The organism is Sporosarcina saromensis (assembly GCF_054901285.1).
In genome coordinates, this window is sequence record NZ_CM142738.1 from 2,137,768 (window position 1) to 2,253,110 (window position 115,343).

At 42.0% G+C, this 115,343-nt stretch carries 112 protein-coding genes, 3 pseudogenes and 1 other annotated feature (2 of these 116 only partly in view); of the genes and pseudogenes, 106 read left to right on the forward strand and 9 right to left on the reverse strand.

Annotation, left to right across the window (positions count from 1 at the left end; all coding sequences use genetic code 11):
- From cyoE to ACVHUV_RS10780, 7 genes are all read left to right on the forward strand, one after another.
- Positions 1-623, forward strand: the 3' portion of a protein-coding gene (gene cyoE, locus ACVHUV_RS10750) for a heme o synthase (protein WP_371389827.1). Its footprint begins 295 nt before the window's first position; only the last 623 of its 918 coding nucleotides appear in the window; its start codon lies off the left edge, out of view; it ends in the stop codon at positions 621-623.
- A 98-nt stretch (positions 624-721) separates the two neighbouring features.
- Complete coding sequence (gene coxB, locus ACVHUV_RS10755) at positions 722-1,789, forward strand: cytochrome c oxidase subunit II (protein WP_462086897.1); 1,068 nt, start codon at positions 722-724, stop codon at positions 1,787-1,789.
- Positions 1,790-1,821: 32 nt separating this feature from the next.
- A complete protein-coding gene (locus tag ACVHUV_RS10760; RefSeq protein WP_462084600.1) occupies positions 1,822-3,702 on the forward strand; it encodes a cytochrome c oxidase subunit I in 1,881 nt (626 codons plus the stop codon).
- Positions 3,702-4,328, forward strand: coding sequence for a cytochrome c oxidase subunit 3 (locus ACVHUV_RS10765; RefSeq protein WP_317941772.1), 627 nt, complete (start codon positions 3,702-3,704; stop codon positions 4,326-4,328). Before ACVHUV_RS10760 ends, ACVHUV_RS10765 begins: the two co-directional genes overlap by 1 nt.
- A 1-nt stretch (position 4,329) precedes the next feature.
- On the forward strand, positions 4,330-4,677 hold the full coding sequence (locus ACVHUV_RS10770) for a cytochrome C oxidase subunit IV family protein (protein WP_317941771.1): 348 nt from the start codon (positions 4,330-4,332) through the stop codon (positions 4,675-4,677).
- Between the two features lie 157 nt (positions 4,678-4,834).
- On the forward strand, positions 4,835-5,758 hold the full coding sequence (gene ctaG, locus ACVHUV_RS10775; protein WP_462086898.1) for a cytochrome c oxidase assembly factor CtaG: 924 nt from the start codon (positions 4,835-4,837) through the stop codon (positions 5,756-5,758).
- A gap of 32 nt (positions 5,759-5,790) precedes the next feature.
- The gene (locus tag ACVHUV_RS10780) at positions 5,791-6,252 is read left to right on the forward strand and encodes a DUF420 domain-containing protein (protein WP_462084601.1); all 462 of its coding nucleotides are present in this window, start codon (positions 5,791-5,793) and stop codon (positions 6,250-6,252) included.
- Positions 6,253-6,374: 122 nt separating this feature from the next.
- Here the strand turns inward: ACVHUV_RS10780 and ytvI are convergent, their stop codons facing one another.
- Entirely contained in the window at positions 6,375-7,433 is a 1,059-nt protein-coding gene (gene ytvI, locus ACVHUV_RS10785; protein ID WP_462084602.1) for a sporulation integral membrane protein YtvI, read from the reverse strand.
- A gap of 386 nt (positions 7,434-7,819) precedes the next feature.
- The gene (locus ACVHUV_RS10790; RefSeq protein ID WP_317941767.1) at positions 7,820-8,185 is read right to left on the reverse strand and encodes a YugN family protein; all 366 of its coding nucleotides are present in this window, start codon (positions 8,183-8,185) and stop codon (positions 7,820-7,822) included.
- Positions 8,186-8,404: 219 nt separating this feature from the next.
- Here ACVHUV_RS10790 and ACVHUV_RS10795 point away from each other — a divergent pair, with 219 nt between their 5' ends.
- Complete coding sequence (locus ACVHUV_RS10795) at positions 8,405-9,490, forward strand: CAP domain-containing protein (RefSeq protein ID WP_317941766.1); 1,086 nt, start codon at positions 8,405-8,407, stop codon at positions 9,488-9,490.
- Here ACVHUV_RS10795 and ACVHUV_RS10800 read toward each other — a convergent pair whose 3' ends face one another.
- The gene (locus tag ACVHUV_RS10800) at positions 9,491-10,222 is read right to left on the reverse strand and encodes an amino acid kinase family protein (RefSeq protein ID WP_317941765.1); all 732 of its coding nucleotides are present in this window, start codon (positions 10,220-10,222) and stop codon (positions 9,491-9,493) included. It lies immediately after the preceding gene.
- A 154-nt stretch (positions 10,223-10,376) separates the two neighbouring features.
- On the opposite strand from ACVHUV_RS10800, the pseudogene ACVHUV_RS10805 reads away from it, so the two are divergent.
- Positions 10,377-11,749: pseudogene (locus ACVHUV_RS10805) on the forward strand (UDP-N-acetylmuramoyl-L-alanyl-D-glutamate--2,6-diaminopimelate ligase).
- A gap of 69 nt (positions 11,750-11,818) precedes the next feature.
- Complete coding sequence (locus ACVHUV_RS10810; RefSeq protein ID WP_317941763.1) at positions 11,819-12,262, forward strand: YlbF/YmcA family competence regulator; 444 nt, start codon at positions 11,819-11,821, stop codon at positions 12,260-12,262.
- 61 nt (positions 12,263-12,323) lie between these two features.
- Here ACVHUV_RS10810 and ACVHUV_RS10815 read toward each other — a convergent pair whose 3' ends face one another.
- A complete protein-coding gene (locus ACVHUV_RS10815; RefSeq protein WP_462084603.1) occupies positions 12,324-13,235 on the reverse strand; it encodes a glycerophosphodiester phosphodiesterase family protein in 912 nt (303 codons plus the stop codon).
- 135 nt (positions 13,236-13,370) lie between these two features.
- On the opposite strand from ACVHUV_RS10815, the gene ACVHUV_RS10820 reads away from it, so the two are divergent.
- Positions 13,371-13,643, forward strand: coding sequence for a YlbG family protein (locus ACVHUV_RS10820; protein WP_317941761.1), 273 nt, complete (start codon positions 13,371-13,373; stop codon positions 13,641-13,643).
- An 82-nt stretch (positions 13,644-13,725) separates the two neighbouring features.
- Here the strand turns inward: ACVHUV_RS10820 and ACVHUV_RS10825 are convergent, their stop codons facing one another.
- The gene (locus tag ACVHUV_RS10825) at positions 13,726-14,118 is read right to left on the reverse strand and encodes a DUF7147 family protein (protein ID WP_462084604.1); all 393 of its coding nucleotides are present in this window, start codon (positions 14,116-14,118) and stop codon (positions 13,726-13,728) included.
- A 92-nt stretch (positions 14,119-14,210) separates the two neighbouring features.
- Here ACVHUV_RS10825 and ACVHUV_RS10830 point away from each other — a divergent pair, with 92 nt between their 5' ends.
- Genes ACVHUV_RS10830 through coaD form a run of 3 tightly spaced genes read left to right on the forward strand, consistent with a single transcriptional unit; the run spans position 14,211 to position 16,664 of the window.
- Positions 14,211-15,629, forward strand: coding sequence for a hypothetical protein (locus tag ACVHUV_RS10830; RefSeq protein ID WP_462084605.1), 1,419 nt, complete (start codon positions 14,211-14,213; stop codon positions 15,627-15,629).
- Positions 15,626-16,174 (forward strand): 16S rRNA (guanine(966)-N(2))-methyltransferase RsmD, encoded by a 549-nt coding sequence (gene rsmD / locus ACVHUV_RS10835; RefSeq protein ID WP_371389832.1) that lies wholly within the window; start codon positions 15,626-15,628, stop codon positions 16,172-16,174. Before ACVHUV_RS10830 ends, rsmD begins: the two co-directional genes overlap by 4 nt.
- A 10-nt stretch (positions 16,175-16,184) precedes the next feature.
- Positions 16,185-16,664: a pantetheine-phosphate adenylyltransferase gene (gene coaD, locus ACVHUV_RS10840; protein ID WP_317941757.1), complete on the forward strand. Its 480-nt coding sequence runs from the start codon at positions 16,185-16,187 to the stop codon at positions 16,662-16,664.
- Between the two features lie 102 nt (positions 16,665-16,766).
- Here coaD and ACVHUV_RS10845 read toward each other — a convergent pair whose 3' ends face one another.
- Positions 16,767-17,657, reverse strand: a complete 891-nt coding sequence (locus ACVHUV_RS10845) for a hypothetical protein (protein ID WP_462084606.1) — start codon at positions 17,655-17,657, stop codon at positions 16,767-16,769.
- Between the two features lie 535 nt (positions 17,658-18,192).
- On the opposite strand from ACVHUV_RS10845, the gene ACVHUV_RS10850 reads away from it, so the two are divergent.
- A complete protein-coding gene (locus ACVHUV_RS10850; RefSeq protein WP_317941755.1) occupies positions 18,193-19,239 on the forward strand; it encodes a SepM family pheromone-processing serine protease in 1,047 nt (348 codons plus the stop codon).
- Here the strand turns inward: ACVHUV_RS10850 and ACVHUV_RS10855 are convergent.
- A complete protein-coding gene (locus ACVHUV_RS10855) occupies positions 19,212-20,453 on the reverse strand; it encodes a nucleotidyltransferase (protein ID WP_462084607.1) in 1,242 nt (413 codons plus the stop codon). The genes ACVHUV_RS10850 and ACVHUV_RS10855 overlap by 28 nt on opposite strands.
- A 127-nt stretch (positions 20,454-20,580) precedes the next feature.
- Here ACVHUV_RS10855 and ACVHUV_RS10860 point away from each other — a divergent pair, with 127 nt between their 5' ends.
- The 45 genes and pseudogenes from ACVHUV_RS10860 (at position 20,581) to pyrE (ending at position 66,867) form a co-directional block, all read left to right on the forward strand.
- Entirely contained in the window at positions 20,581-21,114 is a 534-nt protein-coding gene (locus tag ACVHUV_RS10860) for a YceD family protein (protein ID WP_317941753.1), read from the forward strand.
- A 22-nt stretch (positions 21,115-21,136) separates the two neighbouring features.
- Positions 21,137-21,310, forward strand: a complete 174-nt coding sequence (gene rpmF / locus ACVHUV_RS10865; protein WP_317941752.1) for a 50S ribosomal protein L32 — start codon at positions 21,137-21,139, stop codon at positions 21,308-21,310.
- Between the two features lie 210 nt (positions 21,311-21,520).
- Entirely contained in the window at positions 21,521-22,279 is a 759-nt protein-coding gene (locus ACVHUV_RS10870) for an enoyl-CoA hydratase/isomerase family protein (protein ID WP_462084608.1), read from the forward strand.
- A gap of 148 nt (positions 22,280-22,427) precedes the next feature.
- A complete protein-coding gene (locus tag ACVHUV_RS10875; protein ID WP_462084609.1) occupies positions 22,428-23,792 on the forward strand; it encodes an acetyl-CoA carboxylase biotin carboxylase subunit in 1,365 nt (454 codons plus the stop codon).
- Positions 23,789-24,004, forward strand: coding sequence for a biotin/lipoyl-containing protein (locus ACVHUV_RS10880; RefSeq protein ID WP_317941749.1), 216 nt, complete (start codon positions 23,789-23,791; stop codon positions 24,002-24,004). The genes ACVHUV_RS10875 and ACVHUV_RS10880 overlap by 4 nt, the downstream gene beginning before the upstream one ends.
- 54 nt (positions 24,005-24,058) lie before the next feature.
- Positions 24,059-25,600 carry an acyl-CoA carboxylase subunit beta gene (locus ACVHUV_RS10885; RefSeq protein WP_462086899.1) on the forward strand — a complete coding sequence of 514 codons (1,542 nt, stop codon included), beginning with the start codon at positions 24,059-24,061 and terminating at the stop codon, positions 25,598-25,600.
- Between the two features lie 59 nt (positions 25,601-25,659).
- On the forward strand, positions 25,660-26,559 hold the full coding sequence (locus ACVHUV_RS10890; protein ID WP_462084610.1) for a ketopantoate reductase family protein: 900 nt from the start codon (positions 25,660-25,662) through the stop codon (positions 26,557-26,559).
- A complete protein-coding gene (locus ACVHUV_RS10895; RefSeq protein WP_462084611.1) occupies positions 26,556-26,948 on the forward strand; it encodes a DUF3397 domain-containing protein in 393 nt (130 codons plus the stop codon). Before ACVHUV_RS10890 ends, ACVHUV_RS10895 begins: the two co-directional genes overlap by 4 nt.
- 94 nt (positions 26,949-27,042) lie before the next feature.
- The gene (bshC, locus tag ACVHUV_RS10900) at positions 27,043-28,650 is read left to right on the forward strand and encodes a bacillithiol biosynthesis cysteine-adding enzyme BshC (protein WP_462084612.1); all 1,608 of its coding nucleotides are present in this window, start codon (positions 27,043-27,045) and stop codon (positions 28,648-28,650) included.
- A gap of 274 nt (positions 28,651-28,924) precedes the next feature.
- Positions 28,925-29,356, forward strand: coding sequence for a division/cell wall cluster transcriptional repressor MraZ (gene mraZ / locus ACVHUV_RS10905; RefSeq protein ID WP_317941950.1), 432 nt, complete (start codon positions 28,925-28,927; stop codon positions 29,354-29,356).
- A gap of 39 nt (positions 29,357-29,395) precedes the next feature.
- The gene (gene rsmH / locus ACVHUV_RS10910) at positions 29,396-30,328 is read left to right on the forward strand and encodes a 16S rRNA (cytosine(1402)-N(4))-methyltransferase RsmH (RefSeq protein WP_462084613.1); all 933 of its coding nucleotides are present in this window, start codon (positions 29,396-29,398) and stop codon (positions 30,326-30,328) included.
- A 15-nt stretch (positions 30,329-30,343) separates the two neighbouring features.
- On the forward strand, positions 30,344-30,724 hold the full coding sequence (gene ftsL, locus ACVHUV_RS10915; protein ID WP_462084614.1) for a cell division protein FtsL: 381 nt from the start codon (positions 30,344-30,346) through the stop codon (positions 30,722-30,724).
- Positions 30,725-30,759: 35 nt separating this feature from the next.
- Positions 30,760-32,943: a penicillin-binding protein gene (locus ACVHUV_RS10920; RefSeq protein WP_462084615.1), complete on the forward strand. Its 2,184-nt coding sequence runs from the start codon at positions 30,760-30,762 to the stop codon at positions 32,941-32,943.
- 126 nt (positions 32,944-33,069) lie between these two features.
- Positions 33,070-34,917 (forward strand): penicillin-binding transpeptidase domain-containing protein, encoded by a 1,848-nt coding sequence (locus tag ACVHUV_RS10925; RefSeq protein WP_514132986.1) that lies wholly within the window; start codon positions 33,070-33,072, stop codon positions 34,915-34,917.
- A gap of 35 nt (positions 34,918-34,952) precedes the next feature.
- The gene (gene mraY / locus ACVHUV_RS10930) at positions 34,953-35,927 is read left to right on the forward strand and encodes a phospho-N-acetylmuramoyl-pentapeptide-transferase (protein WP_462084617.1); all 975 of its coding nucleotides are present in this window, start codon (positions 34,953-34,955) and stop codon (positions 35,925-35,927) included.
- A pseudogene (gene murD, locus ACVHUV_RS10935) lies at positions 35,928-37,276 on the forward strand (UDP-N-acetylmuramoyl-L-alanine--D-glutamate ligase). It abuts the gene before it with no gap.
- A gap of 113 nt (positions 37,277-37,389) precedes the next feature.
- Complete coding sequence (gene ftsW, locus ACVHUV_RS10940) at positions 37,390-38,481, forward strand: putative lipid II flippase FtsW (protein ID WP_462084618.1); 1,092 nt, start codon at positions 37,390-37,392, stop codon at positions 38,479-38,481.
- A 14-nt stretch (positions 38,482-38,495) separates the two neighbouring features.
- A complete protein-coding gene (locus ACVHUV_RS10945) occupies positions 38,496-39,290 on the forward strand; it encodes a cell division protein FtsQ/DivIB (RefSeq protein WP_462084619.1) in 795 nt (264 codons plus the stop codon).
- Complete coding sequence (locus ACVHUV_RS10950) at positions 39,274-39,990, forward strand: DUF881 domain-containing protein (protein ID WP_462084620.1); 717 nt, start codon at positions 39,274-39,276, stop codon at positions 39,988-39,990. The genes ACVHUV_RS10945 and ACVHUV_RS10950 overlap by 17 nt, the downstream gene beginning before the upstream one ends.
- 31 nt (positions 39,991-40,021) lie before the next feature.
- On the forward strand, positions 40,022-40,741 hold the full coding sequence (locus ACVHUV_RS10955) for a DUF881 domain-containing protein (RefSeq protein WP_462084621.1): 720 nt from the start codon (positions 40,022-40,024) through the stop codon (positions 40,739-40,741).
- Positions 40,742-40,743: 2 nt separating this feature from the next.
- Entirely contained in the window at positions 40,744-41,115 is a 372-nt protein-coding gene (locus ACVHUV_RS10960) for a small basic family protein (protein WP_317941736.1), read from the forward strand.
- 93 nt (positions 41,116-41,208) lie between these two features.
- Complete coding sequence (ftsA, locus tag ACVHUV_RS10965) at positions 41,209-42,492, forward strand: cell division protein FtsA (RefSeq protein WP_462084622.1); 1,284 nt, start codon at positions 41,209-41,211, stop codon at positions 42,490-42,492.
- Positions 42,493-42,528: 36 nt separating this feature from the next.
- Complete coding sequence (gene ftsZ, locus ACVHUV_RS10970) at positions 42,529-43,686, forward strand: cell division protein FtsZ (RefSeq protein WP_462084623.1); 1,158 nt, start codon at positions 42,529-42,531, stop codon at positions 43,684-43,686.
- A gap of 437 nt (positions 43,687-44,123) precedes the next feature.
- The gene (locus ACVHUV_RS10975; protein ID WP_462084624.1) at positions 44,124-44,978 is read left to right on the forward strand and encodes a sigma-E processing peptidase SpoIIGA; all 855 of its coding nucleotides are present in this window, start codon (positions 44,124-44,126) and stop codon (positions 44,976-44,978) included.
- A complete protein-coding gene (sigE, locus tag ACVHUV_RS10980) occupies positions 44,968-45,678 on the forward strand; it encodes an RNA polymerase sporulation sigma factor SigE (RefSeq protein ID WP_371389846.1) in 711 nt (236 codons plus the stop codon). Before ACVHUV_RS10975 ends, sigE begins: the two co-directional genes overlap by 11 nt.
- A gap of 96 nt (positions 45,679-45,774) precedes the next feature.
- A complete protein-coding gene (sigG, locus tag ACVHUV_RS10985) occupies positions 45,775-46,554 on the forward strand; it encodes an RNA polymerase sporulation sigma factor SigG (protein ID WP_462086900.1) in 780 nt (259 codons plus the stop codon).
- An 88-nt stretch (positions 46,555-46,642) separates the two neighbouring features.
- Complete coding sequence (locus ACVHUV_RS10990; protein ID WP_317941731.1) at positions 46,643-46,885, forward strand: PRC-barrel domain-containing protein; 243 nt, start codon at positions 46,643-46,645, stop codon at positions 46,883-46,885.
- A gap of 72 nt (positions 46,886-46,957) precedes the next feature.
- Positions 46,958-47,653, forward strand: a complete 696-nt coding sequence (locus ACVHUV_RS10995) for a YggS family pyridoxal phosphate-dependent enzyme (RefSeq protein ID WP_317941730.1) — start codon at positions 46,958-46,960, stop codon at positions 47,651-47,653.
- On the forward strand, positions 47,650-48,108 hold the full coding sequence (locus ACVHUV_RS11000; protein ID WP_371389848.1) for a cell division protein SepF: 459 nt from the start codon (positions 47,650-47,652) through the stop codon (positions 48,106-48,108). Before ACVHUV_RS10995 ends, ACVHUV_RS11000 begins: the two co-directional genes overlap by 4 nt.
- A gap of 25 nt (positions 48,109-48,133) precedes the next feature.
- Positions 48,134-48,421, forward strand: a complete 288-nt coding sequence (locus ACVHUV_RS11005) for a YggT family protein (RefSeq protein ID WP_371389849.1) — start codon at positions 48,134-48,136, stop codon at positions 48,419-48,421.
- Between the two features lie 34 nt (positions 48,422-48,455).
- Entirely contained in the window at positions 48,456-49,232 is a 777-nt protein-coding gene (locus tag ACVHUV_RS11010) for a YlmH family RNA-binding protein (RefSeq protein ID WP_317941727.1), read from the forward strand.
- 88 nt (positions 49,233-49,320) lie between these two features.
- Positions 49,321-49,827 (forward strand): DivIVA domain-containing protein, encoded by a 507-nt coding sequence (locus tag ACVHUV_RS11015; RefSeq protein WP_317941726.1) that lies wholly within the window; start codon positions 49,321-49,323, stop codon positions 49,825-49,827.
- 124 nt (positions 49,828-49,951) lie between these two features.
- Positions 49,952-50,163, forward strand: a binding site (T-box leader).
- Positions 50,164-50,246: 83 nt separating this feature from the next.
- A complete protein-coding gene (gene ileS, locus ACVHUV_RS11020; RefSeq protein WP_462084625.1) occupies positions 50,247-53,009 on the forward strand; it encodes an isoleucine--tRNA ligase in 2,763 nt (920 codons plus the stop codon).
- Positions 53,010-53,171: 162 nt separating this feature from the next.
- On the forward strand, positions 53,172-53,645 hold the full coding sequence (gene lspA, locus ACVHUV_RS11025; RefSeq protein WP_317941724.1) for a signal peptidase II: 474 nt from the start codon (positions 53,172-53,174) through the stop codon (positions 53,643-53,645).
- The gene (locus ACVHUV_RS11030; RefSeq protein ID WP_462084626.1) at positions 53,645-54,559 is read left to right on the forward strand and encodes an RluA family pseudouridine synthase; all 915 of its coding nucleotides are present in this window, start codon (positions 53,645-53,647) and stop codon (positions 54,557-54,559) included. Before lspA ends, ACVHUV_RS11030 begins: the two co-directional genes overlap by 1 nt.
- A gap of 825 nt (positions 54,560-55,384) precedes the next feature.
- Complete coding sequence (pyrR, locus tag ACVHUV_RS11035; RefSeq protein WP_317941722.1) at positions 55,385-55,927, forward strand: bifunctional pyr operon transcriptional regulator/uracil phosphoribosyltransferase PyrR; 543 nt, start codon at positions 55,385-55,387, stop codon at positions 55,925-55,927.
- 24 nt (positions 55,928-55,951) lie between these two features.
- On the forward strand, positions 55,952-57,250 hold the full coding sequence (locus tag ACVHUV_RS11040; RefSeq protein ID WP_462084627.1) for a solute carrier family 23 protein: 1,299 nt from the start codon (positions 55,952-55,954) through the stop codon (positions 57,248-57,250).
- A 146-nt stretch (positions 57,251-57,396) separates the two neighbouring features.
- Positions 57,397-58,275, forward strand: coding sequence for an aspartate carbamoyltransferase catalytic subunit (locus ACVHUV_RS11045; protein WP_462084628.1), 879 nt, complete (start codon positions 57,397-57,399; stop codon positions 58,273-58,275).
- Between the two features lies 1 nt (position 58,276).
- Positions 58,277-59,554: a dihydroorotase gene (pyrC, locus tag ACVHUV_RS11050; RefSeq protein WP_462084629.1), complete on the forward strand. Its 1,278-nt coding sequence runs from the start codon at positions 58,277-58,279 to the stop codon at positions 59,552-59,554.
- Positions 59,554-60,654 carry a carbamoyl phosphate synthase small subunit gene (locus ACVHUV_RS11055; protein ID WP_462084630.1) on the forward strand — a complete coding sequence of 367 codons (1,101 nt, stop codon included), beginning with the start codon at positions 59,554-59,556 and terminating at the stop codon, positions 60,652-60,654. The genes pyrC and ACVHUV_RS11055 overlap by 1 nt, the downstream gene beginning before the upstream one ends.
- Entirely contained in the window at positions 60,647-63,844 is a 3,198-nt protein-coding gene (carB, locus tag ACVHUV_RS11060; RefSeq protein ID WP_462084631.1) for a carbamoyl-phosphate synthase large subunit, read from the forward strand. The genes ACVHUV_RS11055 and carB overlap by 8 nt, the downstream gene beginning before the upstream one ends.
- Positions 63,841-64,617 (forward strand): dihydroorotate dehydrogenase electron transfer subunit, encoded by a 777-nt coding sequence (locus tag ACVHUV_RS11065; RefSeq protein ID WP_371389860.1) that lies wholly within the window; start codon positions 63,841-63,843, stop codon positions 64,615-64,617. The genes carB and ACVHUV_RS11065 overlap by 4 nt, the downstream gene beginning before the upstream one ends.
- Entirely contained in the window at positions 64,614-65,528 is a 915-nt protein-coding gene (locus ACVHUV_RS11070) for a dihydroorotate dehydrogenase (protein WP_317941715.1), read from the forward strand. Before ACVHUV_RS11065 ends, ACVHUV_RS11070 begins: the two co-directional genes overlap by 4 nt.
- Positions 65,525-66,235 (forward strand): orotidine-5'-phosphate decarboxylase, encoded by a 711-nt coding sequence (gene pyrF, locus ACVHUV_RS11075; RefSeq protein WP_462084632.1) that lies wholly within the window; start codon positions 65,525-65,527, stop codon positions 66,233-66,235. Before ACVHUV_RS11070 ends, pyrF begins: the two co-directional genes overlap by 4 nt.
- A gap of 2 nt (positions 66,236-66,237) precedes the next feature.
- Positions 66,238-66,867, forward strand: coding sequence for an orotate phosphoribosyltransferase (pyrE, locus tag ACVHUV_RS11080; RefSeq protein ID WP_462084633.1), 630 nt, complete (start codon positions 66,238-66,240; stop codon positions 66,865-66,867).
- A gap of 63 nt (positions 66,868-66,930) precedes the next feature.
- On the opposite strand, the gene ACVHUV_RS11085 is transcribed toward pyrE, so the two are convergent.
- Positions 66,931-68,622 (reverse strand): Rqc2 family fibronectin-binding protein, encoded by a 1,692-nt coding sequence (locus ACVHUV_RS11085; RefSeq protein ID WP_462084634.1) that lies wholly within the window; start codon positions 68,620-68,622, stop codon positions 66,931-66,933.
- Between the two features lie 133 nt (positions 68,623-68,755).
- On the opposite strand from ACVHUV_RS11085, the gene gmk reads away from it, so the two are divergent.
- The 12 genes from gmk (at position 68,756) to ACVHUV_RS11145 (ending at position 81,148) form a co-directional block, all read left to right on the forward strand.
- On the forward strand, positions 68,756-69,373 hold the full coding sequence (gene gmk / locus ACVHUV_RS11090; protein ID WP_317941711.1) for a guanylate kinase: 618 nt from the start codon (positions 68,756-68,758) through the stop codon (positions 69,371-69,373).
- A 3-nt stretch (positions 69,374-69,376) separates the two neighbouring features.
- A complete protein-coding gene (gene rpoZ / locus ACVHUV_RS11095) occupies positions 69,377-69,601 on the forward strand; it encodes a DNA-directed RNA polymerase subunit omega (RefSeq protein WP_317941710.1) in 225 nt (74 codons plus the stop codon).
- Positions 69,602-69,747: 146 nt separating this feature from the next.
- A complete protein-coding gene (coaBC, locus tag ACVHUV_RS11100; RefSeq protein WP_371389865.1) occupies positions 69,748-70,965 on the forward strand; it encodes a bifunctional phosphopantothenoylcysteine decarboxylase/phosphopantothenate--cysteine ligase CoaBC in 1,218 nt (405 codons plus the stop codon).
- Entirely contained in the window at positions 70,955-73,366 is a 2,412-nt protein-coding gene (gene priA, locus ACVHUV_RS11105) for a primosomal protein N' (RefSeq protein ID WP_462084635.1), read from the forward strand. Before coaBC ends, priA begins: the two co-directional genes overlap by 11 nt.
- Positions 73,367-73,390: 24 nt before the next feature.
- The gene (gene def, locus ACVHUV_RS11110; RefSeq protein WP_317941708.1) at positions 73,391-73,891 is read left to right on the forward strand and encodes a peptide deformylase; all 501 of its coding nucleotides are present in this window, start codon (positions 73,391-73,393) and stop codon (positions 73,889-73,891) included.
- A complete protein-coding gene (fmt, locus tag ACVHUV_RS11115; RefSeq protein WP_462084636.1) occupies positions 73,884-74,834 on the forward strand; it encodes a methionyl-tRNA formyltransferase in 951 nt (316 codons plus the stop codon). The genes def and fmt overlap by 8 nt, the downstream gene beginning before the upstream one ends.
- Positions 74,834-76,177, forward strand: coding sequence for a 16S rRNA (cytosine(967)-C(5))-methyltransferase RsmB (gene rsmB / locus ACVHUV_RS11120; protein WP_317941945.1), 1,344 nt, complete (start codon positions 74,834-74,836; stop codon positions 76,175-76,177). The genes fmt and rsmB overlap by 1 nt, the downstream gene beginning before the upstream one ends.
- 29 nt (positions 76,178-76,206) lie before the next feature.
- On the forward strand, positions 76,207-76,968 hold the full coding sequence (locus ACVHUV_RS11125; protein ID WP_317941706.1) for a Stp1/IreP family PP2C-type Ser/Thr phosphatase: 762 nt from the start codon (positions 76,207-76,209) through the stop codon (positions 76,966-76,968).
- Positions 76,965-78,929 (forward strand): Stk1 family PASTA domain-containing Ser/Thr kinase, encoded by a 1,965-nt coding sequence (gene pknB, locus ACVHUV_RS11130; RefSeq protein WP_317941705.1) that lies wholly within the window; start codon positions 76,965-76,967, stop codon positions 78,927-78,929. Before ACVHUV_RS11125 ends, pknB begins: the two co-directional genes overlap by 4 nt.
- Positions 78,930-78,943: 14 nt before the next feature.
- Positions 78,944-79,828, forward strand: coding sequence for a ribosome small subunit-dependent GTPase A (rsgA, locus tag ACVHUV_RS11135; protein ID WP_317941704.1), 885 nt, complete (start codon positions 78,944-78,946; stop codon positions 79,826-79,828).
- A 1-nt stretch (position 79,829) separates the two neighbouring features.
- Positions 79,830-80,495 (forward strand): ribulose-phosphate 3-epimerase, encoded by a 666-nt coding sequence (gene rpe, locus ACVHUV_RS11140; RefSeq protein WP_317941703.1) that lies wholly within the window; start codon positions 79,830-79,832, stop codon positions 80,493-80,495.
- The gene (locus tag ACVHUV_RS11145) at positions 80,495-81,148 is read left to right on the forward strand and encodes a thiamine diphosphokinase (RefSeq protein ID WP_462084637.1); all 654 of its coding nucleotides are present in this window, start codon (positions 80,495-80,497) and stop codon (positions 81,146-81,148) included. Before rpe ends, ACVHUV_RS11145 begins: the two co-directional genes overlap by 1 nt.
- 340 nt (positions 81,149-81,488) lie before the next feature.
- On the opposite strand, the gene rpmB is transcribed toward ACVHUV_RS11145, so the two are convergent.
- Complete coding sequence (rpmB, locus tag ACVHUV_RS11150) at positions 81,489-81,677, reverse strand: 50S ribosomal protein L28 (RefSeq protein ID WP_317941701.1); 189 nt, start codon at positions 81,675-81,677, stop codon at positions 81,489-81,491.
- 541 nt (positions 81,678-82,218) lie between these two features.
- Here rpmB and ACVHUV_RS11155 point away from each other — a divergent pair.
- The 34 genes and pseudogenes from ACVHUV_RS11155 to codY all read left to right on the forward strand — a co-directional run.
- Positions 82,219-82,578, forward strand: coding sequence for an Asp23/Gls24 family envelope stress response protein (locus ACVHUV_RS11155; protein ID WP_317941698.1), 360 nt, complete (start codon positions 82,219-82,221; stop codon positions 82,576-82,578).
- A gap of 21 nt (positions 82,579-82,599) precedes the next feature.
- Entirely contained in the window at positions 82,600-84,255 is a 1,656-nt protein-coding gene (fakA, locus tag ACVHUV_RS11160) for a fatty acid kinase ATP-binding subunit FakA (protein WP_462084638.1), read from the forward strand.
- Positions 84,256-84,394: 139 nt separating this feature from the next.
- Positions 84,395-85,056: pseudogene (sdaAB, locus tag ACVHUV_RS11165) on the forward strand (L-serine ammonia-lyase, iron-sulfur-dependent subunit beta).
- Between the two features lie 14 nt (positions 85,057-85,070).
- A complete protein-coding gene (gene sdaAA, locus ACVHUV_RS11170; RefSeq protein ID WP_462084639.1) occupies positions 85,071-85,979 on the forward strand; it encodes an L-serine ammonia-lyase, iron-sulfur-dependent, subunit alpha in 909 nt (302 codons plus the stop codon).
- Positions 85,960-88,008: an ATP-dependent DNA helicase RecG gene (recG, locus tag ACVHUV_RS11175; protein ID WP_462084640.1), complete on the forward strand. Its 2,049-nt coding sequence runs from the start codon at positions 85,960-85,962 to the stop codon at positions 88,006-88,008. Before sdaAA ends, recG begins: the two co-directional genes overlap by 20 nt.
- Positions 88,009-88,466: 458 nt before the next feature.
- Entirely contained in the window at positions 88,467-89,051 is a 585-nt protein-coding gene (gene fapR / locus ACVHUV_RS11180) for a transcription factor FapR (RefSeq protein ID WP_462084641.1), read from the forward strand.
- Positions 89,048-90,040 carry a phosphate acyltransferase PlsX gene (gene plsX / locus ACVHUV_RS11185; RefSeq protein ID WP_462084642.1) on the forward strand — a complete coding sequence of 331 codons (993 nt, stop codon included), beginning with the start codon at positions 89,048-89,050 and terminating at the stop codon, positions 90,038-90,040. Before fapR ends, plsX begins: the two co-directional genes overlap by 4 nt.
- Positions 90,037-90,975, forward strand: coding sequence for an ACP S-malonyltransferase (fabD, locus tag ACVHUV_RS11190; protein ID WP_462084643.1), 939 nt, complete (start codon positions 90,037-90,039; stop codon positions 90,973-90,975). Before plsX ends, fabD begins: the two co-directional genes overlap by 4 nt.
- 2 nt (positions 90,976-90,977) lie before the next feature.
- Positions 90,978-91,724 carry a 3-oxoacyl-[acyl-carrier-protein] reductase gene (fabG, locus tag ACVHUV_RS11195; protein WP_371389876.1) on the forward strand — a complete coding sequence of 249 codons (747 nt, stop codon included), beginning with the start codon at positions 90,978-90,980 and terminating at the stop codon, positions 91,722-91,724.
- A 100-nt stretch (positions 91,725-91,824) separates the two neighbouring features.
- Complete coding sequence (locus ACVHUV_RS11200) at positions 91,825-92,061, forward strand: acyl carrier protein (RefSeq protein WP_060209057.1); 237 nt, start codon at positions 91,825-91,827, stop codon at positions 92,059-92,061.
- A gap of 188 nt (positions 92,062-92,249) precedes the next feature.
- Complete coding sequence (gene rnc / locus ACVHUV_RS11205; RefSeq protein WP_462084644.1) at positions 92,250-93,017, forward strand: ribonuclease III; 768 nt, start codon at positions 92,250-92,252, stop codon at positions 93,015-93,017.
- Between the two features lie 2 nt (positions 93,018-93,019).
- Positions 93,020-96,577, forward strand: a complete 3,558-nt coding sequence (gene smc, locus ACVHUV_RS11210) for a chromosome segregation protein SMC (RefSeq protein ID WP_462084645.1) — start codon at positions 93,020-93,022, stop codon at positions 96,575-96,577.
- Positions 96,578-96,618: 41 nt separating this feature from the next.
- Entirely contained in the window at positions 96,619-97,614 is a 996-nt protein-coding gene (gene ftsY / locus ACVHUV_RS11215; RefSeq protein WP_317941687.1) for a signal recognition particle-docking protein FtsY, read from the forward strand.
- Between the two features lie 97 nt (positions 97,615-97,711).
- Entirely contained in the window at positions 97,712-98,044 is a 333-nt protein-coding gene (locus ACVHUV_RS11220; RefSeq protein WP_462084646.1) for a putative DNA-binding protein, read from the forward strand.
- A 12-nt stretch (positions 98,045-98,056) separates the two neighbouring features.
- Entirely contained in the window at positions 98,057-99,412 is a 1,356-nt protein-coding gene (gene ffh / locus ACVHUV_RS11225) for a signal recognition particle protein (protein ID WP_317941685.1), read from the forward strand.
- Positions 99,413-99,524: 112 nt separating this feature from the next.
- Positions 99,525-99,797: a 30S ribosomal protein S16 gene (gene rpsP / locus ACVHUV_RS11230; protein ID WP_317941684.1), complete on the forward strand. Its 273-nt coding sequence runs from the start codon at positions 99,525-99,527 to the stop codon at positions 99,795-99,797.
- Between the two features lie 46 nt (positions 99,798-99,843).
- Positions 99,844-100,077 carry a KH domain-containing protein gene (locus tag ACVHUV_RS11235; RefSeq protein WP_317941683.1) on the forward strand — a complete coding sequence of 78 codons (234 nt, stop codon included), beginning with the start codon at positions 99,844-99,846 and terminating at the stop codon, positions 100,075-100,077.
- Between the two features lie 124 nt (positions 100,078-100,201).
- A complete protein-coding gene (gene rimM, locus ACVHUV_RS11240) occupies positions 100,202-100,717 on the forward strand; it encodes a ribosome maturation factor RimM (protein WP_462084647.1) in 516 nt (171 codons plus the stop codon).
- Entirely contained in the window at positions 100,714-101,457 is a 744-nt protein-coding gene (gene trmD / locus ACVHUV_RS11245) for a tRNA (guanosine(37)-N1)-methyltransferase TrmD (RefSeq protein WP_462084648.1), read from the forward strand. Before rimM ends, trmD begins: the two co-directional genes overlap by 4 nt.
- A 128-nt stretch (positions 101,458-101,585) precedes the next feature.
- Complete coding sequence (gene rplS, locus ACVHUV_RS11250; RefSeq protein WP_317941681.1) at positions 101,586-101,930, forward strand: 50S ribosomal protein L19; 345 nt, start codon at positions 101,586-101,588, stop codon at positions 101,928-101,930.
- Positions 101,931-102,028: 98 nt separating this feature from the next.
- Positions 102,029-102,586 (forward strand): signal peptidase I, encoded by a 558-nt coding sequence (gene lepB, locus ACVHUV_RS11255; protein WP_462084649.1) that lies wholly within the window; start codon positions 102,029-102,031, stop codon positions 102,584-102,586.
- Between the two features lie 18 nt (positions 102,587-102,604).
- Entirely contained in the window at positions 102,605-103,489 is an 885-nt protein-coding gene (gene ylqF / locus ACVHUV_RS11260; RefSeq protein WP_371389883.1) for a ribosome biogenesis GTPase YlqF, read from the forward strand.
- A 101-nt stretch (positions 103,490-103,590) separates the two neighbouring features.
- Positions 103,591-104,370, forward strand: a complete 780-nt coding sequence (gene rnhB, locus ACVHUV_RS11265; protein WP_462084650.1) for a ribonuclease HII — start codon at positions 103,591-103,593, stop codon at positions 104,368-104,370.
- A complete protein-coding gene (locus ACVHUV_RS11270) occupies positions 104,367-105,854 on the forward strand; it encodes a hypothetical protein (protein ID WP_462084651.1) in 1,488 nt (495 codons plus the stop codon). The genes rnhB and ACVHUV_RS11270 overlap by 4 nt, the downstream gene beginning before the upstream one ends.
- A gap of 5 nt (positions 105,855-105,859) precedes the next feature.
- Complete coding sequence (locus ACVHUV_RS11275) at positions 105,860-106,300, forward strand: hypothetical protein (protein ID WP_462084652.1); 441 nt, start codon at positions 105,860-105,862, stop codon at positions 106,298-106,300.
- Positions 106,297-106,626 carry an EscU/YscU/HrcU family type III secretion system export apparatus switch protein gene (locus tag ACVHUV_RS11280; RefSeq protein WP_317941676.1) on the forward strand — a complete coding sequence of 110 codons (330 nt, stop codon included), beginning with the start codon at positions 106,297-106,299 and terminating at the stop codon, positions 106,624-106,626. The genes ACVHUV_RS11275 and ACVHUV_RS11280 overlap by 4 nt, the downstream gene beginning before the upstream one ends.
- An 87-nt stretch (positions 106,627-106,713) precedes the next feature.
- Entirely contained in the window at positions 106,714-107,874 is a 1,161-nt protein-coding gene (gene sucC, locus ACVHUV_RS11285) for an ADP-forming succinate--CoA ligase subunit beta (RefSeq protein ID WP_462084653.1), read from the forward strand.
- Positions 107,875-107,892: 18 nt separating this feature from the next.
- Positions 107,893-108,795, forward strand: a complete 903-nt coding sequence (sucD, locus tag ACVHUV_RS11290; RefSeq protein ID WP_317941674.1) for a succinate--CoA ligase subunit alpha — start codon at positions 107,893-107,895, stop codon at positions 108,793-108,795.
- Positions 108,796-108,856: 61 nt separating this feature from the next.
- Complete coding sequence (gene dprA, locus ACVHUV_RS11295) at positions 108,857-109,738, forward strand: DNA-processing protein DprA (RefSeq protein ID WP_462084654.1); 882 nt, start codon at positions 108,857-108,859, stop codon at positions 109,736-109,738.
- Between the two features lie 170 nt (positions 109,739-109,908).
- Entirely contained in the window at positions 109,909-111,984 is a 2,076-nt protein-coding gene (topA, locus tag ACVHUV_RS11300; RefSeq protein ID WP_371389888.1) for a type I DNA topoisomerase, read from the forward strand.
- 387 nt (positions 111,985-112,371) lie between these two features.
- Positions 112,372-113,277: a tyrosine recombinase XerC gene (xerC, locus tag ACVHUV_RS11305; protein WP_462084655.1), complete on the forward strand. Its 906-nt coding sequence runs from the start codon at positions 112,372-112,374 to the stop codon at positions 113,275-113,277.
- Between the two features lie 12 nt (positions 113,278-113,289).
- On the forward strand, positions 113,290-113,832 hold the full coding sequence (gene hslV, locus ACVHUV_RS11310) for an ATP-dependent protease subunit HslV (protein WP_462084656.1): 543 nt from the start codon (positions 113,290-113,292) through the stop codon (positions 113,830-113,832).
- On the forward strand, positions 113,829-115,232 hold the full coding sequence (gene hslU / locus ACVHUV_RS11315; protein WP_462084657.1) for an ATP-dependent protease ATPase subunit HslU: 1,404 nt from the start codon (positions 113,829-113,831) through the stop codon (positions 115,230-115,232). The genes hslV and hslU overlap by 4 nt, the downstream gene beginning before the upstream one ends.
- 82 nt (positions 115,233-115,314) lie before the next feature.
- Positions 115,315-115,343, forward strand: the 5' portion of a protein-coding gene (gene codY, locus ACVHUV_RS11320; RefSeq protein ID WP_371389891.1) for a GTP-sensing pleiotropic transcriptional regulator CodY. Its footprint extends 748 nt past the window's final position; 29 of the gene's 777 nt are visible here — the first part of the coding sequence; its start codon is at positions 115,315-115,317; the stop codon falls past the right edge of the window.

The following is a 115,343-nucleotide window of genomic DNA, read 5'->3' on the forward strand; positions in this document are numbered from 1 at the left end:
CGGTAACTGGAAGATTTAAAGCACCGGCTGTCTTGTCTCTGGCGCTCACTTTCATTGTAATAGGCGAACTTTTACTCTTAGCAGCGTCACCAGCCGCTGCCATGTGGGGACTTGCCGGCGTGTTCAGCTATGTTGTACTCTATTCAATGTGGTCTAAACGCAAGCATGTAAGCAATACGATTGTTGGTAGCCTATCAGGCGCAATCCCTCCACTAATCGGATGGGCAGCTGTCGAACCATCACTCAGTATTAGTGCATGGGCGTTGTTCTTCATTATGTTTGCTTGGCAGCCACCACATTTCTATGCGCTCGCAATGCGAAGAACGAAAGAGTATGGTGCAGCGGGTATTCCAATGCTCCCAGTTGTCAAAGGATTTGCCAGGACAAAGAAGTCCATTTTAGGATGGGTGCTGTTGTTGTTCCCTTTACCATTCCTTCTATCTGGTTTAGGAATCGGTTTCCTACTACTTGGAACGGCATTGAATATTGGATGGCTTTATTTATCATTAAAAGGATTCAAGACGAAGGATGATCTGAAGTGGGCAACGACTATGTTCATCTATTCCTTGAACTATATGACAATTCTTTTTGTTGCAATGATTATTTTTTCAATATTCATCTAGTAAGTGGAATTCTTTCTTTTGACAGGAATTCATCATAGAGAGGTCAACAGTCCTCATTTGAAAAAACATTTTTTTAGAAAGAGAGGTATTAGTTAGTGATGATGAAAGGACTCAAAAAGTGGCGTCTCTTTTCTCTATTGGCAGTACTAACAGTTTTCCTTGCGGGATGTGGCCAAGAACAACTTTCAACGCTTCTTCCTGCCGGTCAAGTAGGAAGAGACCAGTTTAACTTGTTACTTCTAGCATCAGGAATTATGTTACTTGTTATTATTGTTGTTGTTGCGATTTATCTAATTGCGTTACTACGTTACAGACGTTCGAAATTAGGTGAAGATTTTATTCCTGAACAAGTTGAAGGCAGTCATAAACTTGAGTTGGTCTGGACAATCATTCCAATTCTGTTGATTTTGCTTCTTGCTGTTCCAACTGTCTACTACACATACAAATTAGGTGATGTGTCGGCGATGGGTGCTGTTGATGAAGATGGCAATGCAGAACATCTAGTTGTAGACGTTACAGCAAAGCTTTATTGGTGGGAATTTGAATACCCAGAGTTAGGAATTGTTACTGCTCAAGAATTAGTAGTGCCTACAGATGAAAAAGTGTATTTTAATCTGATTGCTTCTGACGTTAAGCACTCCTTCTGGATTCCAGCTGTTGGTGGAAAACTGGATACGAACGTTGAAAACGTGAACAAATTCTATCTCGTTTTCGAGAAGGAATCTAAAGATCTAAAAGATGGCGTGTTTTATGGGAAATGTGCGGAGCTTTGTGGGCCGTCACATGCCTTAATGGATTTCAAAGTGAAAACGATGCCACGAAAAGAGTTTGATAAGTGGGTAACTGCGATGCAAGCGACTGCTGAAAAACAAATTGTAGCAAACGAACAAGGTGAAGAAATCTTCAATCAAAGCTGTATCGGTTGCCACGCAGTATCCGGTGTAGGGGAGAGTAACGAAAAGCAAGGTCCAAACCTTGCGTCGTTCGGAGACCGTAACCGTGTTGCAGGTTTCATGGATCATTCAAAAGAAGGTATTATTGAATGGCTTACAGATACACAAGAACATAAGCCTGGTAATAAAATGCCATCATTCGGTGGACAGCTTTCTGACCAAGAAATGGATGCGTTAGCTGAATACTTGATGGGATTATCAGTTGAAAAATAATTTTGACGTGATTTGAAGAGGAGGTAAACAAAGTGAGTTCAGTTGCTCAAAAAAAGAGTTTTGGTGCAACGCTGTGGGATTGGCTGACAACAGTCGACCATAAGAAAATTGGGATCCTTTACTTCCTTGGCGGCGGATTCTTCTTCGTAGTCGGCGGTATTGAAGCAATGATGATCCGTTGGCAGCTTTACAAGCCAAACAACGATTTCGTGAGTGCAGGATTATACAATGATTTGATTACGATGCACGGAACGACCATGATTTTCTTAGCAGCGATGCCAATATTATTTGGATTTATGAACGCTATTGTACCATTACAAATCGGGGCACGTGATGTTGCGTTCCCTTTCATTAACTCATTAGGTTTCTGGATGTTCTTCTTTGGAGGATTGTTCCTGAATATTTCATGGATATACGGTGAAGTGCCTGATGCAGGTTGGACGTCTTACGCATCTTTATCACTTGCATCCGAAGGTCACGGAATTGACTTCTATGCAATCGGACTTCAAATAGCCGGTGGTGGTACGTTAATGGCGGGGATTAACTTCCTTGTTACAATTATTAACATGCGTGCACCAGGTATGACGTATATGCGTATGCCGTTATTTACATGGACGACTTTCGTTGCGTCTGCAATGATTTTGTTCGCTTTCCCTCCATTAACAATCGGTTTGTTCTTCTTGACGTTTGACCGTATGTTCGGCGGGAATTTCTTTGATCACCAAATGGGTGGAAACACAATTATCTGGGAGCATATTTTCTGGATCTTTGGACACCCTGAAGTATACATTTTAATATTGCCTGCTTTCGGGATTTTCTCTGAAATCTTCTCAATCTTCTCCCGTAAGCGTCTATTCGGTTACCCATCGATGGTCTTTGCAACCGTTCTAATCGGTTTCTTAGGATTCATGGTATGGGCTCACCACATGTTTACAGTTGGTCTAGGGCCAACAGCTAACGCAATCTTTGCTGTTGCAACGATGGCAATTGCTGTTCCTACAGGTGTTAAAATCTTTAACTGGCTCTTAACGATGTGGGGCGGAAGTATTACAGTTACAACGCCGATGCTTTATGCGCTCGGTTTCATCCCATCCTTCGTAATGGGTGGTGTAACGGGTGTCATGCAAGGGGCTGCTCCTTTGGACTATCAATTGCATGATTCTTACTTCATCGTTGCTCACTTCCACTACGTTATCGTTGGTGGGGTTGTGCTTGCGATTCTAGCTGCAACGCATTTATACTGGCCGAAAATGTTCGGTACGATGTTGAATGAAACACTTGGTAAAGTGACATTCTGGTTCTTCTTTATTGGATTCCATTTGACATTCCTTATCCAACACTGGCTTGGATTCTGGGGAATGCCACGTCGTGTTTGGACATATATGGATGATCAAGGCTGGGATCTTGCGAACTTGATCAGTACAATTGGTGCTTTCTTCATGGCAATTGGTGTAATTGTTCTCGTGATCAACGTAATTATTACATCTGTGAAAAATGTTAGAGTTGCGAATGATCCTTGGGGAGATGGACGTACACTTGAGTGGGCAATCGAATCTCCACCGTTGTATTACAACTTTACGGCAACTCCACTTGTACGTGGACTTGATTCTGTATGGATCGAGAAAATGGAAGGAAATGAAACAGGTTTAACACCTGCTGAGCCGATTAAGGACATTCATATGCCTCACGGTTCCATCATTCCATTGTTAATGTCACTTGGTCTATTCATTGCTGGATTCGGTGCAATGTTCCATTCTGAAACAAGCTGGGGTCTTCCAGTCTTAATTTTTGGTCTGTTATGGACATTTGTTTCAATGGCAGCTCGTTCGTTGCAAGATGACTTGGGCTACTACATTAAAAAAGAGGAAATCCTCCGTGATATTAAAGCATTGAACAAAGGGGGGCAAAAATAATGGATTTGAATAAAAAATTCACCCCTGAAACATGGCCAGAACATCCGGAGCGGGCGACGCTTGAAGCGAAAAATAAGTTTGTCGGCTTTTGGTTGTTCCTAGGTGGAGAGACGATTTTGTTTGCGACGTTGTTTGCGACGTACATTGCGTTGAAAAACTCAGGACCAAGCGGTTTTGGCTTCTCTACACAAGAACTTTATGAATTACCACTTGTATTTGTCATGACGATGTTGCTTTTAACATCCTCGTTAACGAGTGTGTTTGCAATGTATCATTTGAAGAATTACAATTTCAAGAAAATGCAATTGTGGCTAGCCATTACAGCATTTTTAGGACTTGGCTTCCTAATGCTTGAAGTTTACGAGTTCTCTCACTATGTAAAGATTGGATTTACATTTAGTAACAGTGCATTCAGTTCATCCTTCTATACACTTGTAGGAACGCACGGCTTCCACGTTGCTGTAGGTTTAGTTTGGATCACATTGTTGATCTTCCGAAATGCAAAGCGTGGTCTAAACCTTTACAACGCTACGAAGTACTATACATTCTCATTGTATTGGCACTTCATTGACGTTGTATGGGTGTTCATTTTCACAGTAGTCTATTTGATGGGAGTGATAGGTTAAGATGGCTGACATCCAAGTTTACAAACGTACACCAGCTGAGCAGTCACTAGCTAAACGACGTGCAAAGTTAGCAATGCGTAATCAGGTAATGATGTTCTCGCTAATGATTTTCTTGACTCTCGTTTCATTTTCCATGGTTGTCGCATTTGAGAAAGATGTACCTGGTTTCTCCCAGTACTTCATCATTCCGATGATTTTACTATTTGCAGCTGTGCAAGTAGGTCTACAATTGTATTATTTCATGCATATGAATGAAAAAGGACATGGCATTCCTCAAATGTTCATGTATACAGGAGCTTTATTTGGTTTCCTAATTCCTTTGACATTCGTCACGATTGTATGGTGGTAAGTTTATTTTCAAAAGCCTGTGGATAAAAATCCACAGGCTTTTGTTTTCTACATAAAATATTTCTCTTATCTACCGCTTTGTCAAAGTTCGTTCATTGTGTTCAAGCGTTGTACAACCTATAATAGAGAAAGACCTACTTGAAGGAGTGATGGCAATGATGCCTTTAAGCATATTTGGATTTCGGGCAATGTGGAGTCCTTATTTTTTCCTTTTCATCGTACTGCTTATCGTTTTATATTTTTTATTCACGAAAAAGTGGAGGCATCGTTTCGAAGGAACAGAGCCTGTGACAAAACGTGAAATCAAGTTCTTTTTAGGCGCTATGGTTTTGTTATACATCGTCAAGGGATCGCCCGCTGATTTACTTGGACATATTTTATTCTCAGTCCATATGGCTCAAATGGCGCTATTGTTATTAGTCATTGCACCGTTTTTGATTATTGGAATTCCGAACTTCATTTGGAAGAAAGTTTTCAGTGTAAAGTGGATTGATAAGACCGTTCGGTTGTTTACAAAACCAGTGATTAGTCTTCTCGTCTTTACAGTAATGTTTTCACTGAATCATTATCCAATGGTGCTGGATTTCATTAAACTTAATATTGTAGTGCATTCAGTCTTCACGATTGCGGTATTTTTATCCGCCTTGTTCTTATGGTGGCCGATTGTGAATACAATGGATAGTCATCCAAAACTGCATGGCTTAAAGAAAATTGGTTATGTGATTTTAAGTGCTATACTGATTACTCCTGCTTGTTCACTAATTATCTTTGTGGACGTACCGGTTTATGAAACATACAGCAGTGGGGAAGCGTGGCTACAAGCAATGGCGTTATGTGTACCTGCTGGAACGTTGACGTCTTTATCAGGCCTTTCAATTTCCGGTCCGGAACTCTTTACGAATATGCCAACGCTTTATGACCAACAATTAGGCGGAATCATCATGAAAGTGATTCAAGAATTGATCTATGTCGTTGTCATCGGTAAGATTTTTATTAAATGGTACCGTGAAGAGCAATTGAATGCTGATGAAATTACGAAGAAAGATCTATTAGAGAGACAGAATTTAGAAATGCACAGTTAATGCATATATAATAAGTGAAGGGGTATTTTGAAATGGGTGTTCCTTTTTTACCTACAGTCAGTACACTATTAATTGTGCTTTCTTCCGTGTTTGTTGCAATCGGTTGGAAGTTCATTAAAGAGAAAAAAGTTGAAGCGCATAAGAAAATGATGATGGCTGCGTCTGTTTCAGCTCTGTTATTTTTGATCATTTATATTTCACGGACGGTATTCATCGGAAATACAGCATTCGGTGGTCCAGACGAATTGAAAATCTACTATACCGTTTTTCTTATTTTTCATATCGTTCTTGCGACAACTGGAGCTGTATTAGGGGTAATTACAATTCGTTCAGGCTTGAAGAATCGATTAGATCGACATCGTAAAATCGGCCCGATTACTGCTGTCATCTGGCTATTTACAGCGATTACAGGAATTGCAGTCTATTTGTTGCTATATGTATTTTACAAAGGCGGCGAAACGACATCGGTCTTTAAAGCAATACTTGGATTTTAATAGTAATTGAACATAATAAACGCATGAGGGCAATTCGCCATCATGCGTTTTTACTTTATTCACCAAATCAGATGAATGAGTCATGTGCAGAGGAACAGTTTAAATATAGTTCCAGTGGTAGGTCATATCTTAAAGTTTAACTTGATAATCCCTGCTTCTCGGGCTGTATTGAATAAGATGACGATCATCGGGCCGATGAAAAAGCCGAGAACCCCGAAAAGTTTTAAGCCGATGAACATGCCTATCAATGTAGGTAAAGGTGATAACCCAATCTGATTCCCCATGACTTTCGGTTCAATCGTTCTACGAATGACAAGAAGAACAATTGCTAGTATCGTTAATTTTGTTCCCATTGCGATGTCACCACTCACAAATTGATAGAGTGCCCATGGAGCTAAAACGATTATGGAACCTAAGATTGGAATCACGTCAATGATCCAAATGACGATCGACATGATTAACGCATACTTTGGTGCAATGAATAGAAGTCCAACAAATGCAACTGCAAGAATGATGAAGCTAACAAGTAATTGGGCTTTCATGAAACCGAATATGACGGAGTTCAGTTTCACAGTCATGTATCGGACTTTTTTCGCTGTATCCATTGTTAAGTGTCTGAAGACCATTGCTTTGAGCTCAGGCAATTCAAGCATAAATAGGAATAGGGCGATCATGAATACGATTAGGCTTACTAAAAAATTTGGTATTTCTGATGCGAGTGAGACAATTTTCTCGGAATTGAAAAATGAGAGCAATGAATCTCTAAATGAGTTTAGAATATCATTAAAGCCGTTTTGCATAGACTTTACAACATCTTCAGGAAGTCCGGACGTATACAGGAATATTTTGTTTTGGAAGTCAATCCATACGCCTGAAAGCTTATTCAAGTATTCAGGTGCGTCTTTTGTAAACTGAATGATCCTTCCGATTAACGATGTCACGGTATAATAGATGATGATTGCCAACATTGCTACGATGAAGATGTAGACGGAGATGACAGACACTTTCCTTTTGCATTTGAATTTTAACTCTGTCAGTTTAACGAGGGGTTCAAATAGCAAAGCAGTAAGAAGGGCTAAAATAATCGGTATTGATACGGGAAGTATAAAAATAGCGATCAATACAAGAATTAGCAAAAATAGAACTACCATAAAATTTCTTTTTGTAAGCCAACGCGACAACGGTCATTCCTCCAAAATATTCATTGGTCTTATTATAACCAAAAGAGGCAGGAATGAATAGCCAAAATGCCGAAGAAGTAGAACTTCTCCGGCTCAGCCTGTTGACAAACGCTCGCATCCGTTGTTGCTCGTCTCGCTCGTCCGCTCATGAACTTTAGTTCTATTCGCGTCTTCGCTCGACTTCGCGCGGACCTGCACGATGCAGGTCATGCAGTCGTTGGGACAGGACGTCCCGAACTTAGACTGCCTTCCACCTGACAAGCGTTTTCAATCAGGCTGAAGAATCTATAAATTTCATAAAAAAGGTGTAGACAAAGTGAAAACCGACTTTGTCTACACTCTAAGCCGAAGAAGTAGAACTTCTCCGGCATTCTTTCAATAAACGATTATTTAACTAGAACATAAGGTTGAAGTTCTTCAAATACTGCTTTTAACGTAGCTTTGCAATCTTTTATTAAACCTTCAGGGAAAATTTCATCTTCACCATATTCTACCCCATGTGGATAGTAGTGTTTACCAATAACCGGTTTTTTCAAATTCATGATGGCGTCTCTTGTATCAACATCACCATCAGTTGTGTAGCCGAATACACGTAAGTAGTACGTACCTTCTTTAATGACGTACTTCTTATCATATGTCACTCTTTCATAATCCCATTGTCCAGCACGCACAAGATCATGCTTCAGCATAATTTCGTCAAGTAAAGATAGATCAGCAACAATTTCTTCAATGCCTGTATTTTCAATATACATTGTGTCGTATCCTCCTTTAAATATATTCCGTCGATATAGCCTATACTTATTTATCATAGACCAAATTGGTGCGAGTTGCAATGACAAGATTGTGTCATCTAGTAGCTTACAAGTTAGAAAAAGAACGTTATACAATCAGAATAATGGGTGACTTTATACCCTCTATTCGGTAAGATTGTCTTATACGATTAAACAAACTAGGAAAGAGGGCGAGGAGTTATGAAAGTGTTTTGGAAAATTGGTTTATCACTTATCGTCCTTCTTACCGTTTTTTATTTTTTGGACAGTCGAGTAAAGGAGAATGAACCTCTGGAATCTCCTGTCAACCACGGTACTGCCATACCTGTCATAGATAAAGAACTTGAAGGGCAAGTAGTAGGACCTGAACGACCGAAAACTGGCTTATCCACACTCGTAGGACAGTCGACAGCAATACTTTTACAACAATTTGGAGAACCTGATCGAATTGAACCTTCTACTTACGCATATGATTGGTGGATCTATAACACGACTGTTAATATGATGGTCGGTATAGAAAAAGAAAAGGTAAACCAAGTGTTCAGTGCGGATGTAAGTGCAAATTTATCTCCTTTTGAGGTAGGGCAAAATGTTCAGGATATATTCCGATTTTCAATTATAGAATCAGAAGTTAATGTACAAATTGAGAATAATTTGTACACATTCTCTTTAAGCAATCAGGACATTATGGATCGGATGCTTATAAAATATGAGGATTTATTCGCTCAAGTGTATGTAGATGCTGAACAACAGAAAATTGTCGGTATACGTTTTATTGACCCGACGACGTTAATCATCCATCAGCCTTACGATATGGAGTATATGGGGGAACTCGTCGCCAGCCAACCACCATCCTCTACAATACAAATTGAAGTGGATCGAGCAAATGAACGTCAAATTGTCGAACTGACGAATTATTTTAGAGATCAAAGCGGGGTTCCCGTTGTAGAGTATGATTACTGGCTTACTGTATTAGCGCAGGAACATAGTAAGGATATGGCTATAGAAAAATATTTTTCACATGAATCTCCTTCATCAGGGAACTTATCCGAGAGGCTGAAAAGCGCTGAAATTGAACATAAAAAAGCAGGGGAGAATATTGCAACCAATTATGTGGATGCAATTGAGGCTGTCCACGGTTGGTTAAATTCTCCCGCTCATCGGAGTGTATTATTGGATCCTGATGTAACGGACATTGGAACAGGTGCATATGGGAAATATTATACACAAGTGCTCATCAAGACTGAGAAAAAAGAGAAATCGGACTCCAATTTCATACGGAATTAATTACGGCTTTATCCAAGTGCCTGTTTCATTTGAAGTGATACCTCTTACATATAGAGGTATCGCTTTTTTCATTGCGTACAAAGCGGCTCGCTTTTGAATGACCGGCCGTTCTGTATTCAATAAGGGAAGTAATTGGCGAAAAGAAATGTGATCAAGCTTTGTTACGTTGTGACCCGTTTTGGGATCAGAGGACATAATGCCAGGAACATCTTTGAAGAATTCGACATGTGAAGCCCTTAACGCCGCTCCAAGTGCGATTGCTGTTAAGTCACTTCCACCTCGGCCGATTGTCATCACTTGCCCGAACTCATTCATTCCCTGAAACCCTGGTATGATGACGCATCCGGTCTGTTGTAAACTATCTGATATCATCGTTGGATCTATGTCACTTATCGTTCCATCACCAAACTCACCGGATGTCCAAATACCCGCTTGAATGCCATGAAGTACTTTGTTTGCAATACCTGCTTGTTCCAATTCCGCTGACAGAATAGCAGAGGCGATAAGTTCACCGCAAGATGCAGCAAGATCGCTTGCCGCTTTAGATACACGAAATGCGTCAGTAAGCCTTAACAAGCTATCTGTTGAATAAGGGTCCTTCCCTCTACCGATAGCTGAAACGACTACGACAACGTTCGTATACTCTTCTAATCCAGCTTTAATGTGACCGATACAAATCTTTCTAGACTGTTCATCTTTCATTGCGACGCCGCCAAATTTTTGAACTATCATGCAAACTCCCAACTTTCTTCGTGTCGTTCGTTTCAACTTCTTCATACGATAAAGTATGGTTCGCTTTCAATATATTCGTTAGTAGCCGATTTTGTTCGGGAAGGGGAGAGGGCTTTTGTTACTTTCAGAGCTTGTAAAAGATTGGCCCTGCACTGTGAAAGGGAGTATTGGTGTAGATGTTTTAGGTGTTACTGAACGATCGGGAGCAGTGAAACAAGGTGATCTTTTTGTTGCGAGAAAGGGAAAGGCTGACGACGGGATTTTTCACGTTGAAGAAGCGATCCGAAGAGGTGCAATTGCCATTGTCATGGATCGTAATTGCAAAGCAGAGCTGAGCAGATACCCTACTGTTCCGATTATTACTGTTCCAGATGGGAGGAAATTCTTATCACATGTAAGTGCAAAACTTTCAGGAAGTCCATCGGAATTATTGACAATCATTGCGGTTACTGGAACGAATGGCAAAACAACAGTGACCCATTTTGTCGGTCAGTTACTGCATGAAATGGGCGCGAAAGCTGCAGTTATTGGAACGACAGGTATCTATATGAATGGTGAAAAATGTGTGATGGATTTGCCGGATATGACAACATTACCAGCGGAATACCTCCATCCACTCTTAAAGAAATGCGTTGAAGGCGGCATTACTCACGTCATTATGGAAGCTTCTTCGCTAGGATTATCGACTTCTAGATTAGATCATTGTGATATTGATATTGGCGTTTTTCTGAATATTGGTGTAGATCATTACGAGGAGCACGGCAGTAAACAGGCTTATTTAGCAGCAAAGCAATTACTTGCAAATTTATCGAAGGAAATTATTGTTAATCAAGACGACGAGATATGTATCGAACTTGTTAAGAATGCAAGTAAACCTACCTACAGGTACAATGTCAATATGACAGCTGATGTAGCTGTTCCAAAAGAGCTTTATCCAACCGCCTTATTAGGAAGACATAACAAAAGTAATGCGATGGCTGCAGTTAGTGTGTTAATGCGATTAGGCTATGACCAAAAGGAAGTCTTGGCTCATTGTCATAAACTCATTTTGCCTGAAGGACGCTTGCAGCAGATAGAGCATGCTGGAATAAAAGTTTACATTGACTACGCACATACACCCGATGCACTTCAAACAGTCTTACAATCTTTAATAGAAGAGTTTACGGATTGTCCCATCATTACTGTTTTTGGATGCGGGGAAACCGAGATCGTGGAAAACGCCCGGAGATGGCGAAAGTGGCAGTATCCTTATCTACTAAAGTAATGATTACATCTGATAATCCGCGGTATGAAGACCCAAATGCTATCATTCGCGACGTCTATTCCGGAATAGAAAGTGAATCTAGTAACGTTTTTATTGAGCCAAATCGTAGGAAAGCAATTGAAACTGTCATTGCAGCAGCAAAAGAAGGGGATATCGTGTTAATCGCTGGAAAAGGGCATGAAAAGACTCAACTAATTGGTGGAGAATCTTTTCATTTCTCGGATTATGAAATCGCTAAGAATGCGATTCTCGGAAAAAAATAATTTTCTATGCGGATTTGTGCACGAGACGGTAGTAATTTGGTATGATGAAGTGGAATGGAGGGATGCTATATGATGATGACAGACGAATGGCTGTCAATCATTGAGCAATCTGAAGAACTCTCTGCCATGTTGCTCTCTTCAGAAGTGATCGAAACGTATAGAAGAGCGAATCATGCTGTTTACTCCAACAAAGAGTTGGCTCGAACGATTAATGATTTTACGAACATGAAGGAGCGTTATGAAGAAGTTCAACGTTTTGGAAGGTATCATCCTGACTACCAAGTAGTCATGAAACATATAAGAGTTCAAAAGAGAGAATTAGATATGAATGAAGACATCGCTGCATTACGGCTTGCAGAGAATGATGTGCAAGACTTGTTGAATGAAATAAGTGCCATCATTGGCCGTTCTGTATCTGAATCGGTGAAAATACCAGCAGGCGATGGATTTTTCACGAATTCCTCATGTGGAGGAGGGTGTGGTTCGGGAGGAAGTTGTTCCTGTTCTGCATAGACGTAAATTAAAGTAGACAAAAAACGTTTGCCATCTGAACAGAAGGTAAACGTTTTTTGTATTAGTAAGTCGTATGTTTTTGGATGATGTTTAATGCGATTTCAGGTTCGTTTGTCAATATACCTTTTGCGCCGGATTTCAATAGTTTTTCAATGGCGCTTGAGTTTACTACATCTTGATAAAAAACAGCTACATTCAGTTTAGAGAGAAAAGTAATGAAACCTTCAGAGTTCAAAGGAAATACACCCATCTTCTCAGAAATGTTGAATACATCAGCTCTTGGATTGTATAAGTGGCCTAATTTACTGGAATAGGCTGCATAAGCCTTCTTAACTTCATCATTCCCCGCACCTGTTGCCACTTTTTGTTGGGCATATAAATTAAAACGGTCTGTTTGTTCATCGTAAACGCTCATTACGATGATTCGATCTTCAGCACCTGTCTCTTCAATGAGTCGCCACAACTTAGACGGCATCAGACTGCCTTCATACGTGTCGGGAGAATCTTTCAGGTTGACCGCAATTAGTAACTGTGGAAACTCTTCAATGAGTTCTCGCAAAGTGACAATCGACTGTCCAGTATTCCGGTAGATGTATTGTCCGGTTTCGTCTGCAAACATATACCCTGCGTCTGCTTGTTTAAGCTCCTGACATGTATACTCTGACACTTTACCGGAAAAATCCGTCGTTTGTTCAACGATTTCGTCTCGGAAAATAACAATTTCCTCATCTTTCGTCAGTCGGATGTCAACAGCGAAACCATGGACACCGATTTCAGCCGCTTTTGAGAACGCAACCATTGTATAATCAGGTACAGAGCTCATATTTGCACACGTACACAAAACAACTGGATCCTTGTAAGCAAGAGCTTCTTTAGAAGGGCGTGGTTTTGGTTTAACGACTACTTTAGAAGCAGCCCATGCAGCGACTCCCGCGGCACCTACAGTAAGGGCTACTTTGGTTTTTCTTCCCATCATCGTTTCCTCCTATCCTTGTAACAACCTGTCCTTCCTACATTATAGGCGAAAAAATGGAACCTGTCAGCAATGTTCGGTTGCAGCTTATTTCAGACATATGGTATTGTATGGGGAAGGAAAGAGGGGAAAAACATGATTGATCGACAAGGGATAATTATCTATCTCCATCATTTAAAGCAAGCAAAGTCCCTACGAAAGTACGGCCACGTCCATTATATTTCTAGGAAAATGAAATACGTCGTCATCTACTGCGACCAAACAGATACAGAAGACACCATCCGTAAAATTGAACGATTGCCTTCTGTTAAAAAAGTACTTCCATCTTATAGACCTTTTGTAAAAACTGAATATGAAAATGCAAAACCGGATAAAGCTAAGGAATACGATTACAAAATAGGTCTGTGACGAGTAGGACCAACCTGAGAAATCTGCCTTCAGTTCCATATGACGAGTATTCTTTACTCCTTTATCTTGACCGGGAAGCACATCAGCCTAATGGAGGTAAAAGATGATTCAATCGAAGGATGCCCGTTATGTATTGGAAGAAAAGTTGTGTATCTGCAAACTCAGAAGAATGTTTCATGTCAATGAAAATCGGTGGATGACCGAGTTGTTCTCCTAACTCTTCAAATAGAATTGTTCTTTTAGACTTTTTCATTTCGGTTTGTTGAATGCCTTCCCTGCAAATGTAAATGGGCATGAATTTGCTGTCACTTGCAGGAGTGAATGCAGTGGCAAGGGAAATCATCTGTTTGTCTTGAATGGTTGATGAGAAGATGAAAGCACGGTGAAGACGGTCTTTATTCGTTTTCATTAGCTCGAATAACTCGTAGACATCACCAAAACCTTCACCTAATTCAATAAAACGCTGTTGGTACAATTATGACACTACCTTTCGTATTAAGGGATAAATTCATAATACCATTTGCTTTACCAATACGCATTCATCTTAGCATACAGTGAGGTGCGCAAGTGAAAAATAGTAGCAGGATTGTTGGTTTATTACTACTAGTGAACATTGCTCTCGTCTATATGCATTATAGCCTGATGGCTGATGCGAACGAGAGTACTGAATATCCACAAACTTATAACCAAGAAATTGAAGTAATTAATCGTGCGAACACGATAATCGTCAAGCAACATTTTACAAACTTACATCCAGGTAGACATGAGCTCGTGTTCCCAAAAAATGTGCAAAATATTGCTTGTTACAAGGAAAAAGATACATCTTGTTCTCGTTTGAATGATAATTCTACTGCTTTTATCGAAGGAGAGCAATCAGCGCAGTCCATATCCTATGAAATCCCTACGGATAGCAAGTATGGAGCAAGTTTATTCATCAAAAACCCATTTGTCACAATTAGGAATGAAACAACTAACAAATCATTACTCCACATAACGGACGAACAAGGTATTGGAGGTATGTGGTTAAGTGGTTTGAAGCTGATTGGCAAGAAACAAACCGAATTGATAAACTATGCCTTCTACAAAGGTAACGGACCAATTACAGAGCTTTATTGGCAAAAAGACCCCTTGCCAGTTACGCATCAAGCTAAAGAGTTAACCATTTATGGTCAAAAACTTGATAAGGAACAAGGGGAGCAACTAGCAAATTCGTTAGCTGAAGTAAAAACGGATCACTTGGATGTGATCATCGGAACGTCGAAGAAACACGTTCAAGGCGACCGAATTCTTGTAGTAGATGAACTCAATACAACTTCCATCCATCAATTATATGAAAAGGCAATTCGCACACAATATGCTTTACCACGAGAGGAACTCGTTACAGCACAGTTGACAACTTCCATTCTTCTTGATGAACCCGTGGGAGCAACTCGATCAAAAAGAGCTTATGAGATGCTGAAAAACGAGTTGACTAAAGTAGAATTTGATCAGTTACAATTGGTGTTGATGAATAAGCGTGGAGGTCAAATTGATGCTGCCGGTCTTGATGGGATGATTGGCGATCTGAAAGGAATGTCCACTTCTTTTGTGCAGAAAAATGTCAATGAGTCATTTCCTTTCGTCTTTGAAGAAACAAGAGAAATTGTGCTCAATGGTAAGGAACAGGAAGGGATTCCTGTTGTGTTGAAAGGGAAGCAGACGTTGTATGCGCTAAATGCATTACTTACCGCTATGGGTTATGAGGTATCTTCGAATGAACGCTCAATTTATGTGCAAGGTACTCAAGAGGATTATCGCTTCTCATTAAGAGACCCGTTTTATGTCCACAATGAGAAAAAGCATACGCTGAGAGAAGCACCTTATGTACGAATCGGGAATGCGTATTATTTTGACGAAGATGCACTTCGCCGGATTTTCCATTTATCGATACAGAAAAACGATGAGCAGATAGTAATGACATCGTTGAATGGAGGGGAATCTGAATGAGGGTAGTTGCTGGTTCAAGAAAAGGAACACCACTGAAATCGATTGCAAGCAATCAAACGAGACCGACTTCCGATAAGGTAAAGGAATCCATTTTTAATATGATTGGTCCTTATTTTGACGGGGGAGTTGCTGTTGAGCTATTCGGAGGCAGTGGTTCATTGTCCATCGAATCTTTGTCTAGAGGAATCGATTCAGCTTACATATTTGAGAAAAATCCAAGAGCATGCTCGGTCATTAAAGAGAACGTTGAAAAGTGCCGTTATACCGAACAGGTGAAAATGATTCGTGGGGATGCGCGAAATGCTGTAAAAACGTTGCAAGCCTCATCTGTTCAAGTGGATTTGTTGTTTATCGACCCGCCTTATGCAGAAACGAGTTTTTACGAGCTTGCAGAAACGTTTGTACAAGCTGGACTTCTGACGGAACAGGCAATCATCGTATGTGAGCATGATAAAAAACTTTCACTCCCAGAAAATTATGGTGACTATTGTAGAACGAAAAATCCCATTTACGGAAATAGCGCAATATCCATCTACATGAAATGAGGTACCATTTATGACAAAAATAGCAGTTGTTCCAGGTAGTTTTGATCCCATTACAAACGGACATTTAGATATTATTGAACGGGCCGCTAAAGTATTTCCTGAAGTGAGAGTTGCTGTGATGCACAACTCATCAAAAAATCCTCTTTTTACAGTAGAGGAGCGTATCGACTTGATTCGTCAAGTAACCGCTAAATTTCCAAATGTCCTTGTTGAATCCTCATCTGGTTTACTCATTGATTACGCACATAAAGCAGGAGCTTCAGTGATTGTAAGAGGATTACGCGCAATTTCCGATTTTGAGTATGAAATGCAAATTACTTCGATGAATCGGATGCTTGATGAAAGCATTGAAACATTTTTCGTCATGACCAAAAATCAATATTCATTCTTGAGCTCGAGTATTGTGAAAGAAGTGTCTAAATATGGCGGAAACATTTCTGCGCTCGTTCCAACAGTAGTGGAAGAGGCATTACATAAGAAATTCCAGTAATTGATACGGATTTTAAGGTATAATTGAACAACCGTGCACATGAGGGTACAGTGGTAGTAAAAAGAGTCCAATGGTTATGACGTTTCGAGTCATAACCATTTTTTACATTAAGAAATACAAGAGTAGTGGAACAGCGAAGACACACCATAATCTTGACCCGATATAAGGAATTAAGGGTATATTTACTGCTTTTGCAATGACAAAGACTTGCATATGAATGCTTAGACCATTGAAAGAAATGATTGCAGCAATTAAAAAGGGAAAACTGGCATAGGAGTAGAAATGATCAGTAGCGGATTGAACGCCTGACGTCATCTCGAAAATAGCAAGTAAAGCTGTTTTCGTAATGCCAAGATCCACTGGTATTGCAGTAGCTATTGCGGTTGTGAGAACAGTGCCTAATGATGAAAAGAAAATAACAGTTGTTGCTACAAGAATAATGACATTCGAACTTTCTTTAATAGATGCCAAAAATGGCGAAGTAGCAGTTTTAGGTAATTGTATAGATTGCATGGACAAGTTTTCGGGCTGATCCTTTTTTAAAAGTGTCATCGCCAATAAGAAGAATAGGAGATTAGCAATGTGAATGGCAGTTAGTAACTTCCATCCTGCTACCGGATTTCCAAGTAATTCTGTTCCGACAAATCCCACTATGAACATGGGGCCTGGTGCATGGCAAGCAGCAAGAAGATAACCACTTTCTCTTCTTGATAACTCTCCATTTTTCATCATTTCTGCTACCGTTACAGCACCAACTGGGAAACCACCGAAGGAACCTAATATATAGGCTTTCATGTATCTCTGCCAATTATTTGTTGCTTTTCGCTTCACAGGCATTTTTAAGAGCCATTGGGTTAAAATAATATAGGGAAGCAAATAAGGCAGCAATGCGTGGGTAAACAATCGTGCACCTGCTTCTGCTCCATCATGTGCAATACCAGGCTGTAATATAAATAATATGATTAATGCCCATATAATGCCGATGCTAATCATACTGTAAACAGATGCTTATTGGTGAGCGTTAAAGTCATCTATGCGCCTCCTTTGGTTTGTCTATGCTCAATCATTGTTGTTATTGCTTTATTATGATTTTTTTCGATGGTACACTGTTTAACAGTGATTGTGATGATAACAGGGGTGATAGCGTTTGTCTGGCCTAGACGCCACCCTACGCTTGGGCCCACAGGATGTGGGTCATGCAACCGTTGCCGCAGGACGCGGCGAACTTAGGTTGCGTTCCTTTATTGTCCAGCTACGGGTGGCAGCCGCTCGGGTCGCTTCGGAAGGAGAGGTAAAGGCAAAGAGCGCCTTTTCTCTCCTTCCTCCAGCGCCTGTCGCAGCTACCAGCCACCCTTCGCATTTCTTGTCTAGCTACGGGTGGCAGCTGCTCGGGTCGCTTCAGAAAGGGAGGTAAAGGCAAAGAGCGCCTTTACTCCCTTTCTTCCAGCGCCTGTCGCAGCTAGACGCCACCCTACGCTTTTCTATACTATGTTGTGTCTGTACAGGCTATTAATGGAGGTTTGGTCTTATGAAGATGAGGAAGTACGGTTTGTATGGGGTTGTTTTGCTTTTTATTGCTTTTTTATTTATTTATCCATTGGATGCATATGTATCGAAACCAGGTGGGGCATATGAATTGTCACCGATAGTGGAAGTGGAAAATGGTGATGAGGATGACGTTGGGGCATTCAGTCTTATGACAATTGCGATTGGAAAAGCAACTCCGTTCTCTTATGTAGCAGCTACCTTTTCTGACAAAATGAAGATTTTGCCGGTCCATAAAGTCCGAAGGGAAGGCGAAAATGACGAAGAGTATAATGTCAGACAGAAGAAACTTATGTCTGATTCGCATTTTAATGCAATTACGACTGCATTCAAAAAAGTAGGGATACCCGTAGAGATAAAATATGACGGCGTTTTCGTCATGTCTGTTCTTCCTGGCGGTGCTGCAGAAGGAAAGCTGAAATCGGGTGATAAGATACGAGAAGTCGATGGTGTTCATTTGCATGAGGTCGGTCAATTCGCAAATCTTATTTCTTCAAAAGAAAAAGGGGACCATCTTACAGTTTTAGTTGAAAGGGACGATGAACTGAACGAGGTGGAACTGACTGTAGGTGAGATACCTAATTCAGAGGGCAGGATCGGTCTAGGTGTCCAATTCCAAGAAGATCGGGAATTGAAGACAGAACCAGCAGTCACTATCCATACAGCAGACATCGGTGGCCCTTCTGCAGGTCTAATGTTTACGCTGGAGATCATGAACCAATTAATGGAGGAAGACTTGACGAAAGGATACAATATCGCTGGTACAGGAGAAATGCTTGCGGATGGTACGGTTGGACGAATCGGTGGAGCTGATTTCAAAGTTATTGCTGCGGATCGTGAAGACGTAGAAATCTTTTTTGCACCAGATGATGATCTCCCTCAAAATGTACGTGAATTAAATCCAGGAATTATGACAAACTATGAGGAAGCTGTAAAAACCGCAAAAAAAATAGGTACGAAGATGAAAATCGTACCTGTCAAAACGATTGATGATGCATTAGCTTATTTGGAATCGTTGGAACCGAAATGATGCGTTCTAATTGGTGGTGTTAAATAATCAAGCCCGATTTTAGGGACGTGTTGACAATTGCCAAGTGCCATTGCATAAAGATCTGCTGCGCGAATATCCATTGTTAAGGAATCATTGGACAACGTGGCAACTTTGCTGATCAGAGGCAATGTTAAATGCTTCTTCACCGAACGCAAATAGGTCTGTCCATCCCCTGTCATACCGAGTAGACGTAAGTAGGAGGGGGCTGGCATTGTTTCTCGTTGCTCAACAGTGAATCCAGTCAAAATGTGCGTTAACATACGCTGGATTCTTGTCCAAGTGTAACGTTTAGATTTCACTTGTGCCATGAAAGGTTGAAAGGCATCATGCTTCAGGGCAGCGCGGTAAATAGCATTTTCAATGCCTTCAGTAATGTCTGCAATGGATGCTAAGCGTATTGGTCCTTCACGTAATATCGTATACCGTAAGTACGGATAAAAGGTCTCCCAATTCCCGAAGTGCCCCCGTTCGGCTTGCCAATCAAACAAAATGTCTTTTGTGGCTTGAGGAACGAAGGGTTCCATTTCATCCATTGTACCGGTGGAGAAATACGATTTACGAATACCTGTTGCGCTCGCAACTTTATGTGCGTGTAAATCTGCTTCATGGTAATCTGCCCCACGTCTTTGAATGGTTGTCGGCTTCATCATAGAACCTATACATTGTGCTGCCTCCATGTAGTGAAAGCCTAATATATTATTCGGCTTTGTTAAATCTGCGAGTTGCGTTTGAGACGTGTTGTCTTGAATGCTTGTGTATGCTTCTTTTAATGCATTTGGGTAACTTCTACCATCTTGAATCGCTTTTTTGACAACTGTTTCAAACACGGTTTCTGTCTGGGTGATAAGTGATAGGCTATTGGTGAATGGAGTGATATCCCCCTCTTCACTTCCAAAACAAAAGGAAGAGCATCCAACAGCATCCAATAGCGTAATCGCTCCTCTTGCAAAAATGGGTGCATGAGCAGTGGCAAAACGATAGGGCAACTCAAAGACGATGTCTACGCCGGATTGCAAAGCCATCTTTGTTCGGGCCCATTTATCAACAAAAGCAGGTTCGCCTCTTTGAAGGAAATTACCACTCATCACGGCGATGACGACGTCTGCTTGAGTTGTCTCCCTAGCTTGTTGTGCATGATAGACATGTCCATTATGGAGCGGATTGTATTCAACTACAATGCCTGTCGCTTTCATTGTTCCCACCCTTTCGATATAATCTATTTGCATTATACGTCGATGCGTTTTAGGTGACAAGAAAATATCTTGACATCCCTTTTTATCCATTATATAATCAACAGTGTTGTCTTGAGGTGATATAGACGTGAAATGGTCCATTCATCAATTACAGAAATACAGGCAAGGTGCGATGCCGCTTGACGAAGCCATCAACCTTGACTCCGTGAAAAAACGGAATCCGGAAATCCGGGATATTCAGCCTGTCCACGTAACGGGTAGCTGTGTAATTGGTTCTAAGAAATTGACTTGCCATTTCCATCTTGAAGGTGAGATGACGTTGCCGTGTTCCCGTACTTGGGAAGACGTCAAACTCCCATTTTCAATTGAAACGGACGAGCAATTCAGTTGGGATGAAGCGACTTTGGCTGCGGATGATTCGATTCATCCTGTAATCGGGGAAGTTGTCGATCCAACCCCTGTTTTTGAAGAATTGATTCTTCTTGAAGTGCCTTTACAGATTTTTAGCGAAAAAGCTAATGAGATGAAAAGTGCAGAGGGGAAAGGTTGGTCCTATACAACTGATGAAGAATATGATGCACAGCAACGCGAAGGAAAAGAAAATAAAGTGGATCCTCGATTAGCAGGATTGGCTGGATTTTTTGATTCTGAAAAGAAATAGGCGATCATAAGGAGGTGCCCAAATGGCAGTACCAAAAAGAAGAACTTCTAAAACAGCAAAAAGACTTCGTCGTACACATTACAAATTACAAGTTCCAGGCATGACAACTTGCGATAATTGTGGCGAAATTAAATTGGCACACCGCATCTGCAAATCTTGCGGTCATTACAAAGGAAAAGAAGTCGTAGGCGAATAAGTTAGATTCCCTACATAAAATCACCGAGAGGCCATGGCTCCGGTGATTTTTTTTGCGTTAAACTTCTTACTGAAGTTCGCTATCATCACTTGTACGCTGCAAACTCTCCTCTTAATTCAATTTATATCCATTAATCAAACTAAATTTTATTCAAAAAAGATGTACACCTTCTTCCTACTTGGTAGAATAGTAGAAAAAGGAGGGATTGAATTGGTATCCATTCAAACCGTTGAAAACGGAATTGCGATGTTTCAAATTAATCGACCCGAAAAAATGAATGCTATTAATTTCGCTGTCATGAACGAGCTGGAAGCATTTTTAAATACGATCGAAGCAAATGAGCACATAAACTATGTGGTCATTACGGGAAGTGGTGATCGTGCATTTTGTGCAGGTGGTGATTTGGCTGCATTTCATCAAATCCAAACTGCAAAAGAAGCGTATCCGATGCTAAGCAGAATGGCTGGTTTGCTCTATCGTTTAGCTTCTTTGCCTGTACCTGTTATTGCTCTTGTCAATGGTACGGCAGTTGGTGGCGGGTGTGAGATTGCGTCAGCATGTGATTATCGTATCGTTTCCGCTAAAGCGAAAGCTGGTTTCATCCAAGGGACACTTGCTATTACGACCGGCTGGGGAGGCGCAACACAGCTATTTGAAAAATTACAGCGACCAGACAAAGTCATGCAGTTATTGTCTGAAGCAAAAATACATACTGCTGATGAACTTCTACAGATTGGTTGGGCATCTGCCGTATATGAAGGGGATTCTAAAAAGGGACTTGCAAAATTCCTGGAGCATATGATGACCATTCATCCAAATGTCCATAAGACGTACAAAAAGCTGGCCATTGCAAATTGGGAAAGAGCTGACGTGGAAAACCGAATGTTGCATGAAGCTCAAGAGTGTGCTCGACTATGGGAAAGTGATGCGCATCATGAAGCTGTAAATCGATTTATAAACAAATTATGATTAGTAGTAAATCGTGATTGCATTACGGTTAATGAACTTTTTCGGATCAGAATAGGATACGAATTCAGACTAATAGTTGAAAACGGTTACATTTATCGTATACACTAGAGTTGGGAGAAATTCATTTTAGCAGTTTGGGGGTTATCATATGAAGAAGATTCTAATAGCGAATCGTGGGGAAATCGCGAGTAGAATTATAGAGACATGTCGCAAACTGTCGATCCAGACAGTCGCGGTCCATTCGGAAGCGGATGCGCACATGCCTTTCGTCAAACTGGCTGATGAGTCCTTTTCGATTGGACCAGGTCCTGTTCAACAGTCCTACCTACAAGCGGATAACATAATTGAAATCGCATTAAAGACAAATGCTGATGCGATCCATCCGGGCTATGGTTTACTGTCAGAAAATGCGGACTTTGCAAGAAAGGTAGAGGAAGCTGGTCTTGTCTTCATCGGTCCGGATGCTGAAACCATTCGTTTAATGGGTGACAAAATTGCATCGCGTACGAAGATGAAACAGGCGGGTGTACCGGTTGTGCCAGGGACGGATGAAGGTGTTGCAACTCTTGAGGACGCAATAATTGCTGCACAACATATTGGCTATCCAATCATGTTAAAAGCAAGTGCTGGTGGCGGTGGGATTGGAATGGTGCGTTGCGAAAATGAGCAAGCGCTCAGTCAACACTTTCAGTCCATTAAAACTCGAGCGAAAGCCTATTTTGGTAATGAAGTTGTTTTCCTTGAAAAGTTTATTGAAAATGCTCGGCATATTGAAGTACAAGTGTTTGGGGATAACAAGGGAAATATCGTTCATCTTTTTGAACGGAACTGCTCCGTTCAAAGACGAAATCAAAAAGTCATTGAAGAATCCCCTTCTCCAAATTTGACGGATGAGGTAAGGGGACGATTGGCGGAAGCTGCCGTCCTTGCGGCGAAAGCAGTAGACTATCGAAACGCTGGGACAGTTGAGTTTATTGTAGCTGAAGACGATATTTTTTATTTCTTGGAAATGAATACACGTTTACAGGTGGAGCACCCAGTAACGGAACTCGTTACAGGTTACGATCTGGTCGAATGGCAAATTGAAGTGGCAAAAGGACATGATTTACCTTGCACAAACCAAAAAGACATTCAGATATCCGGTCATGCAATGGAATTTCGTTTATATGCGGAAGATCCAAAAACGTTCATGCCGTCCCCTGGAAAAATTGAAAAGTTGGACTGGGGACCTTCAAATGATCAAATCCGTATTGATAGTGGATATGTCGAAGGAGGAACGATTACTCCGTTTTATGATCCTTTGATTGCGAAAGTGATCGTTCATGCTGCCACGCGGGAAGAAGTAATTGAAAAGGCGATCGAATTCTTTGAGACGTTTACGCTAGAAGGTGTGAAGTCGAACAGTGCGTTATTTAAACAATTTTTACATGCTGAGGCATTTACGAAGGGTACCTATCATACAAACGTATTAAATGAATGGTTACGTAGTCAGAAGGAGGAGTCAAAATCATGAATGAAGTTAAAGCGGCTATGGCAGGAACAGTCTTTACGGTAAATGTATCTGTTGGGGAATCGGTGGAACAAGGGCAAGTGGTTGTCGTCCTTGAGTCAATGAAAATGGAAATACCTGTTGAATCAGAAGTTGCTGGGAAAGTAGCAGCGGTCAATGTACAAGTTGGAGATTTTGTAAACGAGGAAGATGTATTGGTAGTAATTGAATCGTAAGCGACAATCAGTAGAAGTTTGCTAAGCGTACGGGAGGGGAAATTTTTGACAAAGGTGAATGAACAGACGGGGTATAATGAAAAACTAGCAGAGAGAATTAAAGATGTTTTTGCAGGTGGTCAGCCGAAATACCACGAAAAATTGAAAGAGCAAAATAAACTTTTTGTCCGTGATCGATTACGACTTCTGTTTGACGAGGGCGAATACATGGAAGATGGGCGCTTTGCAAACTGTGAAGCTGGGGATTTACCTGCCGATGGTGTTGTCACGGCAATGGGGAAGGTGAATGGCCAAACGGTATGTGTCATGGCGAATGATTCAACTGTCAAGGCGGGTTCTTGGGGTTCCAGGACAGTAGAAAAGATCATTCGTATACAAGAAATTGCTGAAAAGAATCGCGTGCCCATGTTGTATTTGGTCGACTCTGCTGGCGCAAGGATCACTGATCAGTTGGAGATGTTTCCAAATCGTCGGGGAGCTGGACGTATTTTTCATAACCAAGTAAGGTTGTCTGGTTTCATCCCTCAAATATGCCTGTTGTTCGGTCCCTCTGCGGCAGGCGGTGCTTACATTCCGGCTTTTTGTGACATAGTCATCATGGTCGAGGGAAATGCATCCATGTATTTAGGATCACCTCGGATGGCTGAAAAAGTAATTGGAGAAAAAGTGTCGCTTGAAGAGATGGGTGGCGCGAGGATGCACTGTTCAGTTAGTGGTTGTGGAGATGTACTCGTTGGCAGTGAGGAAGAAGCAATTCAGGAAGCACGCCGTTATTTGGACTTTTTTCCTGCGAATTTTACAGAAAAGCCAAAAGTGAAAGAGGCAATTTCAACCAAAGCCTGCCGATTGATGGAAGAGATTATTCCTGAAAATCAAAACGCACCTTTTGATATGTATGAAGCGATTGATGCGTTAGTTGATGAAGGCAGTGTGTTTGATATTAAAAAATTGTTTGCGCCTGAACTAATTACAGTGCTAGCTAGAATTGAAGGGCAACCAGTAGGCATTATTGCAAATCAACCAAAAGTGAAAGGTGGCGTCTTATTCGTTGATTCAGCAGATAAGGCGACCAAGTTCATTGCACTTTGCGATGCATTTTCCATTCCATTACTTTTCCTCGCTGATGTACCGGGGTTCATGATTGGGACGAAAGTTGAACGTGATGGGATTATTCGTCATGGTGCAAAACTAATTATGGCGATGAGTTCAGCAACTGTACCAAAGATTTCTGTCGTTGTCCGAAAAGCTTATGGGGCTGGATTGTATGCGATGGCCGGTCCTGCTTTTGAACCTGATGTGTGTATTGCATTACCGACTGCCCAAATTGCTGTAATGGGGCCAGAAGCGGCTGTGAATGCTGTTTATTCCAATAAAATTGAAGCAATTGAAGATCCGAAAGAAAAAATTGCATTTGTGCAAGCGAAACATAAAGAATATAAAGAGGAAATCGATGTGTATAAGATGGCATCAGAGCTAATCATTGATGAAATTGTTGCGCCATCTGATTTAAGGACCGTTCTTGCGGAACGTTTCCGCTTTTATTCGACAAAAGATTTACCATTACCACCTAAAAAACATTCTGTATATCCTGTATAATGAGTGCAGGTTCAAAAGAGCGCCTTTCTAGGGTGCTCTTTTTAAAAGGGGGAATGAAGGTGGAGGTAGTCATTGTCGGTGCAGGATCTATTGGGCTACTAATTGGCTCGTATTTAGGTCGGTTTGATTGTAACATCACCTTTCTTGTACGACGTGAAGAACAGGCTGAATCGATTCGCGAGAAAGGCATTCAATACATAGGTGAGAATGGAATACGTGAGACAATTCGTGCAAATGCTTGTACGCAAATTGAAAATGTGCCAGAGGGAGCGCATTGGATTGTAGCGGTAAAATTTAACGGTGTAGCTTCGGTTCTTGAAAGGCTGAAAAGTGAAAAACTCGACCCGCCATTATTGTTCGTGCAAAATGGAATTGGGCATTTGGAGATGATTGCAAATACGGAGCTGTCAAATTTGTTTGTGGCAACGGTCGAACATGGGGCAGCTCGTCTGAATGATTACACTGTATCGCACAATGGTGTAGGATTGACAAAAGTCGCATGTTTTAGAGGTGTTCCAACAACATTTGACTTTTTAAAACAGCTACAGACACATACATTTCCGATAGAATTTTCGGAAGGTGCGCAAGACATCTTGTTGCGAAAAGTGCTCATCAACTGTGCTATTAATCCATTGACAGCCATACTTCAAGTGAACAACGGTTATTTAATAGAAAATGATTTTGCGCATGCATTACTGTCGCAATTATATGATGAATTGCTTTCGGCATTCCCTGAGATGCAAAAGGAATTGCCGAAATCCGCGATTGAAGACGTTTGTAAACGGACGGCTAGAAATGAGTCCTCCATGTTGAAGGATCGCAATAGTGGGAGTCCGATGGAAATTGAGACGATTGTTTCAGCGGTCATTGCACTAGCTGCACAACGAGACAAGCCGTTACCTTTTTTACAAACGATGGAGAAGATGTTACGTGTAATGGACGGAGGTGAGCCCTATTGATAAATGGTTTGCTTGCAATTTTAACGGGTGTCATTGTGCTTTTTCCATTTTTAGTCACAGTCGTGTTCCTTGTCGTGATGAGAAAAAGGGGAAGAGCGCCAGCTTCCGAAGTAGGCCGTGCTGCGGATTGGACAACTCCATTTTTATTCCTGTCCGTTTATTTTACATCTGAAGCAATCTTTCATGTGAATACTGCATTTATTATCATTGTCATTAGCATTATCATTGCCTTGCTTTTTGCTACAAATGAAAGATTGAAAGAGAAAGAGTTTCAGATGACGAGATTTTTCCATAAAACATGGAGAACGTATTTCCTTGTATTAGGGGTTGCGTACATCGTATTAATGATCATCGGCATTGTTTTAAAAATCGTACAATATGTAAAATGAGAAATTCGTTCTTTCTTATGTAAGCGTAAATATTCCAATCTGACGAATTTGGATGATATACTCGTGTCAAACAAGTTAAAAAGGGGCATTTGTCATGGAATTTGAAACGTTGGAGTTACACAATCAAAATAAAGTCCTTCAAGCTTACATGAATGAGGAAGAATTTATACATACCTTCTTTGATTATAAAAATGAGCATGCGTCTTTTCCAAAGAGAGTCGAGGAGTTAACAGGTCGTACGTTTGATCGGAAGGAACTTGCTTCGGTCATTCGTTCGTATATGGAATCGTTCGGGATTTCCGATCGTGCGGCGAAACATATTGATGAGCTCGCGAACGATGGAGTTGTTGTCATTGGTGGTCAACAAGCGGGTTTATTGACTGGCCCGCTCTATTCAATTCACAAGGCACTTACCGTCATCTTGCTTGCTGCCTCCAAAAGAAGAGAACTTGATTTGTCCGTTGTTCCGGTTTTTTGGGTCGCTGGAGAAGACCATGACCTGAACGAAATTAACCATGTGTTTGTTGAAAAGGGTGAAAAACCAACAAAACAGCAGTATCAGGAAAAGTTCGTTCTTAAACTGATGGCATCTGATACAACTTATACAGAACGAGAAATGATCGATTTTGTGGAAGAAATCTTCCGCCGATTTGGCGAAACGAATCATACGAAACCCTTACTGCATGACGTTATTGAAGCGGTGAAAATGGAGCGGACTTTTACAGGGTTTTTTGTTAGATTGATGAATGGACTGTTCAAGGAACAAGGTTTATTGTTCATCGATTCTGCGTTTAAACCTCTTCGTCAATTGGAAAGCAAGTCCTTTCAAGCATTTATTCGTGAAGCAAGCACTTTAACCGCATCCATTATCCAAAAGGAAAAGCAGTTTGAATCGCTAGGGTTTGATAGACCTATTCAATTGGAAGAAGATGCGGCTAATTTATTTTTCGTCCACGAAACAGGACGATTTTTGTTGTCGAAAGTGGATGGAATCTTTATCAATGAAAGCGCTGGGATCCGGTACACTGAAGAACAATTGCTGGAAATCGCAAGGGAACAGCCGTGGTTGCTTAGTAATAATGTTGCCACAAGGCCAATTATGCAAGATTTAGTGTTCCCTGTACTTGCATTTGTTGGTGGTCCTGGCGAAATTGCGTACTGGGCACAATTGAAAGAAGCATTTCATCATCTCAATCTAAAAATGCCGATACTTGTACCTCGAATTTCGATTACACTTGTCTTACAAACTACCCAACAACTACTGAAAGAATGTTCATTTTCAATTGAAAATGTATTAGCAGGCGTTGTACATGAAACACGCGAGCAGTTTATCACCACTCAAAAGGATGAAGCATTCGAACTAGCGTTACGCCAAATAGAACACCATTTGGACGAGAGTTATCAAGAGCTCACCCGGCATGCTAGCGCGGGAATGCAACAATTACTATCGAAAAACTTAAGGTACCATAAACAACAATTCGATTTTCTTCGAAAAAAGGCGGAAGAAGAAGTGTTCATTCAACATGAAGCGACACTTCGGAAATACAGAAAAATAGAAAATGAAATCCTTCCAAACGGTTCTTTACAGGAACGTCTCTATACACCTTACCTGTTCATGAATGAATTCGGTCCAGATTTAGTACAAAAACTACTTCAATTGCCGCTCGAGCCGGACGGTAAACATAAAATTGTCTATTTATAAAAATCAAACCTAGCTATTACCTGTACATTGTTCGATTAAATAGAGTTGCACTTGAACACCTTACATGTCCCCAAAGATATGTAAGGTGTTTTGTTATTTGCATTTTCAAAGAAAATTTACAGTTAATGACTTTATAGTCCTAGTTTTTGATGAAAAATGTGAACCTATCTCAATGAAACAAGTACTAATGACACATTTTACAAGTAACATGGAATATAAGTGGAGGAATGTGGAGGGATGTGGTACATTAAATTCATATAGTGGGGTGAAGAGTATGTTCATGGGCGAATACCAGCACACTGTTGATACGAAAGGCCGTTTAATTGTCCCATCAAAATTCAGGGAATATTTGACGGATGGTTTTGTGTTGACTCGTGGATTGGATAATTGCCTATTCGGTTACCCTATGGAGGAATGGAAGCGTCTTGAGGAAAAGTTAAAAGCTCTTCCGGTCACGAAAAAAGATGCTCGAGCCTTTGCACGATTCTTCTTCTCTGGTGCAACTGAAGTTGAAATAGACAAACAAGGCCGTGTTAATATTCCATCATCCTTACTTGATTATGCGAAAGTTGAAAAAGATTGTGTCGTCATCGGAGTATCAAGTCGAATTGAGATTTGGGCGAAAAGTGCTTGGGATGCTTACTATGATGAATCTGAGCAATCCTTCAATGAAATTGCAGAAAACATTATTGACTTTGATTTTTAACGATAAGCGATTAATTTTATGAGAAAGAGGGCGGTTTCCTTGTTCGATCATATTACGGTGTTACTTCATGAAGCCGTCGACGGGCTAGCTATAAAGGAAAATGGCATATATGTGGACTGTACACTCGGTGGCGCAGGTCACAGCTTAGAAATAGCAAAAAAACTGTCAGCTGAAGGTCGATTAATTTGCTTTGACCAGGACATGACGGCAATTAACGCAGCGAAAGACAAACTAAAAGATCATATCGAAAAAGTGACATTCATTCATTCGAATTTCCGAAACGTAAAGAGTGAACTGCATGCGATTGGCATTCATTCTGTTGACGGAATTTTATATGACCTTGGGGTTTCCTCTCCTCAATTGGATACTCCGGAAAGAGGGTTTAGCTACAACCATGATGCGCCACTAGACATGCGCATGAACACGGATGCGGCGCTATCGGCATTTGACGTGGTCAATGATTGGGCATATGAAGACCTTGTGCGTATTTTCTTCAGATATGGGGAAGAGAAATTTTCAAAAGGGATTGCTCGTAAAATTGAGGATGCGAGAAAGATTGCACCGATCCGCACAACAGGTGAGTTGGCAGAACTGATTAAAGAAGGAATTCCTGCGGCAGCAAGAAGAACTGGCGGACACCCTGCAAAACGAGTTTTCCAAGCGATACGTATTGCGGTCAATGACGAACTTGGAGCTGCTGAAGAATCGTTGAGTGATGCTTTGACCTTGCTCAACAAAGGTGGACGAGTTGCTGTTATTACTTTCCACTCGTTGGAAGACAGGCTTTGCAAGACGATTTTTAAAGAAGCATCTTCTATGCCTGATTTACCTCCGAACTTACCGGTAATACCTGCTGGGATGGAGCCGGAATACAAGTTAGTAACACGAAAACCGATTGTACCAAGCGATGAAGAAATAGCGGGGAATAAACGATCTCGTTCATCAAAATTACGAATCATTGAGAAAAAATAAGGAGGCAATTGTGAAATGGCATTGGAGCAGAGAACATTCCAAATGAATACGGTACATGAAATTCAAACGCCGCAACAACCGAAAAAAGATTTTACAAAACAAACCAATCAACGTTCAGGAAAACTTTTCTCAAAAGGAGAAAAGCTCTTATTCGTGCTATTAACGGCAATTGCCGTTGTTTTTGCTACAATGATTTTACATAAGCAAACGCAAATTAATGACATGAATAAAGAAGTGCAAGATGTAAATAAGGAAATTGTGGAAATTACAAAACAAAATACAGAATTGTCCATCCAAGTGAGCGAGAAATCTACGTACGAAGTGATTTGGAATAAAGCAAAGGAGCTCGGCTTGAATCTAAATGAGAAGAACGTAAAGGTCGTGCCTGGACGATGAAAAAAAAGTTTCGATTTCAATGGGGAGCCTTTCTGATGTTCATATTTTTCGGAGGGCTCTTTTTACTATTATTCGTTCGTATGCTCAGTATTCAAATTACTGGGGAGGCAGAGGGGAAACAACTTGCAATGATGGCACAAGCCCAATATGCAAGAGAAGCAGTTTTGCAAGCGGAGCGTGGGAAGATTGTCGACCGTAATGGGGAAGTTATTGCCTCAGATACATTGAGCTATCGCCTTATTGCAGTGTTATCGGAAAAAGCGACTGAAAAAGGAGCGAAAAAACCGAGGCACGTCGTCGATTATGAAAAAACGGCGGAGTTGTTAAGTCGATACATACCGATGGAAAAAGAAAAATTAGCAAGTATTATGTATAAAGCGAAAGAAAATAACGCTAAAGTCTATCAAACTGAGTTTGGAAAAGTGGGTCGTGACATTAATCATGAAACGATGTTAGCGATTAAAGAAGCAGCCGATAAAGAAGGCGTAACTGGCCTGCAATTCATTGAAGATAAAAAAAGATTTTATCCGAACGGTAATTTTGCTTCCTATCTGATTGGTTTTGCAATGAGAGAAGAAAACAAAGAGAAGAAAGTGTCCACCGTCGGAAAAATGGGTTTGGAAAAAACATTTAACGAACAGCTGACAGGTACAAATGGCAAAATGGATTTTCAAACCGACATTTGGGGGTATATACTACCGAAAACGGAAAAACAGATTGTCCCTGCCCAAGATGGCATGACGATTCAATTGACACTAGACAAGACGATTCAAAACTTTGTTGAAGATGCAATGAATCAAGTAGACGAAAAGTATTCACCCGCAAAGATGCTTGTCGTCGTTGCGAATCCAAAAACAGGTGAAATTTATGCAATGAGTCAGCGACCGTCATTTCATCCGGGTACCCGTGAAGGGTTAACTGAAAACTGGTTGAATGATGCAGTTGAGAATACGATTGAGCCAGGCTCTACTATGAAAATGTTTACCCTCGCTGCTGCAATTGAAGAAGGCAAGTGGGATCCATTTGCAGAATACCAATCAGGTCAGTATACGATCTATGATAAAACGATTCGGGATGTTAAAAGAGGAGGATGGGGGAGAATCTCCTTCTTGGAAGGCTTTCAACGCTCATCTAACGTCTCTATGGCGTATTTATTGGAAAGAATGGGCGATCGAACGTTCATTGAGTATTTGAAAGGCTTTGGTTTTGGTGAAAGAGTGGGGATAGATTTGCCGCATGAAGCGCCTGGGATTCTATTAGATATCAATCCGAGTGAACGTCTAACGACATCTTACGGTCAGGGATCGACCGTTACGCCTATACAAATGATTCAAGCAGCGACTGCAATTGCGAATGATGGTAAGATGATGAAACCATATGTCATTGATAGAATCATAGACCCTAATACGGAGGAAACGGTTGAGAATCACGAACCAGAAGAGCGGAAGTCGCCTATTTCAAAGGAAACTGCCAAACAAGTACGAGAGATATTGGCATCTACGGTGACGTCTGAAGTGGGAACAGGACGGAAATTTGCGTTAACCGGTTATTCTGTTGGTGGGAAAACTGGGACAGCCGAAATTCCAAATACGAATGGCCCCGGCTACATGAGTGGTGATGGGAATTACTTGTATTCATTCTTAGGAATGGCGCCAATTGATGACCCACAGCTCTTAACGTATGTACTTGTTCAACAACCGAAATTAGAAATTGGTCAATATGGTGCGGACCCTGTTGCACAGCTTTTTACTTCCATTATGGAAAGTAGCTTAAAGTATATGAATATTGTTCCGGAAAACACAGAAACTTCCTCGGCAATCTCTATTACAGATTACGTAGGTAAAGAGGCGTCAGATGGAATGAAAGAATTGGAACAACAAGGATTTAAACCTGTTTTAATTGGTGAAGGCGGCGAAGTAAGTAGTCAATACCCTACAGCGGGAACGAAATTATCCAAAGGATCTATTGTACTACTTGAAACAAAAGGAAAAACAACACTGCCAAATTTTTCTGGATGGTCGAAAAAAATGGTTTTATCCTTTAAAATGTTATCAGGGCTCGATATCCGTCTTGTCGGTGATGGTTATGTGACTGAGCAGAGTCTTACTGAAGGAACAGTCATTAATGCAGATGAACCAGTAGTTCTCCAATTTCAGTCACCACAAAGTAAAATGAAGCCCAGTGAGAAAGAGGATGAAACAGAGATAATTGGAGGATGATGTATAGCCATCCACATCAATTCATAAGTTGATAGAAAAAAAGAAAGGTGTGGAACACTGCGTAAATATACCGACTTGCAATCTAAAAAAAGATTGCGCGCAGTATTCGTTCTCTTTATCATTGCAATGGTCATGGTAGCTGGAAAACTATTTCACGTACAAATTGTTAAACATGAATGGTTAAAGGTACGTGCTGAAGAAAATTGGGACCGTGAAATTCCTTTTGGGGCTATACGAGGAGAAATTAATGATCGAAATGGTGAATTAATCGTAGGGAATCAACTTGCACCTACACTTTACTATATGCCCTCGCAAAACAATGAACCTGAAAAAGTAGCTGCGATATTAGCGGAAATTCTGCAAACAGACGCTGATAAGTTACTTAAAAAGCTCTCTGAAAAAGCTTATATGGTAAAAATTGCACCCGAAGGAAAAAACATTTCGAAAGAGCAAGCGGATGAAATTGCAAAGCTTCAAATTGAAGGATTGTATACAGGCGTCGATTTCATCCGGAATTACCCAAACGGCGAATTGTTATCCCGGCTAATCGGTTTTACTGGTTATGACGGTCAAGGTCTAGCAGGGATAGAATATGCTTACGATGAAATCCTACAAGGGACCGGTGACAAAATCCGTTTATACACAGATGCTCGCGCCATTCCGCTCCCACATGTGGACGACGGGTTTCAAACAGGTGACAACGGCGCAACAGTCGAATTGACAATCGATGTGGAAATGCAAAAAATTATGGAACGAGAATTACTTCAAGCAATGGAAAAATACGATTCTACACAAGCGGTTGGAATCATTATGAATCCAAAGACCGGTGAAATCCTTGCACTTGCATCAATGCCGTCTTTCCATCCGGCAGACTATCAAGATGTCGATCCGTCCATTTATAATCGGAATTTGCCGGTATGGATGACGTTTGAACCAGGTTCAACATTTAAAATTGTCACATTGGCGGCGGGGCTTGAAGAAAAATTGATTGATTTGCATGATGAACATTTTCACGATCCCGGATATACAATGGTTGCAAATGCCCGATTACGTTGTTGGAAAAGGTCAGGTCATGGCCATCAATCGTTTCTTGAAGTTGTTGAAAATTCCTGTAACCCAGGCTTTATCGAAATTGGTCAACGGTTAGGAAGCGAAAAGTTGGATCAATACATTCGCGATTTTGGTTTCGGTGAATCAACTGGATCAGGCATTGCGGGTGAAGCAAAAGGGATTCTTTTTTCAAAAGAAGCGTTTGGTCCCGTTGAACAAGCGACTACGGCTTTTGGCCAAGGTATTTCTGTGACGCCGATTCAACAAGTGCAAGCAGTCGCTGCGGCAATCAATGGTGGATTTTTATATCGTCCGTATATTGTGAAGGAAATAAAGAATGATAAGGGTGAAACACTTCAATCTTTTGAACCTGAGATGAAACGAAGGGTCATCAGTGAAGAAACATCCGCACAAGTAAGAGAAGCGTTGGAATCAGTTGTCGCTAATGGTTCTGGGCGGAATGCATTTAACGACGGCCTGCGTGTAGGCGGGAAAACAGGAACAGCTCAAAAAGTCGTTGACGGTGGCTATAGTGATGGAGATTATATTGTTTCTTTCATCGGCTTTGCTCCAGCAGACGACCCTGAATTGCTTGTATACGTGGCGGTGGATAGCCCGAAAAATTCCGTACAATTCGGAGGTGTCATTGCCGCTCCAATTGTTGGCCGCATCATTGAAGAAATCGCTCCTTTAGCTGGTGTTGAAAAACGTGCGGACCAACTTGAGAAAGAATATCGTTGGGGCGATCCAATTACGCATCGTGTACCTGATTTAACGGGAATGACAAAAGGAATGGTTGCTCGTCAGCTGCATACGTACCGAATTCAGTGGCATGGGGAAGGTGACGTGATTAAATATCAAATGCCTGCACCCGATTCATTAATGAATGTGGACGATATCATCCATGTATATACAGAAGAATAATTTTTAAAGATTGAATGAGGTAAGGAGAATAGTTTATGACACTCGTCACAACAATAACGGTTATTGCCGTTGCATTTATACTCACAGCATTGATAGGAATGGCAATCATTCCGTTGCTCAGAAGACTGAAATTCGGTCAGAGCATTCGGGAGGAAGGACCGGACGCTCATAAGAAAAAAGCAGGCACGCCTACAATGGGCGGCCTTATTTTCCTGAGCTCCATCATCATTACGATGCTTGCCCTATCATACATAGTTGAAGATGTATTAACGACACAAACGATTGTCCTTATGATTGTTCTTGCAGGATTCGGTGTCATTGGTTTTCTGGATGATTTTATCATCGTTGTCATGAAAAGAAATTTGGGCCTTACATCCATACAAAAACTCATTGGACAAATCATTATAGCTATTATTGCGTATTTCCTATTAAAGATGGGACCTTTTGACACAACGGTCGGTATTCCATTCACTGATCTCTCCATTGATTTAGGAATTTTCTATGTGGCATTTCTCGTGTTCTGGCTCGTTGGTTTTTCCAATGCAGTGAATTTGACAGATGGACTCGATGGACTTGTTGCGGGTACATCCACAATCGCTTTTGCTGTGTTTGGTGTATACGGTTTAGTTTACGAGCAAGTGGACATTGCAATCTTTTCCTTCGTTGTGGCAGGCGCTATGCTAGGGTTTTTATTATTTAATATGAAACCCGCCAAAGTATTTATGGGAGACACGGGTTCGTTAGCACTTGGTGGTGTGCTGGCCATGTTGTCAATTTTGGTTAAGCAGGAACTTCTGCTCCTCATTATCGGGATTGTGTATGTCGTTGAAACATTATCTGTCATGATTCAAGTGACAAGCTTTAAATTGACCGGAAAACGGGTATTTAAAATGAGCCCTATTCATCATCATTTTGAACTATCCGGATGGTCTGAACGAAAGATCGTTATTGTGTTTTGGGGAGTCGCATTTCTTGCGGCAATTGTTCCGTTACTGTTGGAGGTGTTGTAATTGATTACGTGGGACGGATTTAAAGACAAGAACGTTTTAGTGCTTGGACTGGCGAAAAGCGGTTTTGCGGCAGCCGACTTGCTCCATTCTCTCGGAGCGAATGTTGTTGTGAATGATGCATCACCGGAAGATGGGAATTCTGACGTTGCGCTTCTTCGCTCAAAAGGAATAACAGTAATTTGCGGAGGACACCCGTCTGATATCTTAGACGCGGGTTTTGATAGTATCGTAAAAAACCCAGGTATTCCTTACCAAAACCAAGTGCTCCAACAGGCAGTTGAAAAAGGAATCCCATTTGGACGGAGATTGAGTTGGCTTACTTGATCAGTGAAGCGCCTATTGTTGCTATTACTGGTTCAAACGGTAAAACAACGACGACGACGCTTTTGTATCACATGCTAAATATTGGTGGCAAGAAACCTTTGATTGCCGGGAATATAGGAACGGTCGCTTGTTCTGTTGCAGAAAAAGCGACTGCGGATGAAGTCATCGTTATGGAAGTCTCGTCTTTTCAATTAGCAGGTATTGAGAAGTATCGACCAAAAATAGCAGTCTGGACAAATTTGTACGATGCCCACATTGACTATCATGGTACTTTTGAAGAATACGCTTCAGCTAAATCGAGGATTACTATGAACCAAGAGGCTGAAGATTACTTCATATACAATGCGGACCAAGTTGAGATGCAACCTTATATAAATACGAAGGCAATCAAAATTCCTTTCTCTTTGCAAGGTAGAACGGAAGAAGGAATCTCAGCTGATAGTGAAATGATCTATTGGCAAGGTGAACCTTATGTGAAAAGGTCAATTATCAAATTACTCGGTCAGCATAATTTGGAAAATATAGTAGCAGCGACTGCAACAGCTATTTTACTGGATTGTGATAAATCGACAATCGAAGATGTATTAAGCTCGTTTACTGGAGTTCGTCATCGGATGCAGTTTGTGAAGGAACTGAATGGTCGTGCATTTTATAATGACTCAAAAGCGACGAATACGCTTGCGACGAAAAGTGCATTGTCATCGTTTGAACCGCCAGTTATTCTTCTAGCTGGAGGATTGGATCGCGGCCATTCCTTTGAAGAGCTACGTCCACATATGGGTAAAGTGAAAGCAGTTATCGCGATTGGAGAGACGCGTGAACGGTTCATGGAATTTGCTGTTTCGTGTGGAGTAACGGATGTGTATGCTGCCGATTCGATGGTTGAAGCTGTCGAAAAGGCGTATACAAAATCAACGATTGGGGATCAAATTTTATTATCTCCGGCTTGCGCTAGTTGGGATCAATACGAAAGTTTTGAAAAACGTGGCGATGCATTCATTGAGGCCATCATGAAGTTATCGTAACGATTGTTGGATGAATAAATCGTAAAAATGCAAAAAGTTAAATTGGAGTTTGACTTTGTTCGTCGTCAAGTCTTACGTTAGGTTGGTAATGGAGGAACTATTAAGAGGGAAGGATGCGTTCTCTGGATCAGAAGTTAAAAGCCGGATTTATTGTAGCAGCGGCATTATTATCATTGATCGGTTTGGCGTTTGTCCATTCTGCTGGCTCCTATTGGGGGCAAGTTCACTACGCAGACTCTTCACCATTCATTGTAAAGCAAGCAATTTATATGGCAGTATCGATCGCAGCTGCATTATTTTTGATGAAAGGGCCATGGACTTCCAACCAAACATTTTGGACTGCTTTTTATTACATAGCAATCATCATGTTAGTAGCTGTCATGATTCCGGGCATCGGGGTTGTTCGAAATGGCTCGCAAAGTTGGATTGCACTTGGACCGTTTAGCTTGCAACCTGCTGAATTTGTGAAAGTCGCTTTGATTGGAAAACTTGCATGCAGTATGAAACAGTCATCAGGAAGACGACCTTTTAAAGTGCAACATTTTGTGTTAATTTTATTGCCTGCTGTATTGATCATGTTACAACCTGATTTAGGTTCTGCAGTCATTATGATTGTTTCTGCATTTGTCATTTTGTTCATCGCTGGGTATCCGTTGTCCTTCTTTGCTTTTCTAGGACTATCAGGTATTGGTGGGATTATTGCGCTAATCGCGGCGGCGCCTTACCGACTCGATCGGATCAAATCCTATATTGATCCGTGGAATGATCCGCTAGGCACAGGTTTTCAAGGTATTCAATCGTTATTTGCAATTGCACCTGGTGGTTTGTTTGGTCATGGCTACGGCAATAGTCGACAGAAGTTCCTCTACTTACCGGAGCCGCAAAATGATTTCATATTCTCGATTATTGCAGAAGAAACGGGTTTTATCGGTGCAACATTCGTATTGCTTCTATTCGTTATGCTACTCGTTACAGCTTTTGGTATTGCAATTCGGACAAAAGACTATCGCTCATTTCTTATGACATCAGGAATGGCTTCTATGATCACTTTTCAGACCTTTTTAAATGTCGGCGTTGTATCAGGATTATTACCCGTTACTGGTGTTACGTTGCCGTTCATTAGTTATGGAGGATCGTCTTTGCTTACAACTTGGATGGCTGCAGGCGTCATTTTACATTTTGCTTTTTATCAAAAACGAAATTGAGGGGAGGGGAGCAGATGGATAAAGTTATTGATATTGAAGAGCGGATACCATCCATGCGAGAAAAACGGCGTAAGAAAACAAATAAAAAATTCTTGTTTATTCTAGCTGTTTTTTGCATTGCTCTCCTTTTGCTATTGTATTTTCAATCTCCTTTCAGTAAGGTGGACTCAATTCATGTGAAAGGTGCAGCTCTTCACGATCAATCGTATTACGTTGAAAGAAGTGGCATTGCTTCTGGTGATGCGTACTGGAAATTTACGACAAATCAACTAGAGAAAGAACTTTCTAGCGTTGAGGGCGTCAAGGAAGTAACGGTTTCTAGAAAGTGGTTAAGAGATTTTGAAATAGAGATTACAGAATGGGACACTGTTGCTTATGTTGAGAAAGAAGGGGAGTTTTCGCTCCTTCTTGCCAATGGCGAAGTATTTTCCGCTAAAAGTATTACACCAAATGTACCCATTCTGAACAATGTTGTTAACAAAAAAGTATTGAAAAAATTAACAAGTCAATTAGTGAAAATGGACAAGAATGTGTTGCAACTGATTTCTGAAATCATTTATACGGGCGAAGACGATGACGCTGATACAATTACGGTTTATATGGATGATGGGTATGAGGTACATGCACTCATTCCTGCTTTCGCAGAGAATATGGAATACTATCCAGAGATTGTTACTCAATTAGACGGCTATGAAAAGGGTATAATTGATATGGAAGTTGGTACGTTCTTCTCGCCTTATAGTGAAGTATATGGAAGTGAGGTAGTGGAAGAAGAGGAAGGTGAAGTTGTTGATGAAGAAAGTGAGTAAGGGAAGAAAGGATCGAGGAAGGTATGTATTATATGCCATCGTCTTTCTAGTACTCGGTTTTATATTCGCTTTTTCTTATCGAACACTGGGGAAAGATAAAGTGGATGTTGCCCAAAATCCCAGTTTGCAGAAAGAGGAACAGTATCGTGAAGAACTAATTGCTCAAAAAGAGCGCAATAAAGAACTTACCGATGAAATCTTTATGAAGCAAAACGAAATACGTGAATTTGAACAATCCATTTCTGAAAATGAAAATAATCATGCTGGATTGGTAGAAGAAGCGAAAAATCTACGGCTATTGCTAGGGGTTATTCCTGCAATCGGGCCAGGTGTCCGGATTACCTTGAAAGACGGTGATTACGATCCTGTCGAGCAAAATCCGAATGAGTATATCGTCCACGAAAGTCATGTCCTACAAGTAGTGAATGAATTGAAAATATCTGGCGCACAAGGAATTGCTATAAATGGACAACGAATCTCTGCCAACTCCAATATTAAATGTACAGGCCCTGTCATTAAAATTGACGGGAGAACGTATCCTGCACCGTTTGTCATAGAGGCGGTTGGGGAGTCAGAAGTGCTCACAACTTCTTTGCAATTAAGGGGCGGAGTAATTGATGGCTTAGTTCACGATAACATCGTAGTCTCGGTCGAACAGTTGAAAGAATTGAAGTTGCCTGCATTACGGAACGAATCGTAAAGGAAATGTCAGTGTCGAAGGAGCGTGTAAGATGAAGAAGAGGATCAATATGAAATTTACACTTGTCCTCCTGCTCATCGGTTTTATGATTGCTGTACAATATAATTCTTTAGAAAATCCTGAGAAACGTGATACGAGGGATATTTGGGCGATCAGGCAAGAATTGGCAGAAGAGAAAAAAATGCATGTAGAATTGTTGTCCGAAGTGCGTGAACTGGACCGGACAATATCTTCTTACCGTTCATTAGAGGAAACGAGTGCTGGACAAGCTTTAAAAGAAACCGTTGATAAATTACGTGAAAAAGCAGGTACGACGGACATAGTCGGCCCTGGTATTGTAATTGAAGTACGACCTTCTGCGGAAAGTGTAGCGTATGGAATACCAATCACGAGTATTTCATCTGATTTACTCACTCGTTTTGTCAATGATGTAAATCGCTTCAAAGGAATTGATATGGAAATTGACGGCAAACGCTACAATATTTTAAGTTCAATTCGAGTTATCAATGGGTACACGTCTGTAAATGGTTTGAATGTATCGACGCCACCGTTTACAATTAAAATCATTTCACAAACATTAACGGATAGTGAAAAACTGTACAATTATTTATTGGCTTCTTCTATTCATGATGATTTTTACCTTGATAACTTAGTGCTGGATATCCATCCTCCTGAAGAAGATATCATGATTAGAGGTTGGCCAGAACAGTTTGAAAATCTCTATTTGAATGAGTTATCGAAGGGGGATTGACGATGTGGTTGCCACTTTTAGGCTTACTATTAGGAGTTTCGTTAGGATTATTATCCGATATTCAAATTCCCCAAGTGTATAGTAATTATTTATCCATTGCTGTACTCGCTGCGTTAGACACATTATTCGGAGGCATACGAGCACATTTACAGCAAATCTACGATGACAAGGTGTTCATATCGGGCTTCTTTTTCAATATCCTATTGGCCGCTTGTCTCGCATTTTTAGGTGTTCATTTAGGAGTAGATCTCTACTTGGCAGCCATCTTCGCATTTGGTGTAAGGTTGTTCCAAAACATTGCCGTCATACGAAGACTTTTATTGACGAAATGGTCTGCGCGCAACAAGTCTCCTGAAGTTCAGGAGCAGGAATGAAAGGATTGAGAATAGGATGGAGAAAATATTTAGACAATATGACGATTATACAATAGAATGTAAGGTAAGGATCGAAATAGGGGGTGCCGGGAATTGAGTCAATCTACAACATACGTATCATTGGATATAGGATCTTCTTCAGTCAAAGTGCTGATTGGAGAAGTGGATGGTGGTTCCCTCCACGTAATCGGGGTTGGTAATGTACAATCTGCGGGTATTCGAAAAGGAACAATTATTGATATCGATGCGACTGTCCAGTCTATTAAAAAAGCAGTAGAGCAGGCGGAACGGATGACAGGGATGCAAATTAGAGAAGTCGTCCTCGGAATTCCTGCAAACGGCGTATTGCTACAAGATGTAAAAGGTGTTGTCGCTGTTAACTCGGAGAACAGGGAAATTACGGATGACGATTTAGATCGTGTCATGAAATCTGCACAAGTCATGTCCGTGCCACCTGAACGGGAAATCGTCAATATCATTCCAAAACAATTCATCGTGGATGATTACGATGAAATTAAAGACCCTCGAGGGATGATTGGGGTCCGTCTTGAAATGGATGGAACACTCATTACAACCTCTAAAACGTTAGTGCATAATATTTTGCGCTGTGTGGAAAGAGCAGGTCTTGTCATACGTGAAATCTATTTGCAACCATTAGCTTCTGGAACGTTTGCATTGACGGATGATGAAGTGAACCATGGAACAGCTTTCATTGACATTGGTGGTGGGTCTACGACAATTGCTGTTTTCGGCGATAATCGGTTTGTATCCACTGCTGTCATTCCGGTAGGGGGTGACCATATTACGAAAGACTTGTCAATCATATTAAAGACACCGACAGAGCAAGCAAGAAAGATTAAGCACCAGTATGGACATGCCTTCTATGACGATGCTTCGGATGACGAATTGTTTGAGGTACCTGTTATCGGTGCGGATTCAAAAGATCAATATAGTCAAAGATACATATCGGAAATCATTGGTGTCCGATTAGAAGAATTGTTTGAACTGGTGTTGGAAGAACTCTATCGGATGGGTATTCAAGATTTGCCGGGTGGTATCGTATTGACAGGTGGTACGACCAAACTCGAAGGTATTCTTCAATTGGCTAGACATGTGTTGAAAACGAGGGTTCGGATACATACACCAGAATATATCGGTGTACGCGAACCAATGTATTCGACTGCTGTAGGCCTTATCCGTTATGCTAATATGGAAGATACGTATTTTGGTATTTCAACGGAATCTACAACTGTTCCGGCTAATCGCGAGATGGATTATCCTTCTGCTCCTAAAAAGAAGGTGGCAGTGCCAGACAAAGAGAAAAAACCGAGTTTAATGAGTAAAACAAAAAGATTTTTTGATGGATTCTTTGAGTAAAAAGAGTATTTTCAGTAGGGATTAGGAGGAGAGACAATGCTGGATTTTGATACGAATATCGATGCACTTGCCGTAATTAAGGTGATTGGTGTCGGTGGCGGCGGGAATAACGCTGTTAATAGAATGATAGAACATGGTGTGCAAGGTGTCGAATTCATTGCTGTGAATACAGATGCGCAAGCACTTAACTTATCGGAAGCTGAAGTGAAATTACAAATTGGTGGTAAGTTGACGAGAGGGTTAGGAGCAGGTGCAAATCCAGACGTCGGTAAGAAAGCGGCCGAAGAAAGCCGTGAACAAATTGAAGAAGCGTTACGCGGAGCAGACATGGTCTTCGTAACAGCTGGTATGGGAGGCGGTACGGGTACTGGTGCAGCTCCTGTTATCGCTCAAGTCGCAAAAGACTTAGGTGCATTGACTGTTGGCGTTGTTACTCGTCCATTCACATTTGAAGGCCGTAAACGTTCAACGCAAGCAATCGGTGGAATTGCTGCGATGAAAGAGTCTGTTGACACATTGATTGTCATTCCGAATGATAAACTTCTTGAAATTGTGGACAAGAACACGCCGATGTTGGAAGCTTTCAGAGAAGCGGACAACGTGTTGCGTCAAGGTGTACAAGGTATTTCAGATTTAATCGCCGTGCCAGGTTTAATTAACTTAGACTTTGCTGACGTGAAAACAATTATGTCGAATAAAGGCTCTGCCCTCATGGGAATCGGTATGTCCACAGGGGAAAATCGTGCCGCAGAAGCTGCCAAGAAGGCGATATCAAGCCCGTTGCTTGAAACGTCAATCGATGGCGCGAAAGGTGTACTGATGAACATTACAGGCGGTTCTAACTTAAGTTTGTTCGAAGTTCAAGAAGCTGCTGACATCGTTGCATCTGCTTCTGATGAAGATGTAAATATGATTTTTGGATCGGTTATCAATGATTCCTTAAAAGATGAAATCGTTGTAACTGTTATTGCAACAGGTTTTAACGAAGAGCAGTTGAACCCATCAAAAGCAACAAGAAATCCAGGGTTTGGAGCAACTCGCCAACGCGAAACACAACAACCAGCGCAACCAACGCATTCGCGTAGAGAAGAAACCCAACAGTTCCAACAATCCGAACCTGCAAGACAGCAACAAACAAACCAACAGGACGACGCACTCGATATTCCGACATTCCTTCGCAACCGTCGTCGTTAATTAAATTGATTGAACTCTTCAGTTTCCTACTATGGAGACTGGGGAGTTTTTTCGTTTGTAAAGAAAACAGAGCCTTGCATGACAACGTAAAGTGCTCGCATCACAACGTAAATGCATCGCAACACAATGTAAAGCCGTCGCATCACAATGCTCCGAGCGTATCACAACGTAAAAAGCTCGCATCACAACGTAATGTGCTCGCATCGCAACGTAAAGGCATCGCAACACAATGTAAAGCCGTCGCATCGCAATGCTCGAGTCGCTTCACAATGCTACGAGGGCTTCAGGTTACAAATCGCAAACGCAAAACTTCCTTCCGGCTGTGGTTTCCATAAAGAATTTTAAGATGTTGTCGAATTTTTACGTAATTTTTATCCTTGTTCCGACAAACATCGCACGACTACAATGTTATCCTTACGTTCAAGGAGGGCGATTGGATGTATGGGGAAATCATCATAGCGATCAACATGCTATTTAATTTCGCGATCTTATCTTTTGCTGATCGGATGGGCAAGGCACAAGCTTCCTGGAAACGTCTCTTATTGGCGTCTTTCGTAGGCGCTGTACCTGTCACGCTATTCCCTAACTCCTGGATTGCTCTTTTTGTCGCATTTGCTTTCATGGTGTTCTGTGCTTTTGGGGTGTCGTTTACTACTTGGGGAAACAAAGCATTCATCGTATTGATTGGAGCGTTGTTTGCGGGCGGATTGCTAACAGTTGTTACGGAACGATTTATTTTTGTGACCGGTCCATCTATGATTTTTATCAGTGCAATCTTAGCTTACGCCGCGTTAGCTGTCTTTAAGATGAAATGGTTGGATGTTCGACTAGCTCGTAAATTATCTACGTATGCAGCAGAATCGATTCTCACGATATGGGACAAAGATGTGCCGATATCCGTCTTTGTTGATACTGGAAATCGTTGTACTGAGCCCCTTACTGGCGAGGCCGTTCATTTTGTTTCCTTTCAAGCTGTGAAACCGATAATCCCAAGCGAATTGCTTGAACCTTTACAAGCATGGAATCCTAAAGGTGTACCGCAATTATCCGTTTTTCCGAAGCATTATCAGCAGATGGTCCGGTTAATACGACTTCAAACTGTTCAGGGAAACTCATGGGCAGTAGGATTTAAATTCGATCGTTGGACGATTACGGAAGGATGTGAATTGCCAGCTGGTTATCTTGTGCTGACGAAACAAGATCGTCGTTATCCGGAAGGTGCTCAAGCCATTTTGCATGTATCTGCACTGGAGTTTATCTCAAACGAAAGGGGAACTAGTTATGTGGCATGAAATGAAAAAATGGTTGTCGGTCATTAAAAGTCTCTTTAGAAGAAAAGGTGGTACCTATTATATAGGCGGCCATGAATCGCTACCGAAACCATTATCACGTGAAGATGAAGCGAAAACAATCCGAGCATTTATGGAAGGGGATATGGATGCCCGCGATACGTTAATCGAAAAAAATCTCCGACTCGTCGTGTATATTGCACGTCGTTTTGATAATACGAATACACATATTGAAGACTTAATTAGTATCGGAACAATTGGCCTTATAAAAGCGATTGAAACATTTAAAAGTGATCGCAATATTAAACTGGCGACATATGCATCAAGATGTATTGAAAATGAAATTCTTATGCATTTGAGAAAAACCAATCGAACCAAATCGGAAATTTCTTTTGATGAACCGCTGAATTCAGATGCAGATGGCAATGAATTATTACTTTCCGACATATTAGGTACTGATGAACATATTATTTTGGATGATGTTGAGAAGAAATTGGAAAGACAACATATGATTGAAGCAATAAGCACGCTAGATGAGCGAGAAAAATATATTATGGAATGTCGCTTTGGTTTAACAGGTGAATTAGAAATGACACAGAAAGAAGTTGCGGAATTACTAGGAATTTCTCAGTCGTATATTTCGCGCTTAGAAAAGAAAATCATCTCAGAACTTCGTGATCGATTAAATCATCCAATTGCCTGATGGTTGAAATTGGCGATTCGAGTTTCGCATATTCCACATGTCTGAGGACAAACTATTTCGTACAGTCATCTACAGAATGTGGAGGAAAAGCGAATGATGCGTACAAGAGTTGAGATTTGCGGAATCGATACGTCCAATTTGCCATTACTGACAAACGAAGTGATGAAGGAAACTTTCATCCGATTACAAAGTGGTGACGAATCAGCTAGGGAAGAGTTAGTGATCGGAAATTTACGGCTAGTCCTTAGCCTTGTTCAGAGATTTGCTTACAGAGGGGAGCAAGCAGACGATCTTTTTCAAGTCGGTTGCATCGGCTTACTAAAGTCCATTGATAACTTTGATTTAAAGCATAACGTCCGGTTTTCGACTTACGCCGTTCCGATGATCATTGGTGAAATTAAAAGGCATTTAAGGGATCATCATGCCATTAGGGTATCCAGATCTCTTAGAGATATAGCGTACAAAGCGATTCGTGCAAAAGAACAATTTATCAATGATCACCAAAAGGAACCTAAAATATCCGATTTGGCAGAAATTACGGGAATCCCTGAAGATGATATTTTATTTTCACTAGACGCGATTCAAGATCCAATGTCCTTGCACGAACCAATGAATGGGGATGGCGGTGATTCCGTCTATATTATGGATCAATTACAGGATAAAAAAGTTTCGGAAGATCGTTGGTTAACGTATGTTTCAGTGAAAGAGACTGTATCTGGCATGACAGAACGACAACAAATGATTCTGTCAAAAAGATTTTATTTAGGGCAGACACAAACTGAAATCGCAAAAGAACTCGGTATTTCACAAGCTCAAATTTCGAGGTTGGAGAAAAATGCAATTCAGATAATTAAAGAAGGTATGGAAAACGAATGACTGTTGAGAAAAACGTAACGCACAGCTTCTTGTGCATTGCGTTTTTTTCTGTCGTTCAGCATATCTTGTTAAAAAGGAGGGGAACAATATGCGATTTTCAGAGTTGCAAAAAAAAGAAGTTATAGAGGTCAAAAGAGGAGCTTTTCTTGGATTTGTGCAAGATGCCACCATTGATATGAAGAACGGGAAACTGGATATGCTCCAAGTAGGTGGGGCAGAGCGTAGTTTGTTGTTTGAGCCAAAAATGAAAGATTATAAACAAATTAAGTATAATGATGTTGTAACGATTGGAAAAGATATCATTTTAGTAGGTAAAAAGCTTGATAATTAGTGGCTTATCATTGATAAGTATGCACTCACTTGGTACAATAAAGCAAAGTAAGCAGAAAAGTAGTGATTGCAAATGGGAAAACTTCAAGAGCGCATCCAACATATTGAAAGAGAGATTCAAGCAGCATGTGAACGCTCGGGAAGAAACCGGGAAGATATTACTGTCATTGCTGTTACAAAGCAAGTTTCTACTGAAAGAACAAAAGAAGTGATTGATTTAGGGATTTTACATGTTGGAGAAAATCGCCCAGAAGGCTTGCTGGCAAAACGTCAGGATATCCAATCCTCAGCTGTTTGTTGGCACTATATCGGCAATGTCCAAAGTAGAAAAGTGAAAGAAGTCATTCATGATATTCATTGCCTTCACTCATTGGACAGAATCAGTTTAGCAAAAGAAATTCAGAAACGAGCAAGTGCACCGATCGACTGTTTTGTTCAAGTAAATGTTTCGGGTGAACAGTCAAAGTCAGGTGTCTCTCCAGATGAACTGCGGGCTTTTTTACAACAACTTGCTACTTTTGATAAAATCCGAGTGATCGGGTTAATGACAATGGCTCCTTTTACAGAAGATCAGGATGTTCTAAAATCTGTATTTAGTTCGCTTCGTCAATTGCGAGATGAAATGGCAGCTGCCAATATGGAACATGCTCCGTGTACACAGTTGTCAATGGGTATGTCCAATGATTTTGCCATAGCGATTGAAGAAGGTGCAACTCATGTTAGAATCGGTACCGCATTAGTCGGAACGGAGAGTGAGGGAGAACAATGAGCATTAAAAGAAGATTCGAAAAGTGGTTTTATTTAGATGAAGAAGAAGCGTATGAACAAGAACAACCGGTGCGAGAGCAACAACAGCAATTGCAGCAGCCTGTCCCTCAACAGCCGAAGAGGACACCTGCAAGAAAGCAACAGTCGACGGAAACGCAACAACCTGGAACGGTTGTAAGTTTGCAAAGTCTGCAAAAATCTTCAAAAGTTGTGTTGTTTGAACCGCGTGTATACGCTGAAGCACAAGATATTTCAGAACACCTGAAAAACAAGCGTGCAGTAGTCGTCAACTTGCAAAGAATAGAGCGTGACCAAGGAATTCGCATAGTAGATTTCTTAAGTGGAACTGTTTATGCGCTCGGCGGCGATATTCAACGCGTCGGTACGGATATTTTCTTATGCGTACCGGAGAACGTAGAAGTGGCAGGGTCCATTTCGGATTTTTTTGAACGATAGAATCGGATGAGGTGTAATAATAAATATGCAACTTTTTTTAGCAATGTTCTTTAATGTGATTATGAATGTAATTGATATCTACTCCATACTCCTCATCATTTATATTTTGATGTCATGGGTACCTTCAACGCGGGAAACGACTTTTGGAAGGTTTCTTGGGAAAATAACAGAACCATACTTAGGGTTTTTCCGTAAATTTATTCCACCGATTGGTATGATTGATATTTCACCGATCGTTGCGATTTTCGTACTCAACTATTTGATTCGTGCGGGAGTCCGTCAAGTATACGTAATCATTGCCTCACTAGTGTGAGGTTTTTTCTATACGGAACAAGGAGTCGTAAACGATGGATGCAATTATACAACATTTCAGAAAAGACGAGCAGCCTTTCATTGAAACCGTAATCGGATGGACACGTGAAGTGGAAGATACATATTCGCCTAAACTTACGGGCTTTCTTGATCCGAGACAGCAGTTTATCGTGGAATCGGTTGTAAAAGGTGCCGGATTGTCAGTTGAAGGCTTTGGAACTTTCGCAAGTGCGGAACGTAAACGGGTATTAATCTATCCGGATTATTTTGTCCCAACGGAAGATGATTTTCAAATTGTCGTTTTTCAAGTGAAGTACCCTGCTAAGTTTATGCAATTAGAACATCGGGATATTTTAGGATCACTCATGTCACTTGGCATTGATCGATCTAAATTTGGGGATATTCGATTGCACGAAGACCAAGTCCAAATGGCAGTTGCATCTGAAATGAAAGACTATATGAAGGCAAACTTTACAGCTATCGGAAAATCAAAAATTCGACTTGAACTACTGGAAGATGCTGTACCATTACTTGAAATGAATGAAGAGTGGAAGGAAGAACTCCATATCATCAGTTCATTGCGTTTAGATACAGTTGTCGCGTCACTTATTAAGAGTCCGCGACAAAAAGCGGTAGCACTTATTCAAGGTGATAAAGTGAAAGTGAATCATGTCATCCGAAGCACGCAAGCATTTGAGTTGAACGAATTGGACAGCCTTTCAGTAAGGGGCTTTGGGCGATTTAAAGTGTTGTCTATTGAAGGTCGTACGAAAAAAGATAAAATTCGTCTGCTTATTGGTAAGTTAGAATGATTTTTCTGAAAGTGGTTAAAAACTGCTGTTTTATCTAAACAGGATATGTATAATGGAACTATAGCAATTGAAAGGGGAGAACGTACGAATGGCTTTGTCACCACTCGATATACATAACAAAGAATTCAGCCGTGGCTTTCGCGGTTATGATGAAGATGAAGTAAATGAGTTTTTAGAACAAATCATGAAAGACTACGAAAATGTCTTAGAAGAAAATAAAGTACTGAAAAACAACCTAAAAGAAACGAAAGAACAGATTTCCCATTTCAATACAATTGAGGGGACACTACAGAAATCCATATTGATTGCACAAGAAGCTGCAGAAGACGTTCGCCGGAATTCACTTCAAGAGTCAAAGTTAATTATTAAAGAAGCTGAAAAGAACGCTGATCGTATTGTCAATGAAGCATTGTCTCGTGCGCGGAAAATTGCGATCGATATTGAAGATTTGAAGAAGCAATCCAAAGTTTTCCGCAACCGTTTCAGAATGTTAGTTGAAGCGCAACTGGACATGATCAAAATGGACGACTGGGACAAATTGATGGAATATGAACCTGAATCTGAGCTGTTGGAAACTGCAGCAGATGAAGAGTGATAAAAGACTAAATTGCAATCGGTGATTGTCTATTAAGGCAACTGTTATAATGAACAAATTGTTGTTCGTATACGTGCTTGACATTTCTTTTCAAGCACGCATATAATGAGTACCATATATGTAAAGACAGGCAATGATAGAGAGAGTACTTTTCGATAACTTGTTAAAGCGAGCCGGGGATGGTGAAAGCCTGGTCGATGCATCGAAGACGAAAATCACTCTAGAGCCGGATTGAAGAAAAGCAATCCCGGAAACACCCCGTTATGGTGTTCTGAGAGGTAGCACAACTGTGCTGCAACTAGGGTGGTAACGCGAGCAGAAGTCCTCGTCCCTTTATTGGGATGGGGATTTTTTGTTTTCTTCGATGCACGTGAAACAACGATTCGTATTTTTGCCAAGACATGAAGGAGGAAACATGGATGGATTACAAAGACACATTATTAATGCCTAAAACGGATTTCTCGATGCGTGGAAACCTACCGAACAAAGAACCGGATATGCAAGCGAAGTGGGAAGAAATGGACATTTATACAAAAGTCCAGGAGCGAACGAAAGGTCGTCCATTTTTCGTGCTTCACGATGGTCCTCCGTATGCAAACGGTGATCTTCACATGGGGCACGCTTTAAACAAAGTATTGAAGGATATGATTGTCCGTCATAAGTCGATGTCAGGCTACCATGCGCCATACGTTCCAGGTTGGGACACTCACGGTTTACCGATTGAGCAAGCGTTAGTAAACAAAGGGGTAAACCGTAAAGAACTATCAGTTGCAGAGTTCCGGAAAATGTGTGAGGAATATGCTTACAGTCAGATCGATAACCAACGTACACAATTCAAACGGATTGGTGTGCGTGGAGATTGGGAAAATCCATATATCACATTAAAACCAGCATTTGAAGCACGACAAATTGAAGTGTTTGGTGAAATGGCGAAAAAAGGATACATCTATAAAGGATTGAAGCCGGTTTATTGGTCTCCTTCCAGTGAATCTGCTCTTGCAGAAGCGGAAATTGAATACAAGGATAAGAAATCACCTTCCATTTATGTAGCATTTCCAGTTCAGGATGGTCGCGGCGTCGTTGCGGAAGATGTGCGGATTATCATTTGGACGACAACACCATGGACGATTCCTGCGAACCTTGGTATTTCTGTCCACCCTGATTTCCAATATGTAATTGTTGAAGTGGAAGGAAACAAGTTTTTATTAGCAAAAGACCTCGTCGAATTTGTTGCAAAAGAAATCGGTTGGGAATCATATGAAGTTGTCAGTGAATTAAAAGGTTCTGAGCTAGATCGCGTCGTTGCGAAACATCCATTGTATGACCGCGATTCACTTGTTATGTTAGGTGAACACGTGACAGCTGAAGCGGGTACAGGATGTGTCCATACAGCACCGGGTCATGGTGAAGACGACTTCTATGTGTCAAAACAATATGGGATTGACGCTTTATCTCCTGTGAACGACCGTGGTGTCATGACAGACGAAGCACCTGGTTTTGAAGGATTGTTCTATGAAGATGCAAACAAAGAAGTGACGAAAAAGTTGGAAGAAGTCGGAGCGTTATTGAAGCTATCTTTCATTACTCACTCCTATCCGCATGATTGGCGTACAAAGAAACCGGTCATTTACCGGGCAACAGCGCAATGGTTTGCTTCCATTCAATCATTCCGTGATGAATTGCTTGAGGCGATTCGCAATACGAAGTTCACGCCAGCTTGGGGTGAAACGCGCCTCTATAACATGGTCCGTGATCGTGGTGATTGGTGTATTTCCCGTCAACGTGTTTGGGGTGTTCCAATTCCTGTATTCTACGCTGAAAACGGCGAAGAAATTATTACAGATGAAACGATTGCCCATGTCTCTAAACTGTTCCGTGAACATGGATCGAACATCTGGTTTGAAAAAGATGCAAAAGATTTGTTACCAGAAGGCTTCACACATAGTGGTAGTCCGAATGGTCTCTTCACGAAAGAGACGGACATCATGGACGTGTGGTTCGATTCTGGATCTACCCACCAGGGCGTGTTAGAAGAAAGAGAAGATCTTGTCTATCCTGCTGATCTCTATCTAGAAGGATCTGACCAATACCGTGGTTGGTTTAACTCTTCCTTGACAACGAGCGTTGCCATTAATGGAATTGCGCCATACAAAGGCTTGTTAAGCCATGGCTTCACGTTAGATGGAGAAGGTCGTAAAATGAGTAAATCACTTGGAAATACAATTGTTCCAGCGAAAGTGATGAACCAACTCGGTGCAGACATTCTTCGTCTATGGGTATCATCCGTCGATTATACGGCAGATGTACGAGTGTCAGACTCGAACTTTAAACAAGTTTCAGAAGTATACCGTAAAATTAGAAATACACTGCGCTTCCTACACGGAAACGTCGCTGATTTCTCACCATCGAAGGACCGCGTGGCATTTGAACAAATGCGTCCGATTGACCAATATGTGTATGTGAAGCTTCAGGATATGATTAAAGATGTCCTAGCAGCTTATGAAAACTATGAGTTTGCAGGTGTTTATCATGCCGTGAACAATTTCTGTACGGGAGAGCTCAGCTCATTCTACTTAGATATCGCAAAAGATGTTGTGTATATTGAAGGGGCAGACCATCCTCACCGTCGTGCAATGCAAACGGTTATGTATGATGCGTTACTTGCACTCCTGAAGTTGTTAACACCAATCATCCCACATACGACAGATGAATTATGGTCTTATTTAGCCGATGTGGAAGAAGAAAGTGTTCAATTGACAGATATGCCTGAAGCAATTGAATACGGGGAAGTGGCGAGTGCGCTCCGTGAACGCTTCAACGTCTTAATGGTAGTCCGTGACGATGTGTTGAAAGCGCTAGAGGAAGCACGGAATGCAAAAGTAATCGGAAAATCGCTTGAAGCGAAAGTGACACTTGCATTGCCAGAGAAATACGCAGACGTCTTAAAGGCAACAGATATCGACTATGCACAGTTCTTCATCGTTTCAAAGTTTGTTGAAGTAGAAGCAAGTGATATTGCTGCTGATGCGTTAAAACTGGATGCGGCGACCGTTCTTGTTGAGAAAGCAGATGGAGAGAAATGTGAACGTTGCTGGACAATTTCAGAAACTGTGAATGATGATGCAGATCATCCAACACTTTGTACTCGCTGTGCAAACGTTGTAAAAGAATATTATTCCTAATCAATTAAGGTAAGGCTGTATGTAACCATGGCTTAATGCCATTGGTACAACAGCCTTTTTTGTTGTTACCTTGATAGCGAGCTGACCAGGTAGTCGCAATTTCATCATGTGACTCTATTTGTGGTAAAATGGAACAGAAACTGGCGGACGGGGGTTTTTGGAGTGTTAATCTATTATGGAATCGCGATTGTCATTATTCTAATTGATCAATGGACAAAATGGCTGGTCGTACAAAATATGAACTTAGGTGAAAAAATATCGATTGTTGAACCGTATGTTGGGCTCCTTTCTCATCGCAATAAAGGAGCGGCATGGGGGATGTTGGAAGGTCAAATGTGGTTATTTTACATTGTAACGGTTGTAGTAGTTGCCGGTATCATCTATTTCTTTCACAAAGAAGCGAAAGGCTCTCCTTTACTCAGCAGTAGTCTCATGCTTCTGTTAGGTGGGGCAGTTGGTAACTTCATCGATCGGTTATGGAGGAAGGAAGTCGTCGATTTCGTGGATGTACTCATTCCCGTCATCAACTACGATTTCCCGATTTTCAATGTAGCGGATGCTGCGTTAACAATTGGTGTCGTTTTAATGATTATTCATGTGTTTGTAGATGAAAAAAAGAAGAAAAAGGTGGCATAATGGAACCAATTGAAGTTGTAATTACAGAGGAAAACGGAAATGGACGGATTGACAAAGTATTATCGACAGTTAATCCGGAGTGGTCACGCACCCAAATACAGCAATGGGTAAAAGATGGTGCTGTGTTAGTGAATGAACATACAGTAAAACAAAATTACAAAGTAAAAATAGGCGATCATATCGTAATTATCGAACCTGAAGCGGAAGAGCTAGATATCGTGGCAGAAGACCTCTCCTTGGATATTGTCTATGAGGATGAGGATGTTCTCGTCGTGAATAAACCACGTGGAATGGTTGTCCATCCTGCGCCAGGGCATGTTACCGGGACACTTGTAAATGGACTCATGTATCAAGTGAAAGACCTTTCGGGCATAAATGGTGTCATGCGTCCAGGAATCGTTCATCGTATTGATAAAGATACGTCAGGTTTGTTAATGGTAGCGAAAAATGATCTTGCACATGTGTCACTCGTCAACCAATTGGTTAACAAAACAGTGACGCGTGTCTATACAGCGCTTGTCCACGGTCATATTCCACATGATCAAGGAACGATAGATGCGCCGATTGGTCGGGATGTAAAAGACCGACAAAGTATGACAATCGTCGATAATGGGAAACATGCCGTAACCCACTTCAAAGTGCTTGAGCGATTTGGTAATTTTACACTTGTAGAATGTAAGTTGGAAACAGGTAGAACACACCAAATTCGTGTGCATATGAAATATATTGGTTATCCATTAGCGGGTGATCCAAAATACGGTCCTAAGAAGACGATAGAATTTAATGGACAAGCGTTACATGCAGGAACAATCGGATTTGAGCATCCGCGTAATGGGCAGTACTATGAATTCACACAACCATTGCCTGAGGATTTTCAAACACTCCTTACGCAATTGCAAAATGAAAAGCGTTGACAAAGTTCAAACTGCCCACTATACTAATAACAGAAATTGAATAGCGATACCTTTAAAGACAGTCCAGAGAGGCTGGGAAGGTTGCACGGAAGTACGATTGGATACCTGGCTATACGTCTATCCATTGTATGCTTTTTTCTGCACATAAACCTCCCGCCATTCCGGCAGGAGGTTTTTTTTATGCAAAAGCGAAGGGCGCTTGTCCAGATGCGACAGGCATAAGACAGACATGCGAAACGGCGCACTTTGCCGTGCAGCAGGGCTGGCTTATGACCCCGAGCATCTAGCGCCCGGAGCTAGCCGATGCAAAAGCGAAGGGCGCTTGCTCAGTAGAGGAACGCAGTCTAAGTTCGCCACCTCGTGTGGCAACGACTGCATGATCTGCATCCTGCAGACCTCAGGCATAAGACAGACATGCGAAACGGCGCACTTTGCCGTGCAGCAGGGCTGGCTTATGATCCCGAGCATCTAGCGCCCGGAGCTAGCCGATGCAAAAGCGGAGGGCGCTTGCTCAGTAGAGGAGCGCAGTCTAAGTTCGCCACGTCGTGTGGCAACGACTGCATGATCTGCATCTTGCAGACCTCAGGCATAAGACGGACATGCGAAACGGCGCACTTTGCCGTGCAGCAGGGCTGGCTAATGATCCGAGCATCTAGCGCCCGGAGCTAGCCGATGCAAAAGTGAAGGGCGCTTGCACAGTAGAGGAACGCAGTCTAAGTTCGCCACATCGTGTGGCAACGACTGCATGATCTGCATCCTGCAGACCTCAGATGCAAAAGCAGAAATCCTGTATACCTGATACCAGAAAATAATGGAGGGGAAGACATGACGGAAAAAGCGATAATCCTTGACGAACAAGCGATTACTCGTGCAGTGACGAGAATAGCCCATGAAATCATTGAGAAGAATAAGGGAATCGATCAATGTATTTTAGTAGGCATTAAGACGAGAGGCGCGATCCTCGCAAAACGCCTAGCAGACAAAATCGCGCAAATTGAAGGAAAAGCAATTCTTACCGGGGAATTAGATATCACTTTATATCGCGATGATTTACAGATGAAACATCACAATCAGGAGCCTCTTGTCCAACAAGTTGACATCCAACATGATGTAACGGAAAAGAAAGTCATCCTTGTCGATGATGTACTCTACACAGGACGTACGGTGCGTGCGGCAATGGATGCGGTGATTGATTTAGGCAGACCGGCGGCAATTCAACTCGCTGTGTTAGTCGACCGTGGTCACCGTGAACTGCCGATCAGACCTGACTTTGTTGGAAAGAATATCCCTACTTCAAGTGAAGAACGTGTAGTTGTTAGTGTCAGTGAAGAAGATGGAAAAGACGGCGTAACGATTCATACTAAATAATATCAATTTTTCGGAGGCAACCATATGAATGACAACAAGGTATTAGATATACAAGATAAGCCGCCAGTAGGGAAATGGCTGGCCTTAAGCCTCCAGCATATGTTTGCCATGTTCGGCGCGACAATATTAGTTCCGCAGTTAGTCGGGTTAAGCCCAGCAATCGCATTACTGACAAGTGGTCTCGCAACACTCATCTTTGTTGTTGTAACACGATTTAAAGTTCCAGCCTATTTAGGATCATCTTTCGCGTTCATTGCACCAATACTAGCTGCGACTGACACCGGAGGCATAGGAAGTGCAATGATTGGCAGCATGTTCGTTGCCTTAGTCTACGCCCTCGTCTCCCTGCTCATTTGGACAACGGGCTCAGATTGGATTATGAAAGTATTACCACCAGTCGTAGTTGGACCTGTCATCATGGTAATCGGTCTCGCAGTGGCACCGATTGCTGTACAGATGGCAAGTACGATTAAAGTGGAAGGGAACCCTGAACCTGTGTATAACCTCCTTCACTTCTCGGCTGCGATTGTCACATTAGCTGCAGCAATCATCTGCCTCATGTTTTTTAGAGGAGTTGTTAGTTTGATGCCGGTCCTCATCGGTATCATTGTAGGCTACATCTACTCAGCTGCAGTAGGGATTGTAGACTTTACAGCAGTTGTAAAAGCGGATTGGATTGAAATTCCCGCGTTTTTAGTACCAGGAATCCACTATGACTTTGTCATTACACCAACACTCCTTGCAATTATGGTACCGATATCTATCGTCACGATTTCAGAGCATATCGGTCACCAGCTAGTATTAGGACGGGTAGTGGAAAAGGACTTGATTAAAGATCCTGGTTTAAATCGTTCCCTCCTCGGTGACGGGCTTGGAACATTGCTAAGTGGTTTCCTTGGCGGACCGCCTAAAACGACTTACGGAGAAAATATTGGTGTCATGGCGATAACACGTGTGTATAGTGTCTATGTCATCATCGGTGCAGCAGTGTTTGCAATCGGGTTCTCTTTTGTTGGTAAGTTGATGGCACTTATATCAACGATTCCTCAAGCAGTACTTGGTGGCATCTCAATCCTGCTTTTTGGAATCATCGCTTCTTCAGGACTACGGATGCTCGTCGATCACAAAGTGGACTTTGGGGAACAACGAAATTTAGTCATCTGCTCGGTCATCCTCGTGATTGGAATCGGTGGAGCTTCCATTCACGTAAGTGAAACATTCCAAGTAGGTGGAATGGCACTCGCGGCAATCGTAGGTGTCTTGCTTAATCTCCTATTACCAGGTAGAAAAAACGAAACATTAGCAGAAGAAGCAACAGAATAGATAGACCTTTTAATATTGTCCTGTGAGACAAGGAAAGGTTCGGTTGATGAACTGTCATTCCAATGGATGACGATTGTTCAGTCATGCACATCGAGCCTTTCCGGTACATGGAAAGGCTCTTTTTTTACAAGGAAGGGGACATCGGAATGAACCATTTGGTAGCGATGAGCGATTTATCAGTTGAAGAAATCTATAGTCTATTGGAACGGGCAAAGACATTCAAACACCTAGGGGTGCGTGAATTGCCGGGTAACTATATGGTAAGCAACTTGTTTTTTGAACCAAGTACACGTACAAAGACAAGTTTTGAAGTTGCAGAACGAAAACTTGGACTTGAGGTGATTCCTTTTGAAGCAGGATTTTCAAGTGCTTTAAAAGGCGAAACGCTATACGATACGGTACGAACGTTAGAAGAAATTGGACTCGACGCAGTGGTCATACGACATTCAGAAGAAAAATACTATGATCAACTTAAAGGGAAGACAAAAGTTGCCATCGTCAATGCAGGGGATGGATCAGGCCAACATCCAACACAATCGTTACTGGATCTGTTTACGATCCAAGAGGAATTTGGAAGCTTTAAAGGGTTGAACGTGTTAATCGCAGGGGACATTTCTCATAGTCGAGTCGCAAAGTCTAATGCAGATGCATTAACAAGGCTAGGTGCGAATGTGACATTCCTCTGTCCGAAAGAATGGGCAGGCGACGTTGACGCTACGGATCAATGGGATGACGTGCTTGAGCAAAGTGATGTTGTCATGTTGTTGAGGGTGCAACACGAACGTCATGAAGAAGGAACGAGTTTTTCAAAAGAAGAATATCATCGTCAATTCGGGCTCACAGTAGAACGGGAAAGAATGATGAAAGAGCGTGCAATCATTATGCATCCTGCGCCGGTAAATCGCGATGTGGAAATTGCAGATTGTTTAATTGAATGTGCGCGTTCAAGGATTTTTAAGCAAGTAGAAAATGGCGTATACATACGGGCAGCAATTTTAGAAGCTGTATTGAAAGGGAGGAATTGACATGGACAAAATCATACAAGGTGCGCAGTTATTGAACGATGCAGGTGAATTATACGTTTCTGACGTAAGAATTAGCGGTGATAAAATTGCTGAAATTGGCAAGGATTTGTCGATTGAAGATGCACAAGTAATAGATGGGCAAGGTTTGTTTCTTGCACCAGGTTTCATAGATGTCCATGTCCATTTACGTGAACCGGGCGGTGAGCATAAAGAAACGATCGAAACAGGTACGTTAGCTGCTGCAAAAGGCGGTTATACGACAATTTGTGCGATGCCTAACACGCGTCCAGTTCCAGATACAAAAGAAAATCTAGCACATGTTAATCAATTGATTGAAGAAAAAGCGTTAATCCGAGTATTGCCTTACGCATCGATCACAATTCGTGAAGCGGGTAAAGAACGGACGAACTTAACAGAGTTAAAAGAGCATGGCGCTTTTGCCTTTACAGATGATGGAGTTGGAGTTCAAGAAGCTGGCATGATGTACGAAGCAATGCAAGATGCTGCTAAGCTTAATATGCCGATCGTGGCTCATTGTGAGGATAATACCCTCATATATGGCGGTGCAATGCATGAAGGTATACGCAATAAAGAACTTGGACTTCCTGGAATTCCTTCCATTGCGGAATCAGTTCATATTGCAAGAGATGTGTTATTGGCTGAGGCAGCAGGGGCGCATTATCATGTATGCCATGTTAGTACGAAAGAGTCGGTGCGAGTAATCCGTGATGCGAAAAAAGCCGGTATTCATGTCACTGCCGAAGTGAGTCCTCACCATTTGCTTCTTACAGAACATGATATTCCTGGAGATGACGCAGATTGGAAGATGAATCCACCGTTACGAGGGACAGAAGATTTACAAGCATTGCGCGAGGGTCTGATGGACGGTACGTTAGACTTTATTGCAACAGATCATGCGCCACATACGGCTGAGGAGAAAAGTGCGGGAATTGCAAAAGCGCCATTTGGTATCACTGGATTTGAAACAGCCTTCCCACTTCTATACACGCATTTCGTGAAGGAAGGGAAATGGTCATTAAAACAGTTGATAGATTGGATGACTGCAAAGCCAGCAAATGTGTTTGGCATGCCATATGGGAAAATTGATATCGGGGCAACTGCAGATCTTGTGTTAATTGATTTGAATAAAGAGCAACAAATTGATCGGACAACATTTTTGTCTAAAGGGAAAAATACACCATTTGATGGCTGGACATGTTTTGGATGGCCGGTAACAACAATTTATGGCGGATCAATCGTCTGGAAGGATGGTCAATGATGAAGAAAAGATATTTGGTTTTAGAAGATGGAACACTATTTGAAGGAATTGCGTTTGGATCGGACAACGCTTCTATCGGCGAAATTGTATTTTCAACGGGTATGACGGGTTACCAAGAAACCATTTCGAATCCATCAGGTTTTGGTCAAATCGTCGTCATGACATATCCTCTCATCGGAAACTATGGCATCAACCGCGACGACTATGAATCTATTGAACCCGCTATCAACGGTCTGGTCGTTCGGGAACTAAGCGAAGAACCGTCTAACTTCCGCAGCTCGATGACACTTGGTGATTTACTTGTGCTCAAAGGGATTCCGGGAATCGAAGGAATTGATACGAGAAAGTTGACGCGTATTTTACGCCAAAAAGGTTCCCTAAAAGGTAAGCTGACTGCCGCAGGTGAAGAGTTAGACATGGAGGCAGTTGTGAATGAGGTAGCTGATTTCACGACGCCTACTAATGTAGTCGAAATGATTTCTACGAAAAAACCATATCCTAGTCCGGGACGAGGGAAACGAGTAGTTGTCATCGATTATGGATTAAAACACGGCATTCTCCGCGAGTTGAACAAACGTGATTATGATGTCATCGTTGTTCCGTATAACACTTCTAAAGAAGATATTATGGCATTAGTGCCAGATGGCATTCTATTGTCAAACGGACCTGGAAATCCGGAAGACGTTGAAGGGGCAGTTGAAACAATTAAGCAATTGCTCGGCAAGACTCCTATTTTTGGCATTGGGTTAGGCCACCAGTTATTAGCTCTATCCTATGGTGCAAAAACAATGAAAATGAAGATTGGCCATAGTGGTGGGAATTATCCTGTGAAAGATTTACTTACAGGAAGAACCGAATTGACATCACAAAGTCACGGTTACTGCATTGATGAAACATCTATAGAAGGGACGGCCCTTGAAATCACGCATCGAGCACTAAATGACCGTTCGATTGAGGGAATCCAAAGTAAAACAGATGCAGCATTCTCCGTCCAATTCCATCCGGAAGCTTCGCCTGGACCGGAAGATGCAAATCATTTGTTTGATCGATTCGCTGAATTAATGAATGCACGTAATGGAGAGGAGAATACCAATGCCTAAAAGACAAGACATACAAACGATTCTCGTAATTGGATCAGGACCAATTGTTATCGGACAAGCAGCAGAATTCGATTATGCGGGTACGCAAGCTTGCCTATCGCTAAAAGAAGAAGGATACCGTGTTATCCTCATCAACTCAAACCCTGCAACGATCATGACCGATACAGAAATTGCAGATAAAGTTTATATTGAACCAATCACGCTTGACTTTGTCAGCCGTATCATCCGTAAAGAACGTCCGGATGCACTCCTTCCAACTCTTGGCGGGCAAACAGGACTGAACATGGCGATTGAGCTACAAGAATCCGGTATTTTAGATGAGTTAAATGTCGAAATCCTAGGGACAAAACTCGATGCAATTCACCAAGCCGAAGATCGTGATCTATTCCGTTCCCTTATGAATGAATTAGGAGAACCTGTTCCTGAAAGTGACATTATTCATAACCTTGACGAAGCATACGCATTTGTTGAAAAAATCGGCTATCCAGTGATTGTCCGACCTGCCTTCACGTTAGGTGGAACAGGAGGCGGAATTTGCTATAACGATAAAGATTTGACGGAGATTGTTGCAAGCGGACTGAAATATAGCCCGGTCACACAATGTCTATTAGAAAAATCAATCGCAGGATACAAAGAAATCGAATATGAAGTGATGCGCGATTCAGCAGATAACGCAATCGTCGTATGCAATATGGAAAATGTTGATGCGGTTGGAATCCATACAGGGGACTCAATTGTTACAGCACCTTGCCAGACAATGACAGACCGTGAAAATCAGATGCTACGAAATGTATCGTTGAAAATTATCCGTGCTTTAAAAATTGAAGGCGGTTGTAACGTTCAGCTTGCACTAGATCCACATAGCTTTAAGTACTACATTATTGAAGTGAACCCGAGGGTTAGTCGTTCGTCAGCACTTGCTTCAAAAGCGACGGGGTATCCGATTGCTAAACTTGCTGCAAAAATTGCGGTCGGCTTGACACTGGATGAAATGATGAACCCGGTTACAGGTTCCACATATGCATGCTTCGAGCCGACGATCGATTACGTTGTGACAAAAATTCCTCGCTGGCCATTTGATAAATTTGAATCGGCTAAACGGAACCTTGGAACACAAATGAAAGCGACAGGCGAAGTAATGGCGATGGGCCGTTCGTTTGAAGAATCCATCCTAAAAGCTGTTCGCTCACTCGAGACTGGGCAATTTGGTCTGACGTTGAAACATGCTGAAGATATGACGAATGAGTGGATTGAAAAACGGATTCGTCGAGCTGGTGATGAACGTCTCTTCTTCATCGGAGAGGCTTTACGTAGAGGAGTATCCGTTGAAACGTTGCATGAATGGAGTATGATTGATGTATTCTTCCTTCGCAAACTTGAGAAGATTGTTCAGTTTGAAGAGCAATTAAAAGCAAATCCACATGCTATTGAAGTTCTTTACAAAGCAAAGCGAATGGGCTTTGCAGATGTCACGATTGCGCAACTTTGGAACACATCAGAGCGTTCAATCTATGCATTACGAAAAGAGCATGGGATTGTACCAGTTTATAAGAAAGTCGATACATGTGCAGGTGAGTATGAGTCCGATACGCCGTATTTCTATGGAACGTACGAAGAGGAGAATGAGTCGATCAAGTCTGATAAAAAGAGTGTGGTCGTACTCGGTTCAGGTCCAATTCGAATCGGGCAAGGAGTGGAATTTGATTATGCTACTGTTCACTCTGTTTGGGCGATCCAACAGGCGGGCTATGAAGCAATTATCATCAACAACAATCCAGAAACGGTTTCTACAGACTTTTCAATCTCCGATAAACTGTATTTTGAACCTTTGACGATTGAAGACGTCATGCATATCATTGATTTGGAGCAGCCGGAAGGCGTCATCGTGCAATTCGGTGGTCAAACCGCAATTAACTTAGCGGCAGGTCTTGAAGAACGTGGCGTGAAAATTTTAGGAACGTCCTTAGAAGATATCGATCGCGCGGAAAACAGAGATAAATTCGAACGTGCATTACACGAAATTGGTATTCCGCAGCCACTTGGCAAAACAGCTGTGTCAGTGTCTGAAGCCGTAGCAATTGCAAACGAAATTGGTTATCCAGTTCTCGTAAGACCATCGTATGTTCTTGGTGGCCGTGCAATGGAAATCGTTTATCATGAAAACGAATTGTTGCACTATATGGAACACGCAGTGGAAGCAAGTCCAGAACATCCCGTACTCATCGATCGTTATTTGACGGGCACTGAAATTGAAGTGGATGGCATATGCGATGGAGAAAATGTCGTGATTCCTGGCATCATGGAGCATATTGAACGTGCTGGTGTCCACTCTGGAGACTCAATTGCTGTCTATCCACCGCAAAACCTTTCAGCTGCGATGGTAGAAACGATCGTGGATTATACAAAACGGTTAGCAATCGGATTAAACATCAAAGGATTACTGAATATCCAATTTGTCATCTCTGAAGGACAAGTATACGTCATTGAAGTGAACCCTCGTTCAAGTCGTACAGTTCCTTTTATGAGCAAAATTACAAATATACCGATGGCTAACATTGCAACCAAAGCGATTCTTGGCCAATCAATCGTCGATCAAGGATATGAGACAGGGCTTGCACAAGCACCTGCTGGTGTCTATGTAAAAGTACCTGTATTCTCTTTCGCAAAACTTCGCCGTGTAGACATAACGCTTGGACCTGAAATGAAATCTACAGGAGAAGTCATGGGGAAAGATGTCACTTTAGAAAAAGCGTTATATAAAGGACTCGTAGCAGCCGGAATGGAAATTAAAGAATACGGTTCTGTGCTTATGACAGTTTCTGATAAAGATAAAGAAGAAATTGTCGATTTGGCTAAGCGTTTTATCAACATCGGCTATCGAATCCTTGCAACAGAAGGTACAGCAAGAACGTTAGAGGAAGCACAAATTCAAGTGAAAACAGTCGGTAAAATCGGTTCGAATGGGCCGACGTTGATTGACGTGATTCAAAAAGGCGATGCGCAACTAGTCATTAACACGTTGACGAAGGGTAAACAACCTGAACGTGATGGTTTCCGAATTCGTCGTGAATCCGTCGAAAACGGCATCCCTTGTTTGACATCGATTGATACAGCAGAAGCGATGTTACGTGTAATCGAGTCGATGACCTTCCAAACGGATGAAATGCCGAAACAGCAGGTGACGGTATGATCCTTCAAGATAAGATGATCGTGAAGGCGCAACGTCAAATTGCTCAAGGTATTTTTGAAATGAGACTAACTGGAAAGCTGGTCGGGGAAATCACTTCCCCTGGCCAGTTTGTCCATGTCCGTGTAGCGGATTCGTTCGAACCATTGTTAAGGAGGCCGATCTCCATTGCTTCAATTTGTAATGAGTTGAATGAGATGACAATAATTTACCGTGCAGAAGGCCGTGGTACTACAATGCTCGCGAAGAAACGAGAAGGCGATGAAGTTGACGTGCTCGGCCCGTTAGGAAACGGCTTTCCAGTAGACGAAACAGCTCCAGGTGAAACGGCTATTTTAATTGGTGGAGGAATTGGTGTTCCGCCATTATATGAGCTGTCCAAACAGTTGACAGCTAAAGGCGTAAAATGTGTACATGTGCTAGGGTTCCAATCGGCAGATGTCGCTTTTTATGAGGAAGAATTCAAGCAACTCGGTGATACGTATATTGCGACTGTCGACGGTTCCTTAGGGACTGGAGGTTTTGTCACGAATGTTATGGAAAACTTGGATGAAGAATTTGCGACCTACTATAGTTGTGGTCCCATGCCGATGCTGAACGCGGTTCAAACGGCTTATACGGGTAAAAAAGGGTTCTTGTCATTCGAACAGCGGATGGGTTGTGGCATTGGTGCTTGCTTTGCATGTGTATGTCAAACGACCGATCAAACGGACAAAGCATACATTAAGGTCTGCTCAGATGGGCCAGTATTTCCTGCAGGGGTGGTGTCAATATGAATCGATTGTCAATTGAATTGCCAGGTTTACAGTTGAAAAATCCAATCATGCCGGCATCTGGCTGCTTCGGATTCGGTAAAGAATACGGAAACTTGTATGATTTATCGCAATTAGGGGCTATTATGATAAAGGCGACAACATTGGAAACACGATTTGGCAATCCTACACCTCGTGTTGCTGAAACGGCTGCCGGCATGTTAAACGCAATCGGTCTTCAAAACCCCGGCTTGCAAGGTGTCATGGAAGCTGAACTGCCGTGGCTCGAACAATTTGATGTACCAATTATCGCGAACGTTGCAGGAACAGAGACAGCTGATTATGTTGAAGTGGCGAAAACAATATCAACTGCACCAAACGTCAAAGCATTGGAACTTAACATTTCCTGTCCGAACGTTAAATGTGGTGGGATTACATTCGGAACAGACCCTCAACAAGCCCATGATTTGACTGCTGCAGTAAAGGCTGTTTCTGAAGTGCCGGTGTATGTGAAACTTTCACCGAATGTAACAGACATTAAAGCAATCGCTAAAGCGGTTGAAGAAGGCGGAGCGGACGGCATTACGATGATTAACACATTAGTCGGTATGCGCTTAGATCAGAAAACAGGGCGGCCAATCATTGCGAATGTTACAGGCGGTTTGTCGGGTCCTGCAGTGAAACCAGTTGCAATTCGCATGGTGTATGAAGTAAGTCAAGTCGTCAACATACCGATTATCGGTATGGGAGGCGTTTCAAATGCGGAAGATGTCATCGATTTTCTTTCTGTTGGTGCAAGTGCCGTTGCAGTTGGAACTGCCAATTTTGTCGATCCATTTGTTTGTCCGACGATTATAGAAGAACTGCCTGCTAAAATGGATGCGTTAGGCATTGAACACATTACAGATTTAATTGGAAGGAGTCATCGTTTATGAAAACATCCCCTATTATTGCATTAGATTTTGAATCCGCACAAAAAACGATGGATTTCCTTCGTGCATTTGAAGGCGATGTCAACGTGAAAGTTGGCATGCAGCTTTACTACAAAGAAGGTCCCGCGATGATTGCGAAATTAAAGGAACGCGGTTTTGACATCTTCTTAGATTTGAAGCTCCATGACATACCAAACACGGTGAAATCGGCTATGGAAGTTTTGGCTGGTTTAGGCGTCGATTTGGTCAATGTGCATGCGGCTGGCGGGAAAACAATGATGGAAGCCGCACTTGAAGGACTTGATAAAGGGACGCCTGCAGGCATGAAACGGCCGTCCATCATCGGTGTGACGCAATTGACGTCCACTGATGAGAGACAAGTTCAAGAAGAGCAATTAATTCAAGCGACTTTGCAAGATTCTGTTTTGCACTATGCGAAACTTACGAAGCAAGCTGGGCTAGATGGAGTCGTTTGTTCGGTGCACGAGGCAGCGGTCATCTCAGAAATTTGTGGACCTGAATTTTTAAAAGTAACACCTGGTATTCGTTTGCCGGAAAGTGGTGCGCACGACCAAAAACGGATTGCGACACCTGAAGAGGCGAGAAAAGAAGGATCTACACACATTGTTGTTGGAAGAGCAATTACTAGCGCAGATAACCCTCGAGAAGCATATGAACTGATTAACGCTCGATGGAAAGGAATGGAGTAAAGATGAATAAAAAAGAGATTGCGAAAATTTTATTAGAAGTTGGGGCAGTTGAGTTAAGCCCTGCGGATCCATTTACTTGGGCGTCAGGTATTCAATCGCCTATCTATTGTGATAACCGATTGACGATGTCTGACCCGGTTGGGCGTAAAAAGATTGCTGAAGGGTTAGCCGAGCTTATAAAACAACATTTTCCTGAAACAACATTGATTGCTGGTACGGCAACAGCTGGAATTCCACATGCGGCATGGGTTGCGGATATTCTTGGTTTGCCTATGGTGTATATCCGTTCAAAAGCGAAAGGGCATGGCCGTAGCCGTCAAATTGAAGGGAAAGTACATCCGACAGACAAAGCAATCATTATCGAAGATTTAATTTCTACAGGTGGGAGCAGCCTGAATGCAGTTGAAGCACTTCGTTCAGAGGAAGTTGCTGTGACAGGTGTCGTTTCCATCTTTACATATGAACTCGAAAGTGCAGATCAGGCATTTGCTGAAGCAGATTTACGTTATGAAAGTCTAACAAATTTTGCGGCGTTGACAGATGCCGCGAAAGAAAGTGGTGCCATAGCTGAAGGTTCAATTGCTGAACTGCTTAATTGGCACGGGAAGTTAAAAGCAGGATTGCTGAAATAAGTTCATACTAAAAAGGAGCGCTTGAATCATATGATTCGAGCAGCTCCTTTTTTGAAAGTGTTGTTATTTCTTTAGTTTCCGCACGATATCTTCATCAGGGGTAACGAACAATGTCTTTTGTTCAAAATAAATGACAAAGCCAGGTTTCGATCCATTCGGCTTTTTCACATGCCTGATTTCTGTAAAATCAACAGGTACGGAAGAAGACCCTCTTGCTTTACTAAAGTAGGCAGAAAGAACAGCAGCTTCTTCAATTGTCTGTTCGTCTGGACTCGCTGCATGGATGACAACATGTGATCCGGGAATATCCTTTGTATGGAGCCATACATGATCCCTAGATGCAATTTTGAATGTCAAATAATCATTTTGTTTATTATTTTTGCCGACTGAAATCGCTATTCCCGATGAAGAAACATACGATTCAGGTGTTGGTTTTTTCGGTTTCAATTTTTTCTTTCCACGTCTTGCGCGCATGAAGCCTAATTCTGCTAACTCTTCACGTATTTCGTCGATATCATTTGGCGATGCTTGTAACACTTGCTGTTTGATCATTTCAAAATACGCAATGTCCTCTTGTGCTTTTTGAAGTTGTTCGGCAATCATAATAAGCGCATTTTTCGCTTTTGTATAGCGGGCGTAATAGCGTTGAGCATTCTCAATCGGTGTTTTCCGAGGATCAAGAGGAATCGTAACGGTTGTTCCTTCCTCGTAGTAATTGTCAACGATTGCTTCAACATCGCCTTTTTGAATTGCGTAGCTATTCGCTGTCAACAGCTCTCCGTATAGTTGGAAAGTATCCAGCTTTTCGGCAGCTTTTTGCTCTTTTGATAGTTTTTCCATTTTTAGTTTCAATTTCGCCACTTCATTGTCCAACCAACGTTCCAAGTCTGCTGCTTGCGATTTTACGCGCTCCCGTTCAGCGCGTGCAAAATAGACTTTGTCTAGCAGTTCGCCCACTGTTGAAAAAGTGGCAATGGTTTGGTCTGCATATGTCAATTGAGTAGCCGAGAAAACTGTCTTCGTACCAACTTGTGCGATTGAAGGAGTCTGTTCGCCATCTTTGAATGAAGCAAGAAATTCTTTGAAACGCAAGAATGCCTTATGTGGTTCACGGTCATGTAGTCGATAAGCGAGTTCTTCTCCATGAGTAGGTGAAAATCCTGAGAATTTCGTCACAAAATCTTTTGCACTGTTCAATGTAGGATGCAGTTGCAGAAAAGTCGCTTCATCCACATTAAACGGATTCATTTTGTCTTGATGCGGGGCAGGGATAAATGGCTGCCCAGGCATAATCGTTCTGTAGCTGTTGACTGAAGGCGGTAAATGTTTAATACTATCGATAATCATGCTTCGGTCAGGGTCTACGAGAATCATATTGCTATGTCTCCCCATGATTTCAATGACTAGCTGCCGATTAATATCGTCGCCAATTTCATTCTTTGCCCGAATGTTAAAGGTGATAATTCGGTCATTACCCGCTTGTTCGATAGACTGGATCAGGCCTCCTTCGAGATGTTTGCGTAACACCATACAAAACATCGGAGGTTCAGGTGGATTCGTAATTGTTTCATCCGTCAACTGTACACGTGAATACGAAGGGTGTGTGGAAAAGAGAAGTTTACAGTTGTTTTTTCCAGCCCTAACGAGCATAATGACTTCTTGTGTATTGGGTTGATGTATTTTAGAAATGCGTCCGTTTTTTAATTTTTGCAGCTCTTCTACGATTGCTGCCGTGAATAATCCGTCAAATGCCATTGTATATTCCTCTTTCAAACGTTTTGTTCCATTTTAGCACTCTCACGAGTAGATATGTTATAATATGATAAGAATGTTTGCTATGATGAAGGAACCATTACTAGCGAAAAACTACATATAGAAGAGGGATTGCATGTACAAACAACGTGGACTCCTGATTGTCCTGTCCGGTCCTTCCGGTGTAGGGAAAGGGACAGTCAGAAAAGAGCTCTTTCAACAACCTGATACAAACTACGAATATTCGATATCGATGACGACGAGAAGTCCGCGAGAAGGTGAACAGGATGGCGTCGATTATTTTTTTAAGTCGCGTGACGAATTCGAAGGGTTGATTGAACAAGGGAAACTATTAGAATATGCCGAGTATGTCGGGAACTACTACGGTACGCCCCTCGACTATGTCAATGCGACACTTGATGCGGGTAGGGACGTCTTTCTTGAAATAGAAGTCGTCGGCGCTGCGCAAGTACGCCAAAAGGTACCTGATGGCTTATTCATTTTCCTCGCTCCACCTAGCTTGTCTGAACTTGAAGACCGTTTAGTCGGCAGAGGGACGGAGGAAGCAGATGTCATCGCAAGCCGTGTCCTGAAGGCGCGCGATGAGCTTGAAATGATGAACTTATATGACTATGTTGTTGAAAATGACGAAGTGACAAAAGCATGCGATCGCATCAATGCCATCGTCACTGCAGAACATTGTCGCCGTGAACGCGTAGAAAAACGCTACTTACTTATGTTGGAAGGGGAATAAAAGATGTTATATCCATCAGTCGATTCATTAAAAAGTAAAATTGATTCAAAATACACGCTCGTAACGCTTGCTGCGAAACGTGCACGGGAGATGCAAGAAAGCAAAAACGAATTGCTCCACACGTACAAATCGCACAAAAATGTCGGTAAAGCATTGGAAGAAGTCGCTGCGGGTACGTTATCAAAACAACAACAAGATGCTTCAATTGTTTACGAGGATGAAATCTAAGCATCTCGCCATAATTGTGTGAAACTCCCTCTGAAACAGAATTTCACAGGGAGTTTCTCGTTTTTTATCGTATAGTTGATGTAAGATGGCAAAATGGCAGTTTGTGTGGGGACAAGTCCTCAAAGCATTTTCTAGAAAGGATGAGTATGTTGTTAGCTAAAAAAATTCTTGTCTGTGTGACAGGTGGAATTGCTGTGTATAAGGCCGTTGCACTCGTAAGTAAATTGTCTCAAGCTGGTGCGGAAGTGAGAGTAATCATGACGAAATCAGCGATGGAATTTGTTACCCCACTTTCTTTTCAAGTCCTCTCTCGTAACGATGTGTATTTTGATACGTTTGATGAAAAGGATTCACGTGTCATCGCACATATTGATCTTGCGGATTGGGCGGATCTTGTCATTGTCGCTCCAGCAACTGCCAATGCCATCGGGAAAATTGCAAATGGCATTGCAGATGATATGGTGACGTCCACATTGCTTGCTACGACTGCACAGGTATGGATTGCACCGGCAATGAATGTACACATGTATGAGAAGAAATCAGTCATTCGCAACATTCAGCAATTGCACGATGACGGTTATCAATTCATTGAGCCTGCAGAAGGTTTTTTAGCGTGTGGATATGTTGGCAAAGGCAGACTGGAAGAACCTGAAAAAATCGTTGAATTACTCAAACAACACTTTGCAAAGAAAGTTGATCTTCCGTTAAAGGGGAAGAAAGTTGTCGTAACTGCCGGGCCGACACGTGAAAGGATAGACCCTGTCCGATACATATCCAATTTCTCAAGTGGGAAAATGGGCTACGCAATGGCGGAAGCTGCAGCTGCAATGGGGGCAACAACTGTATTAATCAGTGGGCCGGTCGATTTGCCAGTACCAGCAGGCGTACAAAGAATTCCGGTTGAAAGTGCGGCTGACATGTTGGATGCTGTCTTGACGCATTACGAGGATGCATCCATCGTTATAAAGTCAGCAGCTGTGGCAGACTATAAGCCGAAAGATCAGCATCCTCAAAAGATGAAGAAGAATGATGGGGAGACACAAATTGAGCTCGTCCGTACGACAGATATTTTGAAAACACTTGGGGAGCGAAAAAAAAATCAATTGCTCGTTGGTTTCGCTGCGGAAACGAATGATGCATTGGCATATGGTCAATCAAAATTGAACAAAAAGAATTTGGATTACATAATTGTTAACGATGTAACCGATCCGGCCGGTGGATTTGGAAATGATACGAATGTAGTAACATTGTTGACACATACAGGACAATCGATTGCATTTGAAGCGATGCAAAAAAGAGAATTAGCAAAGATTCTCCTTCAAACGATCATAAAGGAAGAAGGACTTCATACCGATGATCGCTGAAGTGATAGTGGATGTATCTGCTTATCCAATCGATCGTCCTTTTGATTATGTCGTCCCGGAAGAAATGCGTTCCCTCATTGAGTGTGGAGCAAGAGTGAAAGTTCCATTCGGACCCCGGAAAGTCGTAGGCTATGTCACACGTTTGAAGCAGGAAACAGACCTCGCCAATAGTAAAATGAAGGCAATCGATGAATTGCTTGACTTAGAACCGGTCCTTTCGACTGAGCTCCTCGCAATTGCGAAGATAGTTGCGCGTGAAACACTTTCCTATGAAATTGACGCATTACAAGTCATGCTGCCTGCAGCAATGCGTGCAAAGTATGAGAAATTCATAACCATTGTAGAGCCGGATGCGATCATTGATGAAGATCTTCGAAACTTGATGCAAGGTCGTACACGAATTCCCCTGAAGCAAGTAACCAGTTCCTCATTGTTGAAAATGATTAAGAATTATGTTGCACAAGGAATAATCACTGTTGACAATTCTGTCAGCCAACAGACAAAAGTAAAAAAAGTGCGAATGATTCATATTGAGGATTCATCCACTTTAGCATCTTTACTCGATACAATTCCTTCGAATGCAAAAAAACAAATACAACTCATTCAGTGGATGAAAGACCATGCAGGTAAATCAATGGAAGCCAGTAAAGTCATCGAGGCTTCAGGTGTGCAACAAGCAGTACTGAAGACAGTTATTGAAAAAGGGGCTGCAACGGAAAGTCATGAAGAAACATACCGTGATCCGGGTGTATCCCAATTACAAGAAGCACAGATTCCCTATGAACTGACAGAGGAACAACAGCTAGCACTGGATAAAGTGAATGCTGCGTCCACTACTAACAAGGCAGAGACATTTTTACTCCATGGTATTACGGGAAGTGGTAAAACGGAAGTATACTTACAAGCAATCAGCCATGTGTTGAAACAAGGGAAAGAAGCGATCGTGCTTGTACCTGAGATTTCATTAACACCACAAATGACAGCGCGGTTCCAAGCTCGTTTTGGAGGTCTTGTAGCCGTTATGCATAGCGGATTGTCAGCTGGAGAAAAATACGATGAATGGCGAAAAATTCATCGGAAAGAAGTAAAGGTAGTAGTTGGCGCACGATCTGCTATTTTTGCTCCGTTTGAAAATGTCGGCATCATCATATTAGATGAAGAACACGAATCCACTTATAAGCAAGAAGACACTCCTCGTTACCATGCGAGAGATGTTGCGATCTGGAGGTCGGAATCCTTTCATTGTCCCGTTGTCCTAGGAAGTGCAACACCTTCTTTGGAGTCGTACGCTAGGGCCTCAAAAGGAGTTTATACATTATTGCAATTGTCTAAGAGAGCAAAGAACCAACAATTGCCTGCCGTTTCAGTTGTTGATATGCGAGAAGAACTGAAAGAGGGAAACCGTTCAATGTTTTCTAGACAATTAGCGGATGCCATGCATATCCGTTTGGAGAAGAACGAGCAGATCGTCCTGTTTCTTAATAAACGCGGCTTCTCTTCTTTCGTATTATGCAGGGATTGCGGCACGGTGGTCGAGTGTCCGAACTGTGATATTTCATTGACCTACCATCGTGCGAACGAGTCATTAAAATGTCACTATTGTGGGCATGAAGAGAAAGTTCCGCTCGTTTGTCCCCAATGCGAAAGCGAACATATCCGTTTCTTTGGTACAGGTACTCAAAAAGCAGAAGAAGAGATTGCAAAGCTTTTTCCTACCGCCCGCGTCTTACGGATGGACGTGGATACAACGCGGCAAAAGGGCGCACATGAAAGGATTTTACGCCAATTTAGTGAAGGGAAAGCGGATATTTTACTCGGCACTCAAATGATTGCAAAAGGGTTGGACTTTCCAAATATCACTTTAGTCGGTGTACTCGCAGCGGATACAACTTTGCATCTCGCTGATTTCCGTGCAGCTGAAAAAACGTTCCAGTTAATGACGCAAGTAAGCGGACGTGCTGGACGGCATGAACTAGCAGGAGAAGTGTTCATCCAAACGTATTCTCCTGAACATTACGCTATTGAATTGTCAAAATCACAGCACTATGAACCGTTCTATCAATTGGAGATGACAGCAAGGAAGCAATACGGCTACCCGCCTTTCTTTTACATTACATTAATCCAATTTTCTCATGAAGATTTAATGAAAGTCGTTGCGTTTGCAGATAAAGGGACAACTTTTTTAAAAGGTTCCCTTTCACCAGAAACAATTGTCATCGGTCCTGCAGCTGCGGCAATCAGTCGCGTGAACAATAGATATCGTTACCAATGTTTGATAAAATACAAAAAAGAACCGAAACTGATCGATACACTTCAGCAACTGATAAAAATGTACAGAACAGACTGGATAAAAGAAGGGTTACTCATGTCTGTCGACGTCGACCCTTCTACGATTTATTAAACAGCATAGAAATGAGGAATTTACATGGCAATACGAAAAATTGTAGAAACACCATCTCCGTTATTGATGCAAAGATGTAAGGAAGTCGATACGTTCGATGAAAAACTTGGAGAGCTACTTGACGATATGCACGAAACGATGATCGCTGCTGATGGGATCGGTTTAGCTGCTCCACAAATCGGTGAATTGGTCCGCGTCGCAATTGTGGATATGGGCGAAGGAGATCCGGTCATCGAAATGGTTAACCCAGTCGTGACAGCGGTCGGAGGATCTGAGATTGAAGTAGAAGGCTGCTTAAGCTTTCCAGGATTATATGGGGAAGTGGAACGGCCGTTTTTTGTACGCATCGAAGCACAAGAGCGTGATGGCTCACTTTATGAGTTAGAAGCAGAAGATTACGAAGCGCGAGCGATTTTACATGAAATCGATCATTTGGATGGTATCCTTTTTGATTCGAAAATTAAACGTATTGTCGATCCTTCTGAGTTCGAATCGGTTGATGGAGAGGATGAGTTGAATGACTAAAATCGTATTTATGGGGACACCGGATTTTTCGGTACCTGTCTTGACGATGCTCCATAATGATGGATATGACGTCATTGCGGTCGTCACCCAACCTGATCGACCTGTCGGAAGGAAACGGGTACTTACTCCACCGCCTGTCAAACAAGAAGCACTTCGGTTAGGGTTACCCGTACTGCAACCTGAAAAACTGCGAAAATCAGCTGAGCTGGATTCAATCATTCGAATGCAGCCAGACTTGATCGTTACCGCTGCTTATGGACAAATTCTACCGAAAGAATTGCTAGATGCTCCACGCTTAGGTTGTGTCAATGTACATGCTTCATTATTGCCAAAATATCGAGGTGGTGCGCCAATCCATCAAGCAGTGATGGATGGTGAAATCGAAACTGGTGTGACAATCATGTATATGGTAGAAAAATTGGATGCGGGGGACATTATTTCCCAAGTGACCGTACCAATCGATGAAAAAGACCACACAGGACTCTTATTTGAAAAGTTATCAGTGGCAGGCACGAAGTTATTGAAAGATACATTGCCTTCAATTATTAACGGTACGAATGACCGGATTCCTCAAGATGAGCAACGTGTCACATTTGCAAGCAATATTTCAAGGGAACAAGAACGAATTGATTGGAACCGAAGCGGCGTAGAGATTTACAATCAGATTAGAGGATTATATCCGTGGCCAGGTGCATACTCTGTTTTCCAAGGGGACAATGTGAAAATTTGGTCTGCTGAAAAAATGGACATGCAAACGGATGTCGAAGGGAAAGCTCCAGGTGAGATTGTTAAACGGTTAAAGGACAAACTGATAATCAAAACGGGTGATGACGTAGCGATTGCTATTACAGAGTTACAGCCTGCAGGTAAAAAGCGACTAACTGCTGAAGAATTCATGAATGGTGTAGGCGCCAAATGGGTTGAAGGGAATATATTCGAATGATGAACAAAAAGAAAATCTGGAACGGTAATGTACGGGATGCCGCGTTATCAATTTTACTGGAAATCCACGAAAATCAGGCATACAGTAATTTACTGCTCAACCGCACGATCAAGAAATACAATATTGATTCGAAAGATCGTGGCTTACTCACTGAATTGACATATGGTACATTGCAACACCGGATAACGTTGGATTACTATTTGGAACCGTTTGTGAGAGGGAAATTGGATCATTGGGTTCGTGAATTGTTGCGGCTGTCCATCTATCAAATTGTTTATTTGACAAAGATCCCGCCTCATGCCGTTGTTCATGAAGCTGTGGAAATTGCAAAAAGACGGGGACATAAAAGAATCGCACCTACAGTGAACGGTATATTACGGTCAGTGTTGCGAGAAGGTGTCCGACCAATCGAGGAAATAACGGATGAAGTGGAAAGAATGTCAATTGAGACAAGTCATCCGACGTGGCTGATCCGTCGCTGGATAGAGCAGTACGGGAGAGACGAAGCGTTGGCAATGGCCCATGAAAACAATCATCCCGCCCGTATGACAGCAAGAGTGAATACACTTAAAGGGAATGTACCTGATGCGATTGCAGCATTAGCTCGTGAAGGTGTTGAAGTGAAGAAAGGTGAAATTATTCCAGAAAGTATTCAATCACCTTCAGGTAGCTTGGCGAACACGGAAGCGTACACAAACGGACTCCTATCCATTCAAGATGAAAGCTCCATGTTACCCGTGCTTGCACTTGATGTGCGACCTGATATGAAAGTGCTCGATATGTGCGCAGCCCCTGGTGGTAAAACGACGTTCATCGCAGAAAAAATGGGTGATCGTGGGGAAATCTACGCACATGATTTACATGATCATAAACTGACGCTTATCGAATCAAATGCAAAACGGCTAGGCATCCAATCCATTCATACAAAAAGTGGAGATAGCCGTAAGTTGGATGAAGTATATGAACCAGAATCGTTCGATCGAATTCTTGTTGACGCACCTTGCAGTGGTTTAGGAGTCATCCGACGAAAGCCGGAAATAAAATATAACAAGACTGAAAAGGACATCCATGCGCTTACCACTATTCAAGAAGAGCTTCTTGAAACGGCTTATCGTTTAGTGAAAAGAGGGGGCGTAGTCGTCTATAGTACTTGTACGGTCGACTATGATGAAAATGAGGGCATGGTGCAAAAGTTCCTCGCGAAACATGATGATGTATCGTTACTACCATTGGAGACATTTAAGGAAATTGAAGCTGTAAAAGTGAACAATCATTTGTTGCAAGTATTGCCACAACATTTTGGTGGAGACGGTTTTTTTGTAGCTGCATTCGAGAAAAAGTAATGTGCAGCACCTTAAAAAGGGGGGAATGAGTGGTGCAATTCGAAGTGCTGTCGGACATAGGGAAGAAACGTACGGTCAATGAAGATAGTGCAGCAGTTTTTACGATAGAAGAAGGCCCCATATTAGCGGTCATTGCGGATGGAATGGGTGGGCATCGTGGTGGGGATTATGCCAGTTCCACCGCTGTCCGTATGCTTGGCGAGCTATTCTTGAAAGTGGAAAATCCAATCGACATGACACATGAAGATTGGAACGAATGGCTTCAAGAAGCGGTGTTAGACATTAATCGAACGATTTTTGAAACGGCAGAAAACGATGTAGACTTCAAAGGAATGGGAACCACTTTGGATGCAGTTCTCATGCATGGTAACAAAGGGCTTGTGACACATATTGGGGATAGTCGGGTCTATACAATTACAGAGTCTGCAATTGTCCAAGTGACGAAAGATCATTCATTTGTAAATGTTTTGTTGGATTCTGGTGAAATCACCGAACAAGAAGCAGCGAATCATCCTCAGCGCAATTGGATTATGCGAGCAATTGGTTCAGAAAGAACGATATCACCGGATTTTTATCAATTAGATTTACAAGACAATACCTACTTGTTAATCTGCACAGATGGATTGAGTAACAAAGTGACAAATGAACAACTTCATGCAATTGTTAGAAGTGATGGAGACCTCCATAGTAAAGCGGTCAAAATGATTGAGCTTGCCAACGAAATGGGTGGCGAAGATAATATTTCCGTCATATTGGCCGGACCTTCAAAGGTGGAGGTGAGTACACAATGATTGGTAAAAGAATTGGTGGCCGGTACGAAGTTATTAGAGGAATCGGCGAAGGTGGCATGTCCAAAGTCTATTTGGCGCATGATATCATTTTGGGTCGGGATGTAGCCATTAAAGTATTAAACTATGATTTTGTCAATGAGCAAGATATGAAAAAAAGATTTCAACGTGAAGCGTTATCAGCAACGAGTTTGACACATCCACATATCGTCAATATTTTCGATGTCGGTGAGGATGAGGAGCTTCATTACTTTGTGATGGAATATATCGAGGGCCAGACATTAAAGAAATTCATTCATACAAATGGTCCGTTGAATCCTGAACAGGCAGTCAGCATTATGAGGCAATTAGTTTCGGCAATTGCAAATGCCCATCACAATGGAATTATCCACCGCGACATAAAACCGCAAAATATTTTAATGGATACAGACGGAGATGTGAAAATTACGGACTTTGGCATTGCGATGGCGTTAAGTGCAACATCCCATACAAAGACGAACTCTGTCATTGGAACAGTCCATTATTTATCTCCAGAACAAGCGCGCGGCGGTATGGCGACAAAAAAATCGGATATTTATTCGTTAGGGATTGTTTTTTATGAATTACTGACTGGCAAGCTGCCATTTTCTGCTGAAACAGCTGTTGCCATTGCACTGAAGCATCTTCAAGAAGAGACACCGTCGGTTCGTTTAACGTTTCCAAACATTCCCCAAAGTGTGGAGAATGTCATATTAAAAGCTACTGCGAAAGATGCTACATATCGCTATCAGTCAGCGGATGAAATGTACGATGATCTGTTAACCGTCTTATTGCCAGAAAGGCAACATGAAGAAAAATTCACTGTACCTTTTGATGATGATAAAACAAAAGCAATCCCAGTCATAACAGATCTTAAACCTACAGAGGAATACGAAAAAACGAAAGTGATTGAACCTGTCAATCCGACACCTGTTGAAGTGCCTAAAAAGAAGAGGAAGAAATGGCCGATCATCGTTGGGGTCCTTTCTGCCTTATTGGTAATCGCCCTGCTTATTGTCTTTTTGCCAGGTTTGTTAGGTCCGAAAAAAGAAGTGGTTCCGAACGTTGTCGGCATGGATGAAGTGGAAGCAGCTTCTGCATTAGAAGACAAGGGCTTCGTTGTAAATGAAAAGATTGAAGATTATTCAGATGAATTTGTAGCAGGTCAGGTATTTAGAACAATTCCGGAAGCTGAGAAAATGAGGGAAGTCGGCTCCTCTGTTACGCTCTATGTGAGTAAAGGGAAAGAAACGATTGAATTGGATGACTATGTAAATAGGGATTATGACGATATTGAAAGTATCCTTCAAGGCTTCAACTTTAAATCGATTGATCCTCAGCCTGTCTACTCCGAAGAACCGGTTGGACGGATTGTGGAACAAAGCCCCGTAGCCGGAACGAATATTGTTCCTGAAGAGACAGCTATTGTTTTTAAAGTGAGCATGGGCAAAGAGAAACGTTCAGTAGCTGATCTGAGGAATTACACAGAGGATGAACTGAAAGCGTATGAAAGAGAATCAGGATTCACCATTAAAATTGTGAAAGCGGAACACCATGATACAGTGGAAGAAGGGCATGTCATTTGGCAAAAACCATCCGTAAATACCAATTTGGAAATCGGCGCAACAATTGAAGTTGCATTGTCGAAAGGACCTGAAAAGAAACTGGTGAAATATGCAGTCCGTACGATTGAAATTCCATATGAACAAAAAGAAGGTTCAGAAGAAGAGGATAGCGACTCTGAGCCAGTGCCTCAAGTGATAAAAATCTATATACAAGACCTGAACAATTCCATGACAGATCCAGCAGACGAATTTAAAATCATTGAAGATACAAAGAAGAAAATAACAATTGAATTGGAAGAAGGTCAACGTGGCGGTTATATGATCTTTAGGGATGATATTAAAATCGCAGAGGAAACAATCAATTACGAAGATATCGATTAAGGAAGAGGGATTGGATGCCAAAAGGTCAAATTAGAAAAGCAATTAGTGGTTTCTACTATGTAGAAATAGATGGGGAACTCATTCAATGTAAAGGACGAGGTGTCTTTCGGAATCGTGGTATCTCGCCGCTCGTCGGGGATTTTGTGACGATTGTCACGGATGGAGCAAATGATGCTACAATTACTGAAGTGCATGAAAGAAAGAATGAATTAGTTCGTCCACCGGTTTCAAACATCGACCAAGCGTTGCTCGTCTTTTCCATCGTTGAACCTGATTTCAGTCTCCATTTGCTGGACAGATTCCTTGTTGTCATTGAATCCTATGGCATTCAACCGATTATATGCACTACAAAAAAGGACATTGCGGATAACGAAAGCCTGCTACAAACGAATGAAGCACTCAACTACTATCAATCGATTGGCTATGACATCATACAGACCTTTATTGAAGATGCTACATTGTTTGACGTGTTGCAACCCTTCGTAACTGAAAAAACAAGTGTGTTGGCTGGGCAATCAGGGGTTGGTAAGTCTACTTTATTAAATACGCTGATTCCTGAACTTGCGCTCAAAACTGGTGCCATTTCAGAAGCGTTAGGGCGAGGTAAACATACGACGCGACATGTGGAGCTAATCGAAGTGGCAGGAGGTCTTATTGCAGATACACCTGGCTTCAGTTCACTTGATTTTGATCATATCGAAAAAGAAGAACTGAAGGACTATTTCATTGAGATGGCCAGCAGTGCACATGCTTGTAAATTCAGAGGATGCATGCATATGAAAGAGCCGGGATGTGCTGTGAAAGCGAAAGTGGAAAGTGGAGAAATCCTTCGTTCCCGATATGACAACTATGTTCAATTTTTACAAGAAATCACTGACCGAAAGCCGAGGTATTCATAATATGATTAAAATTGCACCGTCCATTTTAGCAGCTAATTTTTCGAAGCTTGCTCAGGAAGTCGTAGAAGTAGAAAAAGCAGGAGCAGAATTGATCCATATCGATGTAATGGATGGTCATTTCGTTCCCAATATTACGATGGGGCCGATTGTTGTAGAGGCATTAAGACCAGTTACTACATTACCACTTGACGTCCATCTAATGATTGAAAATCCGGATGCATACATTGAGCAGTTTGCAAAAGCGGGTGCTGATTATATTACAGTTCACGTGGAAGCGTGCAGACATCTACACCGTACTATTCAGCTAATCCGTTCTTTCGGTGTTAAACCTGGCGTAGTTTTGAATCCACATACGCCTGTGGAACATATACTGCATATCTTGGAAGACATTGATATGGTTTTATTCATGACTGTCAATCCCGGATTTGGTGGTCAGCAATTCATTCACTCGGTGCTCCCAAAAGTCCGTCAACTTGCTGCGATTATTAAGGAAAGAGAACTATCTATCGAAATAGAAATTGATGGTGGTATTAATGAGGAGACAATCGTTCCTTGTGTTGAAGCAGGTGCAACCATCTTTGTTGCAGGCTCGGCAATTTATAATGCAGAAGATCGTGCGGAAGCCTTACAGCGCATCAAAACTGCTGGGGAAAGTGTAATCGGCTGATGAAGAGGGTCGTCGTTTGTGCAGGGGGGCCTCGGGAAGAATTACCTGATTTTCAGCAATTTGCGCATGCAGAAACGATTTTTATCGGAGTCGATCGAGGTGCGCTTCAACTTGTACGGAACGGTATTATCCCTATCGAAGCAGTTGGAGATTTTGATTCTGTAAGTGCAGAGGAATTTCAGGAGATTGCAACAGTTGTTGAACAGGTTGGTACGTTTCAAGCTGAAAAAGACGAAACGGATACAGAGTTGGCAGTGGAAAGAGCGATTGCCTATGCTCCTGAAGAAATTGTTTTAATTGGGGTTACAGGTGGAAGATTGGATCATTTTGAATCGGCCTTGCACCTCATGTATCGAATGCAACAGCAAAATGAAGGAATTAGGTTTTCTGTTCGTAATCGTGTAAACGAACTGTCATTTTATCGTCCTGGCGTGCATAGGGTGAAGAGAAAAGATGAACTTCCTTATATGTCATTTTTCTCGTATGGTCGGACTGTTGAGGGATTGACGTTAACAGGCTTTAAGTATGAGACTGTCAATGCGACATTGGAAATGGGAATGACAAGATTCACAAGCAATGAACCAATTGCAGAAGTTTGTACTATCTCATTCCGCCAAGGCATATGTTTAATGGTAAGGAGTTCAGATTCCTGAAAGGAGCCAGGGAATTGCGAGTTTATACGTTTACAATGCCGAAGTTTCTCAGTAGCTTTGTCCGTAAGTGCATGGTTGTGTTTCAGAAAGATGATAAGTCGAAAAGCCAGGCGTCTGCAACAGCGAGTCAACGGAACAGAAAAAAGAAAAAAGAAAAAACGTCAGGCTGAAGAATTCGGCCTGGCGTTTCATTTCTTTTGAAGTATAGTCGGTTCGTACATAACTATCGCATTACATGAATGACCCACACATTACGTCATTGGATTTTTTTGAAAAGAGACATCTACTGTCATTTCAAGCAGTCCAACGAATTCTGTAGTGGTCATTTTTTTCATGTTCATTAAACGCGTTGTACTTTACCTGATTTGAGTGCTCTTGTAGAAACCCAAACACGTTTAGGTTTACCATTAACAAGAATACGGACTTTTTGAAGGTTTGCTCCCCAAGTACGTCTGTTAGCATTCATTGCGTGTGAACGAGCGTTACCCGCACGTGCTTTGCGACCAGTAATTGCACATTCTTTAGCCATTTTTATGACCTCCTCGCTAATATTGATTAAGCGATTCACTATCTAATTCGCATACCATAATACTTTATCACAGGAAATAAGGGCTTGCAACCTTTTTTCGTGCTGCTTTCAAGTGAATTGCCTTTACATGATTGAATGTGCGTTAGATTTGAAGAATTTGTCGTTGTTCACGTAATAACACCGATTAAATTCAATCCCTCCAGCGCTTGTCGGAGCTTCCCGGCGACTTCCGCTTTTCATTGATCCAGCTCCAGTCGCCAGCTCCTCGAGTCGCTTCGGTCTTGAAGACAAAAGGGAAAAGCGCCTTTTGTTTCAATCCCTCCAGCACTTGTCGGAGCTAAACGGCTTCTTCCGCTTTTCATTGATCCAGACTCCAGATGGCAGCTGCTCGGGTCATAAGCCATTCCTGCTGCACGGCAAAGAGCGCCGTTTCGCAGTTCTGTCTTATGCCAGTCGCAGCTAAACGCCATCTTCCGCTTTTCATCGGCCCTTGTGTATAGTACAATGTTGGTATGATTACGGTTGCAGGAGGGGAAGTTTCATGTCCATTGAGTTAAAAAACGATTACGGTACGATAGATATTACGAATGACGTCATAGCCCAAGTGGTAGGAGAGGCGACAATCGAATGTTACGGAATTGTCGGCATGGCTTCACGGCATCAGATTCGGGATGGTCTTACTGATATCCTTGGAAAAGAGAATTATGCAAAAGGGGTCATTGTGCGAAATATCGGGGATGAGACACATATTGATATGTATGTCATCGTAGGATATGGCACAAAAATCTCAGAGGTTGCATACCAAGTGCAATCCAAAGTCATGTATACATTGAAAAAGATCTTATCGTTAACAGTGGCTTCAGTGAATGTATTTGTTCAAGGAGTTCGGGTGACGAACTGATAGAAGGAGGAAAACAGATCAATGAAATTTATTGATGGTGTTACATTTGCGGATATGGTAAAGATGGGTGCACATCATCTTCATCAAAACGCAGACTATGTCGATTCACTAAACGTGTTTCCAGTACCCGATGGTGATACAGGAACAAATATGAACTTGTCGATGACATCCGGTGCGAAAGAGACTGCAGCGAATGTTTCTGAACATATTGGTAAGACTGCACAAGCATTATCTAAAGGATTGTTAATGGGTGCGCGTGGAAACTCAGGTGTCATCCTTTCTCAGTTATTCCGTGGTTTCGGGAAAGCTGTTGAATCTGAAGACAAGCTGACAAGTGTAAAATTCGCTGAGTCCTTGGAATTTGGTGTTCAAACGGCATACAAAGCTGTCATGAAGCCGGTTGAAGGGACGATTTTGACTGTTGCGAAGGATGCTGCCAACAAAGGTGTGGAAGTGGCTAAAACGACAGATGATTTGATTGTCGTAATGGAAGCGATCGTAGAGGAGTCTAAGGCTTCATTAAAAAGGACGCCTGATTTATTGCCTGTTTTAAAAGAGGTAGGTGTCGTAGATAGTGGTGGCCAAGGACTCGTGTACGTGTATGAAGGATTCCTCGCATGTTTAAAAGGGGAAGCGCTACCAGAACGCATTGTGGTCGATTCAATGGATGAATTAGTGAATGCTGAGCATCATCGTGGTGTGCAAGGCTTCATGAATACCGAAGATATTGAGTTCGGCTATTGTACGGAATTCATGGTGAAATTCGAAGATGAAAAGACTGTGAATAAGCCATTTGTAGAAACTGATTTCCGACAAGACCTCAGTCAGTTTGGTGATTCATTGCTCGTCATTTCAGATGATGAAATTGCGAAAGTACATATCCATACAGAACAACCTGGTGATGCAATGAATTATGCCCAACAATACGGTTCACTCATTAACATTAAAATCGAGAATATGCGCCAACAGCATATTGATATCGTTGGGGCAGATCATTCTGCTAAAAACGAAACAGTTGCACACCCGTATGCCCTCGTTACGGTTGCAATGGGTTCAGGGATTGCACAACTGTTAAAGAGCATCGGTGCGTCCGCAGTTATAGAAGGTGGACAAACGATGAATCCTTCTACTGAAGATATCGTTAAAGCGATAAAAGATGTACAAGCTGAACGCGTCATTATTTTACCGAATAACAAAAACATTATCATGGCTGCAAAACAAGCTGCAGAAGTGTGTGGCATTGAAGCAGCTGTTGTTGAAACAAAATCGGTTCCTGAAGGTCTCGCGGCGATTCTTGCTTTTAACCCTGAAGCGACTGTACAAGACAATGAGAAGTCGATGACAGCGGCAGCTTCCGGTGTGAAAACTGGTCAAGTGACCCATTCAATCCGGGACACATCCATTGATGGGATCGACATTAAGAAAGATGACTTCATGGGCCTCGCGGGCAATAAAATCATCATTTCTGAACCTTCGTTAGAAAGTGTCATGAAAACATTGCTTGATTCGTTGATTGATGAAGACGATGAGATTGTGACGATCATCTATGGAGAAGGTGTATCTGAAGACGAAGCGACTGCAATGGCGACTTATGTCGAGTCGACTTATAGTCATACGGAAGTCGAATTATATAACGGGAAACAACCACTTTATCCATATATTCTTTCTGTTGAGTGATTTTACATGCATCACAGGGCTGTTACTGGTAATCAAGTTCAATGATTGCCGAACAGCCCTGTTTTCTCTTTTTGTCTTTATGAATACTTTATTGTAGAATGGATGAAAGCGCTTTGCTTGTAAGAAGGGGGTAGTTTGATTGAAGTATAGATCGGTGTTTGAAATTATTGGACCAGTTATGATTGGACCATCGTCATCCCATACTGCAGGTGCCGCTAGAATTGGCCGTGTTGCCAGGATCTATTCGGTAGACAGCCAGAATGGGCAAAAATCCATCTCTATGGATCATTTGCAGAAACGTATAAAGGGCATGGGACGGATGTAGCGATCATTGGTGGTTTATTAGATTACGATACATTTGATGAACGAATAAAGACTTCATTTGAAGATGCAGCCGCTCTAGGCATGACGTTTGAGTTCATACCAGAGGAAGAAGAAGCTGATCATCCGAATACAGCGAAGATTATTATTGGCGATAGCAAAGGGCAAATGGAACTCGTCGGAATTTCAATTGGCGGTGGAACGATGGAAGTGACCGAGTTAAATGGCTTTCCATTGCGCTTATCAGGCCATTTTCCAGCATTGCTCGTAGTACATGATGACCGTTCAGGCGTCATTGCAAGTGTGTCTAATGTCATTGCTTCACAAGGGATGAATATCGCCCATATGGAAGTTGGACGAAAAGAAAAGGGCAAGATGGCGCTCATGGTTATTGAGGTTGACCAAATGTTCGATGAATCTTTAACAAATGAGTTACAAGCCTTACCGAACGTAACACAAGTATCCACATTGGCAAATTAAGGAGGTTCAAATACATGGAAGTTCTATTTGGAACGGTGAAAGAATTGGTGGACATCGCTGAAAAGCAAAACAAACCAATTTCAGAAATTATGATTGAACAAGAAATGCTCATTACTAGACGTTCGCGTGAAGAGATTGTTGCGCAAATGGATAACAATTTAACCGTGATGGAAAGTGCTGTAGAACAAGGACTTCAAGGCGTGAAATCGACTTCTGGCTTGACTGGTGGAGACGCAGTATTGCTGCAACAATACATTAAAACGGGTAAATCCTTATCAGGTGACTTGTTATTGGATGCAGTCAGTAAAGCGGTCGCGACGAATGAAGTAAATGCCGCAATGGGGATGATTTGTGCAACGCCAACTGCTGGTGCGGCCGGTATCGTTCCAGGTACATTATTTGCCGTGAAAGATAAGTTGAATCCAACTCGTGAACAGATGGTGAATTATTTATTCACATCAGGTGCTTTTGGATTTGTCGTTGCGAACAATGCTTCTATTTCCGGAGCTGCAGGCGGATGCCAGGCGGAAACGGGTTCAGCTGCTTCGATGGCTGCGGCTGCAATTGTTGAAATGGCAGGAGGGACGCCACAACAAAGCGCAGAAGCATTTTCAATCGTCATGAAAAATATGCTTGGACTTGTTTGTGATCCGGTTGCTGGACTGGTTGAAGTCCCGTGTGTAAAACGGAATGCGATGGGTGCAGCAAAAGCATTAGTTGGCGCGGACATGGCGTTAGCAGGTGTAGTCAGTAAAATTCCTACGGATGAAGTAATCGATGCCATGTATCGGATCGGACAAACAATGCCTTCTGCACTGCGAGAAACAGCAAAAGGTGGCTTGGCAGCTACACCGACGGGTAAAAGGTTGGAAGCGGAAATTTTCGGGAAGGACAAAGCGGTCCATGACACCGTCCATTCATGATTCTGTCCAAGTATTGAAAGGTGTTGGAAAAGCGGCTACTGGACAGTTTCAAAAGCTCGGCATTGAAACAGTAGAACAGTTACTCCATACATTTCCGTATCGACACGAAGATTTTCGATTGAAGGACTTAGCTGAAACTCCACATAATGAACGCGTAACGATTGAAGGAAGGGTCCAAAGTGAGCCTTCCGTTCTTTTTTTAGGTAAAAATAAATCTCGCTTACAAATTCATCTACTCGTCGGCCCCCACCTTGTAAAAGCTGTTTTTTTCAATCAACATTACTTAAAAGATCGCCTAAGTATCGGCATGACTGTTACAGTTACAGGAAAATGGGATCGCGGTCGACAAGTGATCAATGTCAGTAATTTTTCAGAGGGACCGAAAACCGATCAAGCAGACTTTGAACCGGTCTACAGTTTGAAAAATGTCATGCATCAAAAGACATTTAGAAAATATATGCGACAAGCTTTGGATTTGTATGGAGCAGAAATGAAAGACATTCTGCCTAGTGAGCTGCTTGAGACGTATATGTTACCTTCTCTTCATGAAGCATTGGAAATGGTTCATTTCCCAAAGACACCAACAGATGTCAAACAGGCGAGAAGAAGGTTTGTCTATGAAGAATTGCTTAAATTTCAATTGAAGATGATAGGGATGAAGAAAATTCGTAAGGATGCGGAAAAAGGAACAACTATCCAATATGATTTGGAGCGGTTGAAAGCATTTATTTCTTCCTTGCCGTTTGAGTTAACAGGCGCACAAAAAAGAGTTGTCAACGAACTTTGTGCGGAATTAAAAAGTTCAAGTCGGATGAATCGTCTTCTACAAGGGGATGTTGGTTCGGGCAAGACTGTCGTTGCTGCAATTGCTCTTTATGCGGCCATCACCGCAGGCTTCCAAGGGGCCCTGATGGCTCCAACCGAAATTCTTGCTGAACAGCATGCTGATTCACTTTCTGCCTGGCTAGAGCCATTTGGAGTTCGAGTCGCTTTTCTTTCAGGTTCAACAAAAGGAAAGGCGAGAAGACATATATTGGAGAATTTAGCGAACGGAGAAATCGATCTTTTAATTGGTACCCATGCCCTTATTCAACCAGATGTCAGTTTTACCAAATTGGGTCTCGTCATAACAGATGAGCAACATCGGTTCGGTGTAGAACAACGTCGCGTTCTTAGGGAAAAAGGATTGAATCCAGATGTACTCTTTATGACGGCCACCCCAATCCCAAGAACTTTGGCAATCACGGCATTCGGTGAAATGGATGTTTCGATATTGGATGAAATGCCAGCAGGACGTAAGCAAATTGAAACGTATTGGTTGAAAGAAGAATCATTATTGCCGGTTTTAAGGAAGATGGAGAAAGAATTGCATGCGGGACGCCAAGCTTATGTAATTTGTCCACTGATAGAGGAATCGGACAAGCTTGATGTGCAAAATGCAGTCGATGTCCATGCGCAGCTCACCCATCATTTTTCAGGCAGATATACAGTCGGGCTGATGCATGGGCGTCTGCATCCGGATGAAAAGGACGAGATCATGCGAGATTTTAGTGATGGGAAAATCGATTGCCTCGTTTCAACAACAGTTGTCGAAGTCGGTGTAAACGTTCCGAATGCGACATTTATGCTCATTTACGATGCAACCCGTTTCGGATTAGCACAACTCCACCAATTACGGGGAAGGGTAGGGCGGGGTGCTGATCAATCATACTGTGTCCTTCTTGCTGATCCGAAGAACGAAGAAGGCAAAGAACGAATGCAATCGATGACGGAAACGAATGATGGTTTCCTCCTTGCCGAAAAGGACCTCGAGCTAAGAGGGGCTGGCGATTTCTTCGGCAAAAAGCAAAGTGGGATGCCTGAATTTAAAATGGCAGATCTTGTCCATGACTACCGTGCACTCGAAACGGCCCGTCAAGATGCTGAGAAAATGCTATCATCGGACAGCTTTTGGACCTCTCCAGAATACAAATTCCTTAGGGAAGACTTGGAACAATCCGGCGCGCTTTCGCAAGAGCGGATGGATTAAATGAACATTCATTCTCGAAGACTGAGTTTAGAATACTATAGGCGAGCATCCATCAAGGAGGCTCGCCACAGACTGTAGACAAAAGGGCTGGAAATCGAAAAGATTTCCAACCCTTTTGTCTTTGAGCGTATAAAACTGCAATCGGTCAAGAGCCGTTAAATTCCACTCCCAGCGAAAATCAACTTTTCCTAGTTAATACGATTGTAAAGTAAAGAAATGTAGGCAACCCCTTGATTTCTAGAGTATGTCTACAATCTAATAGTCTTTCCTCCGGGAATGCTGTGTTTTTATTCTGATTTTTACGGTCTGAGTATTGCAATTTCAGTTTGGGGCATGTATACGAGAACTCCTTCATTGAAAAAGAGAGAACCCTTCATTAATGTTTTGTAGAAATCTATGATGAACTATGATAATATACTGGTATTAGTACCAAGTGCTAATCCGGAAGGGTGAATTTTGTGAGAGTTCCAAAGAGGGAAAGGCAACGTCAACTTGCTGTAAGTCTTGAACAGAATCCTTTTATGACAGATGAAGAATTGTCGAAACAATTTAATGTAAGTGTACAGACGATCCGGTTAGATCGCTTGGAGTGTGGAATACCAGAATTACGTGAACGGTTAAAGACGGTTGCCTCTAGAACAATTGAAGCTGATGTCAAATCGTTGCAATCAGACGAAGTGATTGGTGAAATTGTCGATATTGAATTGGACAAGCGTGCGATTTCTATTTTTGATGTGACGGAAGACCATGTGTTCCAACGTAATGGAATTGCGAGAGGGCATCATCTTTTTGCACAAGCCAATTCATTAGCTGTCGCTGTACTCGATGATGAACTTGCATTGACCGTTACTTCTACTATCAATTTTCTAAAGCCGGTGAAAGCCGGAGACCGTGTCATTGCACGTGCTATTGTTGACAAAGGACGGTCAAGTGGGAAGCGGATGTTTGTAGAGGTTATGTCTACAGTTGGGAATGAAACGGTCTTTACGGGTGAATTCCAAATGTACCACACAACCGAACTTGGCAGGAGGGACACAAAATGATTATTGCTTTAGATGGTATGGGTGGGGACAATGCGCCGCGTGAAATTATTGAGGGTGCCTATAAAAGCGTAATGGAATTTGACGATATACATATACATATTTATGGAGACGAAGCGAAGATGGGTCCCTTTTTGAAGGAGCATGAACGCATAACCGTCATTCATTGCACGGAGAAAATCGAATCGGAAGATGAACCGGTACGTGCGATACGACGTAAAAAAGATGCTTCGATGGTGAAGATGGCGCAAGCTGTAAAAGAGGGTTCTGCACATGCGTGTGTATCAGCAGGTAATACAGGTGCGCTTATGGCTGCCGGACTGTTCATCGTAGGACGCATAGATGGCATTGATCGACCGGCATTATCTCCAACATTACCGACTGTCGACGGACAAGGGTTCGTTTTTTTGGACGTTGGGGCGAATGCAGATGCTAAGCCTGTGCACTTACAGCAATATGCGATTATGGGCAGTATTTACGCGGAAAAAGTCCGTGGTATTAGTAAACCACGTGTTGGCCTATTAAATATCGGTACCGAAGAAGGAAAAGGGAACGAATTGACAAAAGCTGCTTATCATTTGCTTGCTGAAGCTCCAATACATTTTGTTGGAAATGTGGAGTCTCGAGAACTGTTGAATGGCGTTGCAGATGTCGTCGTAACGGATGGATTTACAGGCAATATGGCGTTAAAAACGATTGAAGGAACGGCATCTAGCTTCTTTACGATGTTAAAAGAAGTTTACGGTGCATCATTAAAATCCAAATTGTCTGCTGCATTAGTAAAAGACGATCTTCGTGGATTAAAGAAGAAAATGGATTATACGGAGTATGGGGGAGCAGGCCTTTTCGGTTTAAACTCGCCAGTTATTAAAGCGCATGGCTCGTCCAATGCGAATGCAATCTATAATGCGGTTAGACAAGCAAGAACCATGGTGGAATACGATGTTTGTGAAACGATACGGCAGACTGTTGGAAAGGTGGATATGGGATGAGTAAAATTGCATTTGTTTTTCCAGGGCAAGGCTCCCAATCAGTTGGAATGGGCGTTGAATTGGCAGCAAAGGAAGAGAGTCGCCAGTACTTTGATGGTGCGGATAAAGTGCTTGGGGGAGACTTGAGCCGTTTAATGAAAGAAGGACCGCAAGAAGAGCTTACTGTGACGTATAACGCCCAGCCGGCATTGCTGACGGTTGGCGCAATGATCGCTGCAAGATTAAATGATGCGGGAATTGTCCCTGCTTATACGGCTGGACATAGTTTGGGTGAATACACAGCACTTGTAGCGTCAGGTGCACTTTCATTTGAAAATGGTGTAGCAGTTGTGCGGAAACGCGGTTTATTCATGAATGAGGCGGTTCCTGCTGGAGAAGGCGCGATGGCAGCCATCCTTGGATTAGATGGTGAGAAGTTGGCTGAAGTAACGGATGCAATTACTGCAGATGGATTTCCAGTACAACCTGCCAACTTGAACTGTCCTGGACAAATCGTTATTTCTGGAACAAAAGAAGGCGTGGACAAAGCGTGTGTAGCACTTAAAGAGGCTGGCGCAAAAAGAGCAATTCCATTAGACGTTAGTGGTCCATTCCATTCGTCGCTCATGCAACCAGCAGCTGAACATTTACGTGAAGCTTTAGATCAGTTGGAGATGAAGGATGCATCCATTCCTGTCATTGCGAATGTGAATGCACAAGCGGTTTCTGACAAAGAGACGATTAAGGAATTACTCGTTGAACAATTGTATTCACCAGTACGATGGGAAGATTCGGTTCGGACGTTACTAGATCTTGGCGTCACACATTTTATTGAATGTGGTCCAGGCAAAGTGTTGAGTGGTCTCGTAAAAAAGATTGACCGTTCTGTAACTGTATTGCCTGTTTACGACGAAGAAACGTTACAAACGGCTATTGAGGCAGCGAAAGGGTGGTAAGTATGGGGAGATTTACAGGGAAAACAGCAATCGTTACAGGTGCATCGCGTGGCATTGGCCGTGCAATTGCATTGTTGCTCGGAGAAGAAGGAGCAAAAGTCGTTGTCAATTATAGCGGCAGCGAAGCGAAAGCGGCTGAAGTTGTGGAAACCATAACAAAAGCTGGTGGAGAGGCGATTGCGTTTCAAGCAAATATTTCCGAAACTGATCAAGTGAAAGCGATGATTGACGCGACAATGGAAGCATTCGGCTCGATTGATATGCTCGTAAACAATGCAGGCATCACGCGTGACAATCTGTTAATGCGTATGAAAGAAGACGAATGGGATGATGTCATCAACATCAATCTAAAAGGTGTTTTCTTATGTACGAAAGCTGTTACACGTCAAATGATGAAGCAACGCTCTGGGAAGATTGTGAACCTTGCATCGATCGTCGGGGTTACCGGAAATCCCGGACAAGCGAACTACGTAGCTGCTAAAGCGGGAGTCATCGGGTTAACGAAGACGACTGCTAAGGAACTGGCGACACGTAATATTACAGTCAATGCGGTTGCACCAGGTTTCATTACGACAGACATGACAGACGCACTGCCGGAAGATGTGAAAGAACAAATGTTGTCTGCAATTCCATTAGGCAAACTTGGTTCTTCAGAAGATGTTGCTGGCGCTGTTGCATTCTTGTTGTCGAGCGATGCAGATTATATAACAGGTCAAACAATACATGTTGACGGTGGTATGGTGATGTAATAACCTGTATAGGTCTACTAAAGATTTGTACTCTAGGGGTTATTGGTGCGGGAAGTCGGGTCTAACCGCCACACTCCGCATTTCTTGAGAGGAGGTGACTATGTTGTCAGTACTAGAACGAGTAACGAAAGTTGTTGTCGACCGTTTAGGTGTCGATGAGAGTGAAGTAAAACCAGAAGCATCTTTCAAAGACGATCTCGGCGCAGATTCTTTGGATGTTGTTGAGTTAGTAATGGAATTGGAAGATGAGTTCGATATGGAAATTTCAGATGACGATGCTGAAAAGATCGGCACTGTCGGTGATGCTGTGAAGTATATCGAAGAAAAAGTGAACTAATAAAGCATAGGCTAGTGAATTGCTGTAAATGCTATTCATTACTCATGTCTTATTGAATGAAACCCGATGAGATGCTTTCATCCTTTCTTTTGTTAAGAAAAGGAATGAAAGTATCTCTTTTCGGTTTTGCAAGTCGGCGCATAACCATGTAAAATTAGAAGCACTATGAATTGAAAGGTAGAGTCTGCATGCATAACAACAAACGACATACAAAAGGTAAATACGCTTCTACCATTTCTGTGGAAGTGAAAAGAAAATTTGAAGAGCTCCAAAAGCAGTTAGGTGTCGTTTTCAACGATGAGAACCTCCTATACCATGCATTTACGCATTCGTCTTATGTAAATGAGCATCGCCGTAAAAATTTTACAGACAATGAACGCTTGGAATTTCTCGGGGATGCGGTGCTGGAATTAGGTGTCTCGCGTTACCTTTACGCAACGGAACCAACTATGAGTGAAGGTGAGCTGACAAAATTACGTGCTGCGATCGTTTGTGAACCATCCCTTGTAAAACTATCAAATGAACTCCGGTTTGGTGAATACATTTTGTTAGGGAAAGGCGAAGAGCAAACGGGAGGAAGATTACGTCCCGCGCTGCTCGCAGATGTTTTTGAAGCTTACATAGGTGCGTTATTTTTAGATCAAGGCATGGAACAAGTAACAAAGTTTTTGGAGAATGTGCTTTTCCCTAAAATCGGAAACGGTGCTTTTTCGCATGTGATGGATTATAAAAGTCGACTGCAGGAAATTGTGCAACAAACGAATAGCGGCAGTCTTCAATACGAAATTGTAAGTGAGAACGGTCCTGCGCATGCGAAAAAGTTTGTAACCGTTGTAAAACTTGAAAATCGTGAACTTGGTACAGGTACGGGAAGGTCAAAAAAAGAAGCCGAGCAGGAAGCGGCCCGTCAAGCCATCGATGTGTTAACAGGTAAAGTGGCCGAAAGGGAGAGCTGATTGTGTTTTTAAAAAGAGTTGAAATTATAGGATTCAAGTCGTTTGCGGAACGTATCGGCATTGATTTTGTTCCTGGTGTAACTGCTATTGTTGGACCGAACGGTAGTGGAAAAAGTAATGTGACAGATGCCATTCGCTGGGTGCTTGGTGAACAATCCGCAAAATCATTGCGTGGTGCAAAAATGGAAGATGTCATTTTTGCAGGAAGTGATTCCCGTAAACCACTGAACTTTGCGGAAGTAACCCTCATCTTAGATAATACGAATGGTCTCTTTCCGTTAGATTATACTGAAATCAGCGTAACGCGCCGCGTGTTCCGTTCGGGCGAAAGTAACTATTTATTAAATGGTCAACAATGTAGATTAAAAGATATCAATGACGTATTCATGGATTCCGGTCTTGGGAAAGAAGCATTTTCTATTATTTCTCAAGGTCGTGTTGATGAAATATTAAATAGTCGACCTGAAGATCGTAGAAGTATTTTTGATGAAGCAGCTGGGGTTTTAAAGTATAAAACGCGAAAGAAAAAGGCGGAGCATAAGCTTTTTGAAACCGAAGATAATTTACACCGTGTGCTAGACATTCTGAATGAATTAGACACTAGAATTGGTCCGCTCGAGAAAAATGCAGGGGCGGCAAAGAGGCACCATGTACTATCAGAGGAAATCCGTGAAGTGGATGTTCGTTTACTGAACTATGATGGATCTAAATTACGTAAAGACATAACCGAAAAAACGCATCAATTGGAAAGTATGAAAGAACAAAGAACCCAATTGGTCAATAGACTCACTTCAGTGGAAGAACTGTCGAAAAGCTATAAAATGGAGCTATCCAATTCTGAAACGAGGATTGAAAATCTCCAAAAACAACTCGTTGAAATAAGCGCACAAGCTGAAAAGTGGGAAGGGCGACGCCTACTAACACTTGAGAAACAAAAAAATTCCGAACAACAAATCAAACGAATTCAGCATGACCTAAGCATTGAACTGCAAGAGAAGGAACTCATTAGCGAAAAAGTAGCGGCAACGAAAGAGAAATTAGCCGTTACCTCCTCTCAAATGTTGACGTTACAAACAGAGATGAATGAAATCACTCAAATTTTGAAGCGGTCAGTAAAAGAGACAGAGATGGAAATTGATGAGTTAAAGTCTACGTATATTGATTTATTAAATGAAGAAGCAACAATCCGAAATGATTTAAAGCATATTGACGAACGGTTGCAAGGTGAAAAACTATCAACAGATCGAAATTCTAAGCAAACAATTTTATTGAGCGAAAAACGGTCTGAACTTACGGAAAAGAAAGCGATTCATTTACAAGAACTTCAAACCGTGAATGAAAAGAAAAAACAAGTCGAAGCAAGTTTGCAAACAGTAGAAAATGCATACCGAACAGCAGAAGAAGACTTACGTACACAACAGCAGTTCATGCAAACAGCATTAAACAAGCAATCAGAAATGCAAGGGCGGTTACGTGCAATTGAAAGTTTGGAAGCTGATTTTTCAGGTTTCTTTTCAGGTGTTAAAGCGGTATTGATTGCAAACAAAGAAGGTAACTTGCAAGGGATTGACGGTGCAGTTGCAGAATTGATAACTGTTGAAGACACCTACATAAAGGCAATTGAAACTGCATTAGGTGGTGCAATGCAACATATCGTGACAGCTTCAGAAGCTCAGGCACGTCAAGCGATCGGTTACCTGAAAAAGAAAAATGCTGGGCGAGCGACTTTTTTGCCACGTGATGTCATTAAATCACGCATGCTTCAACCCGCACAATTACGAATTGCAGCTCAAAACGAGGAGTTCATCGGTACAGCGAATACGCTCGTAAAAACGGCTCCTGAATTTACAGCAATCTTAGAAAATCTTCTCGGCATGACGATTGTTGCTAAATCATTAGCAGGTGCATCTTTGATTGCAAAATCGATTGGTTATAAATATCGGATTGTTACGTTGGACGGCGATGTGGTAAATGCAGGTGGTTCTCTAACAGGTGGTGGAGTAAAAGGGCAGTCAACAGTCTTTTCCCGGAAGGCTGAACTAGAGATGTTACGCACGCAAGTGAGCAAGATGGCTCGTTCCATCGATTCTGCTCAAACAAAAATTGGAGATTCGAAAATGCTTGTCGCTCAGCACATGCATGATGTCGAAAAGCTTCGTCGCGAGCTCGAACAACTTCAACAAGTACTCTTTAGAACCGATTCAATTATTCGTGAGTTTGACGTGGAAATCAGAAGCTTGGAGTCTGAACTCTCTATCGTGCAAAAAGGCCAACTCGGTTCAGCGAATATCGGGGCTCAATTGGCAAATGAAAAAGAGGAACTACTCAACCGTCATCAATCTGTTCAAGGGAAATTACAGTCAATCCAACAAGAAGTATCGACATTGGAGCGTTTAGCGACAGATAGACGCAACGAAGAAGAAACATTGATGAATCGAAACAATGATCTGCGCGAACAGTTGGCGGTGTTGCGTGAACAAAAAACACACCAGCAATCATTGCTTAACGACATGGAAGTTACGCAACAACAGCTTGAAACGAAAATTCATTCCTTAGAGAAAGATTTAGCTCTCTATACGGAGCATGAAAAAGGAATTGACAGTACCCCTGAAGAAATAAATGAACAGCTTCACATTGCGACGACGAAAAAATCAACAGTAGAAGCATCTTTAACGCAAGAAAGGGAAAACAAAGCTCGCATTTCCGGATTACTCTTGCAACAAGAAGAACATTTAAAAGATTTACGGCACGAAGAAGCTGAGCTCGTTTCTTCTCTCAATGCGCTCCATGTTGCATTATCTAGGCTTGAAGTAAAGTACGAAACGATTACAAACCGATTATTGGATGAATACGGTTTATATCCTGATTTCGATGAAGAGGTTCAATTCGATGTTGAGCAGGCAAGGATCCGTGTCGACAATCTGAAAGAAGAGCTTTACACTTTAGGTCCAATTAATCCGAGTGCAATTGAGGAATATGAAGAAGTTGCTCAACGGCACGCATTCCTCACTGAACAACGGAATGACCTTGTGGAAGCGAAAAATACACTGAATGAAGCGATGTCTGAGATGGACAGGGAAATGGAAGTCCGCTTTGGTGCGACGTTTAACGCGGTGAAAAGTCGTTTCCACCATGTTTTCAAAGAAATGTTCGGTGGTGGCGAAGCGGATCTCATTCTTACACAACCAGACAATCTACTTGAGACAGGTGTCGACATCATTGCACGACCGCCAGGAAAAAAACTTCAGAACTTAAGTCTTTTATCTGGTGGGGAGCGTGCGTTGACTGCTATCACACTATTGTTTTCAATTATTGAAGTAAGACCCGTGCCATTTTGTATTTTGGACGAAGTGGAAGCGGCATTGGATGAAGCGAATGTCATCCGCTATAGTAAATACTTAAAGCGTTTCTCCGATAACACTCAATTCATCGTCATCACACATCGGAAAGGGACGATGGAAGGTGCGGATGTGCTTTACGGCATCACTATGCAGGAATCAGGTGTATCGAAATTAATATCGGTTAAGCTATCAGAAGTGCCAGCTGAGATGCTCAGTTAGGGTGAATGAAAGAACGAACGATTGAATAGGAGAGAATTGAGATGTCATTTTTCAAGAAATTGAAAGAGAAAATTACAGGTTCGAATGAAACAGTTACCGTAACTGAAAAGTTTAAAGATGGTTTATCCAAAACACGTCAATCATTTACTTCCAAAGTGAATGATCTTGTAGCGCGTTTCCGCGAAGTGGATGAGGATTTCTTTGAAGAGCTTGAAGAACTTCTGTTACAAGCGGATGTCGGTGTTGAGACGGTAATGGAACTCGTCGATCAACTAAGATGGGAAGTACAACGAAAGAACATTAAGAACACGGAAGGTATCCAGTCCGTCATATCTGAAAAGCTTGTGGACATCTATAAAGACGGTGAAGAGTTGGATACCGAGTTGAACCTTGATAACGAGTTGTCTGTCATTTTGATGGTAGGTGTCAATGGTGTCGGGAAGACAACGACAATTGGTAAGTTGGCTGCTCGTCTGAAGGCAGAAGGGAAAACGGTTATGCTTGCTGCTGGTGATACGTTTCGAGCTGGCGCGATCGACCAACTTGTCGTATGGGGTGAACGTGTAGGCGTAGAAGTGATTAGACAGTCGGAAGGTTCCGATCCTGCTGCTGTCATGTATGATGCAATCCGTGCGGCTAAAAATCGGAAGGTGGACGTGCTGATATGCGATACAGCTGGCCGATTGCAAAATAAAGTGAACTTGATGAATGAGTTGGAAAAAGTACACCGCGTCATTGGTAAAGAGATCGAAGGGGCGCCGCATGAAGTCCTTCTAGCTTTAGATGCGACAACAGGTCAAAATGCGCTTATCCAAGCACAAACTTTCAAAGAAGCAACAAATGTAACAGGTATCGTGTTGACGAAATTGGACGGAACAGCAAAAGGCGGGATTGTTTTGGCGATACGCAACAAATTGAACATTCCTGTGAAATTTGTTGGACTAGGTGAAGGAATGGACGATTTACAACCGTTCGATCCAGAAAAATATGTGTACGGACTTTTTGCTGAAGGATTGGAAAAAGAGGCGGACGAATAATTCTTATGAGTCCATGAACAGATCAGTTTGTGCTTTAAAGTAAAAATACTTGACAGTTCATACAACTCATACTAAGATGACAAGAGGAGGCGAAGAGATGCTTGAAAAAACGACACGCGTCAACTTCCTCTATGATTTCTATCAGACACTATTAACTGAAAAACAACGAGTCTACATGCAATTGTATTACTTGGATGATCTTTCACTTGGTGAGATTGCCGAGGAATATAATGTATCTAGGCAAGCTGTATACGATAATGTCCGAAGAACAGAAGCGATGTTGGAAGACTATGAAAACAAATTGAATCTTTTCTCTAAATTCCAAGATAGGATGGAAATTGTGGAACAACTGGAGCAGCTCGTCCGCGGAGATGATGAGAATGCGAAAAAAATGCGTGCTCTGTTGAAAACGCTAAAAGATCATGAGTAGGGGGCTCTGTGCATGGCATTTGAAGGATTAGCCCAGCGCCTGCAAGGGACGCTTCAAAAGATAAAGGGCAAGGGAAAAATAACTGAAGCAGACGTTAAAGAGATGATGCGAGAAGTACGTTTTGCGCTCATCGAAGCAGACGTCAATTTAAAAGTCGTAAAAGAATTCATTAAAACTGTCAGTGAACGGGCAGTTGGGCAAGATGTCATGAAAAGTTTGACACCAGGCCAACAAGTCGTGAAGATCGTAAAGGATGAGTTAACTGCACTGATGGGCGGAGAACAAAATCCGATCCAATTTGCGCGTAAGTCTCCTACAGTCATCATGATGGTCGGTTTGCAAGGTGCGGGTAAGACAACGACGACAGGGAAATTGGCCACTGTACTTCGGAAACGGCACAACAAAAAGCCGCTACTTGTCGCAGCTGACGTCTATCGTCCGGCGGCGATTCAACAGCTGGAGACCCTAGGCAAACAATTGACGTTACCAGTCTTTTCGTTAGGGACTGAAGTTTCACCTGTGGAAATTGCACGCCAAGCGCTTGCGGAAGCGGAGAAGGAACACCATGACGTGGTGATCATCGATACAGCGGGTCGTTTGCATGTCGATGAAGCGCTTATGCAGGAATTGAAAGACATTCGTGCATTGAGCAAACCGGACGAAGTATTCCTCGTTGTCGACGCAATGACAGGTCAAGATGCAGTCAATGTTGCAAAATCATTCGATGAAGCGATCGGTATTACGGGAGTCGTATTGACCAAGTTGGACGGTGATACACGTGGTGGAGCAGCATTGTCCATCCGTTCTGTTACCGAAAAACCGATTAAATTTGTCGGGATGGGCGAAAAGATGGACGCATTGGAACCTTTCCATCCTGAACGCATGGCTTCAAGGATTTTAGGGATGGGCGACGTCATGTCGCTTATTGAAAAAGCGCAAGAGTCCGTCGATGAAGAAAAAGCGAAAGAGTTGGAACAGAAATTCAGAACACAAACGTTCACGCTTGACGACTTCCTTGACCAGCTACAACAAGTGAAGAAGATGGGTCCGCTTGATGAAATCCTTAAAATGATGCCTGGTGCCGGAAAGATTAAAGGCCTCGAAAATGCTAAAGTGGATGAAAGTCAGATGGGTAGAGTCGAAGCGGTCATAAAATCGATGACGACGGCTGAACGTACAACACCAGAAATCATTAATGCAAGTAGGAGAAAGCGAATTGCTAAAGGTTCCGGTACGACGATCCAAGAAGTGAACCGGTTGTTAAAGCAATTTGATGAAATGAAGAAAATGGTCAAACAAATGACCAATATGCAACAAAAAGGTAAAAAGAAAATGAAAATGCCTGGATTCGACTCGTTCTTTAGATAATCGAACGATTTTCCAACATTATTTTTAGGTGTTAAGAAAAAACACTTTACAAACATGAGAAACCTTGATAATATACTATCTTGTGTGAAACTATTCGGAGGTGCAAGAAAAAATGTCAGTAAAAATTCGTCTTAAACGTATGGGAGCAAAGAAAACTCCTTTCTATCGTATTGTAGTAGCAGATTCACGTTCACCACGTGATGGTCGTCAAATCGAAACAGTTGGTACGTACAACCCGTTAACAAAACCAGCTGAAGTTAAAATCAACGAAGAGTTGGCTCTAAAATGGCTACAAACTGGTGCTAAACCATCTGATACAGTACGTAACCTGTTTTCTGAACAAGGCATTATGGAGAAATTCCACAACGCTAAACTTGGAAAATAATCACGTTTAAATGCCTGCGAATGCAGGTTAAACAGGAGGGGTGGACATGAAGCAGCTGATTGAAACGATTGTCAAACCGTTAGTCGATCATCCCGGAGATGTACAGGTCGACAAAGATGAACAACCTCATCGCGTCACTTACAAACTTTCCGTCAACCCTGAGGATATGGGGAAAGTGATCGGAAAGCAGGGTCGTGTTGCCAAAGCGATACGAACTATTGTTTATTCAGCAGCAGGCAGTCACCATGGTAAGAAAGTTTACCTTGATATCATTGATTGATCGGTAGCAAGAGTTGCCGTATCATCACAACCTGTAAAGAAGGAGGGAGCTCATGTTCCTTCCTTTTTTGTCTATTCATCGAGATTTGTGCAATACTAAACGTAGTGTAAAGGAAGGTGCAAGGATGCAATGGTTTAATGTTGGTAAGATCGTAAATACGCACGGCATAAATGGGGAAGTACGCGTCATCTCCCGTACGCACTTTCCAGAAGAAAGATATGCGATAGGCAGTGAGTTATCTTTGTTCATGCCGAATGAAAAAAAGCCGATCCAATTGACTGTCGCCAGTCACCGTCGCCACAAGAATTTCGATCTCCTTACATTCGAACATCATTATTCAATAGGCGATGTGGAGAAGTATCGAGACGGTATTCTAAAAGTATCGGAAAAGCAGCTAGGTGATTTGGATGAAGGTGAGTTTTACTACCACGAAATCATCGGCTGTACAGTAATTACAAACACAGGCGATGTAATTGGGAAAGTTACGGACATATTAGAGACTGGCGCGAATGACGTGTGGACTGTAACACCTGAAGAGGGGAAACCACAGTACATTCCATTTATCGATGATATTGTCAAAGAAGTCGATGTAGACGAAAAACGGATTGTGATCGAACCGATGGATGGGCTCCTTTCATGATGAAGATTGATGTTTTATCGTTGTTCCCTGAAATGTTTGAAGGAGTACTTCATACGTCGATTATGAAAAAGGCACAAGAAAACGGGGCTGTTTCTTTTGCAGTTACTGATTTCAGATCATTCTCCGGTAATAAACACCACAAAGTGGATGACTATCCCTATGGTGGTGGTGCGGGAATGGTGCTTAAAGCAGAACCGCTCTTTGCGGCCGTAGATGCTCTCTCGCTCGATGCATCGAAGAAACCGCGTGTCATCCTCATGTGTCCTCAAGGCGAGCGTTTCAACCAAAAAAAGGCAGAAGAACTTGCGCAGGAAGAGCATCTTGTTTTCCTTTGCGGCCATTATGAAGGGTACGATGAACGTATACGGGAACACCTTGTGACAGATGAGCTATCGTTAGGTGACTTTGTTTTGACAGGGGGAGAAATCGCTGCAATGGCGATGATTGATAGTGTCGTCAGGCTATTGCCGAATGTACTGGGCAATACTGACTCACCGGTGCTCGACTCGTTCTCCACTGGTTTGTTAGAGCATCCCCAATATACAAGACCGTCTGAATTCAGAGGGATGAAAGTTCCAGAAGTCTTGTTGTCCGGTAACCATGCGGCGATTGACAAGTGGAGAGAGGAACAAGCTGTCATCCGTACCTTTGAACGACGGAAAGACTTATTGGAACACGCGCCGTTGACGCCACACCAACAACAAGTGTTAAAACGGTTAATAGAAGAAAAAAACGACTGATGCAACTTGTAATTCGCAGTCCTTTGTGCTATTATCGACTATGTACTTCTATGGGGAGTACATACTAACTGGTGTTCCGCTGCAAAGGATTGAAGTGCAAGAGCATCTGTGAATAAGGAGAGAAAAATATGCAAAACATTATTGCAGAAGTAACAAAAGAACAACTTCGTACAGATCATCCAGATTTCCGTCCTGGGGACACAGTCCGCTTGCACGTTAAAATCGTTGAGGGCACGCGTGAGCGTATCCAAATCTTCGAAGGTGTTGTCATTAAACGTCGTGGAGGCGGAATCAGCGAAACTTTCACTGTCCGTAAAATCTCTAACGGTGTAGGTGTTGAGCGTACATTCCCTGTACACACACCAAAAATCGCTAAACTTGAAGTAACTCGTCGTGGTAAAGTACGCCGTGCGAAATTGTACTACCTTCGCAACCTACGCGGAAAAGCTGCACGTATTAAAGAAATTCGATAAAATGCAAACAGCGGAGAGCCGATCTCCGCTGTTTCTTTTTGCGTCCATGAACATTAGAATGTACAATAGATATAGTAGGTTGGCGGGAGGCTTTGGTGATGAACGAAGAGAAAAAGAAAAATGAAACATGGGAATGGATTAAGGCGTTATTAATCGCTTTTGGCTTGGCGGCGATTATTCGTATATTTTTATTTACACCTATTGTCGTTGATGGTGTATCGATGATGCCGACGTTGGAACATGGAGATAAAATGATTGTGAACAAAATCGGATACACAATCGGTAAGCCTGATCGATTTGATATCGTCGTTTTCCATGCACCCGAGAAAAAGGACTATATTAAACGCGTCATCGGTCTTCCGGGCGATGAAGTGGAATATCGGGACGATACGTTATACATTAACGGTAAAGCGGTAGAAGAGCCTTATTTGGATAAATACAAAGCGGAAGTGAACGATGGACCGCTGACAGAGGATTTTACACTTGAAGAAAAAATTAATCGACAAACCGTCCCTGAAGGCTATGTATTTGTAATGGGGGATAACCGTCGAAAAAGTAAAGACTCTAGACATATTGGAGCAGTATCAATCGATGAAATTATTGGTAGTACAAAATTTGTATTTTGGCCAATAAAAGATTTCGGAATCGTTGACTGATGAAAGGAGAGAGTTCCGATGACCATTCAATGGTTTCCAGGGCACATGGCCAAAGCACGACGTGAAGTTACAGAACAATTGAAGCTAGTAGATATCGTATTTGAATTAATTGATGCACGATTACCTTTATCCTCACGAAATCCAATGATCGATGAAGTTATTCAACAAAAACCAAGATTGCTCATCTTAAACAAAATGGATTTGGCGGATGATAAAGAAACGGAACGATGGATACGTTATTTTGACGCCAAAGGGATTCGTGCCGTTGCCATCAATTCGTTTGAAGGAAAAGGACTTCAAACGGTTACAAAAGCTGCAAAGGAAATTCTTGCGCCCAAAATTGAACGGATGAAAAAAAGAGGGATTCGGCCTGGTGCAATTCGCGCTATGATCGTTGGAATACCGAACGTCGGAAAGTCTACATTAATTAATCGCTTAGCAAAGAAAAACATTGCGAAAACCGGTAATAAGCCAGGTGTTACGAAAGCACAGCAATGGATAAAGTTTGAAAAAGAATTGGAACTGTTAGATACACCGGGAATTCTTTGGCCAAAATTTGAAGATCCCGCTGTAGGGTACAAACTAGCGTTAACCGGTGCGATAAAAGACACGATCGTGAACATGGAGAATTTAGCAGTCTTTGGGCTACGCTTTTTGGAAAATCATTACCCGGATCGACTTGAAGCGAGATACGGCATCACAACAGTCGATGAGGACATTCAAGCAATTTTCACGAAAATTGGTGAAGCGCGAAAAACGTACACACAAGGCGGAGAGATTGATTACGACAAAGTGTCGGAGTTAATCGTGCAAGATATTAGAAGTGAGCTTTTAGGGAAGTTGACATTTGACTTCGTATCTGAAGAAAACAGTACAGAAAAGGTCGATACTATCACGGATTGATCCGTGACGTTCGGCCTTTTCTTGTTACTAGGGTGTTACATTTACATAATAGAGCCGATATAAAGAAAAAGTGCGTTGAAATAAACAGGCAGGGTGATCGAGTGAAGACTGTGAAAGAAATAACACAATTATTAATGGACCAAGAAGAACCGTCGGCATGGATGAAAAAGCTTGAAATGGATGAACGGGCTGGTGTGAAGAAAGCGCTAGATCGTTGGAACGTGAATTATAAGAAAAAGCTGCTGAAACAGCAAGCTTTACAAGAAAAGATCGCGTTTGATGACAACTACAAATTGTTTCAAGGCGCTCTTGTAGCTGGAGTGGACGAAGCGGGAAGGGGTCCTTTAGCTGGACCTGTCGTTTGTGCAGCTGTCATATTACCTGAGAACCCTATAGAATTGATCGGATTGGACGACTCTAAGAAGATTGCGAAACGAGAGAGAGAAAGACTAGCGGAAGTCATAAAAGAGATTGCACTCAGTTGTGCTGTTCACATACAATCCGCAGAACGTATTGATGAAGTGAACATTTACCAAGCGACGAAAGAATCAATGGAACGTGCAGTTTTGCAACTCGACACATCTCCGACAATCGTTCTGGCAGATGCGATGGCGTTGCAAGTTCCTTGTCAAACCGAGTCCATTATTAAAGGGGATGCAAAAAGCTTGGCAATTGCAGCTGCATCCATCTTGGCGAAGACGACTCGTGATGCATTACTTGATGATCTGAATGTAGAGTTTCCGATGTATCACTTTGCTAAAAACGCTGGATATGGAACAGCTGACCACTTAGAGGCGCTACGGTTGTATGGGCCTTGTGAACACCATAGAAAGACGTTTGAGCCTATTAAGACGATGTTGGAAGGAGGTTTAGTAGATTGACGCATCCTTTAATCCCACAAACAGCTCCTCAGCCGCCTATTCGGTTACAACCCCCTTTAACGTTGAGAGAAGGGCAGATGTTTAAAGGACAGATTAAACAATTCTTTCCTGGTAACCTTGCAGAAGTTCAAATTGGGCAGCATAAGTTGATGGCCAAACTGGAAGTGCCTATGAAAGCGGGAGACGCCTATTATTTTCAAGTGAAAGCTGTCGAACCTGAATTGCAACTGAAAATCATTTCAGGGCCAATTCAAGCGCAAGATAACCAGTCAAAGCAATTGGCTAATCTCGTGGATCGGATGCAACTTCAACAGTCAAAAGAGATGCAAATCGTACTCGCTCATTTCATTAAAAACAAAATTCCATTCACCCGTGAAAACTTGATTGACGCGACGAAACTTCTCAAGTCAGTACCAGTTGCAGTCCGTGGAGAAGCATTACAGATGATACAAAAATTGATGCAGCTTCGCCTGCCACTTACGCCAAAACATTTCTCTTCACTGATGTCTGTAGAAATGAAAGAAGGTTTCCACCAGCTACTGCAAGCTTTGCAAGTTGCGCTTGATGAAGAACTAGGGTTGCAACCCGCTGTGAAGCATTCGATCCTCTCTACTTTAGAGTCGTTGAGTGGAGTTACAAAGATGGCGATGGACAATGCATTATTGCATCACGCAGTTGTGAAGTTATTGGATGACAATGTACCGCAGCAAGAGCGTTTTCAAATCCTGCAATTACTGAAATCAGTAGGACTGTTACCGAAACAAGCATCGATGGCAAATTTGCAAACGACACTTACGAATCAACTTATAGGACAAGTAGAAAGCCAAATTCATAGTCCGAATGGTCAATTAAACAGACAAGAAAAAGTAATAAACAAAGATGTCCTCTCAACAAATCAAACAATCATTGATCGCTTGGAAACGATCATTAAAAATGCTAAGCTGCACCATTCAACAGAGCTTTTTCAAAGCATTCGACAATTCGCGACGGAAGTCCAACAAGACACTGTTCTAGAACAGCCGCAAAAACAACAAATGATGAAGTTGCTAGTAGCGCTTGAGAAACTTTCGGTTACGGAATTGCCATCATCTCCAATCACTGCACAATTGACAAAGATTCTTGTAAAGCATATGGCCGAGCAAGGCCAAAAACAGCCATTCGATGTGAACATTCCCAATGCTCTTCATAAATTGTTTGGTGAGAATGCGCTAGGAAACGCCTCATTAATTAGTCAACGGATTGCACAACTGAATATACCAATTACGAACCAACTGCTTCAAGAAGCTCAAACGAGTGTGAGTAACGCGATAGACGGCAAAACAATGCAAATGGTGATGCAGTCAATTACCGCTTCACTTGGAGTGAATTATGAAGCTACGATTGGTCATCAACAAGGTGATTTCCAAAAAAGCTCGGAGTGGCTAAAACCGCAACTAGTTGCTTTATTGCAAGATCCTCTATCTCAACCAAAACACGTGATGTAGCTGAGATGATTGTGACGAGAATGAATGGACATTTGTTGCATTCGGGTGAAGTGGGACTAAACCAGCAAATTGTAATGCAACTACCTATGTCAATACTGGGACAACGAATCGATGCAACATTGCAGTGGAATGGGAGAATGAAGGATGATGGAAAAATTGATCCGGAATTTGCTAGAATCATGTTTTACCTTGAGTTGTCATCATTAGACAAAACAGTAGTTGATATGCAAGTGCAAAACCGAATTGTTACACTCACAATTTACAACGAGGAAGACCGATTGAAAATGATTGGGGACCTTTTCCGAGAACGACTGAAAGAAGGACTGGCGTCTAGTAAGTATATCCTTTCCGGAGTATCGTTCAAGAAGTTCGAGGAGTCGACTGAAACTGCTATACGACAGCAAGAAATCATTCAAGAGCACCAAGGAGTTGACTTTCGGATATGACTGAAAAGAAGCATACTAGGAAGGAAGCCATTGCCCTCACGTATGATCCGGCAGCAGGTGAAGCCCCAAAGTTGATAGCGAAAGGTAAAGGCAGAATTGCGGAAAATATCCTATCAAAGGCACAAGAGCATAACATTCCGATTCAAGAGGACCCGACATTGGTCGAATTACTCGGTCAGTTGAATGTCAATGAATCGATACCCGAAGAACTGTACCAAGCTGTTGCAGAAGTGTTTGCGTACATCTACCATATAGATCGAGCGCATGGTGAAGGCGAAATAAGTAAGCGGATGACGAATGGTGTCAAAAAAAACCTAAAAGAGTAGCAGACAATTGTGGACATTCTTTGACATTGTGTCTACAATAGATACGGCAGTAAATTATTAGCTACAAGTTCGATTGGAGGATGTAAGATGAATATCCATGAATATCAAGGAAAGCAGTTGCTTCGCGATTATGGTGTAGCTGTTTCAAACGGTCGGGTAGCATTTTCTCCCGATGAAGCTGTAAAAGCGGCAAAGGAGCTCACTACGGATGTAATCGTCGTGAAAGCACAAATCCACGCTGGTGGACGCGGTAAAGCTGGCGGTGTAAAAATCGCTAAAAATCTTGACGAAGTACGTGCGTATGCAAAAGAGCTATTAGGTAAAACGCTTGTCACTCATCAAACAGGTCCCGAAGGTAAAGAAGTGAAACGTCTTCTTATTGAAGAAGGATCAGATATTAAAAAAGAATACTATATTGGTCTAGTAGTTGACCGTGCAACAGATCGCATTACATTAATGGGTTCTGAAGAAGGCGGAATGGACATCGAAGAAGTTGCAGAAAACACGCCTGAAAAAATCTTTAAAGAAGTTGTTGATCCAGTAGTTGGCTTAACAGGTTACCAAGCACGTCGTATGGCATTCAACATGAATATCCCTTCGCACCTTGTCAATAAGGCTGCTAAATTCATGTTAGGTCTTTATAAAGTATTCGTCGAAAAAGACGCTTCAATCGTTGAAATCAATCCACTTGTTGTTACAGGTGATGACAACGTATTAGGGTTGGATGCAAAATTCAACTTTGACGATAATGCACTTTATCGCCATAAAGACATCGTTGAACTTCGTGATTTTGATGAAGAAGATCCTAAGGAAATCGAAGCATCCAAGTATGACTTGAGCTACATTTCCCTCGATGGAAACATCGGTTGCATGGTTAACGGTGCGGGTCTTGCGATGGCTACAATGGATACAATCAATTACTATGGCGGAACACCGGCGAACTTCCTTGATGTTGGGGGCGGTGCAACTGCTGAAAAAGTAACTGAAGCTTTCAAAATCATTCTTTCCGACGAAGCTGTTAAAGGAATTTTCGTTAACATTTTCGGTGGCATCATGAAATGTGACGTCATTGCTGAAGGTGTTATTGCAGCTGCAAAAGAAGTTGGTCTTGAAGTGCCACTTGTCGTACGTTTGGAAGGTACAAATGTCGAAAAAGGTAAAGCTTTGTTGAATGAATCAGGTTTGAACATCATCGCTGCTGACACGATGGCAGACGGTGCACAAAAGATTGTTGAACTCGTAGGCTAAGAAAGGCAGGGACAAACGATGGCAATTTATATTAATAAAGATACAAAAGTGATTGTACAAGGTATTACTGGGTCTACAGCACTTTTCCATACGAAACAAATGCTTGAATATGGTACAAAAATCGTCGGCGGAGTCACTCCGGGCAAAGGCGGAACTGAAGTTGAAGGAGTGCCTGTTTTTAATACTGTTGAAGAAGCGGTAAAAGCGACAGGTGCTAACGTATCGGTCATCTATGTTCCAGCTCCTTTCGCTGCTGATGCGATTTTAGAAGCTGTTGACGCAGAATTGGATATGACAATCTGTATTACAGAACATATTCCAGTAATCGACATGATCAATGTCAAGCGCTACATGGAAGGTAAGAAAACGCGTCTTGTCGGACCAAACTGCCCAGGTGTCATTACGGCTGATGAATGTAAAATCGGTATTATGCCAGGCTACATCCATACAAAAGGTCATGTTGGCGTCGTATCTCGTTCTGGAACATTGACATACGAAGCGACACACCAATTAAGCCAAGCGGGTATCGGTCAAACGACTGCTGTCGGTATTGGTGGGGATCCTGTAAACGGAACGAATTTCATTGATGTATTAAAAGCTTTCAATGAAGACCCTGAAACTTATGCGGTCGTCATGATCGGTGAAATTGGTGGTACGGCTGAAGAAGAGGCTGCTGAATGGGTGAAAGCAAACATGACAAAACCTGTTGTCGGCTTCATCGGTGGTCAAACTGCACCTCCAGGGAAGCGTATGGGCCATGCAGGAGCGATTATCTCCGGTGGTAAAGGAACTGCTGCTGAAAAAATCAAAGCGATGAATGCTGCAGGTATCGAAGTTGCTGATACGCCATCTGTAATTGGTGAAACGCTTATTAAAGTGATTAAAGAAAAAGGTCTTTACGAAAAATGTAAAACACATTAAGTAAAACGAGCGGCATGCAGGAATCTGCATGCTGCTATTTTACATGGAGGAGAATATGATAATGCTGTCAGAGACTGATCGTAGGATGCTTGTACTCCATTATGTTTACCCGGTACCTTACAACAAGATTGCGCTGATTATCGACCAAGATCCGTTTCTTGAAAACCTATTTTGCTTTCGAACATCAGAATTGCAAAGGCTGCTACAAATCCCCCATTCAAAGGCAGCTCGGTTGAATCAACAATTACTACAACACGAAAACACCCCCTTCCCCCTACTTTATCAACAAGAGCAAATCATACCGATTCCAATAACGAATATAACTTACCCGAGTTCGCTGAAATGGTTAGTCGACCCTCCTTCAGTTTTATATGTAAAAGGTGACAAACACCTTCTTAATGTCCCTAAAAAAATCGCTATTATCGGTTCTCGGAAAGCGACTGAGTACTCAAGAAAAGCGATGTCGCAAATCATCCCTCCTCTCGTTGCAAATGAAACAGTCATTGTTTCTGGTCTTGCAAAAGGTGCAGACACAATGGCGCACAAATCGACAATGTTCTACAACGGTAAAACAATAGCAGTACTTGGCCACGGTTTGTTTCACCTTTATCCTTATGAAAACCGTACCTTGGCAGATGAACTTGCTTCAAATCATTTGTTAGTTACAGAGTATCCTCCGTATATGCGACCAGCAAAATGGACATTTCCGATGAGAAACCGGATCATTAGTGGCTTGTCGAATGCTGTCATCATTACAGAATCTGAAGAGAAAAGTGGTACGATGAGTACAGTGGACCATGCACTAGATCATGGGAAAACGGTATTTGCGGTGCCTGGCCCTATTCATTCGCCTTTGTCTATCGGACCGAATAAATTAATTGAAGAAGGGGCAAAACCTATATGGAACGGCTATCAAGCGCTGGAATCATGCCTGTTTAAATGAGTTGAAAAATGTTCCTCATATTGAAAAGGTTGATTTTAATTCAAATCTGTTATACATTTTGCAACAGATATTCTTTTACATCCGCACTCTCGGTTAACAGATTGGCAAAATTGAATGAAACTGTCCACCGGGTGGATAAATAGGAACCTCTATGAGGAGGAGCATGAAAAATGGCAGATTACTTAGTTATCGTTGAATCGCCGGCAAAGGCGAAAACTATTGAACGTTATTTAGGAAAGAAGTATAAAGTTAGAGCTTCGATCGGACACCTTAGAGACTTACCGCGTAGCCAAATGGGTGTAGATACAGAAAATAACTATGAACCGAAATACATTACGATTCGTGGGAAAGGTCCAATTTTACAAGAGTTGAAAAAGGACGCAAAAAAAGCAAAGAAAATCTTTCTTGCAGCCGACCCCGATAGAGAAGGGGAAGCGATTGCGTGGCACTTGGCACATCAGTTAGGCGTAGATATCGAATCTGATTGTCGAGTGGTGTTTAATGAAATCACAAAAGATGCAATTAAAGGTTCATTTAAAAATCCACGCCCAATTGATATGCATCGTGTGGATGCTCAGCAAGCGAGAAGGGTGTTGGATAGACTTGTAGGTTACAACATTAGCCCAATCCTTTGGAAGAAAGTAAAAAAAGGGCTGTCAGCTGGTCGCGTCCAATCCGTCGCTTTGCGGATGATTATTGACCGTGAAAACGAAATTAAAGGATTTACACCTGAAGAGTACTGGAGCATCACTGGCCAGTTTTCGAAACATGGCAAGGTGTTTGAAGCGACATTTTACGGTGATGAAAACAAAAAAATAAAGCTTGAAAATAGACAACAAGTTGATGAGATACTCTCCAGGATGACAGAAGATGAATTTACAATCGTCAATCTCGTCAAAAAGGAAAGAAGAAGAAATCCTGCGCCACCGTTTACCACATCTTCCTTGCAACAAGAAGCGGCCCGAAAGCTGAATTTTAGAGCGCGGAAAACGATGATGCTCGCTCAGCAATTGTACGAAGGAATCAATACCGGTAAAGAAGGCATTGTCGGTCTAATTACGTATATGAGAACGGATTCGACGAGAATATCTGATACTGCAAAAGGCGAAGCAGTGGAGTATATCGAAAAGATGTACGGCAATGAGTTCGTTGCGACATCTAAAGTGAAAGCCAAGGAATCAGCAAATACACAAGATGCACATGAAGCGGTCAGACCCACATCAGTTTTAAGGCCACCTGATGCGATGAAAGCGTTTTTATCGAGAGACCAGCTCAGACTATACAAATTGATTTGGGAACGCTTTGTTGCAAGCCAAATGGCTCCTGCCGTATTGGACACAGTAACTGCTGATCTTATGAATGGCGATGTGAAATTCAGGGCAACAGGCTCCGAAGTGAAATTTCCAGGTTTCATGAAAGTCTACATTGAAGGTGAAGATGATCATGAAGAGAAAAAAGATGGTATCTTACCACCTTTGGAAAAAGGTGAACGGATCAAAGGCACTGCGATTGAACCGAAACAGCACTTTACCCAGCCACCGCCACGTTACACAGAAGCGAGACTTGTTAAAACGCTTGAAGAGCTCGGGATTGGCCGGCCATCGACTTATGCACCTACATTGGACACGATTCAAAAGCGTGGCTACGTCACGTTGGATGCAAAGCGATTTGTACCGACGGAGCTCGGTGAAATTGTACACCAAGCCGTTCATCAATATTTCCCGGATATTATCGACATTGAATTTACGGCAGAAATGGAAAAGAACTTAGATGATGTAGAAGATGGGAAAGTTCGATGGGTACAAGTCATTGATGATTTCTATAAAGAATTCGAGAAACATGTTAAAGTTGCAGACGAAGAGATGGAAAAAATTGAAATCAAAGATGAGCCGGCAGGAGAAGATTGTGAACTATGTGGCAATCCGATGGTGTTCAAGATGGGGCGTTACGGGAAATTCATGGCTTGTTCAAACTTCCCTGATTGCAGAAATACGAAAGCGATCGTGAAACCGATTGGTGTTACATGTCCTTCTTGTAAAGAAGGTCAAGTAATTGAGCGGAAGAGCAAGACGAAAAGGATTTTCTATGGTTGTGACCGATACCCTGAGTGTGAATACGTATCATGGGATAAGCCAATTGCAAGACCTTGTCCTAAATGTCAGCACACCCTCGTCGAAAAGCGACTTAAGAAAGGTGTACAGATCCAATGTACGGAATGTGACTATAAAGAGGATGCACAAGAATAAGTGGAGAAAGAAGTGTGTGTGCTTTTGATTTTCTTTGTTAACAGTATTGCAATATGAAAAATTAACATGAAAATGAGTCACTTGGATTAAGGTACTAATACTTAACCAAGTGACTCTTTTGAGATTTGTCCAAAAAATGAACAAAATGTGTCTGGTTTGAACAAAATATTGTTTGACGTCTTACTTCTTGATACAAATCGGTTGCTGAACTTAAGTACATTCTGTATAGTGAAGCGTGGACGACTTTGGAACTTCCTTAGTAGATTACCTATTCTTTAGATAAGGAAGTCGGGGAGTTGTTTTTTGATAAAAGAAAAAATAACCACTTTTCAAATGTGTTCAAATTCTGTATGATGGATGAAGTGATTCATGTTGGGGGTGAAACACTTGCAACAAAAAAATGAATTGACGGTATTTCTTGATGAATACATATCCTATATTCGACTTGAAAAGAATTATTCATCTTTGACAGTCTCTGAGTACAAACATGATATCGAAGAGTTTTATGCTTTTTTAAGTGAAGAAGGGATTGTTGATTTAGCAAATGTCGATTATCCTGAAGCTCGACTGTATGTAACGAGATTGTATGATAGAGGATTATCGAGGGTTACGATATCGAGAAAAATTTCGTCAATCCGGTCTTTATACAAGTTTTGCAACGCTCGGTATGGTATGAAAGATCATGCTTTCCGATTATTGCACCATCCAAAGAAGGAACAGCGGCTTCCGGCTTTTTTTTATGAGAAAGAACTTGATGCACTTTTTGCAGCTTGCGAAGGCGATCATCCGAAATCTGTTAGAGATAAAGCGATTCTTGAAATGCTTTATGCGACAGGTGTCCGTGTTAGTGAATTAGTTTCCATTAAACTTGGTGATATTGATAATGGATTGGGAATTGTCAAAGTTATGGGGAAAGGTCGAAAAGAACGTTATATCCCATTTGGCAGTTTTGCGCAACAAGCTCTTGAATCCTATTTGGAAATCAGTCGTCCTTTATTGATGAAACAAAAAAAGCACTACTCTTTGTTTGTCAATTTGCGAGGCGATCCAATTACAGCTCGGGGAATTCGCCATGTATTGGATAGTATGATGAAGGATGCCGCTATACAAGGTAAGGTATACCCGCATATGATACGCCATTCATTTGCCACGCATTTATTGGCAAATGGCGCTGATATGAGAACGGTGCAGGAGCTTCTTGGACATAGTCAGTTATCTTCGACACAAGTTTATACACATATCACAAAAGAACACTTGCGGAAAACGTATATGAACACTCATCCGCGAGCGTAGGAGGATGGATATATGAAATTTCACGCAACGACGATATTTGCCATTCGACATAATGGTGAATGTGCAATGTCAGGTGATGGACAAGTGACAATGGGTGAAGCGGTTGTCATGAAACATTCTGCTAAAAAAGTAAGAAGACTTTACAATGATAAGATACTTGCCGGATTCGCTGGTTCGGTAGCTGACGCTTTTACGCTGTTTGAACTGTTCGAGGGGAAATTGGCGGAGTTCAATGGAAATTTGGAGCGTGCGTCAGTGGAACTTGCGAAGGAATGGCGCGGAGACCGGATTTTAAGAAAGTTGGAAGCGATGCTACTTGTCATGGATAAAGAGCGCCTATTGCTTGTTTCAGGAACTGGGGAAGTGATCGAACCGGATGATGGCATATTAGCAATTGGTTCCGGTGGCAATTATGCCTTAGCTGCTGGCCGTGCGTTAAAGAAGCATAGTGGTAATGGTCTCACGGCTGAGCAAATTGCAAAAGCGGCACTTGAAACTGCTTCTGAATTGTGTGTGTACACAAATGACAGAATTATTGTGGAGGTGCTTTCATGAACAAGAAGCAGGAAATGTCACCTCGAGAGTTGACGATGTTTCTCGATCGGTACATTGTGGGACAACATGCAGCCAAAAGAGCAGTTGCGGTAGCGATGCGTAACCGGTACCGCAGGAGTCTTTTGACACATGAAGAGAAAAGTGAAGTTATTCCTAAAAACATTTTAATGATTGGACCTACCGGTGTTGGGAAGACTGAAATTGCAAGAAGGATTGCAAAGTTGGTGAACGCCCCTTTTGTTAAAGTGGAAGCGACAAAATTTACTGAAGTCGGATACGTCGGTAGAGATGTCGAATCGATGATTAGGGATTTGACTGAAGCGGGAGTCCGTATCGTTCGCGAGGAAATGCGTGAATCCGTAAAAGGACAGGCGGAGAGCCTTGCAGAAGAACGATTAGTCGACTATTTAGTTCCAGAGAAGAAACAAAAAGGGAACATGCAAAATCCGTTTGAGCTGTTGTTTGGTCAAAAAGCGGATGAGGATGTTAGCAGTGATTCTGACAAGCAAGAGTTGAGTCGTAAACGATCGGAAATTGCTCATAGACTCGCTGCAGGCGAATTGGAAGAGGAAATGATTACGATTGAAGTCACTTCCCAGCAGCCTTCCATGTTTGATGCTTTGCAAGGTTCGGGTATGGAACAGATGGGCGCTAGTATGCAAGACGCGTTTTCATCCTTTATGCCGAAGAAAACGGTGAAGCGGAAAATGTGTGTAAAAGACGCAAGAAAGCATTTGCAAGCAGAAGAGGCGGACAAATTGATTGACCAAGAGGAAATTGCGAGAAGAGCAGTTGAACTTACGGAGCAATCAGGTATTATCTTCATTGACGAGATGGATAAGATTGCGAGTCGTTCGAATGGTGGTTCTTCTTCTGCAGATGTTTCCCGAGAAGGTGTGCAAAGAGATATCTTACCAATAGTGGAAGGCTCTTCTGTGACAACGAAATACGGTACGGTCAAAACCGATTATATTCTTTTCATTGCAGCTGGGGCTTTTCATATGTCAAAGCCATCTGATATCATACCTGAGTTGCAAGGGCGTTTCCCGATTCGGGTAGAATTGGATAAGCTTACGAAAGAGGATTTTGTTCGAATCTTGAAAGAACCTGATTTTTCGTTGCTAACACAGTATAAAAAGTTGTTAGCTACAGAAGATGTACGTATAGAGTTTACAGATGAAGCAATTGAAAGAATTGCTGAAATTGCTTTTGATGTAAATGACAATACAGAAAATATTGGTGCTCGACGGTTGCATACTATTTTAGAAAAATTGTTAGAAGAACTTTCTTATGAGGCGGCTGAAATTGGTCCAACGTCGATTACCATCACGTTGACATATGTCGATGAGAAGTTGAAAACAATCGCAAAGAACAAAAATTTGTCACATTTTATCTTGTAAATGAGACATTTTAGTTTATTTAATGATTGAAAAGCTTTAGAATATTCTTAAACACATTTGAAATTTAGAGGAGGAAATAGTCATGGCACTATTAGCAAAAACAAGAAAAAT

What these genes read in the sequence shown, in the direction of transcription:
- coxB (WP_462086897.1), top strand. Translation starts at nt 722, where the DNA reads ATGATGAAAGGACTCAAAAAGTGGCGTCTCTTTTCTCTATTGGCAGTA.
- ACVHUV_RS10765 (WP_317941772.1), top strand. Translation starts at nt 3,702, where the DNA reads ATGGATTTGAATAAAAAATTCACCCCTGAAACATGGCCAGAACATCCG.
- ACVHUV_RS10770 (WP_317941771.1), top strand. Translation starts at nt 4,330, where the DNA reads ATGGCTGACATCCAAGTTTACAAACGTACACCAGCTGAGCAGTCACTA.
- ctaG (WP_462086898.1), top strand. Translation starts at nt 4,835, where the DNA reads ATGCCTTTAAGCATATTTGGATTTCGGGCAATGTGGAGTCCTTATTTT.
- ACVHUV_RS10780 (WP_462084601.1), top strand. Translation starts at nt 5,791, where the DNA reads ATGGGTGTTCCTTTTTTACCTACAGTCAGTACACTATTAATTGTGCTT.
- ACVHUV_RS10790 (WP_317941767.1), bottom strand. Translation starts at nt 8,185, where the DNA reads ATGTATATTGAAAATACAGGCATTGAAGAAATTGTTGCTGATCTATCT.
- ACVHUV_RS10795 (WP_317941766.1), top strand. Translation starts at nt 8,405, where the DNA reads ATGAAAGTGTTTTGGAAAATTGGTTTATCACTTATCGTCCTTCTTACC.
- ACVHUV_RS10800 (WP_317941765.1), bottom strand. Translation starts at nt 10,222, where the DNA reads ATGATAGTTCAAAAATTTGGCGGCGTCGCAATGAAAGATGAACAGTCT.
- ACVHUV_RS10810 (WP_317941763.1), top strand. Translation starts at nt 11,819, where the DNA reads ATGATGATGACAGACGAATGGCTGTCAATCATTGAGCAATCTGAAGAA.
- ACVHUV_RS10815 (WP_462084603.1), bottom strand. Translation starts at nt 13,235, where the DNA reads ATGGGAAGAAAAACCAAAGTAGCCCTTACTGTAGGTGCCGCGGGAGTC.
- ACVHUV_RS10820 (WP_317941761.1), top strand. Translation starts at nt 13,371, where the DNA reads ATGATTGATCGACAAGGGATAATTATCTATCTCCATCATTTAAAGCAA.
- rsmD (WP_371389832.1), top strand. Translation starts at nt 15,626, where the DNA reads ATGAGGGTAGTTGCTGGTTCAAGAAAAGGAACACCACTGAAATCGATT.
- coaD (WP_317941757.1), top strand. Translation starts at nt 16,185, where the DNA reads ATGACAAAAATAGCAGTTGTTCCAGGTAGTTTTGATCCCATTACAAAC.
- ACVHUV_RS10845 (WP_462084606.1), bottom strand. Translation starts at nt 17,657, where the DNA reads ATGATTAGCATCGGCATTATATGGGCATTAATCATATTATTTATATTA.
- ACVHUV_RS10850 (WP_317941755.1), top strand. Translation starts at nt 18,193, where the DNA reads ATGAAGATGAGGAAGTACGGTTTGTATGGGGTTGTTTTGCTTTTTATT.
- ACVHUV_RS10855 (WP_462084607.1), bottom strand. Translation starts at nt 20,453, where the DNA reads ATGAAAGCGACAGGCATTGTAGTTGAATACAATCCGCTCCATAATGGA.
- rpmF (WP_317941752.1), top strand. Translation starts at nt 21,137, where the DNA reads ATGGCAGTACCAAAAAGAAGAACTTCTAAAACAGCAAAAAGACTTCGT.
- ACVHUV_RS10875 (WP_462084609.1), top strand. Translation starts at nt 22,428, where the DNA reads ATGAAGAAGATTCTAATAGCGAATCGTGGGGAAATCGCGAGTAGAATT.
- ACVHUV_RS10880 (WP_317941749.1), top strand. Translation starts at nt 23,789, where the DNA reads ATGAATGAAGTTAAAGCGGCTATGGCAGGAACAGTCTTTACGGTAAAT.
- bshC (WP_462084612.1), top strand. Translation starts at nt 27,043, where the DNA reads ATGGAATTTGAAACGTTGGAGTTACACAATCAAAATAAAGTCCTTCAA.
- mraZ (WP_317941950.1), top strand. Translation starts at nt 28,925, where the DNA reads ATGTTCATGGGCGAATACCAGCACACTGTTGATACGAAAGGCCGTTTA.
- ftsL (WP_462084614.1), top strand. Translation starts at nt 30,344, where the DNA reads ATGGCATTGGAGCAGAGAACATTCCAAATGAATACGGTACATGAAATT.
- ACVHUV_RS10920 (WP_462084615.1), top strand. Translation starts at nt 30,760, where the DNA reads ATGTTCATATTTTTCGGAGGGCTCTTTTTACTATTATTCGTTCGTATG.
- ACVHUV_RS10925 (WP_514132986.1), top strand. Translation starts at nt 33,070, where the DNA reads ATGGTCATGGTAGCTGGAAAACTATTTCACGTACAAATTGTTAAACAT.
- mraY (WP_462084617.1), top strand. Translation starts at nt 34,953, where the DNA reads ATGACACTCGTCACAACAATAACGGTTATTGCCGTTGCATTTATACTC.
- ftsW (WP_462084618.1), top strand. Translation starts at nt 37,390, where the DNA reads ATGCGTTCTCTGGATCAGAAGTTAAAAGCCGGATTTATTGTAGCAGCG.
- ACVHUV_RS10945 (WP_462084619.1), top strand. Translation starts at nt 38,496, where the DNA reads ATGGATAAAGTTATTGATATTGAAGAGCGGATACCATCCATGCGAGAA.
- ACVHUV_RS10950 (WP_462084620.1), top strand. Translation starts at nt 39,274, where the DNA reads ATGAAGAAAGTGAGTAAGGGAAGAAAGGATCGAGGAAGGTATGTATTA.
- ACVHUV_RS10955 (WP_462084621.1), top strand. Translation starts at nt 40,022, where the DNA reads ATGAAGAAGAGGATCAATATGAAATTTACACTTGTCCTCCTGCTCATC.
- ACVHUV_RS10960 (WP_317941736.1), top strand. Translation starts at nt 40,744, where the DNA reads ATGTGGTTGCCACTTTTAGGCTTACTATTAGGAGTTTCGTTAGGATTA.
- ftsZ (WP_462084623.1), top strand. Translation starts at nt 42,529, where the DNA reads ATGCTGGATTTTGATACGAATATCGATGCACTTGCCGTAATTAAGGTG.
- ACVHUV_RS10975 (WP_462084624.1), top strand. Translation starts at nt 44,124, where the DNA reads ATGTATGGGGAAATCATCATAGCGATCAACATGCTATTTAATTTCGCG.
- sigE (WP_371389846.1), top strand. Translation starts at nt 44,968, where the DNA reads ATGTGGCATGAAATGAAAAAATGGTTGTCGGTCATTAAAAGTCTCTTT.
- sigG (WP_462086900.1), top strand. Translation starts at nt 45,775, where the DNA reads ATGCGTACAAGAGTTGAGATTTGCGGAATCGATACGTCCAATTTGCCA.
- ACVHUV_RS10990 (WP_317941731.1), top strand. Translation starts at nt 46,643, where the DNA reads ATGCGATTTTCAGAGTTGCAAAAAAAAGAAGTTATAGAGGTCAAAAGA.
- ACVHUV_RS10995 (WP_317941730.1), top strand. Translation starts at nt 46,958, where the DNA reads ATGGGAAAACTTCAAGAGCGCATCCAACATATTGAAAGAGAGATTCAA.
- ACVHUV_RS11000 (WP_371389848.1), top strand. Translation starts at nt 47,650, where the DNA reads ATGAGCATTAAAAGAAGATTCGAAAAGTGGTTTTATTTAGATGAAGAA.
- ACVHUV_RS11005 (WP_371389849.1), top strand. Translation starts at nt 48,134, where the DNA reads ATGCAACTTTTTTTAGCAATGTTCTTTAATGTGATTATGAATGTAATT.
- ACVHUV_RS11010 (WP_317941727.1), top strand. Translation starts at nt 48,456, where the DNA reads ATGGATGCAATTATACAACATTTCAGAAAAGACGAGCAGCCTTTCATT.
- ACVHUV_RS11015 (WP_317941726.1), top strand. Translation starts at nt 49,321, where the DNA reads ATGGCTTTGTCACCACTCGATATACATAACAAAGAATTCAGCCGTGGC.
- ileS (WP_462084625.1), top strand. Translation starts at nt 50,247, where the DNA reads ATGGATTACAAAGACACATTATTAATGCCTAAAACGGATTTCTCGATG.
- ACVHUV_RS11030 (WP_462084626.1), top strand. Translation starts at nt 53,645, where the DNA reads ATGGAACCAATTGAAGTTGTAATTACAGAGGAAAACGGAAATGGACGG.
- pyrR (WP_317941722.1), top strand. Translation starts at nt 55,385, where the DNA reads ATGACGGAAAAAGCGATAATCCTTGACGAACAAGCGATTACTCGTGCA.
- ACVHUV_RS11040 (WP_462084627.1), top strand. Translation starts at nt 55,952, where the DNA reads ATGAATGACAACAAGGTATTAGATATACAAGATAAGCCGCCAGTAGGG.
- ACVHUV_RS11045 (WP_462084628.1), top strand. Translation starts at nt 57,397, where the DNA reads ATGAACCATTTGGTAGCGATGAGCGATTTATCAGTTGAAGAAATCTAT.
- pyrC (WP_462084629.1), top strand. Translation starts at nt 58,277, where the DNA reads ATGGACAAAATCATACAAGGTGCGCAGTTATTGAACGATGCAGGTGAA.
- ACVHUV_RS11055 (WP_462084630.1), top strand. Translation starts at nt 59,554, where the DNA reads ATGAAGAAAAGATATTTGGTTTTAGAAGATGGAACACTATTTGAAGGA.
- carB (WP_462084631.1), top strand. Translation starts at nt 60,647, where the DNA reads ATGCCTAAAAGACAAGACATACAAACGATTCTCGTAATTGGATCAGGA.
- ACVHUV_RS11065 (WP_371389860.1), top strand. Translation starts at nt 63,841, where the DNA reads ATGATCCTTCAAGATAAGATGATCGTGAAGGCGCAACGTCAAATTGCT.
- ACVHUV_RS11070 (WP_317941715.1), top strand. Translation starts at nt 64,614, where the DNA reads ATGAATCGATTGTCAATTGAATTGCCAGGTTTACAGTTGAAAAATCCA.
- pyrF (WP_462084632.1), top strand. Translation starts at nt 65,525, where the DNA reads ATGAAAACATCCCCTATTATTGCATTAGATTTTGAATCCGCACAAAAA.
- pyrE (WP_462084633.1), top strand. Translation starts at nt 66,238, where the DNA reads ATGAATAAAAAAGAGATTGCGAAAATTTTATTAGAAGTTGGGGCAGTT.
- ACVHUV_RS11085 (WP_462084634.1), bottom strand. Translation starts at nt 68,622, where the DNA reads ATGGCATTTGACGGATTATTCACGGCAGCAATCGTAGAAGAGCTGCAA.
- gmk (WP_317941711.1), top strand. Translation starts at nt 68,756, where the DNA reads ATGTACAAACAACGTGGACTCCTGATTGTCCTGTCCGGTCCTTCCGGT.
- rpoZ (WP_317941710.1), top strand. Translation starts at nt 69,377, where the DNA reads ATGTTATATCCATCAGTCGATTCATTAAAAAGTAAAATTGATTCAAAA.
- coaBC (WP_371389865.1), top strand. Translation starts at nt 69,748, where the DNA reads ATGTTGTTAGCTAAAAAAATTCTTGTCTGTGTGACAGGTGGAATTGCT.
- priA (WP_462084635.1), top strand. Translation starts at nt 70,955, where the DNA reads ATGATCGCTGAAGTGATAGTGGATGTATCTGCTTATCCAATCGATCGT.
- def (WP_317941708.1), top strand. Translation starts at nt 73,391, where the DNA reads ATGGCAATACGAAAAATTGTAGAAACACCATCTCCGTTATTGATGCAA.
- fmt (WP_462084636.1), top strand. Translation starts at nt 73,884, where the DNA reads ATGACTAAAATCGTATTTATGGGGACACCGGATTTTTCGGTACCTGTC.
- rsmB (WP_317941945.1), top strand. Translation starts at nt 74,834, where the DNA reads ATGAACAAAAAGAAAATCTGGAACGGTAATGTACGGGATGCCGCGTTA.
- pknB (WP_317941705.1), top strand. Translation starts at nt 76,965, where the DNA reads ATGATTGGTAAAAGAATTGGTGGCCGGTACGAAGTTATTAGAGGAATC.
- rsgA (WP_317941704.1), top strand. Translation starts at nt 78,944, where the DNA reads ATGCCAAAAGGTCAAATTAGAAAAGCAATTAGTGGTTTCTACTATGTA.
- rpe (WP_317941703.1), top strand. Translation starts at nt 79,830, where the DNA reads ATGATTAAAATTGCACCGTCCATTTTAGCAGCTAATTTTTCGAAGCTT.
- ACVHUV_RS11145 (WP_462084637.1), top strand. Translation starts at nt 80,495, where the DNA reads ATGAAGAGGGTCGTCGTTTGTGCAGGGGGGCCTCGGGAAGAATTACCT.
- rpmB (WP_317941701.1), bottom strand. Translation starts at nt 81,677, where the DNA reads ATGGCTAAAGAATGTGCAATTACTGGTCGCAAAGCACGTGCGGGTAAC.
- ACVHUV_RS11155 (WP_317941698.1), top strand. Translation starts at nt 82,219, where the DNA reads ATGTCCATTGAGTTAAAAAACGATTACGGTACGATAGATATTACGAAT.
- fakA (WP_462084638.1), top strand. Translation starts at nt 82,600, where the DNA reads ATGAAATTTATTGATGGTGTTACATTTGCGGATATGGTAAAGATGGGT.
- sdaAA (WP_462084639.1), top strand. Translation starts at nt 85,071, where the DNA reads ATGGAAGTTCTATTTGGAACGGTGAAAGAATTGGTGGACATCGCTGAA.
- recG (WP_462084640.1), top strand. Translation starts at nt 85,960, where the DNA reads ATGACACCGTCCATTCATGATTCTGTCCAAGTATTGAAAGGTGTTGGA.
- plsX (WP_462084642.1), top strand. Translation starts at nt 89,048, where the DNA reads ATGATTATTGCTTTAGATGGTATGGGTGGGGACAATGCGCCGCGTGAA.
- fabD (WP_462084643.1), top strand. Translation starts at nt 90,037, where the DNA reads ATGAGTAAAATTGCATTTGTTTTTCCAGGGCAAGGCTCCCAATCAGTT.
- fabG (WP_371389876.1), top strand. Translation starts at nt 90,978, where the DNA reads ATGGGGAGATTTACAGGGAAAACAGCAATCGTTACAGGTGCATCGCGT.
- ACVHUV_RS11200 (WP_060209057.1), top strand. Translation starts at nt 91,825, where the DNA reads ATGTTGTCAGTACTAGAACGAGTAACGAAAGTTGTTGTCGACCGTTTA.
- rnc (WP_462084644.1), top strand. Translation starts at nt 92,250, where the DNA reads ATGCATAACAACAAACGACATACAAAAGGTAAATACGCTTCTACCATT.
- ftsY (WP_317941687.1), top strand. Translation starts at nt 96,619, where the DNA reads ATGTCATTTTTCAAGAAATTGAAAGAGAAAATTACAGGTTCGAATGAA.
- ACVHUV_RS11220 (WP_462084646.1), top strand. Translation starts at nt 97,712, where the DNA reads ATGCTTGAAAAAACGACACGCGTCAACTTCCTCTATGATTTCTATCAG.
- ffh (WP_317941685.1), top strand. Translation starts at nt 98,057, where the DNA reads ATGGCATTTGAAGGATTAGCCCAGCGCCTGCAAGGGACGCTTCAAAAG.
- rpsP (WP_317941684.1), top strand. Translation starts at nt 99,525, where the DNA reads ATGTCAGTAAAAATTCGTCTTAAACGTATGGGAGCAAAGAAAACTCCT.
- ACVHUV_RS11235 (WP_317941683.1), top strand. Translation starts at nt 99,844, where the DNA reads ATGAAGCAGCTGATTGAAACGATTGTCAAACCGTTAGTCGATCATCCC.
- rimM (WP_462084647.1), top strand. Translation starts at nt 100,202, where the DNA reads ATGCAATGGTTTAATGTTGGTAAGATCGTAAATACGCACGGCATAAAT.
- trmD (WP_462084648.1), top strand. Translation starts at nt 100,714, where the DNA reads ATGATGAAGATTGATGTTTTATCGTTGTTCCCTGAAATGTTTGAAGGA.
- rplS (WP_317941681.1), top strand. Translation starts at nt 101,586, where the DNA reads ATGCAAAACATTATTGCAGAAGTAACAAAAGAACAACTTCGTACAGAT.
- lepB (WP_462084649.1), top strand. Translation starts at nt 102,029, where the DNA reads ATGAACGAAGAGAAAAAGAAAAATGAAACATGGGAATGGATTAAGGCG.
- ylqF (WP_371389883.1), top strand. Translation starts at nt 102,605, where the DNA reads ATGACCATTCAATGGTTTCCAGGGCACATGGCCAAAGCACGACGTGAA.
- ACVHUV_RS11275 (WP_462084652.1), top strand. Translation starts at nt 105,860, where the DNA reads ATGATTGTGACGAGAATGAATGGACATTTGTTGCATTCGGGTGAAGTG.
- ACVHUV_RS11280 (WP_317941676.1), top strand. Translation starts at nt 106,297, where the DNA reads ATGACTGAAAAGAAGCATACTAGGAAGGAAGCCATTGCCCTCACGTAT.
- sucC (WP_462084653.1), top strand. Translation starts at nt 106,714, where the DNA reads ATGAATATCCATGAATATCAAGGAAAGCAGTTGCTTCGCGATTATGGT.
- sucD (WP_317941674.1), top strand. Translation starts at nt 107,893, where the DNA reads ATGGCAATTTATATTAATAAAGATACAAAAGTGATTGTACAAGGTATT.
- dprA (WP_462084654.1), top strand. Translation starts at nt 108,857, where the DNA reads ATGCTGTCAGAGACTGATCGTAGGATGCTTGTACTCCATTATGTTTAC.
- topA (WP_371389888.1), top strand. Translation starts at nt 109,909, where the DNA reads ATGGCAGATTACTTAGTTATCGTTGAATCGCCGGCAAAGGCGAAAACT.
- hslV (WP_462084656.1), top strand. Translation starts at nt 113,290, where the DNA reads ATGAAATTTCACGCAACGACGATATTTGCCATTCGACATAATGGTGAA.
- hslU (WP_462084657.1), top strand. Translation starts at nt 113,829, where the DNA reads ATGAACAAGAAGCAGGAAATGTCACCTCGAGAGTTGACGATGTTTCTC.